Source organism: Streptomyces sp. T12, from assembly GCF_028736035.1.
In the GTDB taxonomy this organism is placed as follows: Bacteria; Actinomycetota; Actinomycetes; order Streptomycetales; family Streptomycetaceae; genus Streptomyces.
Genome location: NZ_CP117866.1, coordinates 6,558,474 through 6,673,286, shown reverse-complemented (window position 1 = coordinate 6,673,286; position 114,813 = coordinate 6,558,474). Strand labels below are relative to the sequence as shown.

Sequence of the window (114,813 nt, the reverse complement as noted above, 5' to 3'; positions counted from 1 at the left end):
TCCCCCTACATCACGGTCACCTTCCGGGTCCGCCGTTTCAACCCGGAGGTCTCGGCCGAGGCGACCTGGGAAGACTTCCAGCTGGAGATCGACCCGAAGGAGCGCGTCCTCGACGGTCTGCACAAGATCAAGTGGGACGTCGACGGCACGCTGACCTTCCGCCGTTCCTGCGCCCACGGCATCTGCGGCTCGGACGCGATGAGGATCAACGGCAAGAACCGTCTTGCCTGCAAGACCCTCATCAAGGACATCAACCCCGAGAAGCCGATCACGGTCGAGCCCATCAAGGGCCTCACGGTCCTGAAGGACCTCGTGGTCGACATGGAGCCGTTCTTCCAGGCGTACCGCGACGTCATGCCCTTCCTCATCACGAAGGACACGAACGAGCCGACGCGTGAGCGTTTCCAGACGGCCGAGGACCGCGAGCGCTTCGACGACACGACGAAGTGCATCCTCTGCGCCGCCTGCACCTCCTCGTGCCCGGTGTTCTGGAACGACGGCCAGTACTTCGGCCCGGCCGCCATCGTCAACGCGCACCGCTTCATCTTCGACTCGCGTGACGAGGCCGGCGAGCAGCGCCTGGAGATCCTGAACGACAAGGACGGCGTCTGGCGCTGCCGCACGACCTTCAACTGCACCGATGCCTGCCCGCGCGGCATCGAGGTCACGAAGGCGATCGCGGAAGTCAAGAAGGCACTGATCACGCGCCGGTTCTGACGTCGTTTGACGTACGGCTGTGAGGGCCCCGTTCCCGGTGGGAGCGGGGCCCTCTGGCGTGCGGAAACACGTTCGGGTGAACGTGATCGTGAAGGACGTGCGGGTGGTGTCCGGCCTACGATGATGCTCTCGACACCAGCCCACAGGAGGCACGCAATGTCCGCTGCATCCGTCGAGCGGCCCCACGAGGCCCGTCCGCTGATCGCGCAAGCCAATCGGCTCATGGACCGCAATCCGGGCTACCGCGTCGAGATCATCGGAGGCCAGATCCTCGTGTCCCCGCCCCCGGACGCCGCCCCCGCCCGCGCCCTGAGCCGTCTCATGAGCCCGTTCAATGTCGCAGGCTTGGGAGACGGCGAGACCGAAGTGCTCCAAGGCGTCGGGCTCTGGCTGCCTGATGGCGAGGACTACGCCATCCCGGACCTCGTCGTCGTCGATGCCGATATCGACGATCACCTCATCGAGAACAACTGCTACGACCCCGCCTGCTTCCGTCTCGTCCTGGAAGTCACCTCCAGCAACTACCGCACTGACCTGCGTGACAAGGTTGCCGCATACGCTCAGGCGAAGATCCCGGTGTACGTCATCATCAACCGCAAACACCAACGCGTTCATGTCCTGACCGACCCCACCGGGGACGAGTACGCAAACCACCGTCCCCACGCCCCCGGCGAAGTGGTCGCCCTCCCCGACTCCATCGGCGCCAAGGTCACCCTGGACGTGGCGGAGATCCTTGAAGCGGGCCAGCCGAAGAAGCGATGAGGCGGGGCAAGTCTAAAAAAAAGGGGGCATCCCTTGGGGGCCGCGCGCTTACCGTGCACCGGCCTTACGCATGAGTTCCTCGGCCGCCTCCCGGTCACCCGAGAGGAAGGGGTGCACCAGTTCGACGTAACGCACTTGGCCTTCCAACGACTTCTTCATCTGCTTCTGATTACGGGCGCTGAACGACACACCGCCCCTCTTCTCGACGACACCTGCCGCGATGGCCAGCTGCTCGACATTGGCCTTGATCTTGCCGGTCTCCGTTTCAAGGACCGCGCTGACCCTGACATGGACTTCGAACCACTCGAAGTAGAACTCGTACGTCAGGCCCCCGCTGCTGTATCGGGACGTGGCGAGCAACAAGTCGGATCTGCGTTCACCCGGCCCCTCCAGCCCCCACCTCTCGGCCGCTTCCGCGAACAGCGCCCGCACCTCCGCGAAGAACACCTTCGCCGCCGGAACACCCATCCCGTCCCCCTCACGCGATCAAGACACCCCAGGCTCCTTCCTCAGCCAACTCCCCTGTCGCCACTGTGACTTGTGGGAAAGCGGTTGCACACTTTCCGCATGGCACTTCTGAGGAAAGCAGCCGCCGCAATCTCCACCGCAGCGACCGTACTGCTCGCAATACCCGCCACATCATCGGCGACCCCCACGTCCTACGGAACCCTGGCCCGGGAGAACTTCGACCGTCTCCCCCTGGGCCCGGTGACGGCCGGCAGCGGATGGAGCGCCGACACCTCCAACGGCAGCCTGACCGTCGCCCCCAGCAGCACCGGCCACGGCCGCGAACTCCGCGTCCACACCGAGGGCAACGGCCGGGCCTTCCTCGTCTTCCCCGACCTGACCGCCCCCGGCAACAGCTACTGGGCCCGCCTCCGCCTCCGCGTCGACGCCTTCCCCACGGCCCCCGACTGGGCCCACTGGACGATCGCCGAGGCATCCGGCTCGGACTCCCCCACACTGGTCCGGCCCCTGGGCGGCCAGTACGCCCCCACCGACAAGGGCAACTTCTGGGGCGTCGGCTCCGACCTCGGCCCCACGGGCGACTGGACGTCGTGGAAGACATCGGCGCCTGCCACGGCAGGCAAGTGGCAGTGCGTCGAATTCCACCTGGACGCCGCCGACAACCGCGTCACCGTCTACTTCGACGGCGTCGAGCAGCCCGACCTCACGGTCTCCACCGACCACCACGGTGGCACCTCGGATCCCTTCACCTTCCCCACCTTCGACAAGCTGAAGCTGGGCTGGCAGCTCTACCAGGCCGACCCGACGCCGTCGTCGTACGACATCCGAATGGACGACATCGCGGTGAGCACGCGGAGGGTGGCCGGCTGCTGAGGCCGACGCCGGAGCCGACCGTCAGGCCCGGCTCAGGGTGACAATCACCGGCTCCGGCGAATCATCCCCTTATTCTGACGGAATGTCAGATGACGAGTCGTACGAACTGCTCGGGTTCGACAACGTGCTGCTGCCGGTCAGCGACCTCGGTGAGGCCGTCCGGTTCTACGAGCGGGCCGGGTTCACGGTCGGGTTCCGGCTCGACGAGGCCGGGATCGCGCTGCTGAAGGTCGGGGGCGAGACCCCCGGCATCCTGCTGCGGCAGGAGGAGGAGTTGAGGTATCGGACGCCGCCGTGGCCCTCCCCGCGCGTGTGGCTGGAGGTGCCGGACGCGCGGGCGGCGGCGCGGGCGTTGACCGACGCGGGCATCGCGCCGCTCGACGAGCCGTTCTCGGTGGCCACCGGGTGGACCGTCGAGATGGCCGACCCCTGGGGAAACGTCATCGGGTTCACGGACTACTCCAAGCGGCCGGAACTCGCGCGCAGGCTGTGACGGCGCCCCGGACAACACTCCCGACGGGACTCCCGGCGAGACTCCCGGCGGAGGCGTGACGCAGGCCTCACTCAAGTGAGTTGAACATGTTCAAAGCCAGGTCTACTGTCTTCCTCGACAGCATTTTGAACGTGTTCAGAAGGGGGAGGCAATGGACCGCACGGTCATCGCCTACGTCATCTACCTGGTCGTCAGCATCGCGCTGACCATCTGGGTGGCCCGCACTCTCAGCCGCAACGGACGGATCTTCCTCGCCGACGTGCTGCGCGGGAACGAGAAGCTCGCGGACGCCGTGAACCACCTGCTGGTGGTCGGCTTCTACCTCGTCAACCTCGGCTTCGTCGCGCTGTACCTGAGCGACGACGGAACCGTCCTCGACACCCGCGGCATCTTCGAGGCCCTGTCGACCAAGCTCGGCGTGGTGCTGCTGGTGCTCGGCGTGATGCACCTGGGCAACGTCTACGTACTCAACAAGATCCGGCGGCGCGGGGTGCTGGAGCAGGAGCAGATGCCGCCGGTCACGCCGCAGGACTGGGTCGCTCCGTCGGCCGGGGCGTGAACGACGTGGCCGGCGTGACGGACGACGCCGTCGCGATGGCGGGCGCGGGTCCGGGCACGGTCGGCGGGCCCCAGGCCTCGCGCCCCGGGCCCGCCGCCCCGGTCCGCCGACTGACCGTCCTCTACGACGCGCAGTGCTCCCTGTGCACCTTCCTGCGCGACTGGCTCGTACGGCAGCCGCAGTTGGTGCCGCTGGAGCTGGTGCCGGCCGGGTCGGACGAGGCCCGGCGGCGCTACCCCGGCCTCGACCACGGCGCCACCCTCGAGGAGATCACCGTCGTCGGCGACGCCGGGCAGGTCTACCGGGGCACCGCCGCCTGGATCGTCACCCTGTGGGCCCTGCGCGAGCACCGGCCGCTCGCCCATCGCCTCAGCACCCCGTCGGGGGCACGCCTCGCCAAGGGGGCCGTACTCGCCGCCGCCAAGTGGCGCGGGGCGCAGTGGGGCGGGACGCGGCAGGGCGGAGCGCAAGGGGGCGGACGGGTCTACCGGCACGCGGACGGGTGGTCGTACGACCCGCATCAGGGCTGGACGTACAACCCGCCCGGCTGCGACAGCGGCACCTGCGCGACAGGGTGAGGCCGGGAACCAAAGGGCCCAACTCATCCTGAACGGCGCGATTTCCGACCCTGTTTTGGCATGCGCCCTTCCAAAACGGTGCTCGGGTTGGCACGCTGCCTCCCGGTTCTCCACTCCGCACCCGCACCGACTGTCTGTCCGCTCTGTCTGTCCGCCGGACGGCCCACCCGGTCGCCCGGTCCCCCCATCGCAGAAGGAGTACGCGTGAGAGGCATACCCGGCGTCACCCGCATACCCCGCCCCCTCCTCGGCGCCCTGGTCGGCGTCACCGCGCTGCTCACCGCCGGCGCCCTGGCCACCCCCGCGAGCGCCGCGCCGAGGTCCGACACCTCGACCGCCGTCAGCGCGGTCTCGGCCGGCGCACAGCAGCAGGCCCGTGACTTCTGGACGTCGCAGCGGATGCGCGAGGCGACCCCGCTCGACCTGGTGACCGTCAACGGCCACTTCGACGGCGGCTCGGCGCCCCGCAAGGGCCCGGCGGCCACCGTCGCGCCCAGCTCCCCGGCCGCGGCGGTCGGCAAGGCCGTCTCCGACATCGGCCTGATGGCCTTCCCGAACACCGGCGGCCAGTGGAGCGGCGGCGGGGCGGTCGTCTCCACGGCGGGGCAGGTGTTCTTCAGCTACCAGGGCCGTACGGCGTCCTGTTCCGGCAACGCCGTCACCAGCGCCAACAAGAGCACCGTGATCACGGCGGGCCACTGCGTGAAGCTGGAGGGCGCCTGGCACACCAACTGGGTGTTCGTGCCCGGCTACCACGACGGGCAGGCCCCCTACGGCCGGTGGACCGCGTCCAAGACCCTGTCCACCCCGCAGTGGACGGCGAGCGAGGACATCAACTACGACGTCGGCGCCGCCGTCGTCGCCCCGCTGGACGGCAAGCTGCTCACGGACGTCGTCGGCGGGCAGGGGCTGGCCTTCAACACCGGCTACAACCTGCGCATGTACTCCTTCGGCTTCCCGGCCGCCGCTCCGTACGACGGCGAGAAGTTCATCTACTGCAGCGGCACCACCAACCGGGACTTCCTGCTGTCCAACGACCACGGCATGAACTGCAACATGACCGGCGGCGCCAGCGGCGGCCCCTGGTTCACGCAGTTCAACGAGTCCACGGGCACCGGCCTGCTGTCCTCGGTGAACAGCTTCAAGTACAACTTCCTGCCGAACCGGATGTACGGCCCGTACTTCGGCGCCGACGCCCAGAACCTCTACCAGACGGCACAGACCTCCTGACGTCCGACCGAAACACCACTCGTTAGGCTCTCGTTCCGTGTCCTCGAAGAACGACAGCCCTGAACAGGGCGACGCACCCAGCAAGTCCGAGCAGACCCGCGCGCTGATCCTGGAGACCGCCATGCGGCTGTTCCAGGAGCGCGGCTACGACAAGACGACGATGCGGGCGATCGCCCAGGAGGCCGGGGTCTCCGTCGGCAACGCGTACTACTACTTCGAGGGCAAGGAACACCTGGTCCAGGGCTTCTACGACCGGCTCGCCGCCGAGCACCGGGCGGCGATCCGGGACGTCCTGGCCACGGAGACCGACCTGGAGGCGCGGCTGGCGGGCGTGCTGAAGGTGTGGCTGGACATCGCCACGCCGTATCACGAGTTCGCGGTGCAGTTCTTCAAGAACGCCGCCGATCCCGCCAGCCCGCTCAGCCCCTTCTCCGCCGAGTCGGAGCACGCGCGCGTGGAGGCCATCGACATCCATCGCCAGGTGCTGGCGGGCGCGACGAAGACCAAGGTGCCCGAGGAGCTCCGGGACGTACTGCCCGAGATGATGTGGCTCGCCCAGATGGGGCTGGTCCTGTACTGGGTGTACGACCGGACCGAGGGGCGCGAGCGCAGCTACCGGCTCGCCGAGCGGGGCGCCCGGCTGACCGCGCGGGGCGTCTCGCTGGCGCGGTTCCGGGTGCTGCGGCCGTTGGTGCGCGAGGTGCACGACCTGTTCACGGACTTCCTACCGGGGATGACGAACGCGGTGCCGGACCCGGCGAAGGGAAAGCAGGACAAGAAGGGCAAGGCGGAAGGGTAGGCGGACGCGGAAGGGGCGCCCGCCGAGGACGAGCGCCCCTGAACCCCGTGCACCGGCCGTCAGTTGACGGCGTCCACCTCACCCTCGGCCGGCTCGCCCTCCGCCAGCTCGACGTCGTACACCAGCGGCCCGTCCGCCACGACCACCTGCCCCGCCCGGGACCCGTACGACGTTGCGGCCGTCGCCAGCAGATACGTCCCCGGCGCCGGCACCGAGACGATGTACGACCCGTCGGCCAGGGACGTCACCCGGTCCAACTGACGCCCGCCCTTCGTCAGCAGCGTCACCGCCGCGCCCTCGACCGGCCCACCGTCGGCGGTGCGGACGAAGCCGTGGACGGCCGAGGGCCGGCCCGCCACGACCGGCTCCTCCTCGGCCACCGGCGCCTCCTCCTTCGGCTCGACCGCCAGATGCGGCAGCCGCTTCTCCAGCCCGCCCGGCAGCCACCAGTTCGACTTGCCGAGCATGTGCATCGCGGCCGGCACCAGCGCCGTACGCAGGATGAAGGCGTCCAGGGCGACGGCGGCCGCGAGGCCGATGCCCGCCATCGCGCCCTCCATGTCGCCGCTCAGCACGAACGCGCTGAACACGCAGATCATGATCAACGCGGCGGAGTTGATGACCCGGCTGGTCTCCGCGAGGCCGACGCGCACCGCGCGCGCGTTGTCCTTCGTGTGCACCCACTCCTCGTGCATCCGGCTCACCAGGAACACCTGGTAGTCCATGGAGAGGCCGAACAGCAGGGACAGCATGATGACCGGCAGGAACGAGGTGATCGGTCCCTCCTTGCCTACGCCGATCAGCTCGGTGCCCCAGCCCCACTGGAAGATCGCCACCAGGACGCCGAAGGACGCGGCGGCCGCGATGAGGTTCATGAGCGCTGCCGTCAGCGGGACCACCAGCGAGCGGAAGGCCACCAGCAGGAGCAGGAAGCCGAGCGCGATGATCGTCGCGACGAAGTACGGCAGGCGGTCGCCGGTGACCGACGCGAAGTCCTTGAAGACCGCCGTCACCCCGCCGACATGCGCCTCGGCACCGGACTGCGGGATCACGTCGTCCCGCAGGCGGTCGATCAGCTGGTCGGTCTGCTCGGACTGGGGGGAGGTGGTCGGGACCACCTGGATCACCGTGACGCCGTTCGCGGGCGGCACGGCGGCCGCCTGGGCGACGCCCTCGGCCGACCGGATCGCGTTGACCAGGCCTTGCGGTGCGTCGCCCTCGACGACCACCTGGAGCGGGCCGTTGAAGCCGGGGCCGAAGCCCTCGGCGAGCAGGTCGTAGGCCTGCCGGGTCGTGGTCGACTCCTGGTGGTTGCCCTGGTCGGTGGCGCCGAGGCGGATCGACAGCACGGGGATCGCGAGGACCGCCATGACGACGAGGGCCAGCGCCGCGACCGGGCGCGGACGCCTTTGGACGTACGCCGACCAGCGCGCCGCAAGTCCGCTCGCCTCCGCCGGCTCCGGTCCCGCCGCGGCGAGCCGGCGCCGCTGCCGGCGGCTGAGCACCCGCATGCCGAGCAGGCCGAGGAGAGCGGGCAGCAGGGTGATCGCGGCCAGCACGCTCAGCACGACCGTGAGCGAGGTCGCGATGACCACGCCGTCCAGGAAGCGCATGTTCATCACCAGCATCCCGGCGAGCGCGATGCACACCGTGCCGCCGGCGAACAGCACCGCGCGGCCGGAGGTGTTGAGGGCGGTCACGGCCGCCTCCTCCGGCTTCATGCCGCGCAGGATGCCGCGCCGATGCCGGGTGACGATGAACAGGGCGTAGTCGATGCCGACGCCGAGGCCGATCAACGAGCCGAGCAGCGGGGCCACTTCGGGCACGTCCGCGACATGGCTCATCAGCATCGTCGCGATCATGCCGGTGCCGACGCCCGCGATCGCCACGACGATCGGCAGCAGCATCGCGAAGAGCGAGCCGAAGGCGAGGAACAGCACCACCGCCGCCGCGAGGATCCCGACCGCCTCCGCCGTGCCCTGCGGCGGTTCCTGGGTGCGGGCGATCGCCTGGCCGCCCAGCTCGACCTGGAACCCGTCACGTTCGGCGGCCTGCGCCGTGTCAACGACGCCCTCGATCAGCTCCTTGGGGACCCCGTTCGCCTGCTCGGTGAAGGTGATCTGGGCGTACGCGATCCGCCCGTCCCGGCTGATCTGCGCGCCTCCCTGGGCCGCGTACGGGTCGGTGACCTCACCGACGCCCTTCATGCGCCCGATCTCCGCCAGCGCTGGCTCGATCCGGGACCGTACGGAGTCGTCCCGTACGGATGCCCCTTCGTCCCCGTCCACCTTCCACACCACCGTGTCGGTGTCGCCCGCGCGCTCCGGGAAGGCCTTCTCCATCAGGTCGTACGCGGTCGCGGAGTCCGTGTCCGGGAGGGAGAAGACGTTCGCGTAGTTCGTGCCCGCGGCCGAACTCGCCGCGCCCAGGCCGAACAGCGCCCCCAACCACAGCAACAGGACCACCAGCCGGTGCCGATAGCACCACCGTGCCAATGCAGCCACGCTCAACGCTCCTTATTCGGTTCGGTCGGTCCCCCAGGTCCTGGGCAACAGGATTGGTGGCGCCGCGCGCGCGTGGCAGTCGACGGCCATGACTCTCAAGGAACTCCAAAGGGCGAACCCGCCCGACTGTCAGTGGCCCCGCCGATACTGGGGGCATGACGACGGGTTCTGGCACCGTGCTGGTCGTGGAGGACGAGGAGAGCATCGCCGACGTCCTCGCCATCGCCCTGCGCTACCACCGGTTCGAGGTCATGGTCGCGGGCACGGTCCGCGAGGCGCTCGCCCTCGCCGAGCGCACTCGGCCCGACGTGGCGCTGCTCGACGTCATGCTCCCGGACGGGGACGGCCGTGCCCTCGGGCATGAACTGCGCGAGCGGCGCCCGGACTTGGCGCTCGTCTTCCTCACCGCGCGCGACTCGCCCGCCGAGATCGTCGGCGCCCTCGGCTTCGGCGACGACTACATCACCAAGCCGTTCAACATCGACGAGGTCGTCGCCCGCATCACGGCGGTGCTGCGCCGCACCCGCCCGGCCGACGTCCTCCCGCAGCGGCCGCCCCTGCGCTACGGCGACCTGGAGCTGGACGAGACGACGTACTCGGTGCGCCGCGCGGGCCGCACCGTCGAGCTCACCCCCACCGAGTACGCGTTGCTGCGCTTCCTGGTGCGCAACGGCGGCCGGATCGTGCCCAAGGAGCAACTCCTGCGCCACGTCTGGCAGTACGAGCACACGCCGCCGGAGTCGACCGTCGTGGAGACCTACATCAGCTATCTGCGGCGCAAGCTGGACGCCCTGGGACCGCCGGTGATCACCACGCGGCGTGGCGTCGGATACGGGCTGGCATGAGGGTCCCCGGGATCCTCGACGTCTGCCGACGGCGCGGCGTCCACTCACTGCGCGGCAAGCTGACGCTGGCGAACGTGGCGCTGCTGGCCGTCGGCATCGTCGTCGCGACCGCCGTCAGCCTGATGACCGCGCGGTTCTATCTGCTCGACAAGGTCGACACCGAGCTGAAGAGTGCGCGCACCACGCTGGCGAACGCCGGGTTCACCCTGCGGCAGATCGAGTCGCTGAGCGAACTGGGCATCGCCCTGGACAGGTTCACCGACGGCGGGGCCACGGACACGGATCCGCTGCCCAGCCCGACCATGGTGTACGTCGCGGTCGACTCCGCAGGGCAGCCGGTGGCCCTGGGCCCGCTGAAGCCGACACCGCGCCAGCACGCCCTCGCGGCCGCCGCGAAGGACCCGGTCGCCCTCGCCGCCGACGAGGAGCCACGGGACGTACGCGTCGAGGGGGACCGCCACCGGATGGTCGGCGCGCGGTTGTCGGACGGGACGATCGTGCTGATCGCCGTGCCGACCGAGGGCCTGCACGAGGGCATGGGCAAGGCACTCAGGATGGATCTCGCCGTCGGCACCCTGCTGCTGGCCCTGCTCGGCTGTCTGACGATGTTCAGCGTGCGCCGCCGGATGCGGCCGCTGGAGGACATGGTCGAGACCTCGTCGGCGATCGCCGAGGGCGATCTGACCCGGCGCGTCCCTTCCAGCCGCGACCCGACCCTGGAGGTCGAACAGCTGCGGGTGGCCCTCAACTCCATGCTCCACCAGGTGGAGTCGGCGTACCGCACGCGCGAGCGCAGCGCGGCCCAGCTGCGCCGCTTCGTCGGCGACGCCTCGCACGAGCTGCGCACTCCGCTGTCCGCGATACGCGGCTACCTCCAGCTGTACGACAAAGGGATGCTCACCGACCCTGCCGAGCGCAGACGGGCCTGGGACCGGATGAACGGCGAGGTCGACCGCATGGGCCGCCTCGTCGACGAGCTGCTGACGCTCGCACGTCTCGACCAGCGCCCCGAACTGCGCTTCCGCAACGTCGACCTGAGCCGCCTGGTGCGCGAGGCCGCCGAGGATCTGCGGGTGCAGCAGCCGGAGCGGCCCCTCACGGTCGGCGCCGACGGCGCGCTCCTGGTGCACGCCGACGAGTCCGGGCTGCGGCAAGTGCTGGGCAACCTGCTGAGCAACGTCCGCACGCACACGCCGGCCGATGTGCCGGTGCGGCTGCGGGTGGAGCGGGCGGGCGGGGTCGTACGGCTGTGTGTCGAGGACAAGGGACCGGGGCTGTGCGAGGAGGATGCGGCGCGCGTCTTCGACCGGTTCTTCCGGGCCGGCGGGGGTGCGGGCAGCGGGCTGGGGATGGCGATCGTGCAGGGGGTGGTGGAGGCGCACGGCGGTGAGGTCGCGGTGCGGACGGCGCCGGGTGAGGGGCTGGCGGTGACGGTGACGCTGCCGTCGCACTGAAGCCGCCGAGGGGTGGCTTTACGGCCGTAAAGCTTTGCCGGGGCTCATGGGTTGATGTCGGCGAGTATCAGCACCCACACCGTCTTCCCGTGCCGCCCCCTGCTCCACACCCCCCACGCCGCCGCCAGGTTCTCCACCAGATGCAGGCCGCGACCGGCCTCCTCCCACTCCCCCACCGCCCTGAGCCGGGGCTCGAGTTGGCCCTCGTCCGACACCTCGATCAGGCAGGAGCCGTCGGCGAGCGCGGTCACGGCGACCTCGAACTCGCGCTCCAGGAGAGGACCGTGGCGTACGACGTTGGTGGCCAGCTCGGAGACGAGCAGCACCGCGTCCTGAAGCGCCGGATCACGTGGTCCGTGCCCCCAGTCGGCCAGGTGGTCCCGGACCCGGCGCCGGGCGAGGCCGACGGACGCCGGGTGCCGGGGCAGCCGGAAGGCGTTGCGTCTCAACACGTTTGCTCCTCACCCCGCGCACACCTCCGTCACATGGTGCAGTGCCGAGTGCCTGCCCGGCATCACCGCATGTCATGTCAAGGCAGCGTGATCGCGCCAGATCCAGGTGAGGCGCACAGATCCAGGCGAGGTGCTGGATCCCGGTGAGGTGCTAGACCCGGGTGGGGCGCTAGATCCAGGTGAGGCGCCAGAGCCGGAAGACACCGGTGCCGTCCGACAGATACTGGCCACCGCCGACTTCCTCGCTGGTGACGACGTACTCCTTGGCCTGCCACAGCGGGATCACCGGGACGTCGCGGGCCACGGCCTCCTGCAGCGAGCGGAAGTCCCGGACGGCCTCGCTGCGGTCGGCGTACTGCTGGCTGGAGGTGATCAGCCGGTCGACGGTCTTGTTGCCGTACCCGGTGTTCATGGTGCCGTCGGTGCCGACGAGCGGGCCGCCGTAGGTGTCCGGGTCGGGGAAGTCGGCGACCCAGCCGACGGCGTACGCGTCGAGCTTGCCGCTCGCCCAGCGCTTTTGGAAGTCGGTCCACTCGTAGCCCTTGAGCGTCACCTTGAACAGGCCGCTCGCCTCCAGTTGCCGCTTGATCGCGGCGGCCTCCGCGGCTGCGGAGCCGCGGCCGGTGCCGTAGCCGTAGGTGAAGCGGACGGGCAGGCTGACGCCAGCCTCGGTGAGCAGGGCGCGCGCCTTGGCGGTGCTGAGCTCGGGATAGGTGTCGAAGAACGACGTCGTGTGGCCGGTGATGCCGGTCGGGATCAGCGAGTACAGGGGGTCGACGGTCCCCTTGTACACCGTGGCGGCCAGCTTCTCGCGGTCGATCAGCCAGGCCATGGCCTGCCGGACCCGGACGTCGTGCAGGGGCGAACCCGCGCGGGTGTCGAAGTACAGGTTGCGGATCTCGGAGCTGTCGGCCTCGGAGACGCGCTGGCCCGGGTCGGCGGCGTTCAGGCCGGCGAGGACCTCGGGCGGCAGCGTGCGGGTGGCGACGTCGACCCGCTTCTCCTTCCAGGCGCTGCTGAGGGCGTCCGCGTCGGCGTAGTAGCGCAGTTCGACGGGACGGCCGGTGCCCTTGAGGGCCCCCTTGTAGTGCGAGTTGGGCGCGAGGACCGCCTTCTTGCCCCTCGTATACGCGGTCAGGGTGTACGGGCCGGTGCCGTCGACAGCGTTGTCGCCGCGGAGCGCGTCGGCCGGATACTTCTCGCGGTCGACGATGGCGCCCACCCCGGTGGCCACCTTGAGCGGGAACGTGGCGTCGGGCGAGGACAGATGGAAGGTGACCGTACGGCCGCTCGCGTTCACCGAGTTGAGGGTGTCCAGCAGCGAGGACGGGCCGACATCCGACTTGATCCGCTTGACGCGGTCGAAGGAGTACTTGACGTCCTCGGCGGTCATGGCGCGCCCGCTCGGGAAGGTGAGGCCCTCGCGCAACTCGCAGCGATAGGTCTTGAGGTCGGCGCCGTCGAAGGTGCAGCTCTGGGCCGCGTCCGGCACGGGTGTGACGCCGCCCGGCTCGAAGGTCAGCAGCGACTGGAAGACGTTGTTGAACAGCGCCCAGGAACCGGCGTCATAGGCACCGGCCGGGTCCAGCGCCGTGACAGCGTCCGTCGTGCCGACCGTGATGGTCCTGTCCTCGTTCTGCTGTGACGGCAACAACTGCCAGCCGCCCACTCCCACGGCCGCCAGCACGAGCAGCGTCGCGAGAATCCGCATGCGAACCGAACGCATGGGTGTGCCCTCTCCCCAGGCCCTCGAAGGGCCCCCGCATGAGCAATGGATTTGAGCCACTCCCCTAAGTGGCGCGCACACCTAATCACATGGGTTTCATCAGGGGGAAGAGGATTCTGGCGACATGGGAAAGAACTTACCTACGGGTGTTTCCGGCAGGTTTCACAGGCTGTTCACAGGTGGGGAGTGGCGCCCCTGCCGAGGCCTGCGCCATCAGGCCTGACGGGACGCCAGCTCGATCACCGTGATGTCCGACGGGGCGCCCACGCGCGTCGGCGGGCCCCAGGCGCCCGCGCCCCGGCTGACGTACAGCTGGGTGTCGCCGTAGCGCTCCAGGCCGGCCAGGGTCGGGTTGGCCAGGTCCGCGACGAGGTTGCCGGGCCAGAGCTGCCCGCCGTGGGTGTGGCCGGAGAGCTGGAGGTCGACGCCGTGGTCGACGGCGTCGTGGATCTGGACCGGCTGGTGGGCGAGGAGCACACACGCGCGTGCCCTGTCCCGGTCGCCGAGGGCCTTGGCGAAGTCGGGGCCCTGGCCCTCGCTCTCGCCCGCGACGTCGTTGACGCCGGCCAGGTCGAAGTGGGGCAGCTCGGTGCGCGCGTTCTCCAGCGGGCGCAGGCCCAGGCGGCGTACCTCGTCGACCCACTGCTCGGCGCCCGAGAAGTACTCGTGGTTGCCGGTGACGAAGAACGCGCCATGTCTCGCCCGGAGTTGGGCGAGCGGGGCCGCCGCCGGACCGAGGTCCTTCACGCTGCCGTCCACCAGGTCGCCGACCACTGCGATGAGGTCGGGCTGGGTGCCGTTGATCGTGTCGACGACCTTCTGGGCGAAGCCCCGGCCCAGGACCGGGCCCAGGTGGATGTCGCTGACGACCGCGATCCGGTAACCGTGCGCCGCGCGCGGGAGCTTGGCCAGCGGGACGGTGACCCGCTTCACCTGCGGGCCGCGCAGCACGCCGTAGGTGCCGTAGCCGACGGTTCCCACGGCAGCCGCGGCTGCGGCACCGGCGACGACTCGGGAGACGAAGAGCCGGCGGGACGGGTCCGCCGGGACCGGGTCGGGGGCCGTGGTCGGGTCGGGGGCGGTGGTCGGGTCGGTCGCGGACGACGGGGGCGGGTCGGTCTTGAGCGCTGAGGTCGGGGCGGTCGTGGGACCCGAGGTCGGTGCCGTCGTGGTCTCGGCCGACTTGGTGGCGGTTGTTGTGGCGGGTGCCGTGGCGGTTGTTGTGGCGGGTGCCGTGGCGAGTGCCGTGACCGCCGTCGCTCCCGCCGGCACGAGCTCCGGCTGCTCCGCTACGGCTTCCCCGGCGCGCGCCCGCCGTTCGACCCACCGCCGCAGCAGTGGTCGTACGACTTCACCCGCCACCACACCCAGCAGCAGGTATATCGACAGGGCCAGCCACAGGAAGCCCGGCCAGGCCAGGATCTGCTGGAGCCGGAAGGGCGCGCCCCCGCGCTCGGCGACGAGGGCACCGATCGTCAGCGCCCAGCCGCCGGCGATCACCACCACGCCCGCGCGGCGCACGAACCCGGGGCCGCGGGTCGTGTCGCGGAAGAGGCGGCGCCACACGAACCAGTTGCCCGCCACCAGGGCGGACAACACAAGCAGTGCGACAAGCGCGAAGACGATGACCACGCCGACGTTCCCTTTCCTTTGCCTGCCGAGTGAACGTCCCGGGCCTTGGCCGAGTTCCTATGACATCCGGCGCAGTGCGCGCACTCCGCGCAACCCGATGACCCCGACGACCGTCCCCAATACGAAGGAGACGACGGCGAGCAGCAGGTGCACCCAGAAGTACGCCGTCGGGTGACCGTCATCGAACGCGAGCCCGCTGCTGTCCTTGATCAGGTTTTTGACGAAAGTGACCCAGATGACCCAGCTCCACACTCCGAAGGCGAGCAGGAACCAGGAGACGGGGCGGCTGAGCTTCATGAGTTCAGTATCGCCGTCGGGTGTCCGGTCCTCCGAGCGGGGTGGGGGCAGAAGCGGGACTTCCGTGGGAACGGCATGTACGTTCTCGGTCGTGCCCGCACCCAAGAAGACCGTCAGGCGCTCCCTGCTGGTCACTTCCGCCGTCCTGTCGTCCCTTGCGCTGACCGCGCCCGTCTCCTACGCGGCTCCCAAGCCGTCACCGAGTACGAGTCCGTCGGCCACTCCCCCGGCGAACATGTCGACCGTGGGCGGCGAGCGGCTGGGGCAGCCCGGCACGCAGGTGAACCTCGCGAGCGGTGTCCCCGTCCTGCCCAAGGACCTGTCCGCCCGCTCCTGGGTCGTCGCCGACGCAGAGTCCGGCGATGTGCTTGCGGCGCACAACCCGCACTGGCGGCTGGCGCCCGCGAGCACCATGAAGATGCTGTTCGCCGACACGGTGCTGCCGAAGTTCCCGAAGACCATGAAGCACAAGGTCGTCCCCTCCGACCTGGCGGACATCGGGTCCGGCTCCAGCATGGTCGGGATAAAGGAGGGCGAGACGTACTCCGTCCACGACCTGTGGCTCGGGGTCTTCCTGCGCTCCGGCAACGACGCCGTGCACGTCCTGTCGAAGATGAACGGCGGGATCGACAACACCGTCAAGGAGATGAACGAGCACGCCGAGGAGCTCCAGGCCCTCGACACGCACGCGGAATCCCCCGACGGCTACGACGCTCCGCGCCAGGTCTCGTCGGCGTACGACCTCACCCTGATCGCCCGCTCCGGGCTGCAGAAGAAGGACTTCCGGGAGTACTGCTCGACCGTCACCGCGAAGTTCCCGGGCGAGACGAAGAAGAACAAGAAGGGCAAGTCCGTCCGGGAGTCCTTCGAGATCCAGAACACCAACCGGCTGCTGAGCGGCGACTCCGACATCTCCGTCTACCAGGGCATCGCCGGCGTCAAGAACGGCAACACCACCAACGCCGGCGCCACCTTCACCGGCGTGGCCGAGCGGGGCGGCAAGGTGCTGCTCGTCACGGTCATGAACCCCGAGAAGAGCGAGCACAACGAGGTCTACAAGGAGACCGCGAGGCTCTTCGACTGGGGCTTCCAGGCGGCCGGCAAGGTGCAGCCGGTGGGTGAGCTGGTGCCGCCGAGGAGCGCGACGCAGGCCAGCGCCCAGCCGGGTGCGAACGACTCCGGTGAGGCCGGTGGCGCCGGGAACGCCGAGAAGTCCTCGAAGTCGGCGGTGGGCGCCTCGGCCGCGAGCGGCTCGACCGGCATCGGCGTCGCGCTCGGGATCGCCGGTGGGGTGCTGGTGCTGCTCGCGGCGGGCGCGTTCCTGATCAACCGCCGGTGGCCGCTGCCCGACCTGGTGCGCCGCCGGAGCCGTCCCTGACCCCGGGTTTTTCGGGGCCCCGGAGCTTCTCGGGGCCCCCGGCCTTCTCGGGGCCCCCGGCCTTCTCGGGGCCCCCGGCCTTCTCGGGGCCCCCGGCCTTCTCGGCCTCGCCCGAGTCGTCCGACTCGTGGGCGAGTTCGGCCTCCTTGCCCTGCGTCGCCGTCCAGGCGGCGCAGAACACCACCAGCTTCGCGGTGAAGTTGATCCACAGCAGCAGGGCGACCGGCACGCCGAACGCGCCGTACATGCTCTTCGTGGCCACGCCCTGCATATAGCCGCTCAGCAGCAGTTTCAGCAGCTCGAACCCGACCGCGCCGATCAGCGCGGCCACCATCAGCCGGCGGCGCGGCGGTTCGACGCGGGGCAGCAGGGTCAGGACGTACAGCAGGAGCAGGAAGTCGGCGAGTACGGCGACGAGGAAGGCGGCGATCTGCAGCAGCACCCCGCCCCAGCCGCCCTCGTCGATGCCGAGCTGCCGGGTGATCCAGCCGACCATGGCGGAGGCGACGGCGGAGGCCGCGAGCGTCAGGAGCACGGCGCCCCCGAAGCCGACCAGGACGCCCGCGTCCTTGGCCTTGCGCAGGACAGGGTTCCCCTCGTCCTCGGGCAGCTCCCACACCGCGCGCAGGCACTCGCGCATGGAGCCGACCCAGCCGATGCCGGTGAACAGCAGGACGGCGCCGGCGATGAGGCCGACGGTGCCGGCGTTCTGGACCAGGGAGTCGATGTTGAGCTGGTCGGAGATGCCGGGGACCTGGTCGGCGATCTTGTCCTCGAGCTTGTCCTGCTGCCTCGTGCTGAGCGTCGCGGCGGCGATCGCAGCGGCCACGGTGAGCAACGGAAACAGCGCGACGAAACTGGTGAACGTCATCGCGGCGGCCAGCCGTGTCCACTTCACCCGGTCCATGCGCTCGTACGACCGCCACGCGTGCGTGGTCATCAGCCGGGCCACCATCGGCCCGATGCCGGGGAGTTTCTTCAGCCAGTCCATGATCCGACTCTGCCCTCCGTGCGGAAGACCAATGTCCGAGTGCCCCAGAACCGCAGGACTGTAGCCAGCACCATCCCGATTCCTGCCCCGGAGACGGTGTCCGCACGCTGTGAGGTGAGGCCGAGGCCGTAGTGGCTCACGGCGAGACACAGAAGCTGTACGGCCGCTCCGGCGACGTTCACCACGAAGAAGACGGCATAGGGGCGCACGCCCCTCGGGTGGGTGTGGCGGTAGGTGCCGAGCGCGTTCCCGGCGTAGGCGACCGTGCAGCCGACGACGAAGGAGAGGGCCTTGGCGGTGAGGGGGTCCAGGGCGGCGGGACCGCGCAGGCAGGTGAAGAGGGCGAGGTCGACCGCGTAGGCGAGGAGACCGACGGCGGCGAAGCCGAGGAGTTCGCGTCGGTCGCCCCACGCACGCGTGCCTACCAATTGGCCACCGCCAGCCCGTACATCGCCAGCCACGCCATGCCGATGACGGCGAGCGCGCGGTCGTGCAGGACGACGTCCTCGGGTTCGCCCGCGGTGCCGCGGTCGGCGAAGACGGCGTAACGCAGGATCGCGAGGATGAAGGCGACCATGGACAGCTGGCGCCAGGGCAGCACGCTGGTGTGCGGGACGCCGCCCTCCTCCAGGGCCCACAGGCAGTACGCGAGGACGGCGACCCCGGCCGCCAACTGCCAGACGAAGCGCAGGTAGCCGGTGGTGTACTCGGTGAGCAACGCGCGCGTGGCGCCCGCTTTCCCGGCCATCTGCACGGCCTCGGAGTAGCGCTTGGCGGACACCATGAACAGCGCCCCGAACCCCGTCGTGATGAGGAACCAGCGCGACAGCGGGATGCCGAGCGCGAGCCCGCCGACCATCGCCCGCATCAGGAACCCGGTCGTGACGACGACGAGGTCGACGACCAGGACGTGCTTGAGGCTGACGCAGTACGCCAGTTGCATGCCGAGGTAGGCCGTGAGCAGGGCCGCGACGGCGGGCGAGGTCAGCCAGGCCGCGGCGGCCGGCGCGAGGACGGCGAGGGCGCCTCCGACGGCGTACGCGACGGGCACGGGGACCTGTCCGGCGGCGATCGGGCGGTGGCACTTCGTGGGGTGCGCACGGTCCGCCTCGGCGTCACGGGCGTCGTTGATCAGATAGACGGCGGCGGCACAGGCGGTGAAGAGGGCGAAGACGAGCCCGAGTTGGGTCAGGGCCCGGGTCGAGAAGAGCTCACCGGCGGCGGCCGGAGCGGCGATGACCAGGATGTTCTTGACCCACTGCTTGGGGCGCGCGGTTCTGAGGAGGCCTTGTGCAAGCGCGCGGAGGCCGCGTTCGCGGGGTGGTGGTGCGGCCTGTCGCGGGGGCGTGCGCTGCTCGTGGAGCATCGCTTCCCTGGTGTGCGCGGCACCAGTGAGGGGCGCTGCCTCAGTCATGGGCGCTCCCCTTCCTCACCCAGCCCGCCCCGACGCACGCCGTGAGCGCCCCCAGGGCCGCGCCCGCCGCCACGTCCGAGGGGTAGTGCACGCCGACGACCAGGCGTGACACGCACATCGCGGCGGCGAGCGGCGGGATCACGTACGCGCCGAGCGCGCCGTAGGCGACGGCGGCGGCCGCGGCGGAGGTCGCGTGGGAGCTGGGGAAGGAGTGCCGGCCGACGGTGTGCACGAGGGGCGTGACATGCGCCGGGCGCGGGCGGCGCACCACCCTTTTCACACCCATGCTGACGAGGTGCGCCCCCGCGGTGAGCGCCGTGCCGCGCAACCAGGCGCCGCGTCGCCCCCCGTCCACGGCGGCCCCCGCGAGGCCCGCCGCCAGCCACAGCGCGCCGTGCTCGCCGGCCCAGGACAGGGCGCGCGCGGCGGTGGCGACGCGTGGGTCGCGGCCGCGGGCGTGGAACGCCGAAAGGATTCGGCGTTCCGTGCCCCGGAGGCTTCGGCGTTCCGTGCCCCCGAGGCTTCGGTGGTCCATGTCGTCGAGGCGGTCCATGTGGACTCACTGTTCACGTCCACATCGTCAGAACTACGAACATATTGGGCGACATCCCATTAATCACCCATTTCGGGGAGGGGTGGAATGTTTCAGAACTACTCGGTCATATAGGGGCGCTACGGTCGCCGACATGCCAGCCGACACCGTCTCCGTCACGGGATGGGGCCGCACCGCCCCCACCACCGCCCGTCTGATCCGCCCCCGGACGTACGAGGAGGCCGCGGCAGCCGTTCGGGACTGTGGGGCCCGCGGAGGCATCCCGAGGGGCCTGGGGCGGGCGTACGGGGACGCGGCGCAGAACGCCGGCGGCGCTGTGCTCGACATGACGGGCCTGGACCGCATCCACGCGATCGACGCCGATGGCGGCACCGTGCTGTGCGACGCGGGTGTGTCCCTGCACCGGCTGATGGAGGTGCTGCTGCCGCTCGGCTGGTTCGTGCCGGTGACGCCCGGCACCCGCTATGTGACGGTCGGCGGCGCGATCGGCGCCGACATCCACGGCAAGAACCACCACGTCTCGGGCTCCTTCTCCCGCCACGTCCTGTCCTTGGAACTCCTCACCGCCGACGGCGAGATCCACACCGTCCGCCGCGGCACGCCGCTGTTCGACGCCACCACCGGCGGCATGGGCCTGACCGGCGTGATCCTGACCGCGACGGTCCAACTCCAGCCGGTGGAGACCTCCCTGATGTCGGTCGACACGGAGCGCGCGCGGGACCTCGACGACCTGATGGCACGCCTGGTCGCCACCGACGACCATTACCGCTACTCGGTCGCGTGGATCGACCTGCTGGCGCGCGGCGCGGCAACGGGCCGCGCGGTGCTCACGCGCGGCGACCACGCGCCCCTCGATGCGCTGCGCGAAGGCACACGCGCGCGTAGAGAGCCGCTCGCCTTCCGCCCCTCCCGCCTGCCCGCCGCGCCCGCCTTCCTGCCGGAAGGACTGCTGAGCCGCCGTACGGTCGGCTGGTTCAACGAGCTCTGGTACCGCAAGGCGCCACGCGCGCGTACCGGCGAACTGCAGAGGCTCTCCGCCTTCTTCCACCCCCTGGACGGCGTCCCCCACTGGAACCGGATCTACGGCCGGGGTGGCTTCGTGCAGTACCAGTTCGTCGTCGGACACGGCCAGGAGGACACCCTGCGCCGCATCGTGCGGCGCATCTCCGAGCACCGCTGCCCGTCCTTCCTGGCCGTGCTCAAGCGCTTCGGGGACGCCGACCCCGGCTGGCTCTCCTTCCCCGTCCCCGGCTGGACGCTGGCCCTGGACATCCCGGCCGGCCTGCCCGGTCTTGCCGCCCTCCTCGACGAGTTGGACGAGGAGGTGGCCGCGGCACGCGGGCGCGTCTACCTCGCCAAGGACTCCCGGCTGCGGCCCGAACTGCTCGCCGCGATGTACCCCCGCCTGGACGACTTCCGCGCGCTGCGCGCGGAGCTCGACCCGCGCGGGGTGTTCGTGTCGGACCTGGCCCGCCGCCTCGGCCTTTAGAACCCGGCCGGAACCCGGCTGGAACCCCGACCGGAACCCCGCATCGGATCTCTCGGACTCTCAGATCTCTCTAGGAGCTGTCGTGAAGGACGCCTTCGGCCTCCCCCAGTCCCTGCTCGTCCTCGGCGGTACGTCCGAGATCGCGCTGGCCACCACACGCCGCCTGATCGCGCGCCGTACCCGCACGGTCTGGCTGGCGGGCCGCCCGTCGCCCGCCCTGGAGCAGTCCGCGGCCGATCTGCGCGCCCTGGGCGCCGACGTGCGTACCGTGGCCTTCGACGCGCTCGACCCCGAGTCCCACGAGGCGGTGCTCGGCAAGGTCTTCGCGGAGGGCGACGTCGACATGGTGCTCCTCGCCTTCGGAGTCCTCGGCGACCAGGCGCGCGACGAGCGCGAGCCGCTGAACGCGGTACGCGTCGCCCAGACCAACTACACGGGCGCCGTGTCGGCGAGCCTGGTCAGCGCCGGTGCCCTCCAGGCCCAGGGCCACGGCTCGCTCGTCGTCCTCTCCTCCGTCGCCGGTGAGCGGGCCCGCCGCGCCAACTTCATCTACGGCTCCAGCAAGGCCGGCCTCGACGCCTTCACCCAGGGCCTGGGCGACGCACTGCACGGCACCGGCGTGCACGTCATGGTCGTACGCCCCGGATTCGTACGCTCGAAGATGACCGCCGGCCTGGAGGAAGCCCCCCTCGCGACCACCCCGGAGGCGGTCGCGACGGCCATCGAAGTGGGCCTGCGGCGACGCTCGGAGACGGTGTGGGTCCCGGGCGCGCTCCGGCTGGTGATGTCGGCACTGCGGCATGCGCCGCGCGGGCTGTTCCGCCGCCTACCGATCTGAAGCGCCCAGGGGCGCGAGGCTGTGTCTACCCCACCAGCGGAGCTAACTCGCCGGGATGGACCCGTGCTCCACATGGCCCGCCTGCGGCGGAACCACCGTGCCTCCGAAGGTGAAGTCCCTCAGTCTGCGCCACACCCCGTCGGCGCCCTGTTCGTAGAGGGCGAAGCCGGTGCAGGGCCAGGCCGCCTGGTAGTCGGCCAGCTCCTCGAAGGCGCGGTCCATCGACTCGTCGTCGATTCCGTGCGCGACCGTGACATGTGGGTGGTACGGGAACTGCAGTTCGCGTGCCACGGGCCCGGAGGCGTCGCGGACCTGCTTCTGCAGCCAGGTGCAGGCCTCGGCGCCCTCGACGACCTGGACGAAGACGACGGGTGAGAGGGGCCGGAAGGTGCCGGTGCCGGACAGCCGCATCGGGAAGGCACGGCCGGCGGCCGCGACCTCGACGAGGTGGTCCTCGATCGCGGGCAGCAGCGAGGCGTCGACCTCTGTCGGCGGCAGCAGTGTGACGTGCGTGGGGATGCCGTGAGCCGCGGCGTCGCCGAAGCCCGCGCGCCGCTCCTGGAGCAGGCTGCCGTGAGGCTCCGGGACCGCGATCGACACGCCGATCGTTACGGTCCCCACGTCGTCTCCTGTCGTCTGTTGGTGAGCGTGAGTGGCCGCCGTGGCAGCCACTCGGCTATCGACTGTACGGCTACGGCCGGGCTGCGGGCAGGCGCAACCGTAGTGATATGCAGCGCTGTAGGGGCTCAGTGCTTCGCGGGCAGGAAGCCCACCCTGTCGTACGCCTGGGAGAGCGTCTCCGCGGCGACGGCGCGCGCCTTCTCCGCGCCCTTGGCCAGGATCGAGTCCAGCGTCTCCGGGTCGTCCAGATACTCCTGGGTGCGCTCCCGGAAGGGCGACACGAACTCGACCATGACCTCGGCGAGGTCCGTCTTGAGCGCACCGTAGCCCTTGCCGTCGTACTTCTGCTCCAGTTCCGCGATTCCCGTCCCCGTGAGGGTCGAGTAGATGGTGAGCAGGTTGCTGACGCCCGGCTTGTTCTCGACGTCGTAGCGGATGACGGTCTCGGTGTCGGTGACCGCGCTCTTGACCTTCTTGGCGGTGGTCTTGGGCTCGTCGAGAAGGTTGATGAGGCCCTTCGGCGTGGACGCCGACTTGCTCATCTTGATCGACGGGTCCTGAAGGTCGTAGATCTTCGCCGTCTCCTTGAGGATGTACGGCTTCGGGACGGTGAAGGTCTCGCCGAAGCGGCCGTTGAAGCGCTCGGCGAGGTCGCGCGTGAGCTCGATGTGCTGGCGCTGGTCCTCACCGACCGGCACCTCGTTGGCCTGGTACAGCAGGATGTCCGCGACCTGCAGGATCGGGTACGTGAACAGGCCGACCGAGGCCCGCTCGGCGCCCTGCTTGGCCGACTTGTCCTTGAACTGGGTCATGCGGGACGCCTCGCCGAAGCCGGTGAAGCAGTTCATGACCCAGGCGAGCTGGGCGTGCTCGGGGACGTGGCTCTGGACGAAGAGCGTGCAGCGCTCGGGGTCGAGTCCGGCCGCGAGGAGCTGTGCGACGGCCAGGCGGGTGTTGGCGCGCAGCTCCTTCGGGTCCTGCGGGACCGTGATCGCGTGCAGGTCGACGACCATGTAGAACGCGTCGTGGGTCTCCTGCAGCGACACCCACTGGCGGACGGCGCCGAGGTAGTTGCCGAGGTGGAACGAGCCTGCGGTGGGCTGGATTCCGGAGAGCACGCGGGGGCGATCAGAGGACATGCTCACCATTCTCTCAGGTGTCGGGGGCCGATCCGGAACCGCTCGGAAACAGATGTGACACAGCTGGGAACCGATCCGGTTCGAGCGGTGTACCAAGAGTGTGAAGACGCGGGAGGGGGGCCGCATCGTCGATGAGGCCGCGGTGATCGCACGTGTACGCGCCGGGGAGCCGGAGGCGTACGCGCAGCTGGTGCGGGCCCATACGGGCATCGCGCTCAGGGCGGCCGCCGCGCTCGGGGCGGGTGCGGACGCGGAGGACGTGGTGCAGCAGGCCTTCGTCAAGGCGTACTGCTCGCTGGGCCGGTTCAAGGACGGCGCGGCGTTCAAGCCATGGCTGCTGGCGATCGTCGCCAATGAGACGAGGAACACAGTGCGCACCGCAGCCCGCCAGCGCACGCTCGCCGGGCGTGAGGCGGCCTTGGTGGAGGCGGAACCGCTGATACCGGAGTCGGCGGACCCGGCGGTGGCCGCGCTGGAGATAGAGCGCCGTGCCGCGCTGCAGGCCGCCCTGGAAAGGCTGAGCGAGGAGCACCGCCTGGTCGTCACCTACCGCTATCTCCTGGAGATGGACGAGTCCGAGACGGCCCAGGCCCTGGGCTGGCCCCGGGGCACGGTGAAATCCCGGCTGAACCGCGCGCTGCGGAAGCTGGGGCGCCTGCTGCCGGATTTTCAGCCTCGGGAAGGAGGTGATGAGCGTGAGTGACGGCCGGAAGCCGTACGACGGTGAGGGGCCGGAGGCGTACGAAGGTGACGGACGGCGTGCCTACGGTCGTGACGGGACCGGGACCGGGGCCGGCGAAGGCGCCGATAGGAAAGGCCGGCGCGTCGGCGGCGCAGGCGCGGGTGATCGCGGTCGGCGCGCGGACGCGACACGGCTGCCGGAAGAGTTGCGGGCACTCGGGCGCTCCCTGGACGCGCCGGGTGCGGCGGACGGCGCCGAGACGATGGTCGAGCGGGTGCTGGGGCAGATACTCGCCGAGCAGGTGCCGGTTCCAGTGGCCGAGCCGCCGGGTGCCGCCGAGCGGCTGCGGGCGGTGCGGCGGTGGACGCGGCTGCGGTGGCGCTCGCTGACGGCGGCGCTGTGCGGCCTGCTGACGGTGCTCGTGCTCACGCCCCCGGTGCGGGCAGCGGTCCTCGACTGGTTCGACTTCGCCGGTGTCGAGGTGCGGTACGACCCGTCGGCGGTGCCCTCCCCCGGCGCCGAGGTCCCCGGCTGCGGCCGCTCGGTGTCGCTCGCACAGGCCGAGCGCCGGGCCGGGTTCGAGCCGCTGGTGCCTGAGGAGCTCGGCATGCCGGACACGGTCGCGGGGACGGGTGAGCCGCGGGGACGGTTCGTGGTGAGCCTGTGCTGGCGTGAGGACGGGCGCACGATACGGCTGGACGAGCGGCGGGCGAGCCTGGACATCGGCTTCGCCAAGACCGTGCGCGAACCGCCGGAATGGATCTCGCTGGGCACCGCCACCTCGGGAGGCGGCACACCCGACCCGGCCCTGTGGTTCGCCCGACCCCACCTGCTGACCTTCTGGCTGGTGGACGCCGACGGGGAGCGCTTCACGCGCAAGGAGCGGACGGCAGGGGCGACGCTGCTGTGGGCCCACAGAGCCGAGGGCGAGACGGTGACGCTGCGGCTGGAAGGGGTGGCGTCGAGGGCGCGGGCGGTGGAGATCGCGGGGGCGCTGGGGAGGCCGTCCGAGGAGCCCTCGAAGTAGTTGGTCCGGACGCGGCCGGTCCGAAGGCGGCCGGTCCGAAGGCGGCCGGTCCGGAAGTAGTCGGATCGGAAATAGTCGGACCGGAAATAGTCGGACCGGGATAGGAACCCAGGCGGGTCGGGCGGTGTACCAGAAGTGACATTGCGGCTCGGGGACGGGCCGCACGGGGATCGCTTGGCTTGGGGGTTCGGATGTGCGGACATGGGATCGGCCGCTGGGGAGACCGATTGCGGGGGCAGGGGGTCGGCTGCTCGGGAGGCCGCTCGCACGGGCACGGGGCCGGTTGGAGGGGTGGGCGCCGTGAACTGGCGGCGCTGGCAGGGGCGTTGGCGGCGACCCTGACCCTCCTGGTGTGGGGTGCAGCGCCCGCGTCGGCCGGAGGACCGACCAGCGTGCTCCTGGTCTCACCGGAGAGCACGGAGACGGCGGCGTTGTACTACGCCGACGAGGAGTACGGAGAGCTGGAGCGGCTGCTCGGCACAGCGGGCAAGGGCACGCGTGACAAGCCGCCCGAGGCAGGCCTGACGGTGGCCCGCCAGATCAACATCACATGGATGATCCATGACGTGACGCCCTGGCGCCTGGACCGGGTCTACCCGGTCCACAAGGGACAGGACGTCTGGATACACACGGCGGCGAACCTGGACAGCACGACGAACGGCACGTGGCACCGCGCCGATCATCCGTCCCAGCTGCGCGCCCTGCTCAAGAAGCTGGGCCTGATGGGCAAGGTTTCGGACGAGGGAAGGGCTGCGATCTTCCCGCCCGGGTGGGAGGAGGGCGGGACGGACGATGCCGCGAAGGACTCCTCCGGTCTCCCGGCCGACGCCGCGGACAAGGCGACCGAGGCGTCCCCGGCCCAGGGGGCGGGATCGGGGCCGAGTGACGGCACCGGCTGGTGGTGGGCCCTGCCGGGCGCGGCCGCCGGAGCGGTGCTCGCGCTGGTCCTGCGGCCCTTCGCCGCGCGACTGCCACTGGACCGCCTGCGGGGTGAGCCGGAGCCGAGGCAGGAGCTGCGGGACGTATGAGGGCCGGTCTGGGTGGATGCGTACGGCTCGCGGTACGGCTCGCGGTGCTGCTCGTACCGGTGTCGGCCGCGCTGGTCCTGTCCGGCACTGCGACGACCGCCGCGGCGGTGCCGGCGCAGGGGCGGGACGTCCCCGATGTGGCGATGGTCGTCTCGGGAGGCACAGGACGGACGACGGCGTTGCGTACCGGCGAGCCGGCCTTCGCCCGCCTCTGGCAGCTGCTCCAGCCGACCTACGTGGGGACGGAGCGGGTGTCGCAGGACTGGGTCGAGGGACGTCATCCGCCGATGCGCATGACGGTGATCTGGGGACTGACCGGGGTCGGTGGCTGGCCGCAGACAAAGCGGCCTCCGGGAGGGGACGTGGCCGTCCAACGGCAGGACCAGCTGTTCGTGACCGCGGACGGCACTGCTTGGGTGCGCTCGGATCTCGCACCGGAGGTGGAGGACGACGACATCCGTTGGCATCGGGCGCCGCGCTCCGTCTTCGAGCGGCTGGACCTGGCAGGGCTGCTCGGCGAGACGGAGGACGAACTCGCCGCGGCCCGGACGGTCGAGGCTCGGCCCGGCCCGGTGATGGGAGATCCAGGGTGGGCGGTGGCCGGGCTGGCCGTCGGGTTCGCGACCGGCGTCGGCGGCACGCTGCTGATACGCCGCGCGGCGGCCCGGCCGGGAGCCGGACCGCCGCGGGAGGAGCCACGACAGGAGTTGATCGACCTGGACCTGTGAGGCCCTTGGCGCACCGTGCGGCCGTCAGCCGAGGTCGATCTCCGGGTACAGCGGGAAGCCGGCCACGAGGTCGGTGGCGCGGTGGGAGATCTCGTCGGCGATCTTCGAGTCCAGGACGTGCTGGGCCTTGGACGGGGCGCCCTTGCTGGTGGTGCCGGGCTCGGTGGAGGTGAGGACGCGGTCGATGAGGGCGGCGACCTCGTCCATCTCGGCGGTGCCCAGGCCACGCGTGGTGAGGGCGGGGGTGCCGATGCGGATGCCGGAGGTGTACCAGGCGCCGTTGGGGTCGGCGGGGATGGCATTGCGGTTGGTGACGATGCCGGACTCGAGGAGCGCGGCCTCGGCCTGGCGGCCGGTGAGGCCGTAGGAGGAGGCGACGTCGATCAGGTTCAGGTGGTTGTCCGTACCGCCGGTCACCAGGGTCGCGCCCCGGCGCATCAGGCCTTCCGCCAGCGCCCGGGAGTTGTCGACGATGCGCTGGGCGTAGTCGCGGAAGGACTCCTGGCGGGCCTCGGCGAAGGCGACGGCCTTGGCGGCCATGACGTGCGGGAGCGGGCCGCCGAGGACCATCGGGCAGCCGCGGTCGACCTGGTCCTTGAGGGAGTCGTCGCACAGGACCATGCCGCCGCGCGGGCCGCGCAGCGACTTGTGGGTGGTGGTGGTGACGATCTGGGCGTGCGGGACCGGGTCGAAGTCGCCGGTGAGGACCTTGCCGGCGACGAGACCGGCGAAGTGGGCCATGTCGACCATGAGCGTGGCGCCGACCTCGTCGGCGATCTCGCGCATGATCCGGAAGTTCACGAGACGGGGGTAGGCGGAGTAGCCGGCGACGATGATCAGCGGCTTGAACTCGCGGGCGGAGGCGCGCAGCGCCTCGTAGTCGATCAGGCCCGTGGCGGGGTCGGTGCCGTAGGAGCGCTGGTCGAACATCTTGCCGGAGATGTTCGGGCGGAAGCCGTGAGTGAGGTGGCCGCCGGCGTCCAGGGACATGCCGAGCATGCGCTGGTTGCCGAAGGCGCGGCGCAGCTCGGCCCAGTCGGCCTCGGAGAGGTCGTTGACCTGGCGGACGCCGGCCTTCTCCAGGGCGGGGGCCTCGACGCGGGCGGCGAGGACGGACCAGAAGGCGACGAGGTTGGCGTCGATGCCGGAGTGGGGCTGGACGTAGGCGTGGCGGGCGCCGAAGAGCTCCTTGGCGTGCTCGGCGGCGAGGGACTCGACGGTGTCGACGTTGCGGCAGCCGGCGTAGAAGCGGCGGCCGATGGTGCCCTCGGCGTACTTGTCGCTGAACCAGTTGCCCATCGCCAGGAGGGTGGCCGGGGAGGCGTAGTTCTCGGAGGCGATCAGTTTGAGCATCTCGCGCTGGTCGGCGACCTCCTGGCCGATCGCGTCGGCCACGCGCGGCTCGACGGCGCGGATCACGTCGAGGGCGGAACGGAAGGCGGTGGACTCGGTGGAGAGGGGCTCGGCTGACATGGGGACCTCCGGACGTCGTGTGCAGCGATCACGGTACGGCCCAGGCGCACGGCACTCGGTCTGGACTCGGTCCAGGGGCCGCTCCCCGATGGTTGGTCCATCCCAGCGCGCCAGTCACGGCCCGTCGATCAGCCTACCGGGCGCGCCGAAGCCGCATGGTCCCGCGTCCACCATGCGAGCAACGATAGGAAGGGGCCGCAAAGCACTCGTACGGCCAGAAATGGACAGTGGCCACGAGCCTCGTGACTGCCGGAGCACGAGCCCTCGTGGTGGCGGAAACGGAGAGCCCCGTGAGTACGTCGAGCACCACCGAATCCCTGATCGCCGCGGTCGAGGCGCACAGCGCGCACAACTATCACCCGTTGCCGGTCGTGGTGGCGACGGCGGACGGGGCCTGGATGACGGATGTGGAGGGGCGACGGTATCTGGATCTGCTGGCCGGGTATTCGGCGCTCAACTTCGGGCACGGCAACCGGCGGATCGTGGAGGCGGCGAAGGCGCAGTTGGAGCGGGTGACGCTGACGTCGCGGGCGTTTCATCACGACCGGTTCGCGGCGTTCTGCGAGCAGCTCGCCGAGCTGTGCGGGATGGAGATGGTGCTGCCGATGAACACGGGGTCGGAGGCGGTGGAGACGGCGGTGAAGACCGCTCGGAAGTGGGGGTACCGGGTCAAGGGCGTGCCGGCGGAGATGGCGAAGATCGTCGTCGCCGGCAACAACTTCCACGGCCGTACGACGACGATCATCAGCTTCTCCACCGACCCGGAGGCGCGGGGCGACTACGGGCCGTACACGCCGGGCTTCGAGATCGTGCCGTACGGGGACCTGACGGCGATGCGGGAGGCCCTGACGGAGAACACGGTGGCCGTGTTGCTGGAGCCGATCCAGGGCGAGGCGGGGGTGCTCGTGCCGCCGGCCGGCTATCTGCCGGCGGTGCGGGAGCTGACGCGGGAGCGGAACGTGCTGTTCGTGGCGGACGAGATCCAGTCGGGGCTGGGGCGCACGGGTCGTACGTTCGCATGCGAGCACGAGGGTGTGGTGCCGGATGCGTATGTGCTCGGGAAGGCGCTCGGGGGCGGGATCGTCCCGGTGTCGGCGGTGGTGTCGTCGGCCGAGGTGCTCGGGGTGTTCCGGCCCGGGGAGCACGGGTCGACCTTCGGTGGGAATCCGCTGGCGTGTGCGGTGGCGCTGGAGGTGATCGCGATGCTGCGGACGGGCGAGTTCCAGGCGCGGGCGGCGGAGCTCGGCGAGCATCTGCACCGGGAGCTGGGGCTGTTGGCCGGGACGGGGCGGGTGACGGCGGTGCGGGGGCGCGGTCTGTGGGCCGGGGTCGACATCGCCCGGGCGTACGGGTCGGGGCGGGAGGTGTCCGAGAAGCTGATGGACCGGGGTGTGCTGGTGAAGGACACCCATGGGGCGACGATCCGTATCGCGCCGCCCCTGGTGATCGGGAAGGAGGATCTGGACTGGGGGCTCGCGCAGTTGCGGGGCGTGCTCGGGATGTGAGTCGGCCGGACGCGGGTACTGCCGGCTTCAGGGGTGTGCGGTGCGCGGTTCGCGGTGTGGTCGAGGATCGCGGTGGCGAGGGGCTTGTGGATCTCGGGCGGCAGTGCGTGGCCCTACCGGGGATCTCGACGACGTGGGCCGGGAAGCGGAACAGGACCGACGGGTCGCCAGCCGAGCCGGGCGGCGGCATCGGCCGCGCCGGCCCGACCGGACTCGCCCTCGGCGTATGGCCGTTACAGGATCACGTGCGGCAGGAAGCGGGCGTACTCGTCCGTGATCAGGCCGGACGACTCGCGGATGCCGAGGCCCGCCGACTCGTCCTCGACGACCCACGCGCCGAGGACGACGTGGTTGCCGTCGAAGGCGGGCAGTGGGGCCAACTGCTGGTAGCAGCAGGGCTCTTCGCGGACGACTGCCTCGGCGCCGGGTTCGTGGATCGTCACGCCCGCGCCCTCCCGGCCCAGCAGGGGCTTGGCGACGTAGCCCGTGGTCCTTGCCAGCTCCCGTGGCCCGTCGAGGTACGCGGGGAGGAGGTTCGGGTGGTCCGGGTAGAGCTCCCAGAGGATGGCCAGGAGGGCCTTGTTGCTGAGGAGCATCTTCCAGGCGGGCTCGATCCACAGCGTCGAACCGGTGCCGCCGCCGTTGTCGAGGGTGTCGAGGACGTGGTCGGCGAAGCGGTCGGTGGTGAGCCACTCCCAGGGATAGAGCTTGAAGCAGCTGCGGATGAAGCGGAGTTGAGTGTCCACGAAGCGGCCGGAGAGGCGGTCCCAGCCGATCTCCTCCATGGAGATCCAGCCGGTGTCCAGGCCCGCCTGTTCCGCGGTCTCCTTGAGGTAGGCGACCGTCATCAGGTCCTCGCCGAGTTCGTCGGCCGAGGAGTACGCGAAGTAGAGGGGGCTGCCGGGCGGGAGCAGGGCGGACTGCTTCTTCCAGGCGGCGACGAGGCGTTCGTGGAGGGAGTTCCACTGGTCGGCGCCGGGGAAGCGTTCCTCCATCCAGAACCACTGGGGTGAGGCGGCCTCGACGAGGGACGTGGGTGTGTCGGCGTTGTACTCCAGGAGCTTCGCCGGGCCGGTGCCGTCGTAGCGGAGGTCGAAGCGGCCGTAGACGGAGGGGAGTTCGGCGCGCCGGCGCCAGGCCTCGGCGACCGCGTCCGCGACGCGCGGGTCGGTGATGCCGAGGTCGGTGAAGCGGCGGGAGGCGACGATGTGCTCGGCCGCCGTCAGGCACATGTGGTGGAGTTCCTCGACGACCTCCTCCAGCGCCTCGACCTCCTCCAGGGAGAAGACGTAGTAGGCACTCTCGTCCCAGTACGGGCGCAGGGAGTCGTCGGGATAGCGGGTGAGGGGGTAGACGAGCCCCTGCTCCTCGACGGTCTGCTGCCAGTCGGGGCGGGGCTCGGTCGTGCGGCGCTCCATCTGTACGAGGTCCGCTCAGCCGCCGCTGCTGCCCGAGCCCGAGCAGCCGAAGCCGCCTCGGTCGACGGCCTCGCTGCGGCTGAAGGTGCCGAAGTCGGCGCGGCCGTCGTCGGTGTCGGCGTCGTAGTACCAGGCGGCGTCGGTGCTGCCGGTCTTCTTCCTGCCGCTCTTGCCGTACGAGGAGCTGGAGCTGGAGCTGCCGCCGGAGGTGCAGTTCTTGTCCGCGATGACCTTGTAGCCCTCGTAGGTGTAGCTGTCGCGGTCGACACAGCGGCGGTCGGGGTCGGAGCTGCACGAGGTCAGAGCCGCGGCTATGACTCCCATGCCGCCGAGGACGACCGTGCTCGAGCGCAGCCGACGTCGCGTTTCCGCCATGTGTGTCTCCCCCGATGGTGACCCTGGTGATCCGGTTGTTCGTCGTACGTCAGGCGTAAGCCTAGAGATCGTCAAGAGTCCGGTGATCGGGGGGGGCTGTCGTTCCTCTGCTCGCCTACAGTCACTTTGTGCTGTTTGGGATGGTGTGTGCGCTGGGTGCGGCGGTCTGTTTCGGTACGGCCACCGTGTTGCAGGCGGTGGCCGCGCGGGCGGCGAGTGCGCAGGAGGGCCGGGGCGGCGAGGCGGGGGTCCTGCTGCGGGCGCTTCGGCAGTGGCGGTACCTGGTCGGGCTCGCCTTGGACGGACTGGGGTTCGTCCTGCAGGTCGTCGCCCTGCGGTCGCTTCCCATCTACGCCGTCTCGGCGGCGCTGGCGTCCAGTCTCGCGGTGACCGCGGTCGTCGCGGCGCGGTTGCTGCGGGTGCGGTTGCGCCGGAGTGAGTGGGCCGCGGTGGGGGTGGTGTGTGCCGGGCTGGCGATGCTGGGGCTGGCGTCCGGGACGGAGGGGGATCGGGCCGGGTCGGACGCGCTGAGGTTCGCGATGCTCGGGGTGGCCGTGGGGGTGCTGGTGGTGGGGCTGGCGGGTGGGCTGCTGCCGGAGCGGGGGCGGGGGTTGGTGCTCGGGCTGGCGGCCGGGTTCGGGTTCGGGGTGGTGGAGGTGGCGGTGCGGCTGATCGACTCGGCCGCGGTGGCGGAGCTGGTGCTGAATCCGGCGACGTATGCGCTGCTGCTGGGGGGTGGGGCGGCGTTTCTGGCGCTGACGTCGGCGTTGCAGCGGGGGTCGGTGACGGTGGCGACGGCGGCGATGGTCATCGGGGAGACGATCGGGCCGGCGGTGGTGGGGGTGGTGTGGCTGGGGGATCGCACGCGGGAGGGGTTGGCTTGGCTGGCTGTGTCGGGGTTCGTGGTGGCTGTGGCGGGGGCGTTGGCGCTGGCGCGGTTCGGGGAGGCTCCGGCGCAGACGCCCACGGCACGACCGGTCAAGTCACCGTAGGGCAGGTCTGCGCCCACCGAGTCCCTCCGGAAGAAGTCACCCCGCACCAAACCTCTACCTCTGTCGGAACGTCACAACCTCGGCCAGTACGAAGGCCACTGTCGGAACGTCATGGCAGCGCCCTGCACAACGCCTCCAACGCCCCCGTCCACGCATGGTCCGGCGGTGTGCCGTAGCCCACGACCAGGGCGTCCAGTGGCTGCGCCGTGGCGGCCTCGTGGCGGTGGAAGGTCAGGCCGTGGAGGGCCAGGCCCTGCCAGGTCGCCGCCTGGACCACCGACTGTTCCGTGCCGGGTGGGAGGCGCAGGACGACGTGGAGGCCGGCGGCGATGCCGGTGACCTTGAGGTGGGGGGCGTGCGTGGCCAGGGCCCGGACCAGGGCGTCCCTTCGGCGGCGGTAGCGCAGGCGGGCGGCGCGGACATGGCGGTCGTAGGCGCCGGACGTCAGGAACTCCGCCAGGGTCAGCTGGTCCAGGACCCCGCAGCTGTCCACGCCGCCCTTCGCCGCCGTCACCTCCTCCACCAGCGTCGGCGGCAGCACCATCCAGGCCAGGCGCAGCCCGGGGGCGAGGGACTTGCTGGCCGTGCCCAGGTAGACGACGTGGTCGGGGTCCAGGCCTTGCAGCGCGCCGACCGGCTGGCGGTCGTAGCGGAACTCGCCGTCGTAGTCGTCCTCCAGGACCAGCCCGCCGGTGCGGCGGGCCCAGTCCACCACCGTCGCCCGGCGGTCGCGGTGCAGGGGTACGCCCATGGGGAACTGGTGGGCGGGGGTGAGCAGCACTGCACCCTCGCGCGCCAACTCCGCCGGATTCGTGCCGAGTTCGTCGAAGGGGAGCGGAACTGTGTCCAGACCGGCCGCCGTGAGCTGCTTCCAGTGCGGTGCCAAGCCGTACGACTCGACCGCGACCCTCGCCACCCCGCGCGCCCGCAACACCCTGCCGAGCAGCTGCAGTCCGTGCACGAAACCCGCGCACACCACGATGCGTTCGGGGTCGGCGCGCACGCCCCGCGCGCGGGAGAGGTAGCCGGCGAGGGCGGTGCGCAGTTCGGCGCGGCCGCGCGGGTCGCCGTAGCCGAGCGCCTGGTGCGGGGCGGCGAGGAAGGCGCGGCGGGCCGCCTTGAGCCACTCCGTGCGGGGGAAGGCGGAGAGGTCGGGGGTGCCGGGGACCAGGTCGTAGGCGGGGCGGGGGCGTTCCGGGCGCGGCGGGGTGACTGCGCGGGGTGGGGCGGGGGTGCCCGTCGGCGGGGTCACCGGGCGGTCTGCCACCCGGGTGGCGGAGCCCTGGCGGGCGGTGAGCCAGCCCTCGGCGACCAGTTCGGCGTAGGACTCGGCGACCGTGTTGCGCGCGATGCCGAGGTCGGCGGCGAGGGAGCGGGAGGAGGGCAGCCGGGTGCCCGGAGCGAGGCGTCCGGTGCGCACCGCTTCGCGCAGGGCGTCGGTCAGGCCCCGGCGCAGGCCCGGGCCCGTCGGTTCCAGGTGGAGGTCGATGCCCAGAGTGGCCCAAGGTTTTGCCATGGAAGTGGACCATACTCCTGGGCTGCTTCGCTCCTAGGGTCGAGATCATGACGATGAGCGACACGAAGAGCGACACGACGACCGACGAGGCATACGCCCCCGAACGACCGGCCCGGCTGCCCTGGGCCCAGCTCGCCCCCGACGTGTACAAGGCGATGATCCGGCTCGACGCGGCCGCCAAGAAGGGCCTCGACCACAGGCTGTACGAGCTGGTCAAGATCCGTGCGTCGCAGATCAACCACTGCGCGTTCTGCCTGGACATGCACACCAAGGACGCGCTCGCGGCGGGCGAGAGCGTCGAGCGGATCGTGCAGCTCGGTGCCTGGGAGGAGTCCGCGCACTTCTACACCCCGAAGGAGCTCGCGGCGATCGAGCTGACGGAGGCCGTGACCGTACTGACGGACGGGTTCGTGCCAGACGAGGTGTACGACCGTGCTGCCGCGTACTTCGAGGAGGCCGAGCTGGCCCAGCTCATCGCCGCGATCACGGTGATCAACGCGTGGAACCGGTTCGGGGTGACCTGCCGTATGACCCCGGGGCACTACCAGCCGGGGCAGCACCAGTGACTCACACCGTGACCAAGGTCGAAGCCTTCCGCGCGCTGCACCGGCGCAGAGCCCTTGGCGACCCGCTCGTCCTGCCCGGCCCCTGGGACGCCGCGAGCGCCCGCGTCTTCGTCGAGGCCGGGTTCCCGGCGCTCGCCACGCCGAGTGCGGGTGTGGCCGCCTCCCTCGGGTACGAGGACGGGCAGACCCCGGCCGACGAGATGTTCGCGGCGATCGCGCGGATCGTCCGGGCGGTCGACGTGCCGGTGTCGGCGGACGTCGAGGGCGGGTACGGGATCACGCCGAAGGAGCTGGTGGAGCGGTTGCTGGAGACGGGCGCCGTGGGGTGCAACCTGGAGGACTCGGAGGACGGGGCGCTCAAGGACCCCCGCGCGCACGCCGACTGGCTCGCCGAGGTGCGGCACGCCGCCGCCGACCGGCTCTTCGTCAACGCCCGGATCGACACCTTCATCCGGGCACACGGGGGCTCCGGCGGCCCCAAGCAGGCCGCCGAACAAGCCACCGAACAGGCCATCGAGCGGGCCGCTTTGTACGTCGCCGCGGGCGCCGACTGCGTGTATCCGATCGGCGCCCCCACCGCCGTACTGCCGCTGCTGCGGTCCGGGATCCAGGGCCCGGTCAATGTGCACGGCACCGTGACCGGGGGCCCCTCGTCCGCCGAACTCGGCGAACTCGGGGCCACCCGGATCACGTTCGGGCCAGGGCTTCAGCGCAGCTCCGCGGAGGCGCTGCGCGGCATCGCCGCACACCTCGGCTAGCGGGTCAGGACAGCCACGCCTTCCACGTGGACTCGTGGCTGTCCGCCCACTTCGCGGCCGCCTCCTCCGGCGACAGCTTCTGCTCGGCGATCATCAGGGAGACCTCGTTCTGGTCCTCGGTCGTCCACTTGAACTTCTTCAGCAGGGCCGCCGCCTCGCCGCCGGTCTTGGCGAAGTCCGCGTTGAGGTACTTCTGCAGCGGGGTGTGCGGATAGGCGCAGGCGACCTTCTCCGGGTCGGCGTCGCAGCCCTCCTTGTACTCCGGCAGCTTCACCTCTGTCATCGGGACCTTCTTGAACAGCCACTGCGGCTCGTACCAGTACGTCAGGAAGGGCTTCTTCTCCTTGGCGAACTGTTTGATCTGCGTGATCTGCGCGGCCTCCGAACCGGCGAACACCACCTGGTAATCCAGGTCCAGGTTGTTCACCAGCGCCTTGTCGTTGGTGACGTAGGAGGGCGAGCCGTCCATCAGCTGGCCCTTGCCACCGCTCTCGGCGGTACGCATCTGGTCGGCGTACTTGTCGAGGTTCTTCCAGTCGGTGACGTCCGGGTGCTGCTTGACGAAGTACGTCGGGACGTACCAGCCGATGTGCCCGGTGACCCCGAGGTCGCCGCCGGGCACGATCGTCTTCTTGTCCTTGACGTACCGCTGCTCCTCCTCCGGGTGGCCCCAGTCCTCCATGAGCGCGTCGACGCGGCCCTGGCTGAGCGCGTCCCAGGCGGGGACCTCGTCGATCTGGACGGTGTCGACCCGGTAGCCGAGCTTGTGCTCCAGCAGGTACTGGGCGACGGCCACGTTGGCCTGCGCGCCGACCCAGGACTGGACGGACAGGGTCACGGTCTTGGCGCCCTGCGCGCCCGCGAACGGCGAGGCCTGCTTGGTCATGTCGGCGGCGCCACAGCCGGTCAGCAGCGCCAGCGAGGACACGCCGGCCACTACGGCAGTCGTACGGGTGGCCCTACGGGCCGTCGTACGGGTAGTCGTCCGAAGTCGCATGTCACGCTCCCTTCTTCGCGCGGCGTTCCGTCGGCTGGGTCACCCGGTCGAGCATCAGGCCCAGGCAGACGATCGCCGCGCCGGCCACCAGACCGGTCGCGAGGTCGCCCTGGGCGAGGCCGGCGACGACCTCGTAGCCGAGCGCGCCACCGCCGACCAGGCCGCCGATGATGACGACGGCGAGGACCAGGACCACGCCCTGGTTGACGGCGAGCAGCAACGCCGGGCGGGCGAGCGGGAGTTGGACCTGGCGCAGCTGCTGGGCGGGCGTCGCGCCGAGCGAGCGGGCCGACTCCAGGGCGGCCGGGTCGACCTGGCGCAGCCCCTGGGTGGTGATGCGGACGACGGCGGGCAGGGCGTAGACGACCGCTGCCGCGACGGCCGGGGCCCGGCCCACGCCGAACAGCGCCACCACCGGGATCAGGTACACGAACTGCGGCATCGTCTGGAAGACGTCCAGGACGGGCCGGAGCATCCGCTCGACCCGGTCGCTGCGCGCCGCCGCGATGCCGGTCGCGAAGCCCAGGACCAGGGTGACGGCGACGGCCGCCAGGACCTGGGAGAGGGTGTCGAGCGACGGCGTCCACACGCCCAGTACGCCGATCGCGGCCATGGCGAGCACGGCGGTCAGCGCGGTGCGCCAGGTGCCGATCAGCCAGGCGAGGGCGGCGACGATCAGCAGGACCGACCACCAGGGCAGCCACTGCAGGGTGTCGCGCACGGGGTCGAGGACCCAGGTGGTGAAGTGGGCGGCCCAGTCGGCGGTGCCGCCGATGACGGGGACGCCGGAGTAGAGGTGGTCGGTCATCCAGTCGACGGCGCGGTTGACCGGCTCGGCGATGTTCAGGGCCCAGGCGTCGGGCCAGTCGAGGCGTCCCGCCAGACGCCCGGCGACCGCCACGGCCACGGCGGCGACCAGGGCGTACAGCCAGCGCGCCCGGCCTCCTGGCTGCGGCTCGTCACTGAGCGCCTCCCCCGCCGCTGCGGTCACCCGGTCCAGTACGACGGCGAGCAGCACGATCGGGATACCGGCCGCGAGCGCCGCGCCCACGTCCACGGACCCCAGCGCCTGGTAGACGCGGTCACCGAGGCCGCCCGCGCCGATGACCGACGCGATGACCGCCATGGACAGCGCCATCATGATCGTCTGGTTGAGGCCGAGCAGGAGCTCCTTGCGGGCCAGCGGGATGCGGGCGGTCAGCAGGCGCTGCCGTGCGGTGGTGCCGAGCGACTCGACCGCCTCCAGCACCTCCTTGTCGGCGCCGCGCAGGCCGAGGGCGGTGAGGCGGGCCATCGGCGGGGCGGCGTAGACGACGGTGGCCAGGACGGCCGCGGGGACGCCCATGCCGAAGACCAGGACGACGGGGAGCAGGTAGGCGTACGCGGGGAGCACCTGCATGGTGTCCAGGACGGGGCGCAGGATCCTGTCCATACGGTCGGAGAGACCGGCGGCGAGACCGAGCACCGCGCCCACGGCGACCGAGGCGAGGACCGCCACGACCATGAGCGCGAGGGTCTGCATGGTCGGGATCCACATGCCGAGGAACCCGCAGGCCAGAAAGGCGATCCCGGTGCCCGCGGCGAGTCTCCAGCCGGCCACACGCCAGGCGACGAGGGCCCCGGCGGCGGTGACACCGGCCCAGCCGGCCGCGAGCAGCACCAGGTACACGGCGCGTACGGCGATCACGACCGCGTTGCTGATGTGCCCGAAGAAGTAGAGGAACAGCGGGTGGCTGTCCCGGTTGTCGATGATCCAGACGCTGGCCTTGGTGAGCGGCTCGGTGAAGTCGACGGTCAGCGCGGCGGGCCAGCTGCCGCTCGCCCAGCGGGCGTTGGCCAGCGGCACGAGGATCGCGGCGGCGAGCGCGAGCAGCATGAGCTTGCGCAGGACAGGGTGCTTGAGGACGCCCGGAACGGCGATGCGAGGGGCGGCAGTGGTGACGGTGGCCATCAAGCCACCTCCTTACTCTTCCCCGCCCCCGCGACACTCTTGCCTGCCCCCGCGACGCCACCCGGCGCCGTCCCCGCCAGGGAACTCCGCTCCGTCCCCGCCACGACGCCGAGAAGCCGTTCGTGGTCGACCACTCCCAGACAACGTGCCCCCTCCATGACCCGCGCCGGGGCACCGGTACGCGCCACGGCCTCGATGGCCTCCGACACCGTCGCGTCCGGCGCCAGAGCCGGGCCGCTGCCCGCCTCGTCCGCCGACGCGGCCCGCATGGCCGTACGCACCGTCATGACCTGCTCGCGCGGGACGTCGCGGACGAACTCGCGGACGTAGTCGTCGGCCGGCGAGCCGACGATCTCCTCGGGGGTGCCGAGCTGGACCACGCGGCCGTCGCGCATGAGGGCGATGCGGTCGCCCAGCTTGAGCGCCTCGCTCAGATCATGGGTGATGAAGACCATCGTGCGGCCCTCCTCGCGGTGCAGGCGGACGACCTCCTCCTGCATGTCCCGCCGGATCAGCGGGTCGAGCGCGCTGAAGGGCTCGTCGAAGAGCAGGACCTCGGGGTCCACGGCCAGGGCCCGGGCGAGGCCCACGCGCTGGCGCTGGCCGCCGGACAGCTGGCCCGGCCTGCGGTGCTCCATGCCCTCCAGGCCGACCTTGGCCACCACCTCGGCGGCGCGCTCGCGGCGCTCCGCCTTGCCGACGCCCTGGATCTCCAGGCCGTAGGCCACGTTGTCCAGGACCGTGCGGTGCGGCAGCAGGCCGAAGTGCTGGAAGACCATCGCGGCACGGTGGCGGCGCAGTTCGCGCAGACGGGTCTTGTCCATGGCGCGCACGTCCTCGCCGTCGATGGCGATGGTGCCCGCCGTCGGCTCGATGAGCCGGGTCAGACAGCGCACCAGCGTGGACTTGCCGGAGCCGGACAGGCCCATGACGACGAAGACCTCGCCCTTGCGGACGTCGAAGGAGACGTCCTGGACCGCCGCCGTGCAGCCGGTGCGGGCGCGCAGTTCGGCGGGCGCGAGCGCGGCCAGCTCCGGGTCGGCGGGGACACGGTGCGCCTTCGGGCCGAAGACCTTCCAGAGACCTTCAACAGAGAAAACAGGGGTACCAGGGGTAGTACTCATCACGCCTCACCTCCAAGCAGATCGACAGCCTTCTCCCCGACCATGAGCACCCCGATCATCGGGTTCACGGCGGTCATCGTCGGGAAGACAGAGGCGTCGGCGATACGAATGCCGTCCAGGCCACGGATCCTCAACTGTGGGTCCACCACCGCGAGTTCGTCGTCGGCGGCGCCCATCCGGCAGGTGCCCGCCGGGTGGTACACGGTGTGCGCGACCTTGCGCGCGTACTCGCTCAGCTCCTCGTCGCCCGTGACGTCCGGGCCGGGGCACACCTCGCGCTTGAGCCAGCTCGCCAGCGGTTCGGTCGCGGCGATCTCGCGGGCGATGCGGATGCCGTCGACGAGGGTGCGGCCGTCGTAGTCGTCCTCGTCGGTGAAGTAGCGGAAGTCGAGGGCGGGCTTGACGGATGGGTCGGCGCTGGTCAGGTACAGCCGGCCGCGGCTCCTGGGCTTGGGGATGTTCGGGGTCATGGACACCCCGAACTGCGGCCGCTCGTAGCCCAGTCGCTCCGGGTTGTCCGTGAACGGGATCTGGTAGAAGTGGAACATCAGGTCGGGGCCCTGGTGTTCGGGGTCGCGGCGGACGAAGAGGCCGGCGTCGGAGTCCATCGCGGAGTTCTCGGGGATCGGGCCGTGGGTCTCCCAGACGATCACCGACTCGGGGTGGTCGAGCAGGTTCTCACCGACACCGGGCAGGTCGTGGACCACCGGTATGCCCAGCTTGGCGAGGTCCTCCTTGGGACCGATGCCGGAGTGCATCAGCAGGCGGGGCGTGTCGACGGCGCCCGCGGCCAGCACGACCTCGCGCCGGGCGCGGATCAGCAGTTCCTCGCCGTCCTTGGTGCGCACGTGCACGCCCTCGGCGCGGGTGCCGTCCAGCTCCAGCTTGTACGCCCAGGTCTCCAGCAGGATGGTGAGGTTCTCGCGCTCGTCCATCACCGGGTGCAGGTACGCCACCGACGCCGAGGAGCGCTTGTTGTTCTCGGGGTGGTAGGCGAGGTCGAAGAAGCCGACGCCCTCGGTGAAGGGCTGCTTGTTGAAGCCCTCGACGCGCGGGACGTCGAGCGCCCCCTGTGCCGCGTCGACGAAGTCACGGGCGATGGCGTTCCGGTCCTGCTCGTCGACCGGGACGATGTTGTTCTTCAGCCGGGCGAAGTACGCCTCCATCGGCACCGCGCCCCAGCCCGTGGCGCCGGCCGCCTCCCACTCGTCCCAGTCGGACGGCAGCGGCTTGAAGGCGATGAGGGTGTTGTGCGAGGAGCAGCCGCCGAGGACGCGGGCACGGCTGTGCCGGATGTGCGAGTTGCCGCGGGGCTGCTCGGTGGTCGGGTAGTCGTAGTCCAGCTCGCCGCCGAGCAGGCCCATCCAGCGGCGCAGGGTCAGCACGTCGTCGCGGCCGACGTCGCTGGGGCCTCCCTCGATGACGGCGACGGTGACATCGGGGTTCTCGGTGAGGCGGGAGGCGATGACGGAGCCTGCCGTGCCGCCGCCGATGACGACGTAGTCGTACGTGTGGGGGGTGGTGTCGGGCATGGGGTGGTACTCCAGGAGGGGTCGGGCTGGACGGGCTTACGGGGCTCGGGTCAGCCCGCGAACCACCGCACCGGCTTCGGTGCGAGGTTCTGGTAGACGTGCTTGCTCTCGCGGTATTCGGCGAGTCCGGCGGGGCCGAGCTCGCGGCCCACCCCGCTCTTGCCGAAGCCGCCCCACTCCGCCTGCGGGAGGTAGGGGTGGAAGTCGTTGATCCAGACGGTGCCGTGCCGGAGGCGGCCGGCGACCCGGCGGGCGCGGCCCGCGTCGGCGGTCCAGACGGCGCCCGCGAGGCCGTACTCGGTGTCGTTGGCGAGGGCGATCGCCTCGTCCTCGGTGCGGAAGGTCTCGACGGTGAGGACCGGACCGAAGACCTCCTCGCGTACGACGGCCATCTCGCGGTGGCAGTGGTCGAGGACGGTCGGCTCGTAGAAGTAGCCGTTCTCCGGCCGCTCGGGCGACGGCTCGGGACGCCTGCCGCCGGAACGCAGTACCGCGCCGTCCTTGAGCGCGGAGTCGACGTACGCCTCGACCTTCGTGCGCTGCTGCTCGGAGACGAGCGGTCCGCACTCGACGCCGTCCGCGGTGCCGCGACCGAGGCGGATACGGCTTGCCCGGCGGGCGAGTTCGGCGACGAAGCGGTCCCGGACGGAGTCCTCGATGATCAGGCGGGCGCCCGCCGAGCAGACCTGGCCGCTGTGGATGAAGGCGGCGTTGAGGGCCTGGTCTACGGCGGTGTCGAAGGCCTCGTCGGTGGCGCAGGCGTCGGCGAAGACGACGTTGGGGTTCTTGCCGCCGAGTTCGAGGGCGACCTTCTTGACGCTCGGCGCCGCGGCCTGGGCCACCTTCGTGCCGCTGATCAGGCCGCCGGTGAAGGAGACGAGGTCGACGTCGGGGTGCTCGGCGAGCCGGGCGCCGACCGAGTGGCCGGGCCCGGTGACGATGTTGGCGACGCCGGCCGGCAGCCCCGCCTCGACGAGCAGCTCGATCAGCGCGATCGTCGTCAGCGGCGTGATCTCGCTCGGCTTGACGACGAAGGTGTTGCCGGCCGCGAGGGCGGGCGCGATCTTCCAACTGGCCTGGAGGAGGGGGTAGTTCCAGGGCGTGATCAGCGCGCACACGCCGACCGGCTCATGGACGACGACGCTGTGGATGTCGGGCGAGCCCGCGTCGACGACCCGGCCGGGGGCCTCGGCGGCGACGAGGTCGGCGAAGTAGCGGAAGGCGTCGGCGACGCAGTCGATGTCGACCCGGCCCTCTTCGACGGTCTTGCCGGCGTCGCGGCTCTCCAGCAGACCGAGCTCCTCGCGGTCGCGCACCAGCAGGTCGGCGACGCGGCGCAGCAGGGCGGCACGCTCGGCGACGGGAGTGCGGGGCCACTGACCCTGCCCGCCGTCGAAGGCACGGCGGGCGGCCGCCACGGCCAGGTCGGTGTCCTTATCGTCACCCTCCGCGACCACGGCGAAGGGCAGCGCATCCGCGGGGTCGAGGATGTCGCGCGTCGCGCCGGTGACGGCTTCGCGCCACTCGCCGCCCGCGTGAATCGTCTGTCGTGCCTGCCGCGCCTGCTGTCCGGTCATGATCGGTGTTGCCTTCCGTTCCTGGTCGGTGCCCCTGAGTCACACAGGTGTCACTCACGAGGACCGTCATCGCCTGCCCGGGCCCTCGGATTGCATGCGCAATCGGTGGCCGAAAGTGTGCTGTGTCACTGAACATGCGGGCAAACAGGAACGAAAGGGACGCCGAAGGCGTCGAAGGGTGGTTCAGAAGTCGGCCGGCGGGTCCTCCCCCACCCGGCCGTCGATCGACTCGCGGATCATGTCGGCCTGGCCGACGTGACGGGCGTACTCCTCGACGAGGTCGATCAGGACGCGCCGCACGCTGGGCGCCCGGCCGTCGGGCCAGGTGTGGCGGACCAACTGGTCCACGCCACCCTCGGACAGCACCGCCCGCAGGTTGGCCCGGGAGCGGGCCACCGCCTCCTCCCACAGCGCGTACAGCCGCTCGGGCTTGTCCTGGGCCGCCGACCGCCACTCCCAGTCGGGGTCGGCGTCCCAGTCCACCGCGTCCCACGGCGGGGGCAGCGCCACTCCGAGCAGGCGCCGGGTGAAGTACTCGTCCTCGACCAGGGCCAGATGCTTGAGCAGCCCGCCCAGGGTCAGGGCGGAGGGCGCGAGCCGTGTGCCCAGGCCGGCCGCGTCCAGCCCCTCGCACTTCCAGGCGAAGGTACGGCGCTGGCGCTCCAGGGAGCCGATGAGGGTGTCGACCTCGGAGCCGGCGACGGGCGGCTCGACGAGGATCGGCTGTTCGGTGTCGTGGGTCATGACGGGCAGACTAGGGTCGGTTCCGGTCGATCCACTTCCGGAATCAAAAGTCACCTGGGCCGAGGATGAGCCACGACGAAAGCCCCACCGCCCGAGCCCTGCTGCTCCTGGAACTCCTCCAGAACAATCCCGGCATCACCGCCGACCGCCTGGCCGGCCGCCTCGGCGTCTCCGAACGCGCCGCCCGCCGCCACGTCGGCATCCTGCGCGAGGCCGGCATCCCCGTCGAGTCCACCCGGGGCCCGTACGGCGGCTACCGCCTCGGCCGGGGCCTGCGCCTGCCACCGCTGATGTTCACCCCGACCGAGGCGCTCGGCCTGGTCATGGCCGTACTGGACGGCCATCACGACGCGGCCGACCCGTCCGGCCCGGTGGGCAGCGCGCTCGGCAAGCTCCTGCGCGCCCTGCCCGAACCGGTCGCACACCCGGCCGAGGCCGTCCGCAAGGTCAGCGCCCGGGGCGGCCCCGACGCCGCCTCCCGCCCCGACCCCGACACCACCGCCGCGCTCGTCCAGGCCGCCGCCGCACATCACCGCCTGCGCCTCGGCTACCGGCTTGGCTCGCGCGGCGAGCGGACCATGGAGGTCGACCCATGGGCGGTCGTCGTCCACCACGGCCGCTGGTATCTGCTCTGCTGGTCGCACACGCGCGACGCGCGCCGCGTCCTGCGCGTGGACCGGGTCACCACGGTGACGGCACTCCCCGACACCTTCGAGCCGCCCACCGGTCTGCGTCCCGTCGAGACCCTTGAGGAACACCTCTCCCAGGGCTGGAGCCATGAAGTGGAGATCGTGATCGACGCGCCCGCCGCGCTCGTGACCGAATGGCTCCCCCGCAGCCTCGGCCGCCCCGAGCCGATCGACGACGGCACCACACGCCTCCTCGCCACCACCGACGAGCCGGACTGGTACGCCGAGCAGCTGACGGCGATCCGGGCCCCGTTCCGCATCGTCGGGCCGCCGGAACTGCGGGAGCTGCCCGAGCGCTCGGCCGGCGCCTCACGGAAGCGGCCGAAGGCATGGCCCCCGACGCGACCTTTGACTAAAGTCAAAGAATATGGAGCCAGTGAGGGATACGTCGAGGGATGCACCGAGGACTGCGCCGAGGCGCGCCTCCGGCACGACGGAGCCGGTCCCGACGGACGGCATCGAGGCGCGCCTCCGGCACGACGTGACGGCCTTCCGCCGCTTCAGCCGCTACTTCACGCGCCGCATCGGCGTACTGGACGACCACTACCTCGGCCAGGACCGCCCGCTCGGCGAGGCCCGGCTGCTGTTCGAGGTCGGGGACGGCGCTTCTCTGCGTGAGCTCAGGAGCCGGCTCGGTCTGGACGCCGGCTACCTGAGCCGGATGGCCAAGGCACTTCAGGCTCAGGGCATGGTCCGGCTGAGGGCCCACCCGGACGACAACCGGCTGCGCATGATCGAGCTGACCCCGGCCGGGCGGGTCGAGGTGGAGGAGCAGAACCGGCGGGCGGGCGCGGCCGCGGCCGGGCTGCTCGAAGGGCTGAGCGCGGCACAGCGCACGGCACTGACCGAGGCCCTGACGACGGCACGCCGGCTACTGCGCCTCGCCGGGATCACCGTCGAGGAGGTCGACGCCGCGAGCCCCGACGCGCGCGCCTGCCTGGACGCGTACGCCGCCGACATCGACCAGCGCTTTCCCGAGGGCTACGACAAGTCCTTCCTGGTCCGGCCCGACGAGGTGTCCGGGGACGCGGGCGCCTTCTTCGTCGCGTACGAGGAGGGCCGGCCGGTCGGCTGCGGGGCGCTACGGCGCCTGGAACCGGGCGTCGGCGAGATCCGCCACGTCTGGGTGCACAAGGACGCCCGCCGCCTCGGCCTGGCCCGCCGCCTCCTCGACGCCCTCGAACGCGCGGCCACCGCACGGGAGTTGACCGTCGTACGCCTCGACACGCACGCCACGCTCACCGAGGCACAGGCGATGTACCGGGCCTGCGGATACACGGAGATCCCCGCCTACACCGACGACATCTACGGCAGCCATTGGTTCGAAAAGCGCCTGGCCCCCTGAACCGTCCCCGAACCGTCCCCGTCACCGGCACCCCCCGCCCGCCGGGCAGAAGGACTCCAGTGCGGCGGTGAGCGGTTCGCGGACCAGCGCCGGGGCCAGGTCCTCCGGGCCGGCGGCGCGGATCGCGTAGAGCGTGCCGTCGGCGGCCTCGAAGCGGTGGTCGATGACCTGGCGGGGGCCCTTGTTCTCGTCGTCGTAGCGGTAGGTGAGCTCGGACCAGGCGGCGGCCGAGGCGCGGTCCATGGCCCGGTAGCCGGGCTGGGTGGAGAAGCCGTAACCGGGGTCGTTCTCGGCGAGGTCGAGGGACTCGGCCGCGGTCTCCTCCGCGAGCGCGAAGATCTGCAGGCTGCGGCCGTCTTCCGGGGCGTCGTAGCGGACCACCGGCGCCTTCTCCCCCTGCCGCTGGCTGCGGATCCAGTCCTCGGGGACGTGGAGGGTGTAGCCGACGGGGTCCTGGACGCGACGGTAGCCCGGGGGTGAGGCGGAGTCGCGGGTGGCCGCCGAGGTGGCTGCCGACGGGGCGCTGACGGAGACGCTCGGCAGGGGGGTCGTCCCGGTCGCGGCGGCGTGGGAGTCGTCGCGGATGACGTACCAGACCCCGGTGCCGACGCCCGCGCCGAAGACGGCGGCGGTGACGAGGACGAGGAGAAGGCGGCGGGCCCGCAGGGGTGACGGCTGGACAGGGACCGGGAGGGGTGGGGGCATCGACAAGGAGGTCTGCGTCTGTGCCGACGCCCACGGTGGCGGAACGACCGGCTCCCGCGCGGCCCAGGCCGCCTGGCCTCTCTCCTCGCTGGGCTCGTGTTTGCCGTCCCATCCGCTCATGCCGCTCATGGCAAGTCCCCCGAATCGCGCGCTGCTTACCTCTTGCGACGCTAGCGGCGAAACCGGCCGCAGGCCCCGTTCCGGAAGAAACCGGAACGGGGCCTGCGCAGGTTCGTGACAGAACGGCCTCTGAGACGGGCTCAGATGAGGCCGAGGGAGCGGACCGCCTCGCGCTCCTCGGCGAGCTCCTGGACGGAGGCGTCGATACGGGCGCGGGAGAACTCGTTGATCTCCAGGCCCTGGACGATCTCGTACTTGCCGCCCTTGGTGGTGACGGGGAAGGAGGAGATGAGGCCCTCGGGCACGCCGTAGGAACCGTCGGACGGAATACCCATGGAGACCCAGTCGCCGTCGGCCGTGCCGTTGACCCACGTGTGGACGTGGTCGATGGCGGCGTTGGCGGCGGAGGCCGCGGAGGAGGCGCCACGGGCCTCGATGATCGCCGCACCGCGCTTGGCGACGGTCGGGATGAAGTCCTCGGCCAGCCACTTCTCGTCGTTGACGACCTCGGCGGCGTTCTTGCCGGCGATGGAGGCGTGGAAGATGTCCGGGTACTGGGTGGCGGAGTGGTTGCCCCAGATGGTGAGCCGCTTGATGTCGGAGACGGTGGAGCCCGTCTTCTTCGCGAGCTGGGTCAGCGCACGGTTGTGGTCGAGGCGGGTCATCGCGGTGAACCGCTCGGCCGGTACGTCGGGCGCGGCGGCCTGCGCGATGAGCGCGTTGGTGTTGGCCGGGTTGCCGACGACCAGGACCTTGATGTCGTCCGCGGCGTGGGCGTTGATGGCCTGGCCCTGCGGCTTGAAGATGCCGCCGTTGGCCTCCAGGAGGTCACCGCGCTCCATGCCCTTGGTACGGGGGCGGGCGCCGACGAGCAGCGCGACGTTGGCGCCGTCGAAGGCGACGTTCGGGTCGTCCGAGATGTCGATGCCCTGCAGGAGCGGGAACGCGCAGTCGTCGAGCTCCATGGCAGTGCCCTCGGCAGCCTTGAGCGCGGGCGTGATCTCCAGGAGGCGCAGCTTGACCGGCACGTCCGCGCCGAGCAGCTGGCCGGAGGCGATGCGGAAGAGCAGGGCGTAACCGATCTGGCCGGCCGCGCCGGTGACGGTGACGTTCACGGGAGTGCGGGTCATGGCGTTCTCCGTATGACAGCTGGCGGTGAGGCATCCCTGCCCCGGGGTGCGGGACGTAGAGATGATCGATCTCTTGGCGTCAAGAGATCCACCCGTCAGGCTATCGCGCATCCGGGATCTCGCACGGCCGGGTCCGTGTGGCCCGCCCCACAGAATGACCATGACTGCGGCAAAGGGGCGGCCCACTACGGCAAAAGGGGGGCGGCCGCCCGGTCCGGGAGAGGTGAACCTGGGCGGCCGCCGGGTGGGGGTACCGATTGCCGGACTCCCGTGGGGGTACGGTGCGCGTGCCCACTATGCCGACGGCCATTCCTGTCCGGTCCGAAAACTTTTCACCGCCCAACGCCCAACGCGGGGACGCCAGACGCCAGACGCCAGACGCCAGACGCCGGTCAGGCTGGGATTGCCTGACCGGCGTCGAGAAGCAGAACCGCAGGGGCGCAGGGGGACTTACTGCGTGCACCCCTCCTGGCCCGCAGCCAGCGTCGCGCAGGCCTTGGCCTCGCCCGCGTCCTTCACGGCCACCATCGGCGTGTACGCGATCGTGTCCCCGGCGAGGGTGATCGATCCGGTCTGCTTCGTCTTGCCGACCGTCACCACCACCTCGTCCCCCTGCGCGGCCTGCGTGATACGCCCCCACGCCGCGCCGCACGTCTCGCTGTAGCGCACCTCGACCACGGCCGTGCCGACGGTCGCCGTCTTGGCGGTCGTCACCAGGTCACCGCTGCAGCCCATGCTCTCCGCGTCCTTGCCGGTGCAGGAGTCACCGCTGCACTCCACCCCGGCCGGCAGATCGGGGTCCGTCGTCACGGAAGGCGAGGGCGACTTGACCGCGTCCTCGTCCTTGTTCCCGCTGCCGGGGTCGGTGAGGTAGAACACCGCCGCGATCACGACCAGCACACCGACGACGCCCGCGAGGAACATCGTCAGCCGCCGCTTGCCACCGCCGCCGGAGGATCCGCCCCCCGGACGAGGCCGCTGCGGAGGCTCGCCGTACGGGCTCGGCATCCCCGCCGAACCCGGAACCGGGTCGGACACCCCGGACGCGCCGGACGCCCCCGCCATCCCCGACGGCGCCGCCCCCGCCGTACGACCCCCCGTCGGCGCCGGACCTCGATACCCCGCCAGCCCCCAGGAGTTGCCCCCGGAGGAGGAGCCGTCGCGGACGTCCGCCCCACTGGAGCCCCGTCCCACCGAGTCCCGCACCGGGGAATCCCGGACCTCGGAGTCCCGGACCGCGGAATCCCGCACCTCCGGCGCCGTAGGCTGCGCCGGCACCGTGGGCGGCACGGTCGGTGCCACGCCCGCCGGTCCCGCCACGCCGGGTGTCGCCGTCGCGCTGCCGCTCTTGCGGGCGGCCTTGCCCGCCTTCGCACTCCCCTTGGCGTTCGCCGGCGGCGCCCCGAACTCGCTCAGCGCGGCGCGCGCCTGGGAGATCCGGATCGCCTCCATGGTCATGTCGTGGCGCATCTCCGAACGGCTCCACGCCCGTTCGGCGAGCTCCCACATCGTCGTCAGATGAACGGGATTGGTGCCCGTGACCTCGGCGAGCGCCACGATCGCGCCCTTGGGCGCGAGCAGTCGCCCGTTCAGATACCGCTCCCAGGACGTCTTGCTGTATCCCGTGCGGTCGGCCAGCGCCGCGATGCTCAGACCGCTGCGGTCCACGAGCCGACGCAGCTGGCTCGCGAACTCCCTGACCTGCGGATCGAGTTCATCCGGCAAGGCCCTCCAACGAGGCATTGCTTCCCCCCTCTTCCCCCCGGTTCGTGCTGGTGTTTCTCGCGTTTCCCCCGCGCGTGGTGCCCTCTGCCGAGTCCCCGTTCTGGCTACCCACAGGGATGCGCCCGATAAGGATCTCAGTTCCCGGGGTGGGGGCGCACGGGAGCATCCGGACCGTGGCCATGCACCGTTGCACGCCCATCGGACCGCGTCCAGTGTTCCACCGGCCCCCCTCTCCGGCCGACGCAACCCTGGCAGTAAGCCCTTGCCAACCACTCGGGACGCCCCGACCCGTCCCGATCGACCACGCTAGCCCGGCTGTTGAACGACTTCCTTGCAAATCCGCGAACTTGTCAACACATCGACACACAGAAAGCACATAAACGATCACCTGCGTCACATGGGCCCACACACTCCCCATTCGGACAAGTCCGGCACGTCGACCTCAACCGGCTCACCCCAGCGCGAGGGCCCCGATCACCGCCGTCAGCACCAGGGCCACGACGAGCACGACGGCGACCACCAGCAACCGACGCGACGGCGGCTCCGGCTTCGCCGGCGGCGCGTCCCACCAGGGAAGGGTGGGATCGTCCTCGTACTCCTCGTGCTCCGCGGACTTCTCGTGCCCCGCGGACTTCTCGCGCTCCTCCGACTTCTCGCCGCCCTCGGCACCTTCGCCCTCCGCGCCTTCCGGCTTGGCCGGCACCGTCGCAGACTTCGGCCACGCCTGCACGGCCAGCTCCCACCGCACCCCGAAACGTTCCGCCTCCTCCTTCCCGGTCCCCGCCACCCGGCACAGGGCGACGACCGCCTGCCGGGGCGGGGGCTGGGTGGCGTTGAGGTAACGCTGCCAGGAGGACTTGCTGTACGCCGTGCGCGCACCCAGCGCGACCAGGCTCAGGCCCGTACGGTCCTTGAGCTGCCGCAACTGCTCCACGAAGTGCCGCACCTCCGGCGGCAGATCGTCGGGCAGCGGCTGCCAGGCACCCATCGCTCACCTCCGAACCAGATCCGATCAGGTGACGACACGGAGCGGCGCCATGGTTCCCGACGTACCTCGACGACCCCGACGTAGCGGAACGGTCACTTCCGTGCCACAGCGCACTGACAGGCGTTGAACAGCCCCTTCAGCGTGCCCGAGGGTTGACGCGGACGGCGGCCCGTCCTTCCGCGGGGGAGAGGACGGGCCGCCGTCGCGTGAGGTGCTTCAGTTCTCCACCGTGAAGTGCAGCGCGTCCTTCAGGAACGGGATCTGAAGCAGCGGCTTCGGCTGCGCCATCAACGCCAGCAGCACGATCACGAGGCCCAGCCCGCCGTACGTCACTATGTCCGTGAAGCGCGAGCGCACGGCGAGCATGCCGACGCTCGGCAGGAGCCAGCGCAGCACCGCGCCGGTCAGCAGGGCGCCGCCGATCACCAGCGTGCCGACCCGGAACACGTCGAGCGCCGTGATCAGCAGGCCCACCCCGACCAGGCCGAGGACGAGGAGGACCGGCCACTGCCGGGCGGGCGCCGGGGCGTCACCGGCCGCGGCCCGGCCGCCGCCCTCGGGGCGGGCCGTGTCCCTGGTGAAGAGCGGGAAGCGGCGGGTGGTCCGCACCGGCTTGCCCTCGGCGTCGGGCGCGCTGACCGCGTCCCGCACCTCGATCTCCTCCGAGACGTCCTCGGGGCCGCCCCCGGATGCATCCGCAGAGGCTTCCACAGAGACATCCGCAGAGACAGAGGCTTCCGCGGAGGCCTCCTCCGGGACGACCTCCTGCGCGTCCTGCGCGTCCTGCGCGACCCGCTCCGGGTTCCGCTCAGCCGACGACACTGCGCTCCGCCGCCTCGACCACGTTGACCAGCAGCTGCGCCCGGGTCATCGGGCCCACGCCACCGGGGTTAGGGGAGATCCAGCCGGCCACCTCGGCGACGCCGGGGTGCACGTCGCCCACGATCTTGCCCTCGGCGTTGCGCGAGACACCGACGTCGAGGACGGCCGCGCCCGCCTTCACGTCCTCGGGGCGGATCAGGTGGGCGGAGCCCGCGGCGGCGACGATGATGTCCGCGCGGCGCAGGTGGGCCGCCAGGTCCCGCGTCCCGGTGTGGCACTGGGTCACGGTCGCGTTCTCGCTGCGCCGGGTCAGCAGCAGCGGCATCGGCCGGCCGATGGTGACACCGCGACCGACGACCACGACCTCGGCGCCCTTGATCTCCACGCCGTGGCGGCGCAGGAGGGTGAGGACGCCGTTCGGGGTGCAGGGCAGCGGGGCGGGCTCGTTGAGCACCAGACGGCCGAGGTTCATGGGATGCAGCCCGTCGGCGTCCTTGTCCGGGTCCATGAGCTCCAGGATCCGGTTCTCGTCGATGCCCTTGGGCAGCGGGAGCTGGACGATGTAGCCGGTGCAGGCGGGGTCCTCGTTCAGCTCGCGGACGACCGCCTCGATCTCCTCCTGGGTCGCGGTGGCCGGCAGCTCGCGCTGGATGGAGGCGATGCCGACCTGGGCACAGTCACGGTGCTTGCCGGCGACGTACTTCTGGCTGCCGGGGTCGTCCCCGACCAGGATCGTGCCGAGGCCGGGCGTGACGCCCTTCTCCTTCAGCGCCGCCACGCGGGCGGTCAGATCGGACTTGATCGCGGCTGCGGTGGCCTTGCCATCGAGAATCTGGGCGGTCATGGGTCCCATCCTCGCGGATGACGCCCTCCTGGTTCCAATCCGGGTCGGCTGTGGCCTTGAGCACCGTATCTCCGCCCGTATCCGCCCATGATCGGTGATGTTGCACTTGCACAACGCATAGGGAATGCGGCTGGACAAGTAAGAGCCGACTAAAGAACGATGTGACAGAAGTGCCGCGGGCAGTACGGGGGGACACACCGCATACGTAGACCTTCCTCCGAACCATGCCGCGCGTCCCCGCACTCGGAAACAACGGAGGAAAGACCGCCATGAGTTTCGGCGACCCGAACAACCCCTACGGCCCGCCGCAGCCGCCTCAGGGCCAGCCCGGCTACCCGCCGCAGCAGCCGCCCCAGGGCCAGCCCGGCTACGGCTACCCGCAGGGCGCTCCCCAGCAGCCGCCCGCCTACGGCTACCCGCAGGGCCAGCCGGCCTACCCCGGCTACCCGGGCGGGAACATGATGCCGATGCAGATGCCCGGTCTGATGAAGACCGCGCGCGTCTTCCTCTTCATCCTCGCCGGCTTCCAGCTGCTGTTCGGCATCATCACCGGCATCCTCATCGGCGCCGCCCAGGACGTGTCCAACGGCGTCGGCTCGGGCGACAGCACCGACACCCTGGCCGGTCTCGGCTTCCTGGTCGCCGGCCTCATGGTGGCCCTGGGCGCCCTGTCGATCTTCCTGGGCGTCAAGTTCAAGAACGGTGGCAGCGGCATCCGCGTCACCACGATCGTGTACGCCTCGCTGATGATCCTCGGCAGCATCGGCAACATCGTGAACGGCGCCAGCGGCTCCACCACCTTCGCCGGACTCATCTCCCTCGCCATCGCCGGCATCATCCTCGCCTCGATGGTCAACAGCGCGGCGTCGGCCTGGTTCAGCCGCCCGCGGTACTGAACGCTTCACCGAGCGCATCCCGAACGCACCGAACATTCACGCATTTTCACGCGTGACTGAAGAGTTCGCGCCAATTAATCGCCAGGGCCGTGTCTCACCCGTATGAGGGGGACACGGCCCCGCTGCGTCGCCCTACTCTGACGTCGGTAGCCGTCAGGCACGGGGAGACGCACCTTGTACAGCATCATCGTGGTACCTCCGCCGACCACGGAGGACGAGACCGACCGCGCCCAGCTCCGACTCGCGCCCGGCGAGCGGCTCAGCTTCGGGCGTTCCGCTTCCGACAACGACCTCACCATCGCGCACGACGGGGTGTCCCGCAGAGCCGGTGAGATCACCGCGCAGGGCGCCTTCTGGATACTGAGCAACCTCAGCCGGGAACAGACGTACGTCGTGGAGAACCCGGAGGGGGCGGGCGAGCACATCAAGGTCGGGCCGGGGCGGCTGGATGCGCCGGTCCCCTTCGAGTTCTCGCGGATCGTGCTGCCGGCGGCCGGCGATCTGCTGACGGTCGAGGTGTGGGCGCCGCGCCACGACTACCTCAGCTCCGACGGCGGCCTGGACGGCGCGACGACCGCCCCGGCCTTCTCGGTCGACCGCACCAAGCGGTACTTCGCGGTCCTGGCCGCCCTGTGCGAACCCCGCCTGCGCGGTGAACCGCACGCCGCGCTGCCCACGGTCGACCAGGTCGTGGACCGGCTCCGCCCCAACTGGCCCGCCGCGTCCCGCACTTCCGTCCAGTGGAACATCGACTACCTCGCCGTGAAGCTGCGGCTCAAGCCCGGCCCGGAGACGGCGGACACCGGTCCGCGCCTCAACGGCAAGAAGGAGTCCCTGGTGTCGCTGGCGCTGCGCTTCGATCTCGTCCGGGAGGACGACCTCATCGTGCTGAGAGAGCCCGCGTCCTCGGCGGCCAGGGCGTCCGGCCGGGCGGCCCGGTGACCGAGCCGTACGCCGTGCCGGTGCCGAAGGGGTACCGGGTGGGCGGGTGGGAGGTGCGGGAGCCGATCGCCACGGGGGCGTTCGGGAGCGTGTACGAGGGCAGGCGCGCCGGAGCCGACACGGGCCTGCCGGCCGAGGTGGCCCTGAAGTTCCTGCCCACCGGCACCGGGACCCCCCGCCAACTCTCCCACCTGCGCGAACTCATCGACCGCGAGGTCGAGTTGCACCGCAGGCTGAAGCAGCCGCGGCTGATCCGGATGTACGAGACCCTCGTCGTCGACGACGCAGGCCACCCGGCCCTCGACGGCGCCACGGTCCTCGTACTGGAGAAGGCGCAAGGCTCGCTGTCCGCGCTGCTGGCGCACACGCCGAGACCGGAGGCGGGACCGGCGCTGCTCGCGCAGATCTGCGAGGGGCTGGCACAGCTGCACCGGGCGGGCTGGGTGCACGGTGACCTCAAACCGGCCAATGTGCTGCTGATGCAGGACGGTTCGGCCCGGCTCGCCGACTTCAACATGGCGGCGGAGCTGGAGGGCACGCACGCGTACACGCCCGCCTTCTCGACCCCCGACTACACGCCGCCGGAGCTGCTCTGGTCGGAGATCGGCGAACGCGGCCGCCGCATCCGCCCCTCGGCCGACGTCTGGGCGTTCGGCGTCCTGGCCCATCTGGTGCTCACCGGCTCCTTCCCGCTCCCCGGCGCCACTGCGACGACCCGTCGCGACGCGGCCGCCGCCTACGCCCGCGGCACCGACGAGCTGCGTCTGTCGCCCGAACTCCCCGACGCCTGGCGGGAGATCGTGCGGGACTGCCTGACCCGTACGCACACCGACCGGATCGGCAGTCAGGCGCTGCTGCGGCGGGTGGAGGCCGCGGCGGGCACCGGCCGCTCACCGCGCCTGCCGCGGTCCCTCCTCCCCCGCCGCCGCTCCCGCCGTACGACGATGCTGGCCGCCGCGACCGCCGTGGTGGCGGTGTCCGCCCTCGGCTACGGCATCAGCACCTGGGCCGGTGCCGGGGCCGAGGGGGCCGGCGCCTCGGGCGGCGAGACCACGAAGGTCACGGCCGCCACCTACGGCGCCTCCGAACTCCGTACGGACAAAGGCGTCCCGGTGGCCTACCGCCGGCTCATCGTCGACTCCGCGCACGACTGCGTCCAGCCGGAGGTCACCCCCGCGCTGATCGCCGCCCTGCTGAAGGCGGAGAGCGACTTCGACCCCGACCTCTCCGATCCGTCGGTGGGCAAAGAGGGCGAGTACGGCATCGCCCGCTGGACGCCGAGCCTGCTGCGCTGGTGGATCCGCGACGACGGCGTCCCCGCGACGGAGACCCCCAAGCCTCCCCTCACGCCGGCCGAGTCCATCCCGGCCGTGGGCCGCTACCTCTGCTACATGGAACCGCTCCTCGATCAGAACGGCTTGTCCGGCGACCGCCAGGTGCTGCTGGCGGCCGCGTACCGGACCTCGACCAAGGTCGTGAACAACGCGGGCGGTGTTCCCCCGAAGTACCGCGACTACGCCGCCCGCGTCGCCCACTACCTCAAGGAGTACACGCCGCCCGGCAAGACGTGACCCTGAGAGGTCTTAGGTACCACCGCACGGACCGGGCTGGGACGGTGTGAGCACTCCGCTTCGGCGGTACGACCACCAAGGTTCACTGGGGGAATCAACGTGAACATCATCAAGCCCGCCGCACTCCTCGTCGCGGCCACGGCACTGATCGCCGGCTCCACGGTCGCGGCATCCGCCGCCACCGCCCCGGACGGCACCCGGGTCACCGGCGGCTACCAGCCGGACGGCACCCGGGTGACCAGCACCCAGCAGGTCGCCGACCAGGTTCTCGCCGGGAGCCCGAAGCCGCTCCAGGTCTCCGCCGACAAGGTCACCTACGACGGCCTCACGGTCACCGCCGCACCTGACGGCCGGATCGGCACACGGGACCTGGCCTGCGGCTACGGCCACCTTTGCATGATCGTCAAGGGCCAGAAGTTCGACTTCTACAAGTGCCAGACGTGGAACCTCACCAACTGGACCGGCGACGGCCCGTTCACCAACAACCAGACGCCCGGCACGGTCGCCAAGTTCTACAACAAGGACGGCAGCGTCCGCTGGACGTCGACGGCGTACGAGGCCGGCACGGCGACCTGGGACCCGATCTGGTCCCTGCGCCCGTGCTGACCTGACACCACCGGCGCCACCCGACCGCGCGGTCTCCGGCTCCCTCGGGGGAGGGCCGGAGGCCGCACTCCTGTCCACACAGTCCCCACCTCCGCTCCCGAGACCTTCACAGACTCGCCGGGGCGCGAGGAAAGCTTCGCGGAAGTTCATGTATGTCCCTTACCCTCCCCTTCGTTGGACTGGGGGAGGGTGGCCCTCATGGAATCGGGCGAGGGGACGAGTCCATGTACAGCGTCATCGTCGTGCCGCCGGCGTGCGGCAACGCAAACGAACACATCAGGATCGCCACGGGTGAGCGGATCGCCTTCGGCAGGGCCGAGACCGCCGACGGCCTGACCATCGCACACGAAGGGGTGCCCCGGGTCGCGGGCGAGGTCGAGGCGCACCGGAACTTCTGGCTGCTGAGCAACCTCAGCGAGGACCAGACCTACGTGGTGGAGAACCCGGAGGGCGCGGGCGAGCACGTCAAGGTCGGGCCGGGGCGGGTGGACGCGCCCGTGCCGTTCGAGTTCTCGCGCGTGGTCCTGCCCGCGGCGGGCGATCTGCTCGCCTTCGACGTCTGGGCACCACGCCACGCCTTCCGCAGCGTCGCGCGCACCGGGCTCTCCGGAGCTCTCACCGCCCCGGCGTTCGCCCTCGACCGCACCAAGCGGTACTTCGCGGTCCTGACCGCCCTGTGCGAACCCCGCCTGCGCGGCGAGCTGCACGCCCCGCTGCCCGCGGTCGAGCAGCTGGTGGAACGCCTGCGGTCGGTCTGGCCGACGGTCAGCAGGTCCGCGGTCTACTGGAACATCGACTATCTGGCCCTCAAGCTGCGGCTACGGCCCGGCCCGGACACGGCCGAGCCCGGACAGCGCATCAACGGCAAGAAGGAGTCCCTGGTCTCGCTCGCGCTCCGCTTCGACCTCGTCCGCGAGGACGACCTGGTCGTGCTGGCAGCGGCGCCGAGCGAGGTGGCCGGATGACCGGGCAACAGCCGTACGCGGTCCCCGTACCGAAGGGCTACCGGGTCGGGCGCTGGGAGGTACGCGAGCCTCTCGCGTCGGGCGCCTTCGCGACCGTGTACGCGGGCAGGCCGACCGGCGAGGCCGACCAGGCGCTGCCCCGCCGGGCCGCCCTGAAGTTCCTGCCGACCGGTACCCGCACCCCGCGCCAGCTGCGCCATCTGCGCGAACTGGCCGAGCGGGAGGTGGAGGTGCTGGGCCGCCTGCGCGCCCCTCGCCTCATCCGCATGTACGACACGCTGACCGTCGACGACCCGGACCACCCGGAGCTGGACGGTGCCACCGTCATCGTCCTGGAGCGGGCCGAGGGCTCCCTGGACGCCGTACTGGAACTCACGCCGAAGCCGGAGTCGGGGCCCGCCCTGCTCGCCCAGATCTGCGAGGGCCTGCACCAACTGCATCACGCGGGCTGGGTGCACGGGGACCTGAAGCCTGCCAACGTGCTGCTGCTGAAGGACGGTTCGGTACGGCTGGCCGACTTCAACATGGCCGCTGAGTTGCAGGGCACCCATGCCTACGCGCAGGCGTTCGCCACCCCGGACTACACCCCGCCGGAACTGCTCTGGCCCGAAATCGACGAGCGGGGCACGCGCACCCGCCCCTCCGCCGACATCTGGGCCTTCGGCGTGCTCGCCCACGTCGTACTGACGGGGCGGTTCCCACTGCCGGGCGGCACACCGGACGCGCGCTGCGACGCGGCGACGCGGTATGCGCGCGGTGCCGAGGAACTGCGCCTGTCGCCCGAACTCCCGGACGCCTGGCGGGAGATCGTGCAGCACTGTCTGGGCCGTACGCACACCGACCGGATCGACACCGAGACCCTGCTGCGCCGCGCGGAGCAGGCCGCGGGTGCCGCCCGCTCGGCCCGCCTTCCCCGCCTGCGACCCCGGCGGTGGCGGGGACCGGTCCTGGTCGCGGCGCTCATGGCGGTGGCCGTCCTGGGAACGGCTGCGGGTGTGAGGTACTACATGCGCGAGACGCCCGGGGAGAACGTTTTCGTCGTGAGCCAGGGGGTCCCGACGACCGCCACCTGCGAGAAGCCCCTGGTGTACGAGGACCCCCAGCACGGCTTCGGCTACACGGCGGGCTGGAGCATCACCTGGGACGCAACCATCAAGCAGGGGGACGACGGCGACTGGGTCTCCGCAGTCAGCGAGGCACAGTGCCTGCTCAAGCACCTGCACGGCATCACGAAGGTCGGCGAGGTGGACGGCGACTTCGGCCCTCTGACGCACGCCGCCGTGGTCACCTTCCAGAAGCGGGCCGGGCTGGACGCGGACGGAGTCGTCAGCCCCGGTACGTGGCAGGCGCTGCGCAAGGCCACGCAGGACTAGCCGACTGATCGGCTGTTCCCGGACGTCCGGATCGCCGTCGGCCCGCCGGTCATCATCCGGCGGGCCGCAGTCGAAATCAGTGGGCCCGCATACCCGTCGACGCAGCAGGGCTCGCGAACTGGAACTTGAACTTGGTGCCATCCTTGACGTCGCTGGCGATGACCTTCCACTCCCCCGCCGTGGTGGTCTTGTATGCGCTCTGGCAGTAGTCGAGCCCCCCGCCGCTGGCGTAGAAGCAGACCTTCACCTTGCGGCTGGTGTTCGTCTTGATGTTGATGTCGGCGCAGTTGTCGGTCGCGAAGTAGAGGGCACCACTGCTGGGCTGGAAGTTGGCGCCCTCCGGCTTGCTGTAGCCCCACGCGTTGCCGTAGCAGGACTGGGCAACCACCTCTCCCTCCGTGGCCGCGCCGGCAGTGGTGGCCGTGCTGCCGATGAGGCTGCCGCCGGCGAACACACCGGTGACAGCAACTGCGACAAACCTCTTGCGGATGTTCATGGGAAACCCCCGTTGTCGATGCCTTGCGGCGCCATGTCCTTACCTGTGGGCCTCGTGCGGCGCGGCGCCCACGATGGCGGACCGGGAAGGGACGGAGAACCTGGAACTTTTCAGGTTCACTCCGTCTTCCACACCCGTCAGAGTGCTTTGCGGGAACCACTCAGCACATCAACGGGGGAGGACCATCCATGTCTGCACGCAAGCGGTTCATCGCTCTCGCCGTGACCGGCGCCGTCGCCGGCAGCGGCCTGATCGCCACCACCGCCGGCACTGCCGGCGCGGTCACACGGGGAGACGTGGTGGCGCAGTCCTGCTATGGAAGCGCCGATGACTACACCAAAGCCTCGGGCACGCAGATCTACCCGAACTACCCCACGTTCTTCTACCTGAAGACGAGCAGCAATTGCGCTGACATCAACATCAAGACCGACACGAACCGCTACGTCAAGGTCTGCTTCCTTACCAGCGGCGGCGGCACGTCCTGCCAGACCGATTACAAGCTCGCCACAGCAGGCAACTGGAGGGTGATCGCCACGAACGTCAAGGACGGCACCGAGTTCCAGTTCCACTTCAGGAGCGACGCCAAGTCGACTGGTCATTGGGCAGCCTGAGCTGCGGCCACCCGAGAATCTGAAGGAAATCATGCTGAAGAAAATCGCCGCCGCCGTTTCAACCGCCACCCTCGCGGCAACCGGTCTCGCCATCACGGCCTCCTCCGCCGAGGCCGCCTCGTACCCGACGTGCAACAGCTCCAAGAAGCACTACATCTCCTCCACGCGCTTCGTGGTGCAGCCGTACTACACCGGCACCGGCTCACGGGACTGCGTGATGGGCTACGGGGCCCTGTCCTCGGGAGTGACACGCCTGCAGTTCGCCATCAACGACTGCTACAACGGCATCTCCAACATCGCTACGGACGGCAGGTACGGAAGCGAGACGAGGAATGCCGTGAAGTACGTCCAGGAGCAGACGGACGGCGACGCCACGGTGGACGGGGTGTACGGCCCGGAGACCCGCAAGGCCATGTACTGGGGCGTGTACATCGACGGACACGGCTTCTACGACTGCCAGAAGACGCAGGTGTGAGGGCGGCGAACCAACGGCTCGACCGCCCCTTGATCCCGGCCCTCGTCCGAGCCCGGTCAGATGGCGGTGGCGCGGTCCGAGGGAGGCAAGTGGTAGCCGGTCTCCTCCTGGATCTGCCGGGCCTGGGCGGCGTGGCGGGCCGCCGCTGTGGAATTGCCCTTGGCGTGCCCAATGGCAGCGAGTGCCGTCAGTGCGCGGCACTCGGCCGGGCGCAGCTCCAGTTCCCGGGCGATGGTCAGGGCGAGTTCGGCCTGGTCCGCCGCGGTGGCGGTGTCGCCGGCGGCCAAGTAGACGCGGGCGAGGCCGATATGGGCCTCGGCCTGCTGGTGGCGGAAGTCGCAGCGGCGGGCGATGCTGCGGGCTGCTTCGAGGTTCGCGGTGGCCCGGTCCAGGCGGCCGCGCAGGCGGTCCACGCTCGCCAGCGTGATCAGGCAGTCCGCCTCGTTGGGCGCGTCATTGACCTCGCGGGCACTGTTCAGCGCCTGCTCGGCGAGGGTGTGGGCCAGGTCGATCCGGCCGGTGTCGCGGTGGACGCGGGCGAGGATCTCGTGGGCTGTGGCCACGCTGGGGCGGTGCTTGTGGTCGGAGCAGAGTCGCAGCGCCTCACTGCCGTCAGCCAGCGCCTCGTCATAGTGGCCCAGGGCGTGCTGGGCGATGGCACGGTTGACCAGCACGCTGATCGTGAGGGAGCCGTGCCCGCCCTCCAGGAAGGTCTCCATCGCCTCGGTCGTGCGGTCCAGTGCCAGGTCCAGCTCGCCGAGATAGGAGTGGATCAGGCCGAGGACATTGAGCCCACGCCCCACCCCCACCCGCCGGTCGAGGCCGCGGGACATGGCGACGCTCTTCTCCTGCCAGACGAGTGCCTCGCGCATCCGGCCCTGCTGCCCGTGATGGAGGGCCAGGTTGTTCAGCATGGCGGCCTCACCGGAGGCGAATTCGGCGCGCCGATAGCCCTCCAGCGCGCTGTGCAGGGCTTCGAGGGCGGCCTGCGGGTCGCCGGTGTGCTGGCGCAGGAGGAAGAAACTCTGCTGCATGGACGCCTGGCCCAGCAGCGCACCGTCACGTTCGGCCGCGCGCAGCCCTGCCGTGGTCACGACCTCCCACTCGCGCAGATGCCGCCGACGGTAGAAGTACGGGCGCAGCTGGTCGGCCAGCTGCCAGGCGATCCGGTACGGGCCCGTCCGGGCGGCGTGGGTGATGACGGCCACCAGTCCCGCGCGTTCGTTCTCCAGCCATGTGAGTGCCTCGTGCCGGTCGGCGAACCGGTCGGAGGTGGCACGCGGTCTGGGCAGCTGGATGCTGCCGACGTACCCGAAGGCGGTGGCGGCGTCCGTCGTCGCCAGACACCATGCGCACAACCGCTCCCAGGCCGCCGCGTGGTCGGGGTCCCGCTCGGCGTGCTCCGCCGCGTACAGCCGCAGCAGATCATGAAACTGAAACCGCCCGGCAGCGGTGCGCTGGACCAGCCCGGCGGTGGCGAGCTCGTCCAGCAGGTACTCGGCGACGGACGGCTCGGCGCACAGCAGGGCCGCGGCAGCCTCAGTCGTGAAATCCGGACCGGGGTGCAGCCCGAGGAGGCCGAACAGGCGTGCCGTGTCCGGGGCAAGGGCCGCGTGGGAGTGGTCGAAGGCGGTGCGCACCGCGGCCTGGCGGTCGCCGGCGATGGAGAGCTTGGCCAGCCGGCTTCCGTCGGCCAGCTCGTCCGCGTACGCGGCCAGTGAGCGGCCGGGGCGGGCTGCGAGGTTGGCGGCCGCGATCCGCAGGGCCAGCGGCAGGCGCGCGCACAGGTCAGCCAGTCGCGCGGCCGCTTCCGGCTCCGCCCCCACCCGCTGTTCGCCCAGCACTCCGGTCAGCAGGGCGTCCGCCTCGGCCGGTTCGAGCACCTCCAGCGGCACGATGTGGGCGGCATGGCTGGCGGTCAGGCCCCGCAGGTCGGGGCGGCTGGTGACCAGGACGGCGACCCCGGCGGTGCCCGGCAGCAGCGGCCGTACCTGCTCGGCGTCCGCGGCGTCGTCGAGGATCAGCAGGACGCGGCGGTCGGCCACTCTGCTGCGGAAGGCCGCCTCGCGGTCCTCCAGCGCCTCCGGGACCGAGTCGACGTGCTGGCCGGAGGCACGCAACAGCCCCGACAGCACCTCGGCCGGGTCGCGCGGCCGGTCGGCGGTGCCCAGCAGCCGTACGTACCACTGGCCGTCGGGAAAGGCCCGGCGCAGACGGTGACCGAGGTGCACCGCCAGCGCCGTCTTGCCCACCCCGGGCGACCCGGACACGACGACAGGCAGCGTCTCGGGGGCGGTCAGCAACTCCTCCAGGCGCTGGACGAGATCGTTCCTCCCGGCGAAACCCGGTATGGCGAGGGGTAGTTGGCACTGGACGGTCCAGGTCGCCGCGGTCGGCCGCCGGACGTCGGCCGGGGCGGTCGGCGCGCTCAGCTCCGCATCCCCGCTGAGGATCGCCTGGTGCAGGCGCCGCAGCTCCTGCCCCGGGTCGATGCCGAGTTCCTCGGTGAGGGTGGAGCGGATGTGCCGGTAGTGGGCGAGGGCGTCGGCCTGCCGGCCGGAGCGGTACAGGGCGAGCATGTACTGGGCGGCCAGCCGCTCGTCCAGCCGATGGGCGGCGCTTCGCTCGGACAGCGTCGTCAGCAGTGCGGCATGGTCGCCGAGCCGCAGCCGCCGGTCGGTGCAGTCCAGCTCCGCGGCCAGCCTCTCCTTGACCAGGGCATCGCGGGCCGCGTTGAACCAGGGGGTGTCCATCTCGGCGAACGGCGCTCCCCGCCACAGCGCCAGCGCCTGCCGGAACAGGGCCACCGCGCTCTCGTCGTCGGCCGCCTGGCGAGCCTGGGTGAGCAGATGGCGGAACTGGTGCATGTCCACAGCCAGTTCGTCGACGGCAAGCGAGTAGCCGCCCAGCCCGCGGGCGAGGGGCGCGATCCGGCCCGGCAGCAGGCGCCGCAACCGGGAGACGTAGCCGTAGAGGGTCTCCTTGGCGCGCTGCGGCGGACTGTCTCCCCACACCCGGTCAACCAACTGCCCCACGGACACTGGCCGGTTGGCGTCGACGAGCAAGGCCGCGAGGACGACCCGCTGCCGGGCGGTCCCGAGATCCACCGGCCCCGAGACACCCCGCGCCTCGATGTCGCCGAGCAGTCGAAACTCCATGACCAGTCCCCCGTACGCCGTGCCCGGCCGCCAGTGGAAGCGGTACTCGGGTAACCGCTTTCACCAGGGAATTCTAGGTAGCTGCAAGGCCTGTGCACGACTGACGGTTCAAGATGGGGCCAGTTGGGCACGGCGAGCGGTGCGGTCCACCCCCGCGCCGCCGCCCCACCCACGTACTCCGGCGAGACGGGGACGGGAACCCTGAGAAGTTGCAGGTACGTCCTCCGGTCGCGTCCGCAACCATCGCCCCGTGCCGTCTCTTGTCTTGGTGTGAGTTCGCGTCACGAACGCAACACGGGGGAGGAATACAAGCGTGCAGAGCATCATCGTCGTGCGCATGGGCAGCTCAGGTCCGGACGGCCAGCCACGCCTGCCAGGGGGCCGGCTGCTCAGGCTGGGGCTCTTCGGGGACCCCACCGGACCGGCGTTCGCCCTCGACCGCGCAAAGAAGGAATCGCTGGTCTCGCTCGCGCTCCGCTTCGACCGGATCCGCGAGGACGTCCTGTGCGTCCTGGCCGTAGCCGAGAGCGAGGTGGTCCGGTGACCGGGCAGCCGTACGTCGTCCCCGTCCCGAAGGGCTACCGGGTGGGCCCGTGGGAGGTGCGCGAGCCGCTCGCATCCGGCGCGTTCGCCACCGTCTACACGGCCCGGCTGGCCGAGGACGGGGACCCGGAGCTGCCCCGCCGGGCCGCCCTGAAGTTCCTGCCCACTGGGACCCGCACGCCGCGCCAGCTGCACCATCTGCGCGAACTGGGTGAGCGCGAGGTGGAGTTGCTGGAGCGCCTGCGGGCGCCCCGCCTGATCCGCATGTACGACACCCTGACGGTCGACGACCCGGGGCACCCGGAGCTGGACGGCGCCACCGTGCTCGTACTGGAGCAGGCCGAGGGCTCCCTGGATGCCGTACTGGAGCACTCGCCGAAGCCGGAGGCGGGCCCCCTCCTGCTGGCCCAGATCTGCGAGGGCCTGCATCAACTGCACCACGCCGGCTGGGTGCACGGCGACCTGAAACCCGCCAACGTTCTGCTGCTGAAGGACGGTTCGGTACGGCTGGCCGACTTCAACATGGCGGCGGAGCTGCAGGGAACGCACGCCTACGCACCCGCCTTCGCCACGCCCGACTACACCCCACCGGAGCTGCTGTGGCCCGAGGTGGACGAGCGGGGCACCCGGATCCGTCCGTCCGCCGACGTCTGGGCCTTCGGCGTCCTCGCGCATGTCGCCCTCACGGGCTCCTTCCCGTTGCCCGGCGGCAGCACGGAGGCACGCGCCGACGCGGCGACGCGCTACGCGCGCGGCACCGAGGAGTTGCGCCTGTCCCCCGAACTCGCCGAGACCTGGCGGGAGATCGTCCGGGACTGTCTGGCGCCCACACACGCGGAGCGCGTCGCCCGGGTCCCCGACACCAGGGCGCTCCTGCGCCGGGTGGAAGAGGCGGCGGGCACCTCCCGCTCGGCCCGTCTGCCGAGGTTGCGGCCCCGGCGGTGGCGGCGTCCGGTGCTGGTCGCGGCACTCGTGGCGACGGCGCTGCTGGGCGCGACGGCGGTGACGTACGCACTGCGCGACGACGCCTCGACCACCGCGTCGGCACCGCCCACGTGCGAGAAGCCGGCGGTGTACGAGCACGAGAACCACGGCCTCGGCTACACCGCGGGCTGGAACGGCACCTGGGACTTCACCATCAAGCAGGGCGACGGCGGCAGCCAGGTCCGCGAGGCCCAGTGCCTGCTCAGGTACCTGCACGGCATCACCGAAGTCGGCGAGGTGGACGGCGACTTCGGTCCACTGACGCATGGCGCGGTCGTCACGTTCCAGAAGCGTGCGGGGCTGGACGCGGACGGGATCGTGGGGGCGAAAACGTGGAGCGCCCTGCGGAAGGCCGGGGAGAACTGACACCTCGACGCCGCCACCGGTGACCGCAGGGTGCGGCGCGGTCGCCACATGAGCTCGGTAATTGCAGTGATCTCGGGCGCCACCAGAGGGAACATACGTCCTAAAGTCCCGAAGTCCGCAAGTCCCGAAGTCCCAAAGTCCGCAAGTCCCGAAGTCCCGAAGTCCGCAAGGAAGGTTCACACGTGAGACCGACCCGTACCGCCCTGGCCCTCGTGGCAACCATCGCCCTGGCTCCGGCGCTCCTGCTGGCCGGCCCGGCCTTCGCCGCCGAGTCGACCCCGTCGTCCGCCGCGACCGTGGCGACCGCCTCCGACGCGGCCGGCTCCAGCGTCGACGAGATGTCCGACGACGACGTCCGGGTCGCGATCGCGCGCATCATCGCCGACCCCACCACCGGTAAGGCCGTCTACGCAGCCGCACAGGCAGCGTTGGACGGCACCATCGAGGACCAGCGGTACTTCCTGGAGACAGGCCGCTGGATCGCACAGGCCGAGGACGACCGCGTCGCCATCGCCCGCATCCTCTTCACCGCCACGCAGAACGGCGACAAGGCGGTCGTCAGGGAGGCCGACAAGGCCCTCGACACCAACACGCCGGAGGCACTGCGCGCCTTCCTCGAGACCGGCTACCGCCTCGCCCAGGCCGAGGACGACCGCGTCGCCGTCGCCCGCATCCTCGCCGACCCGACGATCAGCGACGCGCTGCGGGCCGCGGCGGAACAGGCCATCGACGGCACGCCGGAGGAACTGCGGTACTTCCTCGAGGTGGGGCAGTACGAGGTGGACGGCTAGGTCCCGTCTCGCGCCGCGCCGTGCCTCGGGCAAAGCATCGTCGTCTGTCCGGAACGATCCTTACCCTGCCCTTCGTTGGCGGGGTAAGGATTGCCCTCATCGATCGGGGGAGGGGGACGGGTCCGTGCACAGCGTCATTGCCGTGCCACCGGCTTGCGCCGGACCTGACGACCGGATCAGGATCGCCACAGGTGAACGGCTCGCCTTCGGCAGGGCGGAAACCGGCGGCGGTCTCACCACCGCCCACGAAGGGATGCCCCGAGTTTCCGGGGACATCCCCGCGCACCGGCACTTCCGGCTACTGAGCAGCCGCAGTGAGGACCAGGCCTACGTGATTGAGAACCTCGAGGGCGCGAACGCCGGAGGAGTCACTTCCTGTTCACATCGGCACCTTGCTGCAGTCCGACTTGGTCGAGCCGGGGTTGAGGAAATGGAACTCCAGCGCCTCGGCCGTGTTCGGCCCGTAGATCCCGTCCGCAGTTACTCCGGCGCTCCGCTGGGCCGCCTCGAGGGCGTCCCGGGTCTTCGGGCCGAACTCGCTGTCCACCGTGATGTTCTGGCTGTAGCAGTACTTGAGCGCCCGCTGAAGCGCCCAGACCGCACGCCCGGATGCACCCTGGGACATGGTGCAGTCCCGCTCGCCGTTGTGGGTGGGCACGTAGCCGGTCCAGTAACCCTCATTCGCGGTGTACGTCGTGGACTGGTTGCACCAGCCGGCGGCCGCGGCCGGCGAGGCAGTCGCTGCGCCGAGACCAAGTCCTGACAGCAGGACAGCGGCAGACGCCAGTCCGGCCTTGGCACGTCGTGTGCGTATGCGCATGGTTCCCCCTTCGTCGCCGCACTACTGCTGCGGCGTGCGTTCGTGTATGTCCGAGGATCGCGTGGGCGCATCGCACGTCGTGCGATGCGTACCCGGAATTCCCTGGTGAGGACGGTTCCTTGAGAGCCTGTGAAACCCCTCGTTGACCCCGTAGTGCCGTTGCTTGGCTGGTCATGTGCTCACCCTGGAAGCGTGCAGGTAAGTCTGGAGGACTTGCACTTCGTCGCGTACCTATAACCTTTCAGGACTGATGCGGCGCACCCGCTGCTCCGTTCTCCGGGACAGCGACGCACAGCCCGGCCGGACCCGCGTTCCTGCGCTTCGGCCGCAGCGGCATGCAGACCTTCTGCGACACGCTTTAGCAGGCTCTCTTCGTGACCGCCTGCTGGCCGCACTGCTGAATCTGCGCCATCGCACCACTCTTGACGTGCCGGCCCCTGGTTCGGCGTGGACCGCTCCACCATCACCCGGCCCATCGACGAGGTCCGGTCCCTGCCTGCGCAACGGGGTTGCACTGTTGCGCAGGCACCCGACTACGCACTCCCGCCAAGGTCATCGAGCACCGGGGCGGCGGCGAGACAGGAATCATCGACGGGACGGAGATCCGTATGCGCCGCCCGGGCTGCAGGTCGCAAGGACCGGGACAGGTTTCGTGTCCGGCAAGGCGAGCTTGGCCGGGGGGCCGTCTGCTGCTCGACGCGATCGCCCGACGCTGGGGCGTCTGGCTGACACCCGCCGGAAAAACCGTGTGGTGCGAAGTTCTCCACAGCCCGTGAAGAGGTCTGTCTACCCGAAACGTTTCAGGTTCCACCCGACTTGCGGCGTCACCAGACTGAGGCAGGGAGACAACACCTCGGCCAAGCGCCGCAACACGGGGAGTCGGAACACATGACCATCAACACGACACTCAGGCACATCGGCATCGGCATCGCCTCGCTGGCCATCGCGAGCACGGCATTCGCAGGCACCGCGCACGCCGAGGAGGTCTCCACCAGGGCCTCGTCAGACTGCCCGAAGGGCTGGCTCTGCGTCTGGTCCGGCGACAACTACACGGGCCGCATGCAAAAGGTCCAGGACGACAACACAGACCTGTCGCAGTACACGGTCTTCGCCAACGGCTCACTCTCGGGCTTCAACAACGGCAACAGCTGTGACGTGAAGATCTACGCCGGCAAGAACTACACCAACCTCATCACCACGGTGAAGCGTGGACACAAAGGCACTGGGGCGACGAACCCCGTCAAGATCCTCTCCAACAAGTGGGTCAACTGCAGCTGACGGCACGGACACAGATGAATCGGGGAGATCTCTTGCGTACAGCACGGAATCGATTCGGACTGATCATCGCGGGCGCAGCTCTCGCGGGCACCGCTTTGACCAGCTACGGCCAGGGCGGCGGTACGGATGCCGGGGCCAGGACAGCGCTCATGGCCAATGACCTGACGGACGTACAGGTGATGACCAGCGCACCCTGCAAGGACCGCCACGTCATCTTCACCGTCGACGGCACTCCTTACCACGGCTTCGACTACAGCAAGGCGATGGAGACCGTCATCTCCAAGGGCTCGCAGGGCAACATCGTCAAGGAGGCCCAGTGCCTGCTGGAGTACGTCAAGTGCGCCCCGGGCACGGTGGACGGCATCTTCGGTGACAAGACCAGGGCCGCGACGATCCGCTTCCAGGAGAAGAACGGCCTGAACGCCGACGGCTCGATCGGCCCGAAGACCTGGCCGAAGCTGCGCGCCTTGGAACCCAAGACCTGCTGAGCTGCGAGCCCTGGCCAAAGGCCGACAAGGCGGGAGATGGAAGCATCCAAGACCATCCACCACGAGCTGTCGCGGCTGATCGCCCGGCAGGGGTGGATCGGTGTCTCCATCGACGAGTTCTACGGCGGGATGGGCGTCGACCATGTGGCCAAGACCCCGACGGCCCGCCGCGAGGCGACGAGTACGTGGTCACCGGCCGCAAGGTGTACGTCGGCGACCTCCACGGCGTCTCCTTCGGTGAGTTGGTCTACGAGAACGTACAGGTCCCGGCCGCCAACCTGCTGGGCGAGGAGGGCGACAGGGTCTGCGTCACGTACTCGTCCAGCGTTCTGTACGGGCGGGCCGACCTGACCGCAGTCCCTGTGGGCATCTACCGGGCGATCGTGCAGGAGACGACGTCGTTCGCGGCCGTGCGGCAGCTGTACGGCAAGCCGCTCAGCGAACTGGACTCGGTGAAGCAGAAGCTGGGCCAGATGCAGTCGAACCTGATGACGGCCACAGCGGTCGCCTCCCACGCGGTGCACCTGCTCGACCATGCCTGCCGTGCGACGGCCAGCTGATGAACGCCAAGCTCGTGGGCGTCGAGTCCAGCCTGGACACGGCCTGCCTGGCCATGGAAGGGCATACCGCGTGCGGCCTGTTCACCGACCGGCCGATCGAGCGCTTCCTCCGCGATGCCCACCACATCTACTCCCCCACCGGCAATTCCGAGATGCCCCGCCGCGACCATCGCGCCGAGGATGAGCCCGGCCAGACAGACGAGGCCGATCAGAAGACCGACGACGCCCACGAAGCCGTATCCGGTCCAGGTCACCACGATGTCGTACGGGTCCATGCATCCGCATGCCGGCATGCCGCCACCCCTCCTGGAGCCGGAGAGGCCTGGCCGACCGTACTCCTCTTCCGCGGCGCTCCTGCCGTACCTAGAACTTTGCAGGTTCCCCCGGACACCGGCCTCGCTGACGATGGCCACGCCACAACGGCACGGAAAAGGAAACGGGGGAAGACATGAAGCACTTCTGCGGATCCCGCACGGCGGCGGGTGCCATCGCCGGTCTGACGCTGCTGTCCGGTCTCGGCCTCGGCGTCGCCACGGCGGCGCCGGCCGCCGCGTACGCGGGCTACTGCAACGACGGCTACGCGACGGTGTTCAGGAAGCTCGTCGGCGACAACACCTACACGGCGTATCTGCCCGGCTACAAGGCGAACATGGACTGCACGATGGGCAGCGGAGCGCAGAGCAAATCAGTCGCCATGCTCCAGCGCTCTCTGAACGTCTGCTACGGCGACGACCTGGGCTTCAGCCTGAAGGTTGACGGGATCTTCGGCTCCAACACCAAGAACGCCCTCGCAGCCGCTCAGCGCGATGAGGACATCACGGGCGACGGCGTCTACGGCAAGGACAGCCGCACCCACCTGAAGTGGGAGTTCACCCGCGACACCACGACTCGCTGCGCCCGGATCTGACCATGAAGGAGACCCTCATGCTGCGCACGAAGGCCGGCCTCGCAGCCGGCGCGACACTGCTGGCCGGACTCGGACTGGCCGGTATCACCGCCACTCCGGCCAACGCCGCCACCCACTGGTGCAACAAGACGATGGGCGATTTCATCGGCGGCGGAAACGGCCACGAGCTGGCCCAGATCCCCGCCTACAACAGCACCTTCGACTGCATCACCGCCGAGGGGGCTTCCGGCTCCCACGTGAAGGCGATCCAGAACGCACTGCGGCACTGCCACGGGCGGACCAAGGTGGAGGTCGACGGCCACTTCGGGCCGATCACCGAGGCGGAGCTGATGAAGGTTCAGGCCGCTCTGCACCTGGAGGACGACGGCGTGTATGGCCCGAAGACCCGCGACAAGCTGAAGTGGCGCAGCAGCAACGGCCATTGCGCCACCCTCCCGTAGCCGAGCATCCGCCGAGGCCGCCTCGTACCCCACGTGCAACTGCGTGATGTCCCGCGTGTACGGGCCGGAGACCCGCAAGGCCATGAAGTGGCCCCTCTTCAAGGGAGGCAGCGGCTCGGTCCAGGGCTGCTCGCGTCTGGGCGTCTGATGCGCGGCCGCGGTGACCATCACGTTTCCACCGCTCACCGCGGCCGTCCCGGCGGTACCCAGTGCCCCCGTTCCCGGCCTTGGGCCACTCCCCCACCCCACGCGATAGCCTCGCATCAACTGGCGTGACGCCCGTGGACATTGGGGAAGAGCAGCACTCGGGGGATTGATGACAGACCAGCGGCCGCCCAGGCCGTCGAACACCCCGGCGACCGGCGACGCCGCCCTGCAGCAGGCGGGGGCGGCACCGCTCCAGCCGCCGGATCCGGGGCGCATCGGACCGTACGTACCGCTCGGACTACTCGGCACCGGCGGCATGGGCCGGGTCTACCTCGCCCGCCCCGCCGACAACACCCTCGGCCTCGCCGCCGTCAAGGTGATCCGACCGGAGTACGCCGAAGACCCACGGTTCCGGCGGCGCTTCGAGCGGGAGGCCTCCGTGCACGCCCGGGTCCACACCCCGCGTGCGCCGCAGCTGCTCGGCACCGGGTTCGACGACACGCTGCTGTGGATGGCGACGCAGTACGTGCCCGGCCTCAACCTCGCCGACGCCGTGCGCGACTGCGGCACGCTGGCGCCGGCCGGCGTGTGGCGGCTGGTGGCGGACCTCGGGCAGGCCCTGTCGGCGATGGCCGCCGCCGATGTCGTACACCGGGATCTCAAGCCGTCCAACGTGATCCTGTCCCCGCAGGGCGCGCACGTCATCGACTTCGGCATCGCGCAGGCCGCCGACAGCAGCGCGATCACCTCGACCGGGAGCAGGGTCGGCACGCCCGCCTTCATGGCTCCGGAGTATCTGCGCGAGGGACGGTGCGACACCGCCTCCGACGTCTTCTCGCTCGCGGGGAGCCTGATCTACGCCGCCACCGGCCACGCCCCCTTCGGGGACGGCACCGGCGTCGACGTGATGCACCGGGTCGCCTTCGAGGAGCCCAAGCAGGAGATCATGGCCGAACTCTCGGCCGGGGACCCCGCATTGGCCGCTCTCCTGTCCGCCTGCCTCGCCAAGGACCCCGCGGGGCGACCCGCCCCAAGGCAGCTCACCGACGCCGCCACGGCCGCCGGCCACAGTCGCGCCACCGTCTGGCACGAGCCGCTGAGCGCCCGGCTGCTGGCCCGGGGGCAGGCCTGCGACGTACTGGAACAGGTCGCCGTTCACGAGACCGTCCAGTTGCGTGCGCCGGCACAGCAGCCTGCGCCTCCCGGCACCGCGTTCGGACCGTCTGCACCGCCCTCCTGGCAGCACGCCACCCCCATTCAGACCCCGGAGCCGGAGGACGGCGGCCGTCGGAAGAAGCGGAAGGCCTACCTCGCCGTCGCCGCCGGCCTCGCCGTGTGCGCCGTCGCCGCGGGCGCCTTCTTCCTCACCCGCCCGTCCCTCGACGAAACGGCCTCGGCCGCACCGACGGCAGCCGGCAGCACCGCCCCCGACGACGCGCACGCCTCTGCCCTCCCCAGCTCCTCCGCCTCGCCCTCCGGCGACAAGGACAAGGAGAAAGGCGAGGGGAAGGGGAAGGAAACCAGCCCGGGGAAGGCGGAGGCCGAGAAGTCAGAAGGCCCTGACGCATCCGACGGCGGCGCAGGCGCACCCCAGTCCACTCCCACCGACGAAGCCTCCCCCACCTCCGACGGCGACGACAGCGGCGGTGGCAGCAGTGGCGGCAACGCCCCGACCGCCACCCCCACCAAGACCGCCACGACACCCGCCACCCCGCCCTGGATCTCCCAGTGCACGTACTACTCCGGCACCGAACTCACCGACTACGGCGACAAGGGCCAACGCGTCGTCCAGGTGCAGTGCATGCTCACCAAGCGCGGCTACGGCGTCGGCAGCGCGGGCGTGGACGGCGAGTTCGGCAGGGACACCGAGTCCGCGGTCAAGCAGTTCCAGAGCGCCAAGGGACTTGAGGTGGACGGCCAGGTGGGTCCCAACACCTGGGCAGCACTGCGCAGTTCCACATGACGCAGGGCCCGCCGTCGGCCGAACGGCGGGCCCTGCCTCACATGCGGATCAGTGGAAGAAGTGCCGCGTCCCGGTGAAGTACATCGTGACGCCCGCCTTCTTCGCGGCCTCCACCACCAGCTCGTCGCGGACCGAACCGCCGGGCTGGACCACGGCCTTGACGCCGGCCTCGGTCAGGATCTCCAGGCCGTCGGGGAAGGGGAAGAAGGCGTCGGAGGCGGCGTACGAACCCTGCGCACGCTCGGCGCCGGCCCGCTCGACAGCCAGCTTCGCGGAGTCGACGCGGTTGACCTGCCCCATGCCGACGCCCACCGAGGCGCCGTCCTTCGCGAGCAGGATCGCGTTGGACTTGACGGCCCGGCAGGCCCTCCAGGCGAAGGCGAGTTCCGAGAGTTCCTCGGCGGTGAGCGCCTCACCCGTCGCGAGGGTCCAGTTGGCCGGGTCGTCGCCGTCGGCTTGGAGGCGGTCGGTGACCTGGAGGAGGGCGCCGCCGTCGATGGGCTTGACCTCGGCGGGGTGGGAAGGCGCGGCCGGGGCCTTCAGGACCCGGATGTTCTTCTTCTTGGCGAGGGCCTCCAGCGCACCGTCCTCGTAGTCGGGCGCGACGATGACCTCGGTGAAGATCTCGGCGACCTGCTCCGCCATCTCCTTCGACACCGGGCGGTTGACCGCGATCACGCCGCCGAACGCCGACAGCGGGTCACACGCGTGTGCCTTGCGGTGCGCCTCCGCGACGTCCGCGCCGATCGCGATGCCGCAGGGGTTGGCGTGCTTGATGATCGCCACGGCCGGCTCGTCGTGGTCGTACGCGGCACGGCGGGCGGCGTCCGTGTCCGTGTAGTTGTTGTACGACATCTCCTTGCCGTGCAGCTGCTCGGCCTCGGCGAGACCGACGCCCGTGCCGTCGACGTAGAGCGCGGCGGGCTGGTGCGGGTTCTCGCCGTAGCGCAGGGTGCTCTTGCGCTCCAGGGTGGCGCCGAGGAAGTCGGGGAACATCGAGTCGTCGACGGGGGCGTAGGCGCTCGCGAACCAGCTCGCGACCGCGATGTCGTACTCGGCCGTGTGCCGGAAGGCCTCGGCGGCCAGCCGCTTGCGGGCGGCGAGGTCGAAGCCGCCGTCCTTGACCGCGGCGAGGACGTCCGCGTACCGCGCCGGGCTGGTGACGACGGCGACCGAGGGGTGGTTCTTTGCGGCCGCGCGCACCATCGACGGACCGCCGATGTCGATCTGCTCCACGCACTCGTCGGGCGAGGCCCCGGACGCGACGGTCTCGCGGAACGGGTAGAGGTTGACGACGACGAGGTCGAACGGCTCGACGCCCAGCTCCTGCAGCTGCCGCTGGTGGTCCTCCAGGCGCAGGTCGGCCAGGATGCCCGCGTGCACGCGCGGGTGCAGCGTCTTGACGCGGCCGTCCAGGCACTCGGGGAAGCCGGTGAGCTCCTCGACCTTGGTGACGGGGACGCCCGCCGCGGCGATCTTCGCGGCCGTGGAACCGGTGGAGACGAGCTCGACACCGGCCTCGTGCAGCCCGAGCGCGAGCTCCTCGAGCCCGGTCTTGTCATAGACGCTGACGAGCGCCCGGCGAAGGGGCCGCTTGTTGCTCTCGGCGGTGGCGGTCACTGGATAACTACCTTTCGTCCCTCAATGCGATGGCCGTTGCGGGCGAGCCGCCCCACGACCTCGACGAGCAGCCTTCGCTCGACTTCTTTGATGCGCTCGTGCAGAGCGCTCTCGTCGTCCTCGTCCCGGACCTCCACCACGCCCTGAGCGATGATCGGTCCGGTGTCGACGCCGTCGTCGACGAAGTGGACGGTGCAGCCGGTGACCTTGGCGCCGTACGCGAGGGCGTCGCGGACGCCGTGGGCGCCGGGGAAACTGGGGAGAAGGGCCGGGTGGGTGTTCACGAACCGCCCGCCGAAGCGCGCGAGGAACTCCTTGCCCACGATCTTCATGAACCCGGCGGAGACGACGAGATCGGGCTCGTAGGAGGAGACGGCCTCGGTGAGAGCCGCGTCCCACTCCTCCCGGCTGTCGTAGTCCTTGACCTTCCGCACGAAGGTCGGCAGCCCGGCGCGCTCGGCCCGCGCGAGCCCCTCGATGTTCTCGCGGTCGGCACCGACGGCCACGATCTCGGCGCCGTACGCCTCGGAACCGACGGCGGCGATCTCGTCGAGGAGCGCCTGCAGATTGGTGCCGGATCCGGAGACCAGCACGACGAGGCGCTTGGCCACGGGCTTGGCGGCCACGGTGGGGGCCCTTTCTCGGGGGTGCGTTCTTCATGCGGTCGACGCTTTGTATATTCGTACGAATGCATCGCGCCCCGGGATACGGGGAAGTCTACGAAGCGGCCGACCGTCAGCAACGATACCGGCACTACGGACAGCCCCCACGGGACGGGGGCGTGGCCGGAAGGTAGCGTCTGGGGGAGCTGGCCCGGGAACGCGGTCGTGGTGCGGTGCGTTCACGAAGTGACAGCTCATGTCGGATCAGTCGTTCACCAAGGGGAAGACGCTCACTTGATGTCGGACCGCAGCCTGCGACTCCTCACTCTCCCTCCGCAGTCCGCGCAGGGAGGGAAGCGTGGCGCCGTCCTGCTGCGAGAGCGGCCCGCCTCGCCTCCCGACGCGCCCTCGGGCAAGAAGTCCGGCGACGAACAGGGCGGTGGCGCCCAGGACGACAACCCCTTCGCGCCGCCGCCGGCGGGCGCGCCGGACCGCCCGTGGCAGCCGCGGCGCCCGTCGGGCGAGGACGGCTCGCAGGGGTCGGGCGAGGGCGGCGGAGACTCGCCCTGGGGCAGCCAGTGGAGCGACCGCCAGCCGGGCCGCTCCCCCGACGGCTTCGGCGAGCGTCCCCGCGGCGGCCCCGAGGGCCCCGGAAACGGCGGCCCGGCCTCGGGCATGCGCTGGGACCCCACCGACCCCGCCCAGCGCCGCGCTCGCTTTGCCCTGCTCTCCGGTATGTGGGCCTTCTTCTTCGCCCTCTTCAGCTGGCCGTACGTCGCCCTGCTGCTCGGCGCGCTGGCCCTCTACTGGGGCATCACCAGCCTCCGCACCAAGCCCCGCACCCCCGACCCGGACACCCCGGCGCCCCGGTCCAACGGCCGGCCCCAGACGACGGCGGCGGTGAGCGGCCTGGTCACGGCGTCCCTCGCCATCGCGGTGGTCGCGGCCGGGTTCACGGCGCAGATGGTCTACAGCGACTACTACACCTGCACGAACGATGCGCTGACCAACGAGGCGAAGCAGGCGTGCAACGAGCTTCTGCCGGAGGAGTTGCGCGGGGTTCTGGGGACGACGGACTGACGGGTTCGGGTTCGGGTCCGGGTTCGGGTCCGGCTCCGGAGTGCCCTCAGGGGGCGGCCTCGGACTATGACTCCGGTGACTGCTTCTGCGACTGCTCTGCCGGCGGTTGCGGCGACGGCTCGACGGGCGGGTGGTCGTACGGCTCGAAGGTCGTGTCGTGGTCGTACTCCACGTGCGGGATGTCCTGGTCGGAGCCCTCGTACGGAGCATCCTCGTCGTACTCCGCGGACCGGGCGTCCTGGTCCTTGCCCTGATGCGGAACGGGCTGGTCCGGCGTCGGGGCCGTGATCGGAGCCTGCTGGCCGTAAGCCTTGTGCCCCGTCTTCGAGTCCGCCTTCGCGCCCCTCTTCGAGTCCATCGGCGCACCCTCGCGCTCCCCCGGCTCCGCCCCCCGCGACAACCACCCGCCGACCAACGGCAGCCGCTCCCGCAACCGGCGTCCACCCGCAGCCGAGCCGTCCGCCCCGCAGTCCCCGGAGCCGCTCTCCTGCGAGCCACGCTCCCCCGACGCCTCCGCCCGAGGCTTGCCGATCCGCGCCCCCTGCGTCTCACTCACCCGCTCCGCCCGGCGCACCGCCCCCGCCCGGCACCGCCACGCCCGCGCGAGCACCGCCACGGGAACCGCCACCACCGCGACCCACGCCAGCGTGGCCGCCCCCGCCTGCCACCACACCGGCCCGAAGCTCGCGAGCATCCCGACCCCGAGCGGGCCACCCGACTGCGCGGCCAGCACGGCGACCACGGCCGCGCAGAACACGGCAGCCAGCGCGGCAACCGCGGCAGTCCGCCCACCCGACCAGACCTCAGCAGCCGCCTGCCCGGCCGGAGACGGCACCACGGCAGACCCTCGCCCGCCCTGGGTCCGGGCCGCCCCCTCAGCGGTCCGCCCGCCTCGGGTCCGAACCCCCTCAGCCACCCGTCCACCCTGCGTCCGAACCCCCGCAGAGCCCTCCGCGTCGCCGCCCCGGCCCCCCGCTCCCCCACCCCACACCGCCGCCCTCGCCACAAACCACCCGACCACCACCCCCGCCACGACAGGCACCGCCCCGACCCCCCACTGCCCCGGCCCCGCAACCCCCGCGCCCGGCACCGCCTCCAGCAACGGAAGCGGCGGCAGCAACGGCGCGGGAGCCGAGGACCCCGGCGCCACCACATGCCCCGCCCCCAGCACGAAGCCCGGCCCCAGCGCGTACGTCGCCGCCCACACCGCCGCGTTCGGCACGAGTGCCAGGCACAGCAGCAGTACCGCGAACCGCCCCGACCACCCCTCCGTCAGTTGCAGAAAGGACGCCCGCGTCGCGTCGCCGTGCCACACCAGCGCCCCGCCCACCAGCACCGCCCCGCCCCCGACAAGGGCCACCGCACCAGCCACGGCCGCACGTGCCGCCGCACCGAGACGGGTGCGCGCCCGCACCCCGGGCACCAGCCGCCGTACCCATCTCGGCAGCCCGACCAGCACACGTTCCACCACCTCGGGGGGCCGCCCACACGCCGTCCACACCCCCGCCCCCGCCGCTCCCGTCACGACCGCCGACACCCACAGCCCGGTCCACCACCACGCGGGCCGCAGCTCACCCCCCGCCGCGTACACCGCGGCCGCCGCCCCGACCCCGAGGTACCCGAGCACGACGCCCGCCCACGCCGTGCGCCCCGCCACCAGCGGCACCCCCTCGCCCCCGTCCGCCGCCGCGTCCCGCGCCGCCCGGTGCACCAGCAGCACCGGCAGTACGAGCAGCAGCAACGGGGTGACCCCCATGGGCGCGGGGACGCCGGAGAGGGTGTCGGTGCGGACCAGTTCGGCGCCGTGCGCCAGCAGCCACAGCACCGCGGCGATCCGCAGCGCGCCCCCCGGCCCGCTGTCCGGATACGGCGAACTGACCCACAGCACCATCACCAGCACGGCGAACACACCCAGCCCCAGCCCCGCCGCCACCGCGCCTGCCAGAAGGCTGGCGCCGAGCCCGGGCGTTCGGCCGCGCAGCCGCGTGAGCAGGGACGACGGGGGCGTTCTGCGAGCGGTCATGTCAATCACGCCCGCCATGCTCCCAACGACACGCGCTTTTCCGTCGTAACAGGCGAACCTCCGAAGTGTCGCTCAATATATGTTTATGTACTTTTTCGCACGAAGGGGCGTACTGTGACGCGGAGTCCCGCAAACCCGCTCCCCCCGCCCGAGGAGCGCCGACGCCTGCGTGAGGCCGGTTCATTGACGCAGGCTCAGGTCGCGGATCAGGTGGGCGTCAACCGCGAGACGGTACGCGCGTGGGAGATCGGCCGTACGTCTCCACGCGGCGGAAGGCGAGACACGTACGCACAACTGCTCCGGTCCCTCGCGGAGCAGACGGAGGTTCAGGAGGCCTCGGCGGAACTTGAGGTGATGGCACGTCAGCCCGAGGCCGCGGGCGGCGCCGACAGGGCCGTACCCGCAGCCGTGCGCGCCGAAGATCCGGCACCCGCCCCCGAACCCCGTCCCCGACGGCCCCTCTCCCCCGCCCAGGCCTTCGATGCGCTCTACGCCTTCTGCGCCCCCGCCCTCGTACGGCAGACGTACCTGCTCACCGGGCGCCGCGAACTCGCCCGCGAATCGGTCGAGTGGGCCTTCCAACTCGCCTGGCAGCGCTGGCCGGAGGTGGCCCGTGACCGGGACCCGGCAGGCTGGGTGCGGGCGACGGCGTACGACTGCGCGCTCTCCCCCTGGCACCGGTTCCGCCCCCGATACCGGCACCCCGAACCCCCGCCGCCGGACGCGTCCGACCGTGCCCTGCTGGACGTACTCCTCGAACTCACGGCGCCACAGCGCCGCACGCTTCTCCTCTACGACGGTGTGGGCCTCGACCTGCCCGAAACGGCGGCGGAGACGGAGGCGAGCACTCCGGCGGCCGCGAACCGCCTGCTTCACGCCCGCGCCGCGGTCGCCGCCCGCCTCCCCGGCCTGTCCGACCCCACCGAGTTCAACCGCCGACTGGCCGAACTGGCCTCCGTGGAGCGCTTGCGCGCGGCCAAGCCGGCGACGGTGCGCGAGAGCAGCGAACGCCGGGCCCGGTTCTGGACGCGAGCGGCGATCGCGTTCACCGTGGCGCTGATCGGCACGACGGCCTTGACGCTGCGAACGGCCCCGACCCGCTACGAACCCCCGGTGCCACCGGGGCAGACGGTGCTCGGCGTACCGCCGAAGGTGGCGCCGGGCCCGCTGTCGAAGGCGGAGCAGGAGCTGAAGGAGAAGCTGCGCTCAGAGATGCAGCACGGCCCGCAGCGGCTGGCGCCACAGGTGCAGTGACGCCTGCGCTTGCCCACTCGGCCTGCGAAAACGCCGGCAGGCCCGCCCCCACCGAGGGAACGGGCCCACCAACGTTCAGCTGAGTGCCGTGACTACGGCCGCAACCACGGCCGTGACCGCGTTCAGCCGCCGAGGATCTCGCGCGCCAGCTTCGCCGTCTCGGTCGGCGTCTTGCCGACCTTGACGCCGGCGGCCTCGAGGGCCTCCTTCTTCGCCTGGGCGGTGCCGGACGAACCGGAGACGATGGCGCCGGCGTGGCCCATGGTCTTGCCCTCGGGCGCGGTGAAGCCCGCGACGTAGCCGACGACCGGCTTGGTCACGTTCTTCGCGATGAAGTCCGCGGCCCGCTCCTCGGCGTCGCCACCGATCTCGCCGATCATGACGATCAGGTCGGTCTCGGGGTCGGCCTCGAACGCGGCGAGCGCGTCGATGTGCGTGGTGCCGATGATCGGGTCACCACCGATGCCGACGGCGGTCGAGAAGCCGATGTCACGCAGCTCGTACATCATCTGGTACGTCAGCGTGCCGGACTTCGAGACCAGGCCGATGCGGCCCGGCTTGGTGATGTCGCCCGGGATGATGCCGACGTTCGACTGACCCGGGGTGATGATGCCGGGGCAGTTCGGGCCGATGATCCGGGTCTTGTTGCCCTTCTTGCCGGCGTACGCCCAGAACGACGCCGAGTCGTGCACGGCGATGCCCTCGGTGATCACGACGGCCAGCGGGATCTCGGCGTCGATGGCCTCGACGACCGCGTCCTTGGTGAACTTCTCCGGCACGAAGATGACGGAGACGTTGGCGCCGGTCTTCTCGATGGCCTCCTTGACGGTACCGAAGACCGGTACCTCGGTGCCGTCGAAGTCCACGGAGGTGCCCGCCTTGCGCGGGTTCACGCCGCCCACGACCTCGGTGCCGTCACCGAGCATGAGCTTGGTGTGCTTCATACCCGTGGAGCCGGTCATGCCCTGGACGATGACCTTGCTGTCCTTGTTGAGCCAGATAGCCATGGTGTGTTGTGTCCTCGTCCTGAGTGCTTACTTGGCGGCGTGGGCCAGTTCGGCGGCCTTGTCGGCCGCGCCGTCCATGGTGTCGACGCGCTGGACCAGCGGGTGGTTGGCGTCGGTGAGGATCTGCCGGCCGAGCTCGGCGTTGTTGCCGTCGAGGCGGACGACGAGCGGCTTGGTGACGTTCTCGCCACGGTCCTCGAGGAGCTTCAGGGCCTGGACGATGCCGTTGGCGACCTCGTCACAGGCGGTGATGCCACCGAAGACGTTGACGAAGACGGACTTGACGTCCGGGTCGCCGAGGATGATCTCCAGACCGTTGGCCATGACCTGGGCGGAGGCGCCACCGCCGATGTCCAGGAAGTTGGCCGGCTTGACGTTGCCGTGGTTCTCACCGGCGTACGCGACGACGTCCAGGGTGCTCATGACGAGCCCCGCGCCGTTGCCGATGATGCCGACCTCGCCCTCGAGCTTGACGTAGTTGAGGCCCTTCGCCTTGGCGGCGGCCTCGAGCGGGTTGGCCGCGTCCTTGTCGTGGAGCTCCTCGTACTCGGGGTGGCGGAACTCGGCGTTCTCGTCGAGCGACACCTTGCCGTCGAGGGCGATGACGTCACCGGAGGCGACCTTCGCGAGCGGGTTGACCTCGACGAGGAGGGCGTCCGACTTGATGAAGGTGTCCCACAGCTTGATCAGGACGTTGGCGACCTTGTCGGCGACCTCCGCCGGGAACTTCGCCGCGGCCACGATCTCCTGGGCCTTGGCCTCGTCCACGCCGTCGATGGCGTCGATCGCGATCTTGGCGACGGCCTCCGGACGGGTGGCCGCCACCTCCTCGATCTCCATGCCGCCCTCGACGGAGGCGATGGAGAGGAAGGTGCGGTTGGCACGGTCGAGGAGGAAGGAGACGTAGTACTCCTCCAGGATCTCCGGAGCCGTCTCGGCGATCATCACCTTGTGGACCGTGTGGCCCTTGATGTCCATGCCGAGGATGTCGGTCGCCCGGGCGACGGCCTCGTCCGCGGTCGCGGCGAGCTTGACGCCACCGGCCTTGCCACGGCCGCCGACCTTCACCTGTGCCTTGACGACGGACTTGCCACCGAGGCGCTCAGTGGCTGCGCGGGCCGCCTCAGGCGTGTCGATGACTTCACCGGCCAGCACCGGTACATCGTGCTTGGCGAAGAGGTCCCTCGCCTGGTACTCGAACAGGTCCACGCGCTTCCGTCCCTATCAGTGATCTCGCGGTTCGTTGTCTGCGTGGGCGTGCCGCGAGGGCAACGTGACGTCCGACCGTGTCTGTCACAAGGGAGGCGCACACGGTGTCCGAGCGCGCGGCATGTCCGTCTCGCAGGTTATCGCTGCTTGCAGGAGGCCCCTAAATCGAGGGTCACACCTGAGCGGTGATACCTGTCACATGATGCCGCCATCAGCAAAGATCTCTGGCACAGCGTGCCGCCTGTGAGGTTTCGGTAGCGCGCCGGTAGCGCAACGGGAAGGACCTCACCGGGCTGGGGTTGACCCGGTGAGGTCCCTTGAGCAGCCCGAAGGGGCACGAATGGGCCGCCCCTGTGGGCTCTGGGTCGGTGCTCCCCACCCCAATGGGGATCACGCGGCCCTTCCGCGGGGTTCCGGTCGGATCGGCCGACGGTGTTCGGCCGTCCGGGTCCGGTTGCCCCGCGGAGTCGGTCGGTCGCCTCGGCGGGCGCGGGTCGCGGTCGCGGATGCGGATGCGGATGCGGATGCCGTGCGGGTGGTGCGTGCGTCCGCGGTCGCGCTCGCCGTGGCGGCGGGTGCGTCGTACGTGGCTCCGCCGGGGGGCCGCCGTACGACGTCGGGGGTGGTGCGGTCAGATGCGGTACGCGCCCCCGAGGTGGATGTCCTGCGCGTAACCCGGCGTGATCGAGTGGGCTACCTGCTGGGCGCCGGTGCCGGCGTTGCCCGCCAGCGGGCCTGCCGAGTGCTGGACGGTCCCGGTCAGGTCCTCGGCGAAGGGCGCGACCTGGTGCGCGACGCCGTGGGCGAAGGGGTCGACCTGGCCGACGACACCGCCCGCGAAGGGCTGCAGGTCCTCCGTGACGCCGTACGCCAGGTTGGTGGCGCTGCCGCCGACGCCCCGCACGACCGGCTGGACGGTGTCGACGACCGTGTCCACGACGGGCTGCACGGCGCCGGTGACGCCGTACGCGAACGGCTGCACCTCCTCGGTGACACCCCCGGCGAAGGGGACGGCCTGCCCGGCCACCCCGTGCGCGAAGGGGTCGACCTCGCCGACGACACCGCCCGCGAAGGGCCGGATGTCGCCGACCACGCCGTACGCCAGCGCACCCGCGTCCCCGACGGCCTGCCCGGCGACCGGCACGACACCGTGCACGGCGGTGTGGGCGACCGGCGGCAGAACGGCACCGGTGGCATCGGCGCTGACCTGGCCGACCAGGCCGGTGGCGTACGGGGGCACGTCCGCGGTGACGCCGTGCGCGACCGGCTGTACGTCGGCGACGGTGCCGTAGGCGACGGGCTGGACGTCGGAGACGGTGCCGTAGGCGACCGGCTGCACGTCGGAGACGGTGCCGTGCGCGAGGTGCTGTACGCCGCCCACCGCGCCGTGGGCCACCGGCTGCACGCCGGCCACCGCGTTCCCGGCGACCGGCTGGACGCCGGCGACGGCCTGGCCGGCCACGGGCTGGACGCCGGCGACGACGCCGTACGCCAGCGCGGTCGCGGCATCGACCGTGTGTCCGGCGGTCCGGGCGACCCCGGCCACGGCGCCCTGGGCGACGGGCACGACGCCGTCCACCGCCTGGCCGACGACCGGGCGCACCCCGGCGACCGCGCCGGTGGCCACCGGCTGGACACCGCCGACCGCGCCGACGGCCGCCGGCTGGACGCCGGCCACCGCGTTCCCGGCGACCGGGGTCACCCCGGCCACGGCGTGGGTGGCGGTGGGGACGACACCGGCGACGGCGTGCCCGGCAACCGGGAGCACACCGTGCACGGCCTCGGTGGCGATCGGCGGGACGACCGCGTCGGCGGTCTGCTCGACGACCGGGGTGACCGTGCCGGGGACGGCGCCGACCGTGCCGACGACCCGCTGTTCGACGCCGCCGACCGTGCCGGTGACGTGGCTCGGGACGGCGGAGACGGAGGCCTCGGCGGCCGCCTTGACGGCGGTGGCCCTGCCGGTGGCGGTGGACTTGGCGGCCGTCGCCGTGCCCGCGGTCCTGCTGTCGGCGTGGGCGACGGCGGCCTGCCCGGCGCCCTGCACACCTGCGGCGGTGCGGCCCGCGCCCGCGACGGCGTACTGCGCCTTCGTCCGTACGACGCCCTCGACGCCCTGCGCCTGCGAACGGGCCGCCTCCTGCGTGCCCTGCAGCCTCGTCTGGGCGGCGGCGAGCGCCTGCTCCAACTCGGGGGCGAAGGCGGCGAGGGGGCCGAAGAGGTAGTCGATGGTGCCGGGGAGCTGCGGGGCGTCCTGCGATGCGTTCCCGGCGTCGGCGACGGCATCGGCGGCGTCGGCGGAGACCTTGGCCTCGGCCTGCGCGGTGGCCTTGTCCGCGCGGGCGGCCTTGGCGCCCTGGATGACCTGGGCGGCGCCCTTTGCCTTGGTGGCCTTGGTGGCGGACGGGACGGTGACCTTGGCGTCGACGTAGCGGCGGGCCTGCTCGGCGGCGCTCGCGGGCGCCGTCTCGGCCGTGGCGGCGGTGTCGGTGAGCGTGCCGGTGGCGGTGCTGGTAGCACCGTCGGTGACGCCGGAGACGGTGTCGGTCACGTCGGAGACGACTCCGTTGACCGTGCCGGTCACGGTGCCGGTGACGGCACCGAGCAGGCCGGGGTCGTCAGAGCTGTCGGCCGCGGCGGTCGCGTCGGCAGTCGTGTCCGGTACGGAGAGGGTGGAGGCGGGCAGTTCGTCCGCGCTGGCGGCGGTCGAACCGAGCGCCCAGGCGCCGGTGACACCGGCGGCTATGACGATCGAACGGCGGATGTTCTTGTTCATGCGTGCGTCGGATCCCTAGATATTGGGGCTCCGAAGGCCCACGGAGGAACGGAGATACGAAGAACTCCGGGGCTTCGGACGGTTGGTGACATTGCGGCGCCGGTTCCGGTCGCGGTCCGGGGAGTTGGGGACCAGCGGGACCGGGTACGGCTCCAGCGGCTTCCGTCCGGGGGATGTCGGGGGGACATCCGGGAGCTGGGGGGTGTCCGGACGGGCGGGCAGACCTGTTTCCGCCCCCGCGCGGCAGGTCTACGGCGGGGAGGGTCGGCCTACCGGCCTATGCGGGGGAAACCGGAATGTCCCGGTGCCTGTCCTGGATCTCGTCCGCGTCGACGCGGGCGGCGGCGCCGGGCACCAGCCGCAGCGGAGCCCGCTGGTTCAGTGAGACTGCGTGCGCGTCACCATGCCGCGACGAACCGCCGTCGCCCGCCGAACGGCTGCCCAGCACACCGCCCGGGTGATCGACCGGCCCCTGGCGGACGGGGGCGTAGCCGAAGGCCGCGCCGCCGCGGTGCACGCCGCCGACGACCGGGGCACGCGACGCGGTGACGTCGACGACGAACCGGGGGCCGAAGACGACGGTCCCCTCTTCCTCGCCGGTACGTCCCTCGCCGGCACGTCCCTCGTCCTCACGCCCCTCACCCGACGCGGGCACCGCGGACCCCGGCTGCGGCGTCCCGGTGACGGGCGCGGGCAACGTCTGCCCCGGCACCGGGGGCAGCCCGGGAAGCTCCGTGCCGGGAAGTTCCGTGCCGGGCAGCTCCGGCAGCCCGGGGAATTCCAGCCCCGGCATGCTCGGCCACGCCGGCGACTCGGGCGCCGTCGGCAGCACGGGCAACGTGGGCAGCGACGCCAACGGCGGCACCTCCGCCTGCACGTCGGCCAGCCCCTCGGTCACCGTCCGCACGACGTCGCCGACCGGCTGCACGACATGCGTGCCGACGGTATGGGTGACGTGATGGGTTGCGGGGCTGAGGATTTGGTCGTCGTTGGGGTGGGGAGCGCCGGCTCGGGGGGCTTGGTCCAGGGGGGCCTGGTTCAGGGGGGCCTGATTCAAAGTCGACTCATCGCGAACACCGGGCTTGGCCGGTGGGGTCACGAGCCCCTCGACCGCATTCTCCGTCGCCGACCGCAGATCGGCGGAGGAGGCGGGCAAGGACGAGGACGAGGACACGGATGACGCAGACGACGCGGATGATGCAGACGCAATGCCCACCGACACCCCGTCCGCCGCATACGCCCGCTCTCCGCAGAGGAACCCGAGCGCGAACAGACCGCCCACCAGCAGCACCACCTGCAGCGCACGCCGCCCGGCCGCTGTGCGCACGACGCGCAGAGCGGCACCCGGCAGAGCGGCTGGCCAGGTCAAGGGCGACGGTCCTCCCGTGCGACGGAACGAAGTACGCGTGAGGTACGGCGAAGTACGCGTGAGGTGCAGCGAGTCGATGCCACTCGGTACGGACGAGCGGAGCGCGGCGCACCGCTGAACAGGTGTCCGATACTTGCACGGCCCTCCCGAGGTTGCGCAAGCCCCCCGTGCCCGATGCGCCTCATGTCCCTTTTGCTGGCCCAAGTCGGACGTCACCAGGTCGACAAATCACCAGTCGCTCGGCGCCGTTCCACCTCCTCACGCCGCCCCCTCAGTCGCCCTCTCACACCGCCTGCTCACACCGTGTCCGGCACCGGAATCGGCCGCTTCTCGATGGCCGCCGCCATCACGTCCGGGAACAGGTCGGGCGTACAGGCGAAGGCCGGTGCGCCCAGCGCCGCGAGCGCGGCAGCGTGCTCCCGGTCGTAGGCGGGCGCCCCCTCGTCCGACAGCGCCAGCAGCGCGACGAACTGCACCCCGGACGCCTTCATCGCGGCGACCCGCTTGAGCATCTCGTTCCGTATGCCTCCCTCGTACAGGTCGCTGATCAGCACGACGACCGTCTCCGCGGGCCGGGTGATCTGCGACTGGCAGTACGCGAGCGCCCGGTTGATGTCCGTGCCGCCGCCGAGCTGTGTGCCGAACAGAACGTCGACCGGGTCGTCGAGCTGATCGGTGAGGTCGACGACGGATGTGTCGAAGACGACGAGCCGCGTGCTGATGGACCGCATGGACGCCAGCACGGCCCCGAACACGGACGCGTACACCACGGACGCCGCCATCGACCCGGACTGGTCGATGCACAGGACGACTTCCTTCTTCACGGACTGCGACGCCCGCCCGTACCCGATGAGCCGCTCCGGCACGACCGTCCGGTACTCCGGCAGGTAGTGCTTGAGATTGGCCGCGATCGTGCGGTTCCAGTCGATGTCGTGGTGCCGTGGCCTGTTGATACGCGCACTGCGGTCGAGGGCGCCGGTGAGGGTGGCCCGGGTGCGGGTGGCGAGCCGCTTCTCCAGGTCCTCGACGACCTTGCGCACGACGGCCCTTGCCGTCTCCTTCGTGGTCTCCGGCATCGCCTTGTTGAGCGAGAGAAGCGTGCCGACCAGGTGCACGTCCGCCTCCACCGCCTCCAGCATCTCCGGCTCCAGCAGCAGGGTGTTCAGCCCGAGCCGGTCGATGGCATCCCGCTGCATGACCTGAACGACGGACGACGGGAAGTACGTCCGGATGTCCCCGAGCCATCGCGCCACGGCCGGCGCGGACGCCCCGAGCCCCGCCGAACGGTCCCTCCCCGACTGCGCCTTCTTGTCCCCCTTGCCGTAGAGGGCGCCCAGCGCTCCGTCCATCGCGGCGTCCCGCCCGGAGAGCACGCACCCGGTGCCGTCGGCGTCGTCCCCGCCCAGCACCATCCGCCACCGCCGCAGCCGCTCTCGGTCGACGCCGGTGTCCATCGCCTCGGACGTCATCGGCACGCTCCTTGGCGAGGCCGCTCCCACAACGGGATCACCGGGATCACCGTGATCACCTGCACGGTCGTCGTCGTCGGCCCGCCTTGCACGGCGAACCCATGCGCCTTCTTCCTGGCACCCCCCGCTCCGGCCCGCTCCCTCGGCTCCGTCACACCGTCAGTCGTCATCCCGTCGCCCCCACAAGGTCGTTCTCGCCGATGCCGTTCTCACCAAGCTCGTTCTCGACGTCCTCTTCCACCTGATCCAGCTCTAGCCCCAGCAGCAACCGCACCACCGGCAACACGGCATCCGCCCGCTCCAGGTCGATCTCGGCGGCGAAGCCGGGTATGCCGGAGCCTCCGGCCGCCGCACTGCCCCGCTCCCCCGGCCCCCGCCGAACCAGCTCGCCCAAGGTCCGCCGCACCCCCGGCTCATACGCCGAGAACGTCCGCCTCAGCAGCGGCAGCACGTCCGTGAACGCCTCCGCCGGCACCCCGGTCAGCCACGCATCGACCAACCCGAGCAGCCGCTCGTCATGGACGAGCAGCATCCCGCCACCGGAACCTCCACCGACGAACCCCTCGATCCACGCGGCCGCCTCCCCCGGCGGCGTCCCCGGCGACAACGCGAGCCCCATCAGCCGCGCCGCCTCGTCCTGCGCCAACTCCCCGTCATCCAGCAGCAGTCGTACCGCACGCCCCCGGATGACACCGGGCACGGCATCCCGCCCGGACAGCACCCGAAGCACCCTGTGCCAACGCTTACGCAGGCCCCCGTGGCCGAGCGCGGGCGCGGTGCTGGGGGTGTCGCCGTGGCGTTGGGTGCCGCGCCCTGACGGGGTACCGCTCTCGCCTTGGGCGCCGCGCTCTGACGAGGTACGGCCCCCGACCTGGGCGCCGTGTCCCGCACCGGCGGCCTCGCTCTGGGCGCCCCGGTCCGACGCGGATACCTCACCCGATGCACCCCGGTCCGACGCGGATACCTCACCCGATGCGCCCCGGTCCGACGCGGATACCTCGCCCAACGTGCCCCGGCCCGATGCGGACGCCTCGCTAGCTGCAACCTGCCCCGAAGCCACCGCGTCACCCAGCAGCCCCACCGCCCCGTGCACCGCGTCCACATGGCGCCGCATCTCCTCGGCCGCGTCCGCGTCCAGGGCGGCGCAGGCCGGGGGCAGGCCGACGAAGATGCGCTCGGCGAGCCCCGCGGCGACCTCCGTGAGCGCTCCGGTGTCCGTGCCGCGCACATCGCCGTAGCGCAGGGAACGGACCAGTGCGGGCAGGGCCTGGGCGAGATGGCCGACGTCCGCGTCGAGGGCGGCCCGGTCGGCGAGGATCCGCATCACCACGGGCAGCGCGTCCGGCAGTTCGGCCAGCAGGCAGCGCTCGGCGAGGCCGGTGACGTCGGCCAGGCCCTGCGCTGCGACGGCGTCCGCCTCCGCCTTGGCAGTCGCCGCGGAGAACACGGTGGTCCCCCATACCCCGGCCTCCGCGACCCGCACGGACAGCTCTGGCTCCCACCGCAGCCGCCACGTCTCCCGGAACGTGCCCGTGCTGCCCCGCGACGCGACCGGCTCTCCCCACTCCACGCCGAGCAGCCGCAATCGGTGCAACAGCCTGCTGCGCTCGGCGTCGTTCTCCTTGCGCAGGTCGAGCTCCAACTCCCGCTCCAGCGCCTCCGGTTTGAGCCGCAGCCGACGCTGGATGCGGTCGAGATCCCGCTGCAACGGCACCGCCGGCGCCGACCGCGGCACCTCCCCCAGCACGTCCCCCACGACGAGCCGGTCGTGCACCAGCACCAACGGCACGTCCGAGCCCTCGCACATCACCGCCCGCACCGCGTCGGTCGTCTCGCTCAGCCCCGCCAACGGGCGCCCCCGCATCGCCGCGAGCGTCTCCGCCAGCCGCACCGCCTCGATGACATGCGCCGAGGACACGATCCGGTCCTCGCCCCGCAGCAGCCCGGCCACCTTGGTCATCCACCGCTCGACCGGCCGGTCCGGCGCGGAGAAGAGGTGCCCGTACCACCCCGGCGACTCGATCCCCGCCCCGTACCCGCTGACCCGAGCCAACCGGCGATACGTCCACGGCACCCATGTCATGTCGGCCTTGACCTTGGGCAACCCCTTCAGCAGCGCCTTGTCGGCGGCCACGGTGCTCCTCCGCCGCAGTGCGGGCACGTGCCACGCCCCGCACACCACGGCCACCTCATCCCCGAACTCCCGTTGCGCAGCCCGTACTTGGAGGCGCATATACGCCTCCCGCACGAGATCCCGCTCATGCCCCCCGCTCCCGTACGCCTCCCGCAACGCCCCCATGGCCTCCTCGAGCCCGAGAAACGGCGCGAACGCGTCCCCGTCCCCCGCTCCCCTGTGCTCGACGACGTCCTCCCACCACCGCTCGGGATCGTCGTAACCGGCGGCATCGGCGAGCACGGCGAGGGGATCGACCCGGACATCGGCACGGGGGTCTCTCCCCGGACCGACCTCTGGCTTGCCTCCACCTGCCGAGCCGGTGTCCATGGTGCCGTCGTCAGCCGCGGCGGGTACCGGCATACGGCCCCCTGCCCCGTCGGCGTCAGCCGCCCCGCTCTCCTGGACGCCCCCGTCGGTCCCAGGATGGGCACCCCCGTCGGTCCCAGGATGGGCACCCCCGTCGGTCCCAGGATGGGCGTCGCCCCCCGGCTCCGTCTCCCGCCCCTCGCCGGCCCCCGCGTCGAGCGCGGCCTCATCCTGCCTGCCCCACGCCAGCGTGTGCGTGGCCGGCAGGTCGATGAAGCGGGCCGGGACCTGGTGCTCCAGGGCCCAGCGGATCGCGACCCACTCGGGGGAGAACTCGGCCAGCGGCCAGAAGGCCGAGCGGCCCGGCTCGTCCACGGCATGCGCGAGGAGCGCAACCGGCGGTCGCATGTCCTCGTCGGCGGCGAGCGGGATCAGGGCATCCGCCTCCGGCGGACCCTCGATCAGCACAACCCTCGGCCGGGCCGCGTCCAGCGCCGCCCGCACGGCCCGCGCCGACCCCGGCCCGTGGTGCCGCACGCCGAGCAACAGCGGTCCCGGCGGCTTCGATACCGGGTCGGGTGCGGCCGAGGTGTCCGAGCACTCCGCCGGCACGTCGCCCGCCCGGTCGGTGCCCACCTCCAAGCCCCCGCTCCCCACCTCGTCAACGCCTGTCACACCGTCCCCCTCGCCTCCGCTGCCACCACGTGTCCTCACCGGACGCCCTCCCGACCTCTCAGTGCCGCCTCTCAGCGCCGCCGGTCAGTGCCGCCGGTCACAGAACCGCCATCACCGCACCGCCACACACCAACTCGCCCCCGCGACCACCGCGTGTGCCTCTCGCCCTCTCCCGGCCACGCCCCGCACCACGCGCCCTGACCGCCCCGCACCACGCCCTCCGAACCGCCCCGCATCACAGCCTCCGAGCCGCCCACATGACGCCGTCCAAGCCGCCCCGCATCACGACCCCCGAGCGCCCTCGCATCACGCCCCCCCCGAGCGGCCCCGGCCGGACCGCCGCCCACGCCCTCACGGGCCCCCACTCGACCTCGTCCGCCCGGCCTCATCACGCCGACCCCACCATGACCCACCCCGGCCACGGATCCCCCACCACCGACCCGCCCGCCACTGACCCGCCCGCCACCGACTCACCCTGCGCCGACCCGCCCGCCTTTGACCCGCCGCCAGGACGGCCCCACCCAAGGTCGTCGTTCACGCGCTCACCTCCCGGCACGCCCGGTAGAAGTCCGTCCAGCCGTCCCGCTCACGCACGACCGCCTCCAGATACTCCTGCCAGATGGTCCGGTCGGCCGCCGGATCGCGGACGACGGCGCCGAGGATGCCCGCGGCCACGTCGCCGGATCGCAGCACGCCGTCGCCGAAGTGGGCGGCCAGCGCCAGGCCGTTGGTGACGACGGAGATCGCCTCGGCCGTCGACAGCGTGCCGCTCGGCGACTTCAGCTTCGTACGGCCGTCCGACGTCACCCCGTCGCGCAGCTCGCGGAAGACGGTCACGACGCGGCGGATCTCGTCGATGCCGTCGGGCGCGGCCGGCAGGTCGAGGGAACGGCCGATCTGGTCGACGCGGCGGGAGACGATGTCCACCTCGGCCTCGACGCTCTCCGGCAGCGGCAGCACGACCGTGTTGAAGCGGCGGCGCAGAGCGCTGGAGAGGTCGTTGACGCCTCGGTCGCGGTCGTTGGCCGTGGCGATGAGGTTGAATCCGCGGACCGCCTGTACCTCCTGCCCCAACTCCGCTATCGGCAGCGTCTTCTCCGACAGGATCGTGATCAGCGTGTCCTGAACGTCGGCTGGAATACGGGTCAGCTCCTCGACGCGCACGGTCATCCCCTCCGCCATGGCCCGCATGACGGGGCTCGGCACGAGGGCGTCACGGCTCGGCCCGTGCGCGAGCAGCCGCGCGTAGTTCCAGCCGTAGCGGATGGCCTCCTCCGGCGTGCCGGCCGTGCCCTGCACGAGCAGCGTCGAGTCTCCGCTGACCGCGGCGGCCAGGTGCTCGGAGACCCAGGTCTTGGCGGTGCCGGGCACGCCGAGCAGGAGCAGGGCGCGATCGGTGGCCAGCGTGGTGACGGCAACCTCCACGAGGCGGCGCGGGCCCACGTACTTCGGTGTGATCACCGTGCCGTCCGGCAGCGTGCCGCCCAGCAGATACGTGGCCACCGCCCACGGCGACAGCTTCCAGCGGGCCGGGCGCGGACGGTCGTCCTGCGCGGCCAGCGCGGCAAGTTCATGGGCGAAGGCGTCCTCGGCGTGCGGCCGCAACGCCTCGGCCGGTTCCGTCTCCCCCGCTTCGACGGACGTCGGTGCTACGGACACAGGCATGGCAAAGTCCCCCTCCAGCTCGGCCGGTTCAGCCGTTTCGGATCTGGCATCCACGTTGCACCACGCCACTGACAATGCGTTCCGACCTGCGCAAACGCGCTCGTGAGGCCGCTGGCGGGATATCTGCCCCGGCCGATTGTCAGTGGTGGGATCTACCTTCGATGGCATGACTCAGCAGGGGGTGCGCTGGACCGCGGACCAGGTGCTGGCACTGGCGCCTGACGCCGCGTCACGCAAAGCGGGAAGCAAACTCGGCGCGGCAGGGCCGTGGTCCGAGGCGGGGAGTACCGACGAGGGGGCGGTGTGGGGGCTGTGCAAGGGCAGTGGCAGCAAGCCGTATCAGACGGTCATCGACATCGCGGACGCGGCCGGGCCTGCGTACAAGTGCAGTTGCCCGAGCCGGAAATTCCCGTGCAAGCACACGCTCGGGCTGCTGCTGCTCTGGGCGGGCGGAGAAGGTGCGGTGTCGCCCGGGCAGCCGCCGGACTGGGCGGAGCAGTGGATAAAGGGGAGAAGGCAGCGCGCGGAGGACAAGCGGGCGGCGGGCGCGGCCGGTTCCTCGTCCGGGTCCGGTGATCCGGAGGCGGCGCGGCGCAGGGCGGAGCGCCGGGCGGGGCGGGTCACCGCGGGCGCGACGGAGCTGGAGCAGCGCCTTGCGGACCTGCTGCGCGGCGGCCTGGCTGGCGCCGAACAGGCCGGGTACGGACCGTGGGAGGAGACGGCGGCCCGCATGGTCGACGCCCAGGCCCCCGGACTGGCCGCGCGGGTGAGGGACCTGGGGGCGATCCCGGCGTCCGGCCCCGGCTGGCCCGTGCGTCTGCTGGAGGAGTGCGCCCTTGTGCACCTCCTCGACCAGGGCTGGCTGCGCCGCGAGCGGCTGCCCGACGGCCTGGCAGACACGGTCCGCTCCCGCATCGGCCTGCCCGCCTCCGTGGACGGCCCGCCGGTGCGGGACCGCTGGCTGGTCCTCGCCCAGTACGACACGGCGGACACCAAACTGACGACGCGCCGGATATGGCTGTACGGCGCCGACTCGGGCCGCACCGCGCTGCTCCTCTCCTACGGCGCCGCCGGCCGTGCCCCGGAGCTGGCGCTGCCGGTTGGGCTGACCCTGGAGGCGGAGGTGTCGTGGTACCCGGGCGCCGGGCAGCTACGGGCGGCCCTGGGCGAGCAGTTCGCACCGCCCGCGCCCGCCCCGATACGGCCGCCGGGCGGGACGACGGCCGAGGCGACGGCCCGTTACGGCGAGGCGCTCCGCGACGATCCGTGGCTGGACTCGGTCCCGGTGACCCTGGACCGGGTCGTGCCGGCCCCGGACGGCGACTCGTGGCAGCTGGCGGACGCCGACGCGGACACAGCGCTGCCGCTCACCCCCGCCGCCCGCGCCCGCCCGGGCCTCTGGCGCCTGGTCGCGCTGTCGGGCGGCGCACCGGTCAAGGTGTTCGGCGAGTGCGGCCACCGTGGCTTCACCCCGTTGACGGCGTGGCCGGAGGGGACGGGAGAGGCGGTGCAGCTGTGCTGAGCGGTGCGCCGCGCACCGACCGTGCGACTCGCACTGCCCGCGCGACTCGCACCGCCCGTGCGACGGACTGTGCGACGCCCGCCTCCCCGGCCATACAGGTGAGTCTCACCCCCCTCCACTGCCACGGCGCCCGGCACGCAGAAAGAGAGGAAGGAACCACATGAACAGTCCCTCCGCTCCCGTGGACTCGCCCCCGCCCGGCACCTGGGAGGAACTCGTCACGGCGGCACTGCTCGGCACGGACCGGCGTACACCCCCGGGCTGCGCGCCGGGTCGGGAAGCGCCCGCGGCGCTGCTGGACGCGGCGGCCGTGGAGACCGTACGGCGGCGGGCGGGACTGCGGCCGGCGCGAGCGGCGCAGCGTCCGCAGCCGGCCCCCGAGGACCCGCGACCGGCGCTGCCCCCGGCGGCCGCCCGCAGGCTGGCGATACTGCTGGCCGACCGTCCCGGCGCGGCAGGCGGCGGTCGCAGAGGCACGGCGCCGGACCTCATGGAGCTGCTGCCCCAGTGGCTCGCGACGGCGAACGACCGCGGTTTCGCACCGCCCCCTCAGTCGCTGCCCGCGCTGCTGGACGCGGCGCGGGGGCGTACGGACCTACGGCCGGCGGCGCTGACGTTCGCGGGCCCGCGCGCGGTGTGGCTCGCCCGGCTGAACCCGGACTGGCGGTTCGCCCTGCGTGCGGCACCCGGTGGGGGCGCGGCGCTGCCGCACCTCGAGGACTCGGCCAGGATCCAACAGCTGTGGCAGGAGGGGCTGTTCGCCGAGCGGGTCTCGCTTCTCTCCGCGATACGCACGCGTGAGCCCGCCACCGCCCGCGAGCTGCTGACCACGACATGGGCGACGGAGCGGGCCGAGGACCGGCTGATGTTCCTCGACTCGCTGCGGACCGGGCTGGGCCCGCAGGACGAGCCGTTTCTGGAGCAGGCGCTGAACGACCGGAGCCGCAATGTCCGGGCGACGGCCGCCGAGTTGCTCTCGGCGCTGCCGGGTTCGGCGCTCGCCGCGCGGATGGCGGTGCGCGCCGGGACGTGCGTGGCGCTGGACCACACGCAGCAGACGCCGGCGATCAGTGTCGAGGCGCCGCACGAGTGCGACGCGGGAATGGAGCGCGACGGGGTCGTGGCCACAGCTCCGGCCGGGCGCGGTGAACGGTCGTGGTGGTTCGGCCAGTTGGTGGAGGCGGCGCCGCTCAGCACGTGGTCGGGGCGGCTCGGGGGGCGTACGCCTCAGGAGATCGTGGCGCTGCCGGTGGCGGACGACTGGCAGGGCGAGCTGCACGCGGCGTGGTGCCGGGCGGCGGTGCGGCAGCGGGACGGCCAGTGGGCGAGGGCGCTGCTCGGGTCACCCTCGGCTCCCGAGGCGGGCGGTCCAGGAGCGGTGTCCTTGGCCGAGCGAGCGAAGCTCCTCGGCACGCTGGGCACCGCCGAGCGGGCCGAGTGGGTCGCCGGGTTCATCGCCACGCACGGTCTGTCCGAGGCGTTTCAGCTGCTCGGGGTGTGCGCGGTGCCGTGGGCTCCGCCGCTTGGGCGGGCAGTGGTCGACGCGCTCAACATCGCACGGGACGCGGGGAGTTATCCATGGAGTTTCAGTGGAGTGATGGGCCTGGCCGAGCGCTGTCTCGACCCGGCCGAGGCGAGCCGCCTCGACGGCCTGCAGGCGGTGCCGGACGAGTCGGAGGACGCGTCGCCGGGGGCCGGGGGGTACTGGGCGGAGGCGTTCCAGCGGCTGGTCACGACGTTGCGGCTGCGGGCGGCGATGACCGAGGAGCTGAGGACGTAGGCGCCCTGAGGCCTCCGGTCGGACTCCGGCCGGCACCCCCGGCTCCTGCCCAGGGACTGCTCCACACACTCGGCTCCAGCCGAGCGCAGCGGCTATGCCCCCGCCGGCTGATGTACGTTCGCCCGCACCCAGTCCACGATCGACTGCGTCGTGGCCCCGGGCGTGAAGATCTCCGCGACGCCCTTCTCCTTCAGCGGGGCGATGTCCGCCTCGGGGATGATCCCGCCGCCGAAGACCAGGATGTCCTCCGCGTCGCGCTCCTTGAGGAGTTCGATCACGGCGGCGAAGAGGGTGTTGTGGGCGCCGGAGAGGATGGACAGGCCGATCGCGTCGGCGTCCTCCTGGATCGCGGTGTCGACGATCTGCTCGGGTGTCTGGTGAAGCCCGGTGTAGATGACCTCCATACCGGCGTCGCGCAGCGCCCGCGCGATGACCTTGGCCCCCCGATCGTGGCCGTCGAGTCCCGGCTTGGCCACCACCACGCGGATCGGACCGGCTGCCACACCCATCACTGCCTCCATGAAGCGACTACATCCATCCGTACCGACAAGTACCGCTCATATATGAGTTATGCCGCACAGGCAGCACATGTCATACATGGTGCGCGTATTGCACTTTTCCGCTGCTCACCGCACCGGACGCGCCACCACGGCACGGACGCCCCGGGCCACACTGCCCGAAGTAGTGAACGAACGTTATCTCCAGCATCCCGCAACCGGCAGTTTCGCGGTGCAGACCGAGGGGGAAATCACACGGTGGGACACGTTCGCCGCGCACCGTTCCAGATCTCTGCGGCACACGGGCCGCAGCAGCCTGCGGTACACGCGTCGCAGCGGAACCACGCGCAACGGGAGCCGCAACGAGGTCGCCGCACCACCGCGCCGCAGGCCGCGCGCCGTGGCGGTGCGGCGCATCGACGGTCGCACGAAGGGCACGTAGGGCAGGTAAGGCACGACAGCGGGGAGGCTCGTCGCCACACCGGCAGGCAGCCCCGCCAGGTCATCGGCGCACCATGGCCGACAGAACTGGCTCACGCCGCGTGCCTCGCTCACCCCACGCGCCCTCCTCATGCCCCGCCGGCCTCCTCCGCCGCGACTTCCCACGAGGGCACACGGGGGCCGGAGCCGTCCTCCCGCGTGCCGCAAGGAGGTCGGCCATGAAGGTCACCGGGGCAGCACTCCCCTTTCTTCCGCTCTGCCAGCGCCTGCTCCCGAGCAGAATCGCCGGCCTCTCCCTGGCCCTGCTGAAGGCGACCGCCCTGGAGATCGCGATCCTCGCCGGACACCTGCTCCTCTATCCCTCCGGCATCACCCAGGAGCGCCGCACCACCCCCGCGCTCCCCGCACAGGACACCGCCCAGCTGCCGACGGAGACCAAACCCCCCGTCGTCCTGCTGCACGGCTTCATAGACAACCGCTCGGTCTTCGTCCTGCTGCGCCGCAGCCTCGCCCAACACGGCAGGCACCAGGTCGAGTCGCTCAACTACTCCCCGCTGACCTGCGACATCCGCACCGCCGCCGAACTGCTCGGCCGGCATATAGAGGGGATCTGCGAGCGCACCGGCAGCAGGCAGGTCGACATCGTCGGGCACAGCCTCGGCGGGCTGATAGCGCGTTATTACGTGCAGCGCCTCGGCGGCGACCTCAGGGTCCGTACGCTCGTCACGCTCGGCACGCCGCACTCCGGCACCCGTGTCGTCCCACTGGCGAACGCACATCCCATCGTGCGTCAGATGCGCCCCGGCTCACCGGTCCTCGAGGAACTGGCCAGGCCCGCACCCGGCTGCCGTACCCACTTCGTGAGCTTCTGGAGCGACCTCGACCACCTGATGGACCCGCTGGAGACGGCCTGCATCGACCACCCGGACCTGATGGCGCAGAACGTCCGCGTGACCGGCATCGGCCACCTCGCCCTGCCGGTGCACCCCGCCGTGGCGACCGGGATACGGCAGGCCCTCGACACCGCACGGACAGGAGCCGACGCCGCCGCACAGGCCGACGGCCTGACAGTGGCGTGACCGCCCCCTCAACAGCTCCCGCGACGCCCCGACGGCAACCCCCGACAGCAGCCCCCAACACCTGACTCACACTCGGCACGCAGCCTCAGGACAGCCGACCGACATCGAACAATCTTCGAACACAAGGCCAAACCCGCGCCCGCAGTCCGCCAAAACACGGCCGAATGCCCGTTTCCTTCGCGCGCGAAACCTGCCGAAGATTGTCGTGCCCGCGTACCGCCGGGTACAGTCGCCGCACTGCTCTGGCAGCCCCTGTTGTCGAGGCGAGAGAGAAGTTGGTGAACGATCGTCACCCGTCGGGGACCATGACCTCCCCGACCACGGCTTCCGATGCCGCCTCGGCGCACTACGCGTCGTACGGCGCCCAGGAAGCCCACTACGGTGACGCCACCAGCTACGGCACCTACGACGCCACTCAGTTCGGCGCCGCCGGTCACGCCCACGCCGCCCCGACTTTCGACGCGGACCCCCTGTTCGGCAGCCTCCCCGGCGAGAACACCGGCGCGTACGACACCACACAGTGGTCCACGGGCAACCACCACACCGTGAACTACGACGCCTACGCGGCCCAGCACCACGCCGCGTACGACACCGGCGCGTACGACACCACGGCCTGGACGGCCGAGCACGAGCGACTCGCCTTCGTGCCGCAGCAGACCACCGGCCACGACACCTCCGGTCATTGGGACGCGAGCACGTGGCTGCAGCCGGACCAGTCCGGCGCCCCGGCCGACCAGACCCAGCAGTGGGAATGGGGCACGCAGGCCTTCGACACCGGCGCGTACGACGCCACACAGTGGAACTCCGACGGCGCCACCGCGCAGTCAGCAGAATCCTTCGATCAACAGGGGACCGCGCTCTTCGAGCAGATCGAGCACGGCGCCCCCACGCCGTACGACGACTCCACGACGTACGACGACTCCACGACGTACGACGACCCCGCCTCCTACGGCGACCCCGCCCAGCACGACGCCGAGTTGAGCGCCACCGGCGAGCTTCCCGCCGCGGCCCCGCTCCTCGACGGCCAGGAGGAGTCCGCTCCGGCCCCCTCCCCGCGCACCGCCTCCCGCAGCGGGGCGCGCTCCCGCCGCCGTCCGCCCCCCAAGCGCTCCGCGCTGCTGACGATCGCCGTGCCCTCGGCGTGTGTGATGGGCGTCGCGGGGATCGCCGCCGCCTCCGTCGGCAGCCTGACGACCGACGACAAGGACGCGGTGACGACGGCCTCGGACGGCGAGGCCGTGAAGCCGTCCACCGCGAACAACAAGCTGGACACCCAGCTCGAGAGCCTCTCCGCCGGCGCCGACGACTTCGCCGACCGGGCCAGCCGTACGCAGGAGCGCATCGACCTCAAGGCCCAGCAGGCGGCCGAGAAGAAGAAGGCGGCGGAGGAGGCGGCCCGCAAGGAGCGGATGCGTCCCAAGTTCGCCCTTCCGGTGGCCCAGCACGGCCTCAGCGCCTACTTCGGCCAGGCCGGCATCAACTGGATGTCCGTGCACACCGGCATCGACTTCCCCGTCTCGTACGGCACGACGGTGATGTCCGCGACCGACGGCACCGTCCGCACGCAGTGGAACAGCGCCTACGGCAACATGATGATCGTGACCGCGAAGGACGGCACGGAGACGTGGTACTGCCACCTCTCCAGCTACCGTGTCGCCTCCGGTACGACGGTGAAGGCCGGCGACCCGATCGCGTACTCCGGCAATTCCGGCAACTCGACCGGCCCGCACCTGCACTTCGAGGTACGTCCGGGTGGCGGCTCGGCCATAGACCCGCTTCCCTGGCTGCGCAGCCACGGGATCAACCCGACGTAAGCGACGACGTAAGCGAGCCGACGACTTCGTGGTGCGCCCCCGTCCTGCGGCGGGGGCGCACTCTTGTCACTGCTAGAGCTTCTCCACCGGCGCGTACCGCAACAGCAACCGCTTCGGCTTGTCCCCGAAGTCGATCGTCGCCTCGGCGTTCGCGCCCGTGCCCTTGACCGCCATCACGGTGCCGAGCCCGAACTGGTCGTGCGTGACCCGGTCCCCGACCGCCAGCTGGACGACCGGCTTCTCCGAGGTACGGCGCGTGGCGAAACCGGACGCGCCCGAGGCCGCGGAGCGCGAGCGGGACGAGGACAGCGAGGCGGCCACACCGGACGCCGGGCCGGAGGAGACCGGCGCGGACGCGCCGGTGCGCTTCCAGTCCACGTGCTGCGCCGGGATCTCCTCCAGGAAACGGGACGGCGGGTTGTACGACGGCTGCCCCCACGCGCTGCGCATCGACGACCGCGTCAGATACAGCCGTTCACGCGCGCGCGTGATGCCGACGTAAGCCAGGCGGCGCTCCTCCTCCAGCTCCTTGGCCTGGCCGAGGGCGCGCATGTGCGGGAAGACGCCGTCCTCCATGCCGGTGAGGAAGACGACCGGGAACTCCAGGCCCTTGGCGGTGTGCAGGGTCATCAGGGTGATGACGCCGGAGCCGTCCTCGTCCTCGTCGGGGATCTGGTCGGAGTCGGCGACGAGCGCAACCCGCTCCAGGAACGCCGCGAGCCCGCCGGAGGCCTCGCCCTCACCCGACTCCTGCTCGAACTCCAGGGCCACGGCGGCGAGTTCCTGGAGGTTCTCGATGCGGGTCTCGTCCTGCGGGTCGGTGGAGGCCTGCAACTCGGCGAGATAGCCGGTGCGTTCGAGCACGGCCTCCAGGACGGTCGCCGGTCCCGCGCCGGACTCGACGATCGTACGGAGCTCCTCCATCAGCGTGTTGAACCGCTTGACGGCGTTGGTCGAGCGCGCGGCCATGCCGTACGCCTCGTCGACGCGCTTGAGCGCCTGCGGGAAGCTGATCTTCTCGCGCTGGGACAGGGCGTCGATCATCGCCTCGGCGCGCTCGCCGATGCCCCGCTTGGGGACGTTCAGGATCCGGCGCAGCGGCACCGAATCCTCCGGGTTGGCCAGCACCCTCAGGTAGGCCAGGACGTCCCGGACCTCCTTGCGCTCGTAGAACCGAACTCCACCGACGACCTTGTAGGGCAGCCCGACGCGGATGAAGACCTCTTCGAAGACACGGGACTGGGCGTTCGTACGGTAGAAGACCGCGACGTCGCCGGCCTTCGCGTCGCCCGCGTCCGTCAGTCGGTCTATCTCGTCGGCGACGAACTGCGCCTCGTCGTGCTCGGTGTCGGCAACATAGCCGGTGATGCGCGCGCCAGCGCCCGCGTTGGTCCACAGGTTCTTGGGGCGGCGGGACTCGTTGCGCTCGATGACCGCGTTGGCGGCGGTCAGGATCGTCTGCGTGGAGCGGTAGTTCTGCTCCAGCAGGATGGTCGTCGCGTCCGGGTAGTCCTCCTCGAACTGGAGGATGTTGCGGATGGTGGCGCCCCGGAAGGCGTAGATCGACTGGTCGGCGTCACCCACCACACACAGCTCGGCGGGCGGGTTGTCCTCCTCGCTGGGCGGTACGTCGACCGGGTGCTCGCTGGTCCCCACGAGCTCGCGCACGAGGGCGTACTGCGCGTGGTTGGTGTCCTGGTACTCGTCCACCAGCACATGGCGGAAGCGACGGCGGTAGTGCTCGGCGACGTCCGGGAAGGCCCGCAGCAGGTTGACCGTCGTCATGATCAGGTCGTCGAAGTCGAGGGCGTTGGCCTCCCGCAACCGCGACTGGTACATGGCGTAGGCCTGGGCGAGGGTCTTCTCGAAGCCGTCGGTCGCCTGGGCGGCGAAGTCCTCCTCGTCGATCAGCTCGTTCTTCAGGTTGCTGATCTTGGCGCTGAAGGACTTGGGCGGGAACCTCTTCGGGTCGAGGTCCAGATCCCGACAGACGAGCGCCATCAGCCGCTTGCTGTCAGCGGCGTCGTAGATCGAGAAGGACGACGTGAACCCGAGTTTCTTGCTCTCTCTCCGCAGGATGCGGACGCACGCGCTGTGGAAGGTCATCACCCACATCGCGTTCGCGCGCGGGCCGACGAGCTGCTCGACGCGCTCCTTCATCTCGCCCGCGGCCTTGTTGGTGAAGGTGATCGCGAGGATCTGGCCCGGATGCACACTCCGCTCGGCCAGCAGATGGGCGATGCGGTGGGTGAGCACGCGCGTCTTGCCGGACCCGGCGCCGGCCACGATGAGCAGCGGGCCGCCGGAGTGCACGACGGCCGCACGCTGGTTCTCGTTCAGCCCCTCCAGCAGCGCGGCGGCGTCGATGGCCGGGCGCGGGGCGCCGTCGCGGTAGTAGGCGTCCCGGTCTGGAGGCACGTCGAACTTCCCGCCGAACAGATCGTCCGGAACCGGCTCCGGAGAGTGATCGTCCTCGGGCGGTGGCGGGGGCTCCTCCCCATGGGCCCGTGGGGCCTGGAGGTCCGCCAGGAAGCTGTCGTCAAAGAGGCTGCTCATCGCTCTCCGAGTCTAGGGCGCCCCACTGACAGCCCGCGGCCACCCCGAGAACATCGCCGGTTTTCAGAACCGGATGATCTTCCAGACCGGCCACACCAGACACCACCCTCACTCTCCACACCCTCCCCATCACGATCCGCAATCACCCCCAAGCCGCACTCCCCGCCAAGGACCTAGCCACCCACCAGCGGCCGAAGACGACTAAAGCCCGACACCCCACCCGAAACAGCACCACGTCCCCATAAACACACCCCCATCAACCCCAGCCCACAACGCCCTGACTCAAGGTCACGAAAATGTATCGGGCATATCGAACATCAACCTTCACAGGGGCCACACGAGTTGGCTACCGTGCCGGACAGGCCGTACGACCCCCACCGGCGAACGTCGCCGGGCCGCACGGCCTCCGCCGAGTCTGGTACGCCGCCGCGCTGCCGGAGCCGGGGACCCACCGAACTTGGGGTGAATCGGCCCGACCCTGCCCAGGGACAGGCCGTAGGGCAACCCTTCCGAACCATCCGCCCGAACCCGACAGCTAACTCGGTAGGCGGAGCACGGAAGGAGTCGCCTCCCTTGGCGTCGCACCGCAAGTCGCGTCCCGCTGGTACGCGCGTAGCAGGCATACGGACCCCCGCCCTCGCCACGGCGGCCCTCACCTCCGTGGCCCTGCTGTCCCAGACGGCCAACGCCAGCCCCTCGGCAGACGACAAGCCGAGCCTCGAAGAGGTCGAGAAGAAGGTCGACGACCTCTACCGCCAGGCGGAGTCGGCGACCGAGAAGTACAACGCGGCCAAGGAGAAGACCGCGAAGCAGCGCAAGCGCGTCGACACCCTCCTCGACGACGTCGCCCAGCGCACCCAGAAGCTCAACGACGCGCGCGAGGAACTCGGCCGCAACGCCGCCGCCCAGTACCGCACCGGCGCCGCCGCCCCCGACACGGCGACCTTCCTCCTCGCGGACACCCCGCAGGACTACTTCGACCAGACCCAGCTGATGGACCGTATGACCGGCCGTCAGAAGGAAGCGGTCGACGACTACTTCACGCAGCAGTCCGCGACGATGAAGAAGCGCCAGGAGGCCACCCAGAGCCTGGAGACGCTCACCGAGTCGCAGAACGACCTGCAGACCGCGAAGACCACCGTTCAGCAGAAGCTCTCCGACGCGCGCGAACTCCTCTCGAAGCTCACGGCGGAGGAGAAGGCCCGCCTCGCCGCCATCGAGAAGCGCAAGCAGGAGGAGGCCGCACGCAAGGCGGCGGAACTGGCCCGGCAACAAGCAGAGGCCGAGCGCCAGCGCCAGGAGGCGGCCCAGCAGCAGGAGAGCAGCGAGTCCTCGTCCGACTCGAGCACCTCGGACTCGTCCGCGTCGGACTCCTCCTACGCCACCAAGGCCGAGAAGGCCCTCGCCTTCGCCCGCTCCCAGATAGGCAAGCCGTACGTCTGGGGCGCCACCGGCCCCGACTCCTACGACTGCTCCGGCCTCACCCAGGCCGCCTGGAAGGCCGCGGGCGTCGACATCCCCCGCGTCACCTACGACCAGGTCAACGCCGGCACCACGGTCTCCCTCTCCAACGCCCAGCCCGGAGACCTGATCTTCTTCTACGACGACGTCACCCACGTGGGCATCTACATCGGCAACGGCATGATGATCCACGCCCCCAAGCCCGGCGCGTACGTCCGCGAGGAGTCGATCTACTACGACGGAGAGTCGTCGATCCACAGCGTGGTCCGCCCGGCCTGACGGTATGCGCGCACGGCGCGCCTTTCCCTCACGCGCGCGTGGCCTCGTTTCCCCACGCGCGCGTGGCGCCGTTACGGGCACGCACGCGTGAGGGCGCACCCCCGCGGCGCAGCACCCGCGTACGGCGGGAAGGGGCCGTGCCGGGGGGTGTCCGCCCGCAGCGGCGGGCGTCAAGACACGGCACCTCTAGCCCAACGGCAACCGCCCGACCGAGGACGGACACCCTCCGGCACGGCCCCGACCCACCCACCGAACCGCACGCGCTACGCGCACCCCCACCCCACCCGCACAGGCCGCCGCAGGCACCCCCGCCCAACCGCCGGAGGCAACACGCGGGTATTTCACCCCACCCGCGCGCGTGCCCCACCGGCACCCCACCCCCCGCTCCCTAGCATCGGCCCATGCCCACCCCCGCCCCCGCCTCCCCCCTCCGCACCTGGTGGTCGCAACGTCCCCCCACGGCCGGCGCCGCCGTCATGGCAACCGGCATCCTGTCGGTATCCCTGCACCAGACGGGCTACGAAACCCTCTCCCGGATCGCCCTGGCCCTGGCCTGCGCAGCCTGGCTGGCCCTGGCCGGAGACTTCCTCGCACGGCTCCTGTGGGACCGCGACAGGTGGGTGAAAGAGGCAGCCACTCCGGCCGCCCTGACGGCCATCGCCGCAACGACGGTTCTGGGTACCCGTTTCACCGCCCTCGGCTGGCAGCCCCTCGCCAAGGCCCTCCTGGCCATGGCGGCCCTGCTCTGGCCGGGCCTCCTCATCGCGGTCGTACGCCACTCGCACCGCCGCATGCCCGGCGCGGTGTTCCTGGGCTGCGTGGCCACACAGGGCCTGGCCGTCCTAGGCGCCACACTCGCCGCGTCCGAGGCCACGGCATGGCTCGCCCACACGGCACTCGTACTGTTCTGGCTCGGCCTGCTGCTCTACGCCGTCGCGCTGACCCGCTTCGACCTACGGCAAGTGGCCCACGGCGCCGGCGACCACTGGGTGGCGGGCGGCGCCCTCGCTATCTCCGCCCTCGCCGGTTCGAAGCTCATCGCCGCCGACAGCGCCCGCCTGTACCTCTGGAACGACGACGACGACAGCAACGCCCTGCGCACGGTGACCGTAGCCCTACTCGTACTCGACCTGTCCTGGTACGCCGCCCTGCTCATCGCCGAGATCGCATGGCCACGGCTGCGCTACGACGTGCGCCGCTGGGCAACCGCGTTCCCCATGGGAATGACCGCCGCGGCGGCCCTCTCCGTCGCCTCCGCCGTAGACCTGCCGTGGCTCAAGACCCCCGGCGAGGTACTGCTGTGGATCGCGGTGGCGGCATGGCTGACGGTCACCGCAGCCGCGCTACGGACTTACACCAGACAAGACCCCGGCACCGGCCCCAGACCCGACGCCGGGACAAGGACCGACCCGGGAACAGTCCCCGGGTCCGACATCACGTCCACAACACAGCGATGAAGACGTTCGCCGTGGTCAGCAGCCCCACCACCCCGAACAGACTCTTGTCCACCGTCTCGTCGTCCCGCTTCACATAGACGAGGCCGAGGATCACGATCAGCAGCGCCAGCTTCACGCCGATCTTGATGTTGTTGACGGGCTGGTCGTCCGCCTGGTTGAGACCGACGAGGATCACCCCGGTGACCAGCATGGTCAGCGCCCCGTGCAGCATCGCGGGGACGAACCGGGCGGTGCCCTGGCCCATCGCCTTCATCTGGGTGAAGAAACCACCGAGCAGCGCGGCGATACCGATGATGTGCAGGCCGACGAAGAGGTGGATGAGTACGTCCATGGTGCCGGAGCCTAATGAGCGCCGAACAACCACCCGACACCACCCCACTCAACGCACTCCACCCACCCCCTACCGATCCCACCCCCTACCGATCTTGCATATATGCGGCCCATAGCACCCCGCCACCCCCACGAGCCCTGAAACCGTCACATCGATCAGCACACTGCGTGAACACGACGGCCCCGACCCGGGATCACGCTCACTTACGGTCATCCCGCGGTCCGCTCCCGGCACTTCCGCACAAGGCGTTACCGACCCGACACAACGAGGTTTAGCGTCCTCCACCAGGTGACCGGCTCCCCACCGCCGCCCGGGCCAGGGGCGGCAGTCGGCCACCACCGCCGAGAAAAGTCCGGCGGCGGCTCGCTCCCCCTGTGTGGGCCGCCGCCGGACGCGTAACCCGCCCCCGGGCGTCCTACGGCCGCTCCCCCAGGGCGCGCCCGTTCGGGACGAGGCGGTCGCAGGCGGCCGTAGGCGGTTGTACGAAAGGACGTGCAGTCCACGTGGCAGCGCACCGCAAGCCCCGTCAGCGCTCGGTCGGCGGCAACACGGCCCGCACGGCATGGACGATCGCCCTGGCGGGCGCGGCGACGGCGACGGGCTTCGACGGGACCGGACACGCCGAGCCGCAGCTGACACCGGAGCAGGTCAAGGCCAAGGTGGACAAGCTGTACCAGGAGGCGGAGGTCGCCACTGAGAAGTACAACGGCGCGAAGGAGAAGGCGGACGCGGCCGAGCGGCGGATCAGGACACTGCAGGACGAGGCCGCACGCAAGACGGAGAAGCTCAACTCGGCCCGGGAAGCACTGGGTTCGATGGCTGCGGCGCAGTACCGCGACGGCGGCGTCGACCCGTCCCTCCAGCTCGCGCTCTCGGACAACCCCGACCGGTACCTCGACGGAGCGGAGTTCGCCGAGCGCGCCGGCAACCGTCAGGCGGCGTCCGTCGCGAGCGTCCGCGAGCAACTGCGCGAGATCGAGCAGCTGCGCGGAGCCGCACGCGTCGAACTGACCTCGCTGAAGTCCCGCCAGGCGCAACTGCAACGGCACAAGAACACGATCACCGGCAAGCTGGACGCGGCCCGAGGCCTGCTCGCCCAACTGACCGCCGAGGAGCGGGCCCGGCTCGGGGCGGGCGCAGGCGCCACGGACCGCGCCGCACGCTCCTCGACGGGCACGCGCGACGCCCTGACGACCCCCGGTGCCGCCCCGTCGCGGGCCCCCAACTCCCGTGCGGCATCCGCCATTTCGTACGCGCACACCAAGCTCGGCAGCCCCTATGTCTGGGGCGCGACCGGCCCGGACGCCTTCGACTGCTCCGGCCTCACCCAGGCCGCCTACCGCTCGGCCGGCATCTCCCTGCCCCGCACGACCTACGCCCAGATCGACGCCGGCCGCCGTGTCTCGCGCGCCGAACTGCTCCCGGGCGACCTGGTGTTCTTCTACTCCGGCATCAGCCACGTGGGCCTCTACATCGGCAACGGCCAGATGATCCACGCCCCGAACCCGTCGGCACCGGTCCGGGTGGCCCCGCTCGACGAGATGCCGTTCGCGGGGGCCACGCGGGTGGCCTGAATTCAACCGTGGCCCATGCCCCTGATCTCACCGAGCCAAAGCCGCCGCCCCAAGTCGTCGAGTTCCTCTTTGCGTGACTCGCAGTCGGGAATGGCCCGCTTGAGCAGCGTCCAGTAGTCAGGACCATGTCCCGCGATCTTGATGTGGGCGAGTTCGTGGGCAATCACGTAGTCGACGAGGTGAGAGGGCAACTGGAAGACTGCCCAGTGCAGTGCCACCCTGCCGTTCTCACCTTCGCCTTGCCGGTAGGTACCCCATCGGTTCCCCACGTCCCGGACGGTCACGGCGGGTTCAGGCACCTCCATGCGGGCCGCCCACGGCTGGAGCCGCCCTTCCGCCCACCGCAGCCCGGCCTTGCGATACCAAGCGATGAGCTCCCGCCGTGCCCGGCGCGGTTCCACCGCAACCGCCTGGTCCAGAACAAACCGTCCGGCAACCAGCCGAACCGGCGCCCCGTCCTCGTCCACCAACACCAGCCGGTGCTCCCGCCCGAGGTAGCGGAATGACTCACCTTCTCGGAACGCACGTACGGGATGTGCCGGACGATGCTGCTCACGCAGCCGCAACTTGCCCTCAATCCAGGGCCGACTCTTCCGGACGAAGGTTTCGGCCCTCCAGGGGTCACAGTCGGCGGGAGCGCGAAGGGTGAGCGAACCGTCGCGTTCCACCGTCAGGCCAAGTTGCTTCCGCCGGACGCTCACCCTCACCGCGAGTTCCCGGCCGTCGGCCACGAGTGTCTGACCGTCGACCAGCGGTGAACGGTCGGCGGCGTTGTCGAGGAAGGGCGGCTCGGAGGCTGGCACGGCGCCCATTGTCCATCGCTGCCGCCACTCCCCGTCTATTGGCCTACCACTCCCGTCTATGGTTCGCCGCTCCCCTGTCTACCGCTCCCGCCTCAACGCACGGAAAGCGGAGGCGTGCCTCTGCGCGTGCCCCGTCAGTGATTCGGACAGGTCCCGCAACGGCTTCCTGTCACGCTCCCTCGGCTTCAGGCCGGCATCTCGCAGCTGACGCCAGATGGCGCTCTGCAACTCGTCCAGGCTCGACTCGGTACCCGACCACGCGGCGCCGGCGACATGCCGGGAGATGAGCGAGGTGAGGTCGATCGTCAGCTGCCGCAGGAAGTCCTGTCCGGGCTGGTCGAATGCCTGGTCCTCGGCCAGCCGCTCCGACAGCTTCGTGTACAGCTGCTGCTCCACCGAGCTGAGATCGGCAACGGCGGGATCGGCTTCCTCCGCCTTCCTGGCCCGGTCGATCATCGGGCCGATACGCACCTTGATCTCGTCCCAGCGGCCGTCGAACTCCTCAAGAATCTTCTCCAGCTCTTCGGCCAGCGTGCGGTGGACGGGCCGGTCCTCCTTCTCCAGGCGTTCTTCGAGGTGATAGCGGAGCGCCTGAACCTGCTCCGCCGCCGACTCCTCCACGTCGGAGATCCGCCCCACGGCCTCGTCGAAGTCCGGGGCGAGGATCGAGACAGGCGCGATCACCTGCTGGATCTCCGGCAGCTCCAGGTGATCGGCGACCATGGCCCGCACCTTCCGGCCGTACGCCCTCATGGAGAACTCGCCGCCCGCCGCATCCCGGTAGTGCCTGCGCACACGCTTCTGCAAGAGCGCCCAGCGCCGGGCGTTCGGCACCTGCTCCAGGGCCCCCTGATGGGGCAGGACACGCTCCAGTGCGTCGAAGAACTCGGCGAGCTTCTCGTCGAACACGGCGCGCGCGTCCTCGTCGCCCAGGGCGCGCATACCGCCCGTGATGCCCGCGGGCGAGTCGAGGCCGCTGATTCCCATGTCGGCGAGGAACCGCTCGACTTTCCCGGCGGCCTTGCGCAGGTCCGGGATCTCGCTCGCGAGGCTCCGCACCGTACGGAGGGTGGGGCCGTCGCCTTTGTAGGCGGGCAGGGTGACCGCGAGGTCGTTCAGTACGCCGTAGTAGTCCACGACGCGCCCCTCGTGCTTGCCGTGCCGGGGCCGGTTCACGCGGGCGATGGCCTGGAGCAGTTCGGCGTCCTGGATCGGCCGGTCGAGGTAAAGGGCCTGCTCGATCGGGGCGTCGAACCCGGTCAGAAGCATGGACTTCACGATGAGGAAGGCGATCGGCGGCTGTTCCGCTTCGCTCCATGGGTTCGCGTCCGACGCGGACGCCGTCCTCCGGGGCGGCCGTGCGCTGCTCCAGGGATTCGCCCCGGACGCGGCGGACGGGGGCGCCGGCTCACTCCAGGGATTCATCCGGATACCGCCGCCGGGCACGGGGTCGGGCTCAGACACATGCTCGATCAGCCACGGATTGTCCGGGGGCAGCTCCGGGAAGGGCTCCAGGAACCGCTCGATGTGCTCCTGCTGCCGCACCGGGTCGGTCCACTCCCGCCACAGTCCCTGCTTCTGCTCGCTGCCCGCCGAGATGACCGGTACGAAGTCGATGCGCCGCAGCAGCTCCTGGTACTGCCAGGCCCGCAGCAGCACCAGTTCGTCCCACGAGTAGTCCTTCAGATCCTTGTGCCGCAGGGTCGCCGGATCGAACTCCCTGACCCGTGCCAGCAGCTCGGCCCGCGCATCATTCAGCATGTGCCGGTAGAGCACCACCGCGTGTCGGCTGACGGCCGCCACCTGGGCCTTGAAGCCGCCGGTCAGCGGCCCGGTGACGTAGTGCTCCAGCATGTCCATGGCCTTGCGGCGGATCAGCGGCAGGGACTCGGCGACGTCGCGGCTGGTGGGCTTCAGCCCGTTGCGGAACTTGTTCTTGTCCTCTTCCCTCAGCCCGGCGACGAGGTCGTCGAACTTGGCGTTGAGGCCGTCCTTCTCCTTCACCTCGGCCGACCCCGTACGCCCCTCGTACCGGACGGGCACGACGACCTTGTCCCGCTCCGCCTCGTCCATCAGGTAGGAGTCGAGGAACTTGTCGTCCGGTTCGAGCCCGAAGATCCGTCCGGTGTCGGTCAGCCGACCCTTCATGATCGGCGTGCCGGTGAACCCGATCCGCGCGGCATTCGGCACCGCGTCGCGCAGGCACGCGTGCAGTACGGAGGTGTGCGACCGGTGTGCCTCGTCGACGAGCACCAGTACATGCGTCGACGTACTGCACTCCGTGAACTGGCGCCGTACCTCCTCGACGGCCGCCGCGTCCGGGGTCGGGTCGGCGGCGGCTTCCGCGTCACCGCCCTCGTCGAGGCGGACCTGCGCCGCCGCGAACTCGGCTGCCGGGTCCCGGTCGTCGTCGGCCGTCTCCCCCACGACACCGGGGATCCGCCCGAGAAACTTCTGGATCATCGTGAAGATGACCGCACGCCCGCCCGGTTTCCCGGCCCGCTTCAGCATCCCTTCCGCGTCGGCCTGGGACTTCGCGATCCGTACGGGGCTGCCGCTGATCCGCACCGCGGCCGAGAGCTGCTGCTCCAACTGCTTGCGGTCGGTCACGACGAGGATGGTGAACCGATTCAGCCGCGGATCCCGGCTCGTGTGCAGCCTCCGGGCGAGGAACGCCATCGTGAGGCTCTTGCCGGACCCCTGGGTGTGCCAGATGACGCCGCCGCGCTCGTCGACCTCGGCGGCGGGGTCCTCGGGGGTGCGCCCGGTCCGCAGCTTGTGCACGATCTTCTCGACGGCCCGGTACTGCTGATGCCGGCAGACCGTCTTGACGGTGATCGGCGGCTCGCCCTCCCTCGTCTTGACGGGAAGCTCGAAGACGTAGTGCCGCATGATGTTGAGCAGGTTCCGCGGCTTGAGGACGATGGCGACGAGCCTGTGCTGATCGGTGAGTTCCTGCCCCTCCCTCAACAGCCTCCGCTTCCCGTCCGCCCTCCTGGTCTTCTGCAAAGCGCGGGCCAGCGCCTCGTCGTCCTTGTAGTCCGGCGTCACGCTGCGCCAGGCGGCGAAGTGCTCCTCGCTCGACGTGATCGTGCCGAGCGCGGCGTCGCTGCCGCTCGCCGCGACGAGCAGCTGCACGGACGCAAACAGCTCGGGCATCCCGCCCGGCCGTTCATGCGGTTCGCGTGTGTCGTCGTCGAGCGGCACACCGGCATAGGCGCGCAGATCCCGGATCGCCGAGCCGACGGGGTCCTGCCGGTCCGGGCTCTTGCACTCGATGACGGCGACCGGAATCCCGTTGATGAAGAGAACGAGGTCGAGGACGACGTCCACCCCGTCGACAGTCCGCACCCGCAGCTGATCGACGACGAGGTATTCGTTCCTCCGCAGGATCTCGTCGTCGCTGAGCCCCTCCAACTCCCAGTCGACGTACTGAACATGAACGGTCTTGCCCTGGTGATGGACCTCGTGCCCGGTGGCCGGGGATCCGCTCAGCAGCAGGCTCGTCACATCGCTGTTGACGTCCTTCAACTTCTCCGTGGCGACATTGCGGGCCGTCCGGCGCAGCGCGGCCACGGCACTGTCGACATCGGCCGTGTCCATCCAGAGCTCGCCGGTGCCTGTGACCCGGTTGAGCCGCCGGATGGCCGAGCTGAGGCGTTTGACGAGCAGTACGTCACTGTAGGCGCGGCCGTCACCGCCGTCCGGATCGGCGAGATCAGGCCCGTGGACGTGCTTCCACCCCATCGACGTCAGCTGGTCGATGATCGGCTGCTCGACCTCGTCCAGCTCGACGGTGCCCCGTGCCATGCCCTCGCGCCTTTCCCTGTTCACACTGCGTCCCGGCTGGTGGTGCTGGCCGTTGTTCTATTTTGCGGCAGGTGGGGCGAAGGGGAGGGCGGAGTTGGACAGTTCAGGCGAGTTCAGGCCAAGCAGGAGGGCGCCTGGGCTGGAGCCTGAGGTGGATCGTGCCGGGCGGCGAGGGTGCGGCGGAGGTGTGCGGCGTTTCGTTGTACGTCGGTGGGGGTGAGCGGCGTGGGTGGCGGGGCGGTGGGGTGGGTGCCGGTTTCGGGCCGGTACGGCGTTTCCGGCCCGCCGGCCCCAGGGCGGCACGCCCGGCAAAGGCCTCCGGTCAGGGCTTCCGGGCGACCGGGGACGCCGCAGTCGGTGCACTCCATGAGCGTGCGGGGCGCCGGGCGGGGAGGCTGAGCATCCGTCGCGGGGGCGGGTCGCTCGGGCGGCAGCTTGTCGATGAGTCTGCGGCGAACGAAGGCCATGGGCGAGTGGACATGCTCGGGCAGCCCGGCGGCCAGGGTGCGCACGAGGTAGTCAACGGTCACGCCGCGCGCGAGCCAGTCACCGGCCAGCGCCGCGAGTGCTGCGCAGTCGGCGGAGGAGAGGGCCAGGCGCGGGTCGTGGAGGCCGAGGCGGGCGAGGGCATCGTAGGCGGTGGAGTTAGAGGGCCGGTCCGCCTGGGACTGCTGCGTCTTGGGCTGTGTCCTGGGCTGCGGTGAATCGTCGTGTGACGGTACGACGGGAGGCGGTACGACGGTGGCAGTGCCCCCGGGCTCCGAGGCCGACGAGGCGAGAGCTGATGCCTCAGGCGCGATCGGTACGTCACCGTCGAGGAACCGGGCCCACCATTCGCTGTCACGTGCGGTGCGGGACCAGTAGGTGTGGAACACCCACCGGCTCCCGGTACGTCCGTCACTTTCGACCTCGGCCCGACGCCGTACCCGGCGCAGGTGCCCGGCCCGCGACAACTCATTGAGCGCGCTGCGGACGCTCGCCTGACCGTAGAGGGGCTGAGCCTTGGCAACGGTCTTGGCGTCCATCGCGGCGTGCTCGCCGAGCCGGTCGAGGAGTACGGCGATGTAGGCCTCGCGGGCGGGGAGGTGATCGAAGTCGCCTCTGCGTGGGGGCCTCTGGTCCGGGGCTGAGCGCTTGCCGTAGCCGGGCTTGGCCATGGGATGCGCTGCGAGCGCGGGCAGGGCGGCGCTAGAGTTTTCGTAAGCCACGAGATCGCTCGTTTCGATCTTGGGGTGAGACCCCGGCGGGTGTTGGTAGCACCCGACCGGGGTTGTTTGTTGTGGCGAACGCTAGAGGGCGGCGACGCCGTGTCGCAAGCCGATCACGAATAGTCATGTCGGCTGGTATGCGCGGGAGTTGCGACACAGGTAGGGCGGGAGGGTGGGTTGAAGCAACCACCCATTCCTTACAAAAGAAGCTCGCGTCTCGGGGCTCGAAGCCCGGGGCTCAGGCTCCGGCGGCGTACGCGATGAACGAGGTCCAGGCGTCGGCGGGGACGGCGAAGCGGGGGCTTCGAGCGCCGAGCTTCGAGTCTCGGAGGTGGATGGTGTGGGGGCAGGAGGCGACTTCGAGGCAGGCGCCGCCGCCGGTGCTGCTGTAGCTGGACTTGCGCCAGGTGTAGGCGACTTCGAGGCAGGCGCCGCCTTGAGAGTCGCTGTAGCTGGACTTGAACCACTCCAGCGGTTCACTCATAGCTCCTCCGCCACCTTCCTGATGAACGCCGCCGACTCCTCAACTCCAAGGGCCTGCATGCGGATCATGCCATGCACCTGTGCCAAGTCGCTGACCTTGTCAGCGTCGGCGTGCAACACGCTCGTTTCCGGACCCTCAACGTAGGCGAAGCGGTCGTGTTCAGCGGTCTCGAGCAGAATGAACGAGCCGTTGAGTGCTAGACCGCCACACTTCCCGAAGAGCAGCACCTGAATAGACACGTTACGCAACGCACCCACCCCCGCCAGGTGGAGCAACTGCTGCCGCATGACCTCCCGTCCACCCACTTCCGTATGCAGCGCGGCCTCGTAGACGACGAAGCCGTAAACCGTCTTGGTGCGACGTGTCAGCGCCCCCTGCCTCGCCAACCGTGCCCGAACCCGCTCTTCTACGGTCTCGTCGTCCAGCGGCGGGCAACTCTCACTGATCAGCGCTTGCGCGTACGCCTTGGTCTGCAACAGACCCGGTACCAGCCCCAGCGAGTAGTCATGCACGGCGATGGCCTCAGCCTCGATCGCCATGTACTCCTGCGACCGTGCAGGAAAAGGCTCGGGCTTCAGGTACTCGTGCCCAGCCGCCAACTTGCCCCGTGCACCGCACAGTTGGTCCGCAGTCTGCAACAGCCTGAGAGTCGGCCGCCGCCTCCCGCACTCCATGGACTTGACGTACTCATAGTCATAGCCGGCCTCGTCGGCCAGCCGCTGCCGACTGACGCCCGACTCCTCGCGCCACAGCTTGATCTGACCGCCGCAGTACCGCCAGTTCTGCTGCGCCTGCTGGGACTCCCCCGTGGCCACGGACTCACCCGCCTCCCGTAGACACACCGTGTACAAGCACGCTGTGTACCCGTTCCGCTACTCCCGAGGCTACGCGCCAACTACCAGCCTGATCACTGCAAATGGCGAAGACTCACCCCCAAGGAACGAAGCGCGCATGCCGACGCCACCCACAGGCCCCACTGCCATCCCCCAGGACATCGAGTGGCGCCTGCCCCGACACGCCCGCAGCGTAGGCAGAGCCCGAACCCTCCTCCGGGAACAGGCCACTTCGTGGAAGCTCCCTGCCGAGCTGACGGAGACGGCGGTACTCCTGCTCAGCGAGCTGATGACGAACGCGTACCGCCACGCGAAGGTACCCCCCGGCCGCGAAATCTGGGCCCGCTGTCTCGTGGCGGACGACCGCCTGCGCGTCTCCGTAACGGATGCGAACGACACGCTGCCGACGCCGCGGGAAGCACGCCCAGACGACGAGACCGGCCGAGGCCTCACGCTGGTGACCGCGCTGGCGGACGCATGGGGCGCGGACCCCAGACCGCACGGGATCGGCAAGACGATCTGGTTCGAGCTCTCACACAAGCCCACTGACGTCTCCGAGGGCCTGCGGTGACGCCCGACAGCGGGAGACATTGGACGCCGTCACGCGCCGAGACCGACGCCCCGGAGCGGATCGCCATCCGGAAGCACTGGCCTTCGGCAAGGCTCTCTACGACCGCCGGATGGCTTTGGGCCTCACCTCGGCAGAACTGGCCGAACGGGCGGGGATGCCCCAGGACGAGATCGAGTGCAGCGAGGAGGGCGGAACCCAGCCCACGGTCGGTTTGCTGCGCGTTCTGGCCGCCGCCCTCGATGCCGACGTACGCCTCACGGCAGGACACGACATCGGTTCCCTGTCGTTCGATGCGCACGTTGCGTCAGAGCGTGGGCCTCGAATGCCACCAGCTCGCCGTCAGGCGCAGGTCCTACGCGACCTCGGGGACGCGCACTCTCCCGGACAACAGATCATCGGTCAAGCCCTGCTTTAGCCTGCGGAGTTTCGCCAGCTCCTCCACCTCGCGGCCAATCCGATCGTCGAAGGAGGCCAGGGTCGACACAATGCGCCGCTGTTCGGCGAGATCGCTCGGGAAATCGATTTCGAG

At 70.9% G+C, this 114,813-nt stretch carries 99 protein-coding genes, 2 pseudogenes and 2 riboswitches (2 of these 103 running past the window's edge); of the genes and pseudogenes, 51 read left to right on the top strand and 50 right to left on the bottom strand.

Annotated features, from left to right (window positions below; all coding sequences use genetic code 11):
• Together PBV52_RS30215 and PBV52_RS30210 are read left to right on the top strand one after the other, a co-directional pair.
• Window positions 1-717, top strand: partial view of a succinate dehydrogenase iron-sulfur subunit gene (locus PBV52_RS30215; protein ID WP_274242637.1) — the 3' portion only. 45 nt of this gene lie to the left of the window's left edge; the window shows 717 of its 762 coding nt (coding positions 46-762); its start codon lies beyond the left edge, outside the window; the stop codon is at window positions 715-717.
• A 156-nt stretch (window positions 718-873) separates the two neighbouring features.
• Window positions 874-1,479, top strand: a complete 606-nt coding sequence (locus PBV52_RS30210; RefSeq protein ID WP_274242636.1) for a Uma2 family endonuclease — start codon at window positions 874-876, stop codon at window positions 1,477-1,479.
• A 48-nt stretch (window positions 1,480-1,527) separates the two neighbouring features.
• Here PBV52_RS30210 and PBV52_RS30205 read toward each other — a convergent pair whose 3' ends face one another.
• Entirely contained in the window at window positions 1,528-1,947 is a 420-nt protein-coding gene (locus PBV52_RS30205; protein WP_274242635.1) for a hypothetical protein, read from the bottom strand.
• A 99-nt stretch (window positions 1,948-2,046) separates the two neighbouring features.
• Here PBV52_RS30205 and PBV52_RS30200 point away from each other — a divergent pair, with 99 nt between their 5' ends.
• The 6 genes from PBV52_RS30200 (at window position 2,047) to PBV52_RS30175 (ending at window position 6,479) form a co-directional block, all read left to right on the top strand.
• On the top strand, window positions 2,047-2,820 hold the full coding sequence (locus PBV52_RS30200; protein ID WP_274242633.1) for a hypothetical protein: 774 nt from the start codon (window positions 2,047-2,049) through the stop codon (window positions 2,818-2,820).
• An 82-nt stretch (window positions 2,821-2,902) separates the two neighbouring features.
• Window positions 2,903-3,313, top strand: coding sequence for a VOC family protein (locus tag PBV52_RS30195; RefSeq protein WP_274242632.1), 411 nt, complete (start codon window positions 2,903-2,905; stop codon window positions 3,311-3,313).
• A gap of 151 nt (window positions 3,314-3,464) precedes the next feature.
• Window positions 3,465-3,872: a hypothetical protein gene (locus tag PBV52_RS30190; RefSeq protein ID WP_274242631.1), complete on the top strand. Its 408-nt coding sequence runs from the start codon at window positions 3,465-3,467 to the stop codon at window positions 3,870-3,872.
• Window positions 3,873-3,907: 35 nt separating this feature from the next.
• Entirely contained in the window at window positions 3,908-4,450 is a 543-nt protein-coding gene (locus PBV52_RS30185; RefSeq protein ID WP_274249678.1) for a thiol-disulfide oxidoreductase DCC family protein, read from the top strand.
• A 204-nt stretch (window positions 4,451-4,654) separates the two neighbouring features.
• Window positions 4,655-5,680, top strand: coding sequence for a serine protease (locus PBV52_RS30180; protein ID WP_274242630.1), 1,026 nt, complete (start codon window positions 4,655-4,657; stop codon window positions 5,678-5,680).
• Window positions 5,681-5,717: 37 nt separating this feature from the next.
• Window positions 5,718-6,479 carry a TetR family transcriptional regulator gene (locus tag PBV52_RS30175; protein WP_274242629.1) on the top strand — a complete coding sequence of 254 codons (762 nt, stop codon included), beginning with the start codon at window positions 5,718-5,720 and terminating at the stop codon, window positions 6,477-6,479.
• Between the two features lie 59 nt (window positions 6,480-6,538).
• Here PBV52_RS30175 and PBV52_RS30170 read toward each other — a convergent pair whose 3' ends face one another.
• A complete protein-coding gene (locus PBV52_RS30170) occupies window positions 6,539-8,974 on the bottom strand; it encodes an MMPL family transporter (RefSeq protein ID WP_274249676.1) in 2,436 nt (811 codons plus the stop codon).
• Window positions 8,975-9,138: 164 nt separating this feature from the next.
• Here PBV52_RS30170 and PBV52_RS30165 point away from each other — a divergent pair, with 164 nt between their 5' ends.
• Window positions 9,139-9,828: a response regulator transcription factor gene (locus tag PBV52_RS30165; RefSeq protein ID WP_274242628.1), complete on the top strand. Its 690-nt coding sequence runs from the start codon at window positions 9,139-9,141 to the stop codon at window positions 9,826-9,828.
• Window positions 9,825-11,282: a HAMP domain-containing sensor histidine kinase gene (locus PBV52_RS30160; protein WP_274242627.1), complete on the top strand. Its 1,458-nt coding sequence runs from the start codon at window positions 9,825-9,827 to the stop codon at window positions 11,280-11,282. Before PBV52_RS30165 ends, PBV52_RS30160 begins: the two co-directional genes overlap by 4 nt.
• A gap of 44 nt (window positions 11,283-11,326) precedes the next feature.
• Here the strand turns inward: PBV52_RS30160 and PBV52_RS30155 are convergent, their stop codons facing one another.
• From PBV52_RS30155 to PBV52_RS30140, 4 genes are all read right to left on the bottom strand, one after another.
• Window positions 11,327-11,734 carry an ATP-binding protein gene (locus tag PBV52_RS30155; RefSeq protein WP_274242626.1) on the bottom strand — a complete coding sequence of 136 codons (408 nt, stop codon included), beginning with the start codon at window positions 11,732-11,734 and terminating at the stop codon, window positions 11,327-11,329.
• Between the two features lie 169 nt (window positions 11,735-11,903).
• Complete coding sequence (locus tag PBV52_RS30150; RefSeq protein WP_274242625.1) at window positions 11,904-13,460, bottom strand: ABC transporter substrate-binding protein; 1,557 nt, start codon at window positions 13,458-13,460, stop codon at window positions 11,904-11,906.
• 213 nt (window positions 13,461-13,673) lie between these two features.
• On the bottom strand, window positions 13,674-15,092 hold the full coding sequence (locus tag PBV52_RS30145) for a metallophosphoesterase (protein ID WP_274242624.1): 1,419 nt from the start codon (window positions 15,090-15,092) through the stop codon (window positions 13,674-13,676).
• A 57-nt stretch (window positions 15,093-15,149) separates the two neighbouring features.
• Window positions 15,150-15,389 carry an SCO4848 family membrane protein gene (locus PBV52_RS30140; protein WP_030954132.1) on the bottom strand — a complete coding sequence of 80 codons (240 nt, stop codon included), beginning with the start codon at window positions 15,387-15,389 and terminating at the stop codon, window positions 15,150-15,152.
• Window positions 15,390-15,480: 91 nt separating this feature from the next.
• On the opposite strand from PBV52_RS30140, the gene PBV52_RS30135 reads away from it, so the two are divergent.
• Entirely contained in the window at window positions 15,481-16,767 is a 1,287-nt protein-coding gene (locus PBV52_RS30135) for a D-alanyl-D-alanine carboxypeptidase (RefSeq protein WP_346283457.1), read from the top strand.
• Here PBV52_RS30135 and PBV52_RS30130 read toward each other — a convergent pair.
• The 4 genes from PBV52_RS30130 to PBV52_RS30115 are packed head-to-tail and all read right to left on the bottom strand — an operon-like array spanning window position 16,715 to window position 19,725.
• Window positions 16,715-17,758 carry a YihY/virulence factor BrkB family protein gene (locus PBV52_RS30130; RefSeq protein ID WP_274242622.1) on the bottom strand — a complete coding sequence of 348 codons (1,044 nt, stop codon included), beginning with the start codon at window positions 17,756-17,758 and terminating at the stop codon, window positions 16,715-16,717. The two genes, PBV52_RS30135 and PBV52_RS30130, sit on opposite strands and share 53 nt — an antisense overlap.
• Window positions 17,746-18,186 carry a GtrA family protein gene (locus PBV52_RS30125; RefSeq protein WP_274242621.1) on the bottom strand — a complete coding sequence of 147 codons (441 nt, stop codon included), beginning with the start codon at window positions 18,184-18,186 and terminating at the stop codon, window positions 17,746-17,748. Before PBV52_RS30125 ends, PBV52_RS30130 begins: the two co-directional genes overlap by 13 nt.
• Window positions 18,180-19,172 carry a decaprenyl-phosphate phosphoribosyltransferase gene (locus tag PBV52_RS30120; RefSeq protein ID WP_274242620.1) on the bottom strand — a complete coding sequence of 331 codons (993 nt, stop codon included), beginning with the start codon at window positions 19,170-19,172 and terminating at the stop codon, window positions 18,180-18,182. The genes PBV52_RS30125 and PBV52_RS30120 overlap by 7 nt, the downstream gene beginning before the upstream one ends.
• Window positions 19,165-19,725 (bottom strand): phosphatase PAP2 family protein, encoded by a 561-nt coding sequence (locus PBV52_RS30115; protein WP_373921924.1) that lies wholly within the window; start codon window positions 19,723-19,725, stop codon window positions 19,165-19,167. The genes PBV52_RS30120 and PBV52_RS30115 overlap by 8 nt, the downstream gene beginning before the upstream one ends.
• A gap of 133 nt (window positions 19,726-19,858) precedes the next feature.
• Here PBV52_RS30115 and PBV52_RS30110 point away from each other — a divergent pair, with 133 nt between their 5' ends.
• Both PBV52_RS30110 and PBV52_RS30105 read left to right on the top strand, forming a co-directional pair.
• Window positions 19,859-21,214: an FAD-binding protein gene (locus tag PBV52_RS30110; RefSeq protein WP_274242619.1), complete on the top strand. Its 1,356-nt coding sequence runs from the start codon at window positions 19,859-19,861 to the stop codon at window positions 21,212-21,214.
• A gap of 82 nt (window positions 21,215-21,296) precedes the next feature.
• Window positions 21,297-22,052 (top strand): decaprenylphospho-beta-D-erythro-pentofuranosid-2-ulose 2-reductase, encoded by a 756-nt coding sequence (locus PBV52_RS30105; protein WP_274242618.1) that lies wholly within the window; start codon window positions 21,297-21,299, stop codon window positions 22,050-22,052.
• A gap of 42 nt (window positions 22,053-22,094) precedes the next feature.
• Here PBV52_RS30105 and PBV52_RS30100 read toward each other — a convergent pair whose 3' ends face one another.
• Window positions 22,095-22,673 (bottom strand): 2'-5' RNA ligase family protein, encoded by a 579-nt coding sequence (locus PBV52_RS30100; RefSeq protein WP_274242617.1) that lies wholly within the window; start codon window positions 22,671-22,673, stop codon window positions 22,095-22,097.
• A 125-nt stretch (window positions 22,674-22,798) separates the two neighbouring features.
• Window positions 22,799-23,812, bottom strand: coding sequence for a tryptophan--tRNA ligase (trpS, locus tag PBV52_RS30095; RefSeq protein ID WP_274242616.1), 1,014 nt, complete (start codon window positions 23,810-23,812; stop codon window positions 22,799-22,801).
• 100 nt (window positions 23,813-23,912) lie between these two features.
• On the opposite strand from trpS, the gene PBV52_RS30090 reads away from it, so the two are divergent.
• From PBV52_RS30090 to PBV52_RS30075, 4 genes are all read left to right on the top strand, one after another.
• Window positions 23,913-24,515: an RNA polymerase sigma factor gene (locus PBV52_RS30090; protein WP_373921923.1), complete on the top strand. Its 603-nt coding sequence runs from the start codon at window positions 23,913-23,915 to the stop codon at window positions 24,513-24,515.
• Window positions 24,502-25,521 carry a hypothetical protein gene (locus PBV52_RS30085; protein WP_274242614.1) on the top strand — a complete coding sequence of 340 codons (1,020 nt, stop codon included), beginning with the start codon at window positions 24,502-24,504 and terminating at the stop codon, window positions 25,519-25,521. The genes PBV52_RS30090 and PBV52_RS30085 overlap by 14 nt, the downstream gene beginning before the upstream one ends.
• Before the next feature lie 392 nt (window positions 25,522-25,913).
• Window positions 25,914-26,549, top strand: a complete 636-nt coding sequence (locus tag PBV52_RS30080; RefSeq protein WP_274242613.1) for a hypothetical protein — start codon at window positions 25,914-25,916, stop codon at window positions 26,547-26,549.
• The gene (locus tag PBV52_RS30075) at window positions 26,546-27,277 is read left to right on the top strand and encodes a hypothetical protein (protein WP_274242612.1); all 732 of its coding nucleotides are present in this window, start codon (window positions 26,546-26,548) and stop codon (window positions 27,275-27,277) included. The genes PBV52_RS30080 and PBV52_RS30075 overlap by 4 nt, the downstream gene beginning before the upstream one ends.
• Before the next feature lie 24 nt (window positions 27,278-27,301).
• Here PBV52_RS30075 and PBV52_RS30070 read toward each other — a convergent pair whose 3' ends face one another.
• On the bottom strand, window positions 27,302-28,750 hold the full coding sequence (locus tag PBV52_RS30070) for a glycine hydroxymethyltransferase (RefSeq protein WP_274242611.1): 1,449 nt from the start codon (window positions 28,748-28,750) through the stop codon (window positions 27,302-27,304).
• A gap of 31 nt (window positions 28,751-28,781) precedes the next feature.
• A riboswitch (ZMP/ZTP riboswitch) is annotated at window positions 28,782-28,878 on the bottom strand.
• Between the two features lie 162 nt (window positions 28,879-29,040).
• Between PBV52_RS30070 and rocD the strand changes: the two genes are divergently transcribed.
• Window positions 29,041-30,255, top strand: coding sequence for an ornithine--oxo-acid transaminase (gene rocD, locus PBV52_RS30065; RefSeq protein ID WP_274242610.1), 1,215 nt, complete (start codon window positions 29,041-29,043; stop codon window positions 30,253-30,255).
• A gap of 233 nt (window positions 30,256-30,488) precedes the next feature.
• On the opposite strand, the gene PBV52_RS30060 is transcribed toward rocD, so the two are convergent.
• Together PBV52_RS30060 and PBV52_RS30055 are read right to left on the bottom strand one after the other, a co-directional pair.
• On the bottom strand, window positions 30,489-31,673 hold the full coding sequence (locus tag PBV52_RS30060) for a glutathionylspermidine synthase family protein (RefSeq protein ID WP_274242609.1): 1,185 nt from the start codon (window positions 31,671-31,673) through the stop codon (window positions 30,489-30,491).
• Window positions 31,674-31,688: 15 nt separating this feature from the next.
• Window positions 31,689-32,048, bottom strand: coding sequence for a hypothetical protein (locus PBV52_RS30055; protein WP_274242608.1), 360 nt, complete (start codon window positions 32,046-32,048; stop codon window positions 31,689-31,691).
• 140 nt (window positions 32,049-32,188) lie between these two features.
• Here PBV52_RS30055 and PBV52_RS30050 point away from each other — a divergent pair, with 140 nt between their 5' ends.
• On the top strand, window positions 32,189-33,040 hold the full coding sequence (locus PBV52_RS30050; protein ID WP_274249672.1) for a hypothetical protein: 852 nt from the start codon (window positions 32,189-32,191) through the stop codon (window positions 33,038-33,040).
• Between the two features lie 109 nt (window positions 33,041-33,149).
• Here PBV52_RS30050 and PBV52_RS30045 read toward each other — a convergent pair whose 3' ends face one another.
• Window positions 33,150-34,556 (bottom strand): PLP-dependent aminotransferase family protein, encoded by a 1,407-nt coding sequence (locus tag PBV52_RS30045; RefSeq protein ID WP_274242607.1) that lies wholly within the window; start codon window positions 34,554-34,556, stop codon window positions 33,150-33,152.
• A gap of 47 nt (window positions 34,557-34,603) precedes the next feature.
• Here PBV52_RS30045 and PBV52_RS30040 point away from each other — a divergent pair, with 47 nt between their 5' ends.
• Both PBV52_RS30040 and PBV52_RS30035 read left to right on the top strand, forming a co-directional pair.
• Window positions 34,604-35,122, top strand: coding sequence for a carboxymuconolactone decarboxylase family protein (locus tag PBV52_RS30040; protein WP_274242606.1), 519 nt, complete (start codon window positions 34,604-34,606; stop codon window positions 35,120-35,122).
• An 8-nt stretch (window positions 35,123-35,130) separates the two neighbouring features.
• Window positions 35,131-35,880, top strand: coding sequence for an isocitrate lyase/phosphoenolpyruvate mutase family protein (locus PBV52_RS30035; protein ID WP_274242605.1), 750 nt, complete (start codon window positions 35,131-35,133; stop codon window positions 35,878-35,880).
• A gap of 4 nt (window positions 35,881-35,884) precedes the next feature.
• Here PBV52_RS30035 and PBV52_RS30030 read toward each other — a convergent pair whose 3' ends face one another.
• The 6 genes from PBV52_RS30030 to PBV52_RS30005 all read right to left on the bottom strand — a co-directional run bounded on the left by PBV52_RS30030 (window position 35,885) and on the right by PBV52_RS30005 (window position 43,805).
• A complete protein-coding gene (locus PBV52_RS30030) occupies window positions 35,885-36,877 on the bottom strand; it encodes an ABC transporter substrate-binding protein (protein WP_274242604.1) in 993 nt (330 codons plus the stop codon).
• A 1-nt stretch (window position 36,878) separates the two neighbouring features.
• A complete protein-coding gene (locus PBV52_RS30025) occupies window positions 36,879-38,828 on the bottom strand; it encodes a proline/glycine betaine ABC transporter permease (protein WP_274242602.1) in 1,950 nt (649 codons plus the stop codon).
• Window positions 38,828-39,952, bottom strand: coding sequence for a glycine betaine/L-proline ABC transporter ATP-binding protein (locus PBV52_RS30020; protein WP_274242601.1), 1,125 nt, complete (start codon window positions 39,950-39,952; stop codon window positions 38,828-38,830). Before PBV52_RS30020 ends, PBV52_RS30025 begins: the two co-directional genes overlap by 1 nt.
• Window positions 39,952-41,484, bottom strand: coding sequence for a GMC family oxidoreductase (locus PBV52_RS30015; RefSeq protein ID WP_274242599.1), 1,533 nt, complete (start codon window positions 41,482-41,484; stop codon window positions 39,952-39,954). The genes PBV52_RS30020 and PBV52_RS30015 overlap by 1 nt, the downstream gene beginning before the upstream one ends.
• A 50-nt stretch (window positions 41,485-41,534) precedes the next feature.
• A complete protein-coding gene (locus tag PBV52_RS30010) occupies window positions 41,535-43,061 on the bottom strand; it encodes an aldehyde dehydrogenase family protein (protein ID WP_274242597.1) in 1,527 nt (508 codons plus the stop codon).
• A gap of 183 nt (window positions 43,062-43,244) precedes the next feature.
• Window positions 43,245-43,805, bottom strand: a complete 561-nt coding sequence (locus tag PBV52_RS30005) for a DinB family protein (protein WP_274242595.1) — start codon at window positions 43,803-43,805, stop codon at window positions 43,245-43,247.
• Window positions 43,806-43,870: 65 nt separating this feature from the next.
• Here PBV52_RS30005 and PBV52_RS30000 point away from each other — a divergent pair, with 65 nt between their 5' ends.
• Together PBV52_RS30000 and PBV52_RS29995 are read left to right on the top strand one after the other, a co-directional pair.
• Entirely contained in the window at window positions 43,871-45,112 is a 1,242-nt protein-coding gene (locus PBV52_RS30000) for a YafY family protein (RefSeq protein WP_274242594.1), read from the top strand.
• Window positions 45,018-45,839 (top strand): bifunctional helix-turn-helix transcriptional regulator/GNAT family N-acetyltransferase, encoded by an 822-nt coding sequence (locus PBV52_RS29995; RefSeq protein ID WP_274249670.1) that lies wholly within the window; start codon window positions 45,018-45,020, stop codon window positions 45,837-45,839. Before PBV52_RS30000 ends, PBV52_RS29995 begins: the two co-directional genes overlap by 95 nt.
• Window positions 45,840-45,860: 21 nt before the next feature.
• On the opposite strand, the gene PBV52_RS29990 is transcribed toward PBV52_RS29995, so the two are convergent.
• From PBV52_RS29990 to PBV52_RS29965, 6 genes are all read right to left on the bottom strand, one after another.
• Window positions 45,861-46,664: a hypothetical protein gene (locus PBV52_RS29990; protein WP_274242593.1), complete on the bottom strand. Its 804-nt coding sequence runs from the start codon at window positions 46,662-46,664 to the stop codon at window positions 45,861-45,863.
• A 140-nt stretch (window positions 46,665-46,804) separates the two neighbouring features.
• Window positions 46,805-47,794, bottom strand: coding sequence for a malate dehydrogenase (locus PBV52_RS29985; protein WP_274242592.1), 990 nt, complete (start codon window positions 47,792-47,794; stop codon window positions 46,805-46,807).
• Between the two features lie 450 nt (window positions 47,795-48,244).
• Window positions 48,245-49,519 carry an XRE family transcriptional regulator gene (locus PBV52_RS29980; protein WP_274242590.1) on the bottom strand — a complete coding sequence of 425 codons (1,275 nt, stop codon included), beginning with the start codon at window positions 49,517-49,519 and terminating at the stop codon, window positions 48,245-48,247.
• Window positions 49,520-49,970: 451 nt separating this feature from the next.
• Window positions 49,971-50,507 carry a helix-turn-helix transcriptional regulator gene (locus PBV52_RS29975; RefSeq protein ID WP_274242589.1) on the bottom strand — a complete coding sequence of 179 codons (537 nt, stop codon included), beginning with the start codon at window positions 50,505-50,507 and terminating at the stop codon, window positions 49,971-49,973.
• 216 nt (window positions 50,508-50,723) lie between these two features.
• Window positions 50,724-51,218, bottom strand: coding sequence for a DUF3017 domain-containing protein (locus tag PBV52_RS29970; protein ID WP_274249668.1), 495 nt, complete (start codon window positions 51,216-51,218; stop codon window positions 50,724-50,726).
• Window positions 51,219-51,315: 97 nt separating this feature from the next.
• Window positions 51,316-52,173, bottom strand: coding sequence for a bifunctional methylenetetrahydrofolate dehydrogenase/methenyltetrahydrofolate cyclohydrolase (locus PBV52_RS29965; RefSeq protein ID WP_274242588.1), 858 nt, complete (start codon window positions 52,171-52,173; stop codon window positions 51,316-51,318).
• Window positions 52,174-52,442: 269 nt separating this feature from the next.
• On the opposite strand from PBV52_RS29965, the gene PBV52_RS29960 reads away from it, so the two are divergent.
• The 6 genes from PBV52_RS29960 to PBV52_RS29935 all read left to right on the top strand — a co-directional run bounded on the left by PBV52_RS29960 (window position 52,443) and on the right by PBV52_RS29935 (window position 58,526).
• Window positions 52,443-53,069, top strand: coding sequence for a hypothetical protein (locus PBV52_RS29960; protein WP_274242586.1), 627 nt, complete (start codon window positions 52,443-52,445; stop codon window positions 53,067-53,069).
• Between the two features lie 174 nt (window positions 53,070-53,243).
• The gene (locus PBV52_RS29955; RefSeq protein WP_274242584.1) at window positions 53,244-54,011 is read left to right on the top strand and encodes an FHA domain-containing protein; all 768 of its coding nucleotides are present in this window, start codon (window positions 53,244-53,246) and stop codon (window positions 54,009-54,011) included.
• A complete protein-coding gene (locus PBV52_RS29950; RefSeq protein WP_274242583.1) occupies window positions 54,008-55,582 on the top strand; it encodes a protein kinase in 1,575 nt (524 codons plus the stop codon). The genes PBV52_RS29955 and PBV52_RS29950 overlap by 4 nt, the downstream gene beginning before the upstream one ends.
• 99 nt (window positions 55,583-55,681) lie before the next feature.
• Window positions 55,682-56,188: a hypothetical protein gene (locus PBV52_RS29945; RefSeq protein WP_274242582.1), complete on the top strand. Its 507-nt coding sequence runs from the start codon at window positions 55,682-55,684 to the stop codon at window positions 56,186-56,188.
• Window positions 56,189-56,412: 224 nt separating this feature from the next.
• Window positions 56,413-57,153, top strand: coding sequence for an FHA domain-containing protein (locus PBV52_RS29940; protein ID WP_274242580.1), 741 nt, complete (start codon window positions 56,413-56,415; stop codon window positions 57,151-57,153).
• Window positions 57,150-58,526, top strand: a complete 1,377-nt coding sequence (locus PBV52_RS29935; RefSeq protein ID WP_274242578.1) for a serine/threonine-protein kinase — start codon at window positions 57,150-57,152, stop codon at window positions 58,524-58,526. The genes PBV52_RS29940 and PBV52_RS29935 overlap by 4 nt, the downstream gene beginning before the upstream one ends.
• A 76-nt stretch (window positions 58,527-58,602) precedes the next feature.
• Here PBV52_RS29935 and PBV52_RS29930 read toward each other — a convergent pair whose 3' ends face one another.
• Window positions 58,603-59,022, bottom strand: coding sequence for a hypothetical protein (locus PBV52_RS29930; RefSeq protein WP_274242576.1), 420 nt, complete (start codon window positions 59,020-59,022; stop codon window positions 58,603-58,605).
• Window positions 59,023-59,210: 188 nt separating this feature from the next.
• On the opposite strand from PBV52_RS29930, the gene PBV52_RS29925 reads away from it, so the two are divergent.
• Window positions 59,211-59,633 carry a hypothetical protein gene (locus tag PBV52_RS29925; RefSeq protein WP_274242575.1) on the top strand — a complete coding sequence of 141 codons (423 nt, stop codon included), beginning with the start codon at window positions 59,211-59,213 and terminating at the stop codon, window positions 59,631-59,633.
• Window positions 59,634-59,664: 31 nt separating this feature from the next.
• Window positions 59,665-60,108 carry a peptidoglycan-binding protein gene (locus PBV52_RS29920; RefSeq protein ID WP_274242574.1) on the top strand — a complete coding sequence of 148 codons (444 nt, stop codon included), beginning with the start codon at window positions 59,665-59,667 and terminating at the stop codon, window positions 60,106-60,108.
• A gap of 56 nt (window positions 60,109-60,164) precedes the next feature.
• Here the strand turns inward: PBV52_RS29920 and PBV52_RS29915 are convergent, their stop codons facing one another.
• Window positions 60,165-63,266, bottom strand: coding sequence for a BTAD domain-containing putative transcriptional regulator (locus PBV52_RS29915; RefSeq protein WP_274242573.1), 3,102 nt, complete (start codon window positions 63,264-63,266; stop codon window positions 60,165-60,167).
• 445 nt (window positions 63,267-63,711) lie between these two features.
• Between PBV52_RS29915 and PBV52_RS51850 the strand changes: the two are divergent.
• The 3 genes and pseudogenes from PBV52_RS51850 to PBV52_RS29900 all read left to right on the top strand — a co-directional run.
• Window positions 63,712-63,810, top strand: a pseudogene (locus tag PBV52_RS51850) (FHA domain-containing protein); the annotation flags it as partial.
• Window positions 63,807-65,159, top strand: coding sequence for a serine/threonine-protein kinase (locus tag PBV52_RS29905; protein WP_274242571.1), 1,353 nt, complete (start codon window positions 63,807-63,809; stop codon window positions 65,157-65,159). The pseudogene PBV52_RS51850 and the gene PBV52_RS29905, both read left to right, overlap by 4 nt.
• Window positions 65,160-65,341: 182 nt before the next feature.
• Window positions 65,342-65,950 carry an ALF repeat-containing protein gene (locus PBV52_RS29900; RefSeq protein ID WP_274242570.1) on the top strand — a complete coding sequence of 203 codons (609 nt, stop codon included), beginning with the start codon at window positions 65,342-65,344 and terminating at the stop codon, window positions 65,948-65,950.
• A 379-nt stretch (window positions 65,951-66,329) separates the two neighbouring features.
• Here the strand turns inward: PBV52_RS29900 and PBV52_RS29895 are convergent, their stop codons facing one another.
• On the bottom strand, window positions 66,330-66,770 hold the full coding sequence (locus tag PBV52_RS29895; protein ID WP_274242569.1) for a peptidoglycan-binding protein: 441 nt from the start codon (window positions 66,768-66,770) through the stop codon (window positions 66,330-66,332).
• An 888-nt stretch (window positions 66,771-67,658) separates the two neighbouring features.
• Between PBV52_RS29895 and PBV52_RS29890 the strand changes: the two genes are divergently transcribed.
• From PBV52_RS29890 to PBV52_RS29865, 6 genes and pseudogenes are all read left to right on the top strand, one after another.
• Complete coding sequence (locus PBV52_RS29890) at window positions 67,659-68,048, top strand: peptidase inhibitor family I36 protein (RefSeq protein ID WP_274242568.1); 390 nt, start codon at window positions 67,659-67,661, stop codon at window positions 68,046-68,048.
• A gap of 32 nt (window positions 68,049-68,080) precedes the next feature.
• Complete coding sequence (locus tag PBV52_RS29885) at window positions 68,081-68,536, top strand: peptidoglycan-binding protein (protein ID WP_274242567.1); 456 nt, start codon at window positions 68,081-68,083, stop codon at window positions 68,534-68,536.
• A gap of 18 nt (window positions 68,537-68,554) precedes the next feature.
• A pseudogene (locus tag PBV52_RS29880) lies at window positions 68,555-69,251 on the top strand (acyl-CoA dehydrogenase family protein); the annotation flags it as partial.
• Between the two features lie 293 nt (window positions 69,252-69,544).
• Window positions 69,545-70,003: a peptidoglycan-binding protein gene (locus PBV52_RS29875; RefSeq protein WP_274242566.1), complete on the top strand. Its 459-nt coding sequence runs from the start codon at window positions 69,545-69,547 to the stop codon at window positions 70,001-70,003.
• 17 nt (window positions 70,004-70,020) lie between these two features.
• A complete protein-coding gene (locus tag PBV52_RS29870; RefSeq protein WP_274242564.1) occupies window positions 70,021-70,443 on the top strand; it encodes a peptidoglycan-binding protein in 423 nt (140 codons plus the stop codon).
• A 316-nt stretch (window positions 70,444-70,759) separates the two neighbouring features.
• On the top strand, window positions 70,760-72,553 hold the full coding sequence (locus tag PBV52_RS29865; RefSeq protein ID WP_274242563.1) for a serine/threonine-protein kinase: 1,794 nt from the start codon (window positions 70,760-70,762) through the stop codon (window positions 72,551-72,553).
• Window positions 72,554-72,601: 48 nt separating this feature from the next.
• On the opposite strand, the gene purH is transcribed toward PBV52_RS29865, so the two are convergent.
• Both purH and purN read right to left on the bottom strand, forming a co-directional pair.
• A complete protein-coding gene (gene purH / locus PBV52_RS29860) occupies window positions 72,602-74,173 on the bottom strand; it encodes a bifunctional phosphoribosylaminoimidazolecarboxamide formyltransferase/IMP cyclohydrolase (protein WP_274242562.1) in 1,572 nt (523 codons plus the stop codon).
• Entirely contained in the window at window positions 74,170-74,799 is a 630-nt protein-coding gene (gene purN, locus PBV52_RS29855) for a phosphoribosylglycinamide formyltransferase (protein ID WP_274242560.1), read from the bottom strand. The genes purH and purN overlap by 4 nt, the downstream gene beginning before the upstream one ends.
• A 273-nt stretch (window positions 74,800-75,072) precedes the next feature.
• Between purN and PBV52_RS29850 the strand changes: the two genes are divergently transcribed.
• Complete coding sequence (locus PBV52_RS29850; RefSeq protein WP_274242559.1) at window positions 75,073-75,855, top strand: hypothetical protein; 783 nt, start codon at window positions 75,073-75,075, stop codon at window positions 75,853-75,855.
• Window positions 75,856-75,919: 64 nt separating this feature from the next.
• Here the strand turns inward: PBV52_RS29850 and PBV52_RS29845 are convergent, their stop codons facing one another.
• On the bottom strand, window positions 75,920-77,896 hold the full coding sequence (locus PBV52_RS29845; RefSeq protein ID WP_274242558.1) for a DUF6350 family protein: 1,977 nt from the start codon (window positions 77,894-77,896) through the stop codon (window positions 75,920-75,922).
• 96 nt (window positions 77,897-77,992) lie between these two features.
• Here PBV52_RS29845 and PBV52_RS29840 point away from each other — a divergent pair, with 96 nt between their 5' ends.
• A complete protein-coding gene (locus PBV52_RS29840; RefSeq protein ID WP_274242557.1) occupies window positions 77,993-79,132 on the top strand; it encodes a helix-turn-helix domain-containing protein in 1,140 nt (379 codons plus the stop codon).
• A 122-nt stretch (window positions 79,133-79,254) separates the two neighbouring features.
• Here the strand turns inward: PBV52_RS29840 and sucD are convergent, their stop codons facing one another.
• The 7 genes from sucD to PBV52_RS29805 all read right to left on the bottom strand — a co-directional run bounded on the left by sucD (window position 79,255) and on the right by PBV52_RS29805 (window position 91,784).
• Window positions 79,255-80,139: a succinate--CoA ligase subunit alpha gene (sucD, locus tag PBV52_RS29835; RefSeq protein WP_274242556.1), complete on the bottom strand. Its 885-nt coding sequence runs from the start codon at window positions 80,137-80,139 to the stop codon at window positions 79,255-79,257.
• Window positions 80,140-80,166: 27 nt separating this feature from the next.
• Window positions 80,167-81,348: an ADP-forming succinate--CoA ligase subunit beta gene (gene sucC / locus PBV52_RS29830; RefSeq protein WP_274242555.1), complete on the bottom strand. Its 1,182-nt coding sequence runs from the start codon at window positions 81,346-81,348 to the stop codon at window positions 80,167-80,169.
• A gap of 631 nt (window positions 81,349-81,979) precedes the next feature.
• On the bottom strand, window positions 81,980-84,124 hold the full coding sequence (locus PBV52_RS29825) for a hypothetical protein (protein ID WP_274242554.1): 2,145 nt from the start codon (window positions 84,122-84,124) through the stop codon (window positions 81,980-81,982).
• 277 nt (window positions 84,125-84,401) lie between these two features.
• Window positions 84,402-85,493 (bottom strand): hypothetical protein, encoded by a 1,092-nt coding sequence (locus tag PBV52_RS29820; RefSeq protein ID WP_274242552.1) that lies wholly within the window; start codon window positions 85,491-85,493, stop codon window positions 84,402-84,404.
• 296 nt (window positions 85,494-85,789) lie between these two features.
• Window positions 85,790-86,962: a VWA domain-containing protein gene (locus PBV52_RS29815; RefSeq protein ID WP_274242550.1), complete on the bottom strand. Its 1,173-nt coding sequence runs from the start codon at window positions 86,960-86,962 to the stop codon at window positions 85,790-85,792.
• Window positions 86,963-87,128: 166 nt separating this feature from the next.
• Window positions 87,129-90,056: a DUF5682 family protein gene (locus PBV52_RS29810; RefSeq protein WP_373922032.1), complete on the bottom strand. Its 2,928-nt coding sequence runs from the start codon at window positions 90,054-90,056 to the stop codon at window positions 87,129-87,131.
• Between the two features lie 597 nt (window positions 90,057-90,653).
• Window positions 90,654-91,784 carry an AAA family ATPase gene (locus PBV52_RS29805; RefSeq protein ID WP_274242549.1) on the bottom strand — a complete coding sequence of 377 codons (1,131 nt, stop codon included), beginning with the start codon at window positions 91,782-91,784 and terminating at the stop codon, window positions 90,654-90,656.
• Between the two features lie 166 nt (window positions 91,785-91,950).
• Here PBV52_RS29805 and PBV52_RS29800 point away from each other — a divergent pair, with 166 nt between their 5' ends.
• Both PBV52_RS29800 and PBV52_RS29795 read left to right on the top strand, forming a co-directional pair.
• Window positions 91,951-93,306, top strand: a complete 1,356-nt coding sequence (locus PBV52_RS29800; RefSeq protein WP_274242547.1) for an SWIM zinc finger family protein — start codon at window positions 91,951-91,953, stop codon at window positions 93,304-93,306.
• A 160-nt stretch (window positions 93,307-93,466) separates the two neighbouring features.
• Entirely contained in the window at window positions 93,467-95,086 is a 1,620-nt protein-coding gene (locus PBV52_RS29795; protein WP_274242546.1) for a DUF5691 domain-containing protein, read from the top strand.
• A gap of 92 nt (window positions 95,087-95,178) precedes the next feature.
• Here the strand turns inward: PBV52_RS29795 and PBV52_RS29790 are convergent, their stop codons facing one another.
• On the bottom strand, window positions 95,179-95,595 hold the full coding sequence (locus tag PBV52_RS29790; protein WP_274242543.1) for a cobalamin B12-binding domain-containing protein: 417 nt from the start codon (window positions 95,593-95,595) through the stop codon (window positions 95,179-95,181).
• A 647-nt stretch (window positions 95,596-96,242) separates the two neighbouring features.
• Between PBV52_RS29790 and PBV52_RS29785 the strand changes: the two genes are divergently transcribed.
• On the top strand, window positions 96,243-97,103 hold the full coding sequence (locus PBV52_RS29785; RefSeq protein ID WP_274242541.1) for a triacylglycerol lipase: 861 nt from the start codon (window positions 96,243-96,245) through the stop codon (window positions 97,101-97,103).
• Window positions 97,104-97,408: 305 nt separating this feature from the next.
• Window positions 97,409-98,917: a M23 family metallopeptidase gene (locus PBV52_RS29780; RefSeq protein WP_274242540.1), complete on the top strand. Its 1,509-nt coding sequence runs from the start codon at window positions 97,409-97,411 to the stop codon at window positions 98,915-98,917.
• A gap of 72 nt (window positions 98,918-98,989) precedes the next feature.
• Here the strand turns inward: PBV52_RS29780 and pcrA are convergent, their stop codons facing one another.
• A complete protein-coding gene (gene pcrA / locus PBV52_RS29775) occupies window positions 98,990-101,473 on the bottom strand; it encodes a DNA helicase PcrA (protein ID WP_274242539.1) in 2,484 nt (827 codons plus the stop codon).
• 411 nt (window positions 101,474-101,884) lie between these two features.
• Window positions 101,885-102,038, top strand: a riboswitch (cyclic di-AMP (ydaO/yuaA leader).
• A gap of 8 nt (window positions 102,039-102,046) precedes the next feature.
• Between pcrA and PBV52_RS29770 the strand changes: the two genes are divergently transcribed.
• Together PBV52_RS29770 and PBV52_RS29765 are read left to right on the top strand one after the other, a co-directional pair.
• Complete coding sequence (locus tag PBV52_RS29770) at window positions 102,047-103,213, top strand: C40 family peptidase (protein ID WP_274242538.1); 1,167 nt, start codon at window positions 102,047-102,049, stop codon at window positions 103,211-103,213.
• 401 nt (window positions 103,214-103,614) lie between these two features.
• Window positions 103,615-104,670, top strand: a complete 1,056-nt coding sequence (locus PBV52_RS29765) for a tellurite resistance/C4-dicarboxylate transporter family protein (protein WP_274242536.1) — start codon at window positions 103,615-103,617, stop codon at window positions 104,668-104,670.
• Here PBV52_RS29765 and PBV52_RS29760 read toward each other — a convergent pair.
• Complete coding sequence (locus tag PBV52_RS29760) at window positions 104,648-105,001, bottom strand: hypothetical protein (RefSeq protein WP_274242534.1); 354 nt, start codon at window positions 104,999-105,001, stop codon at window positions 104,648-104,650. The two genes, PBV52_RS29765 and PBV52_RS29760, sit on opposite strands and share 23 nt — an antisense overlap.
• 503 nt (window positions 105,002-105,504) lie before the next feature.
• Between PBV52_RS29760 and PBV52_RS29755 the strand changes: the two genes are divergently transcribed.
• Window positions 105,505-106,575, top strand: a complete 1,071-nt coding sequence (locus tag PBV52_RS29755; RefSeq protein ID WP_274242533.1) for a C40 family peptidase — start codon at window positions 105,505-105,507, stop codon at window positions 106,573-106,575.
• A gap of 2 nt (window positions 106,576-106,577) precedes the next feature.
• Here PBV52_RS29755 and PBV52_RS29750 read toward each other — a convergent pair whose 3' ends face one another.
• The 5 genes from PBV52_RS29750 to PBV52_RS29730 all read right to left on the bottom strand — a co-directional run bounded on the left by PBV52_RS29750 (window position 106,578) and on the right by PBV52_RS29730 (window position 113,695).
• On the bottom strand, window positions 106,578-107,378 hold the full coding sequence (locus PBV52_RS29750) for a M48 family metallopeptidase (protein ID WP_274242532.1): 801 nt from the start codon (window positions 107,376-107,378) through the stop codon (window positions 106,578-106,580).
• Between the two features lie 78 nt (window positions 107,379-107,456).
• On the bottom strand, window positions 107,457-111,188 hold the full coding sequence (locus PBV52_RS29745; protein ID WP_274242530.1) for a type I restriction endonuclease subunit R: 3,732 nt from the start codon (window positions 111,186-111,188) through the stop codon (window positions 107,457-107,459).
• Between the two features lie 113 nt (window positions 111,189-111,301).
• Window positions 111,302-112,396: a hypothetical protein gene (locus PBV52_RS29740; RefSeq protein WP_274242529.1), complete on the bottom strand. Its 1,095-nt coding sequence runs from the start codon at window positions 112,394-112,396 to the stop codon at window positions 111,302-111,304.
• A 238-nt stretch (window positions 112,397-112,634) separates the two neighbouring features.
• The gene (locus tag PBV52_RS29735) at window positions 112,635-112,880 is read right to left on the bottom strand and encodes a DUF397 domain-containing protein (RefSeq protein ID WP_274242527.1); all 246 of its coding nucleotides are present in this window, start codon (window positions 112,878-112,880) and stop codon (window positions 112,635-112,637) included.
• On the bottom strand, window positions 112,877-113,695 hold the full coding sequence (locus tag PBV52_RS29730; RefSeq protein WP_274242525.1) for a helix-turn-helix transcriptional regulator: 819 nt from the start codon (window positions 113,693-113,695) through the stop codon (window positions 112,877-112,879). Before PBV52_RS29730 ends, PBV52_RS29735 begins: the two co-directional genes overlap by 4 nt.
• A 136-nt stretch (window positions 113,696-113,831) precedes the next feature.
• Here PBV52_RS29730 and PBV52_RS29725 point away from each other — a divergent pair, with 136 nt between their 5' ends.
• Both PBV52_RS29725 and PBV52_RS29720 read left to right on the top strand, forming a co-directional pair.
• Entirely contained in the window at window positions 113,832-114,284 is a 453-nt protein-coding gene (locus PBV52_RS29725) for an ATP-binding protein (protein ID WP_274242524.1), read from the top strand.
• A gap of 19 nt (window positions 114,285-114,303) precedes the next feature.
• Window positions 114,304-114,699: a helix-turn-helix domain-containing protein gene (locus PBV52_RS29720; RefSeq protein WP_274242522.1), complete on the top strand. Its 396-nt coding sequence runs from the start codon at window positions 114,304-114,306 to the stop codon at window positions 114,697-114,699.
• On the opposite strand, the gene PBV52_RS29715 is transcribed toward PBV52_RS29720, so the two are convergent.
• Window positions 114,637-114,813 carry the final stretch of a restriction endonuclease subunit S gene (locus PBV52_RS29715; protein WP_274242521.1) on the bottom strand. The gene runs 1,053 nt beyond the window's last position, so 177 of the gene's 1,230 nt are visible here — the last part of the coding sequence; the start codon falls outside the window, past its right edge; the stop codon is at window positions 114,637-114,639. The two genes, PBV52_RS29720 and PBV52_RS29715, sit on opposite strands and share 63 nt — an antisense overlap.

Excerpts from the sequence above, each read along its gene's own strand:
- PBV52_RS29875 (WP_274242566.1), top strand. The coding sequence starts at position 69,545 with ATGAAGCACTTCTGCGGATCCCGCACGGCGGCGGGTGCCATCGCCGGT.
- PBV52_RS29975 (WP_274242589.1), bottom strand. The coding sequence starts at position 50,507 with ATGGGTGCCTGGCAGCCGCTGCCCGACGATCTGCCGCCGGAGGTGCGG.
- PBV52_RS30130 (WP_274242622.1), bottom strand. The coding sequence starts at position 17,758 with ATGGACTGGCTGAAGAAACTCCCCGGCATCGGGCCGATGGTGGCCCGG.
- PBV52_RS30040 (WP_274242606.1), top strand. The coding sequence starts at position 34,604 with ATGACGATGAGCGACACGAAGAGCGACACGACGACCGACGAGGCATAC.
- PBV52_RS29825 (WP_274242554.1), bottom strand. The coding sequence starts at position 84,124 with ATGAACAAGAACATCCGCCGTTCGATCGTCATAGCCGCCGGTGTCACC.
- PBV52_RS30140 (WP_030954132.1), bottom strand. The coding sequence starts at position 15,389 with ATGAAGCTCAGCCGCCCCGTCTCCTGGTTCCTGCTCGCCTTCGGAGTG.
- PBV52_RS29815 (WP_274242550.1), bottom strand. The coding sequence starts at position 86,962 with ATGACGTCCGAGGCGATGGACACCGGCGTCGACCGAGAGCGGCTGCGG.
- PBV52_RS29895 (WP_274242569.1), bottom strand. The coding sequence starts at position 66,770 with ATGCGCATACGCACACGACGTGCCAAGGCCGGACTGGCGTCTGCCGCT.
- trpS (WP_274242616.1), bottom strand. The coding sequence starts at position 23,812 with ATGTCCTCTGATCGCCCCCGCGTGCTCTCCGGAATCCAGCCCACCGCA.
- PBV52_RS30205 (WP_274242635.1), bottom strand. The coding sequence starts at position 1,947 with ATGGGTGTTCCGGCGGCGAAGGTGTTCTTCGCGGAGGTGCGGGCGCTG.
- PBV52_RS30000 (WP_274242594.1), top strand. The coding sequence starts at position 43,871 with ATGAGCCACGACGAAAGCCCCACCGCCCGAGCCCTGCTGCTCCTGGAA.
- PBV52_RS30210 (WP_274242636.1), top strand. The coding sequence starts at position 874 with ATGTCCGCTGCATCCGTCGAGCGGCCCCACGAGGCCCGTCCGCTGATC.
- PBV52_RS30085 (WP_274242614.1), top strand. The coding sequence starts at position 24,502 with ATGAGCGTGAGTGACGGCCGGAAGCCGTACGACGGTGAGGGGCCGGAG.
- PBV52_RS29785 (WP_274242541.1), top strand. The coding sequence starts at position 96,243 with ATGAAGGTCACCGGGGCAGCACTCCCCTTTCTTCCGCTCTGCCAGCGC.
- PBV52_RS30020 (WP_274242601.1), bottom strand. The coding sequence starts at position 39,952 with ATGAGTACTACCCCTGGTACCCCTGTTTTCTCTGTTGAAGGTCTCTGG.
- PBV52_RS29805 (WP_274242549.1), bottom strand. The coding sequence starts at position 91,784 with ATGCCTGTGTCCGTAGCACCGACGTCCGTCGAAGCGGGGGAGACGGAA.
- PBV52_RS30055 (WP_274242608.1), bottom strand. The coding sequence starts at position 32,048 with ATGGCGGAAACGCGACGTCGGCTGCGCTCGAGCACGGTCGTCCTCGGC.
- PBV52_RS29725 (WP_274242524.1), top strand. The coding sequence starts at position 113,832 with ATGCCGACGCCACCCACAGGCCCCACTGCCATCCCCCAGGACATCGAG.
- PBV52_RS29765 (WP_274242536.1), top strand. The coding sequence starts at position 103,615 with ATGCCCACCCCCGCCCCCGCCTCCCCCCTCCGCACCTGGTGGTCGCAA.
- PBV52_RS30070 (WP_274242611.1), bottom strand. The coding sequence starts at position 28,750 with ATGTCAGCCGAGCCCCTCTCCACCGAGTCCACCGCCTTCCGTTCCGCC.
- PBV52_RS29890 (WP_274242568.1), top strand. The coding sequence starts at position 67,659 with ATGACCATCAACACGACACTCAGGCACATCGGCATCGGCATCGCCTCG.
- PBV52_RS30045 (WP_274242607.1), bottom strand. The coding sequence starts at position 34,556 with ATGGCAAAACCTTGGGCCACTCTGGGCATCGACCTCCACCTGGAACCG.
- PBV52_RS30060 (WP_274242609.1), bottom strand. The coding sequence starts at position 31,673 with ATGGAGCGCCGCACGACCGAGCCCCGCCCCGACTGGCAGCAGACCGTC.
- PBV52_RS30120 (WP_274242620.1), bottom strand. The coding sequence starts at position 19,172 with ATGACTGAGGCAGCGCCCCTCACTGGTGCCGCGCACACCAGGGAAGCG.
- PBV52_RS29965 (WP_274242588.1), bottom strand. The coding sequence starts at position 52,173 with ATGACCGCCCAGATTCTCGATGGCAAGGCCACCGCAGCCGCGATCAAG.
- PBV52_RS29930 (WP_274242576.1), bottom strand. The coding sequence starts at position 59,022 with ATGAACATCCGCAAGAGGTTTGTCGCAGTTGCTGTCACCGGTGTGTTC.
- PBV52_RS29795 (WP_274242546.1), top strand. The coding sequence starts at position 93,467 with ATGAACAGTCCCTCCGCTCCCGTGGACTCGCCCCCGCCCGGCACCTGG.
- PBV52_RS29925 (WP_274242575.1), top strand. The coding sequence starts at position 59,211 with ATGTCTGCACGCAAGCGGTTCATCGCTCTCGCCGTGACCGGCGCCGTC.
- PBV52_RS29845 (WP_274242558.1), bottom strand. The coding sequence starts at position 77,896 with ATGGCGGGCGTGATTGACATGACCGCTCGCAGAACGCCCCCGTCGTCC.
- PBV52_RS29790 (WP_274242543.1), bottom strand. The coding sequence starts at position 95,595 with ATGGGTGTGGCAGCCGGTCCGATCCGCGTGGTGGTGGCCAAGCCGGGA.
- PBV52_RS29985 (WP_274242592.1), bottom strand. The coding sequence starts at position 47,794 with ATGACCCGCACTCCCGTGAACGTCACCGTCACCGGCGCGGCCGGCCAG.
- PBV52_RS30030 (WP_274242604.1), bottom strand. The coding sequence starts at position 36,877 with ATGCGACTTCGGACGACTACCCGTACGACGGCCCGTAGGGCCACCCGT.
- PBV52_RS29865 (WP_274242563.1), top strand. The coding sequence starts at position 70,760 with ATGACAGACCAGCGGCCGCCCAGGCCGTCGAACACCCCGGCGACCGGC.
- PBV52_RS29940 (WP_274242580.1), top strand. The coding sequence starts at position 56,413 with ATGTACAGCGTCATCGTCGTGCCGCCGGCGTGCGGCAACGCAAACGAA.
- PBV52_RS30015 (WP_274242599.1), bottom strand. The coding sequence starts at position 41,484 with ATGCCCGACACCACCCCCCACACGTACGACTACGTCGTCATCGGCGGC.
- PBV52_RS30165 (WP_274242628.1), top strand. The coding sequence starts at position 9,139 with ATGACGACGGGTTCTGGCACCGTGCTGGTCGTGGAGGACGAGGAGAGC.
- pcrA (WP_274242539.1), bottom strand. The coding sequence starts at position 101,473 with ATGAGCAGCCTCTTTGACGACAGCTTCCTGGCGGACCTCCAGGCCCCA.
- PBV52_RS30195 (WP_274242632.1), top strand. The coding sequence starts at position 2,903 with ATGTCAGATGACGAGTCGTACGAACTGCTCGGGTTCGACAACGTGCTG.
- PBV52_RS30110 (WP_274242619.1), top strand. The coding sequence starts at position 19,859 with ATGCCAGCCGACACCGTCTCCGTCACGGGATGGGGCCGCACCGCCCCC.
- PBV52_RS30200 (WP_274242633.1), top strand. The coding sequence starts at position 2,047 with ATGGCACTTCTGAGGAAAGCAGCCGCCGCAATCTCCACCGCAGCGACC.
- PBV52_RS30010 (WP_274242597.1), bottom strand. The coding sequence starts at position 43,061 with ATGACCGGACAGCAGGCGCGGCAGGCACGACAGACGATTCACGCGGGC.
- PBV52_RS29935 (WP_274242578.1), top strand. The coding sequence starts at position 57,150 with ATGACCGGGCAACAGCCGTACGCGGTCCCCGTACCGAAGGGCTACCGG.
- PBV52_RS29735 (WP_274242527.1), bottom strand. The coding sequence starts at position 112,880 with ATGAGTGAACCGCTGGAGTGGTTCAAGTCCAGCTACAGCGACTCTCAA.
- sucD (WP_274242556.1), bottom strand. The coding sequence starts at position 80,139 with ATGGCTATCTGGCTCAACAAGGACAGCAAGGTCATCGTCCAGGGCATG.
- PBV52_RS29870 (WP_274242564.1), top strand. The coding sequence starts at position 70,021 with ATGCTGCGCACGAAGGCCGGCCTCGCAGCCGGCGCGACACTGCTGGCC.
- PBV52_RS29745 (WP_274242530.1), bottom strand. The coding sequence starts at position 111,188 with ATGGCACGGGGCACCGTCGAGCTGGACGAGGTCGAGCAGCCGATCATC.
- PBV52_RS30150 (WP_274242625.1), bottom strand. The coding sequence starts at position 13,460 with ATGCGTTCGGTTCGCATGCGGATTCTCGCGACGCTGCTCGTGCTGGCG.
- PBV52_RS29920 (WP_274242574.1), top strand. The coding sequence starts at position 59,665 with ATGCTGAAGAAAATCGCCGCCGCCGTTTCAACCGCCACCCTCGCGGCA.
- PBV52_RS30185 (WP_274249678.1), top strand. The coding sequence starts at position 3,908 with ATGGCGGGCGCGGGTCCGGGCACGGTCGGCGGGCCCCAGGCCTCGCGC.
- PBV52_RS29760 (WP_274242534.1), bottom strand. The coding sequence starts at position 105,001 with ATGGACGTACTCATCCACCTCTTCGTCGGCCTGCACATCATCGGTATC.
- PBV52_RS29800 (WP_274242547.1), top strand. The coding sequence starts at position 91,951 with ATGACTCAGCAGGGGGTGCGCTGGACCGCGGACCAGGTGCTGGCACTG.
- PBV52_RS30160 (WP_274242627.1), top strand. The coding sequence starts at position 9,825 with ATGAGGGTCCCCGGGATCCTCGACGTCTGCCGACGGCGCGGCGTCCAC.
- PBV52_RS30005 (WP_274242595.1), bottom strand. The coding sequence starts at position 43,805 with ATGACCCACGACACCGAACAGCCGATCCTCGTCGAGCCGCCCGTCGCC.
- PBV52_RS30025 (WP_274242602.1), bottom strand. The coding sequence starts at position 38,828 with ATGGCCACCGTCACCACTGCCGCCCCTCGCATCGCCGTTCCGGGCGTC.
- PBV52_RS30190 (WP_274242631.1), top strand. The coding sequence starts at position 3,465 with ATGGACCGCACGGTCATCGCCTACGTCATCTACCTGGTCGTCAGCATC.
- PBV52_RS30050 (WP_274249672.1), top strand. The coding sequence starts at position 32,189 with ATGGTGTGTGCGCTGGGTGCGGCGGTCTGTTTCGGTACGGCCACCGTG.
- PBV52_RS29960 (WP_274242586.1), top strand. The coding sequence starts at position 52,443 with ATGAGTTTCGGCGACCCGAACAACCCCTACGGCCCGCCGCAGCCGCCT.
- PBV52_RS30115 (WP_373921924.1), bottom strand. The coding sequence starts at position 19,725 with ATGGACCGCCTCGACGACATGGACCACCGAAGCCTCGGGGGCACGGAA.
- PBV52_RS29780 (WP_274242540.1), top strand. The coding sequence starts at position 97,409 with ATGACCTCCCCGACCACGGCTTCCGATGCCGCCTCGGCGCACTACGCG.
- PBV52_RS29990 (WP_274242593.1), bottom strand. The coding sequence starts at position 46,664 with ATGAGCGGATGGGACGGCAAACACGAGCCCAGCGAGGAGAGAGGCCAG.
- PBV52_RS29850 (WP_274242559.1), top strand. The coding sequence starts at position 75,073 with ATGTCGGACCGCAGCCTGCGACTCCTCACTCTCCCTCCGCAGTCCGCG.
- PBV52_RS30075 (WP_274242612.1), top strand. The coding sequence starts at position 26,546 with ATGAGGGCCGGTCTGGGTGGATGCGTACGGCTCGCGGTACGGCTCGCG.
- PBV52_RS29915 (WP_274242573.1), bottom strand. The coding sequence starts at position 63,266 with ATGGAGTTTCGACTGCTCGGCGACATCGAGGCGCGGGGTGTCTCGGGG.